We start from the raw sequence: 115,343 nt of genomic DNA, 5'->3' as shown, positions 1-115,343 counted from the left end.
GCGGACAACCTCGTCCGCCTCCGCCTCCGCCGAAGGGCTGGCGCTGGGCGCCGGCGCGTACCTGCTGTGGGGCCTGGTCCCGATCTACTGGCCCCTGCTGGAGCCGGCGTCGGCTCTGGAGATCCTGGCGCACCGGGTCGTGTGGTCGCTCGTCACCGTGACCGTGCTGCTCGCGGTGCTCCGCCGCTGGCGCCACGCGCTCGCGGTCACCCGTGAGCCACGCCGGCTCGCGTACGTGGTGGTCGGCGCCGTCGCCGTGGCGATCAACTGGGGCACGTTCATCTACGCGGTGAACTCCGACCGCGTCGTCGAGGCGTCGCTGGGCTACTTCATCAACCCGCTGGTCACGATCGCGTTCGGTGTGGTCTTCCTGCGGGAGCGGCTCCGCCGGGCCCAGTGGATCGGCCTGTCGATCGCGTTCGCGGCCGTCGTCGAGCTGACCTGGGAGTACGGCCACCTGCCCGTGATCGCGCTGACGCTCGCGTTCTCCTTCGGCGTGTACGGGCTGATGAAGAAGCGGGCGTCGATCGGGTCGGTCGAAGGTCTCGCCATCGAGACGGTGGCGTTGCTGCCCGTCGCGGTCGCCTACCTCGCGTACCTCGCGCTGGCGGGCGACTCGACGTTCGGCTCCGACGGGGTCGGGCACGCGCTGCTGCTCGCGTCGACCGGGCTCGTCACGGCGGTCCCGCTCCTGCTCTTCGGGGCGGCGGCGACCCGCCTGTCGATGACCGCGCTCGGGCTGATCCAGTACCTGGCGCCGATCCTCCAGTTCGCCTTCGGGGTCCTGGTGTTCCACGAGGCGATGTCGACGGGCCGCTGGGTCGGGTTCGTGCTCGTCTGGATCGCGCTCGTCGTGATCACGGTCGATGCGACCCGGCATCGGCGGCGTGTGCTGCGCGAGGCCGCGGCGTCAGTGGTGTGACGCAGACCGTCGCGCGGATCCGCGACCCGTCCGGACCCGACCGGATCCGTACGTCGTCGCTCAGCGACCGGACCATGTAGAGCCCGCGGCCTCCCTCGGACCCGGCAACCGGGAGGACGTACCCCCGGGTCGGGAGGAGTGCGTCTCCAGGCCCGTCGTCGAGGACGTCGACCACCACGGCGACCTCGGCGAGCTCCACGGTGAGTGCGACCTCGGTCCGCGCGGCGCGCAGCGCGTTGGCGAGGAGCTCGGCCGCCACGGTCACCGGGTCGCCGCTGTCGTACCCGTGGTCGCGCAGGAAGCCGCCGAGCTCCGAGCGCACCCGCCGCAGCTCGTGCTCGGCGTCGGCCGGCAGCACCCACCGCGAGCGGCCGGCCGAGACCGTGACCCGTTCGCGGCGCAGCACGAGGGCGAGCGCGTCGTCGCGGCGTGCCGCGCCCTCGAGCGAGCGCTCGACGAGTGCGTCCGAGAGCTCCTTCACCGACGCGTCGGCCGCCTCGGCGGCGATCCGCCCGAGCTCGTCCATCCCGGCCACGATGTCCTTGCCGGCTTCGACCAGCCCGTCGGTGTAGAGGATGAGCGACTCCTCCGGCGCGAGCCGGGTGTGCGCCACCTCGATGCTGCCGACACCCGGCCAGCCGATCGCCCCGCCACGTCCGGCGACCTGCCGCAGGCGGCCACCGGGGCCGACCACCAGCGGCGGCGGGTGCCCGCCGGTCGCGACCCGCAGGTCCCCGGTGGCAGGGTCGACCCGGACGACCACCGCGGTTGCCACGAGCTCGGACTCCTGAGCGCCGAGCAGCTCGTCGGCGCGCTCGATCAGCCGCTCCAGCGGCGTGCCCTCGACGGCGACGAACCGCAGCGTGTGGATCACCGTGAGCGCGTCGCGGGTCGCGGTCACACCGTGGCCGAGCACGTCCACGACGGCGACGTGCAACGACCCGTCGGGCAGGACGTGCCAGTCGAACAGGTCGCCGCCGGTGGGTGACGCCGCGTCGGAGGCGACGTAGGCGACCGCGATGTCCAACCCGGACACCCCGGGCGGCTCCGGCGCCACGGCCTGCTGGAGGTGGTCCACCACGAGGCGCTGCGCTGCCTGGACCTCGAGGAGCTGGGCGAACTGCGACCGCAGCTCGTGGTACTCCGAGGCCGGGGTGATGTCACGGGCGATCACGACCAGCTGCGGAGACCCGGCCGGCGCCTCGCCCCGCGTCGCGGTGATCGACAGCCGGCGGTCGACACCGTCGGCTCGCGTGATGATCAGCTCGCGCGGGAACGGGTACGTCCGTCCCCAGATCGACAGGTCGATCCGGGCGCCGTTCGAGGTCCGGGCGACCAGGCGCTGCTGGAGGTCGCGCGTCCCCAGCACCTCGGCGGCGCTGAGCCCGGTGATCCGTTCGCAGGCAGGGTTCCACGTGGTGACCTCGCCGGTCGCGGCCATGGTCGCGATCCCGTCGGACGTCGACCGCAGGATGTCGGCCAGCGCGCGCTCGTTCTCGACCACCTTCGCGATCGCCCAGCCCCGGGCGAGGGTGTGCGCCGTCTGCCGGGCCAAGGTCTCGAGCACGGCCAGCTGGGACTGCTCGGTCGCGTCGCTCGGCGCCAGGTCGAACAGCGTCACGTGACCGATCACCACCCCGTCGACCTCCATCGGGGCGCTGAGCAGCCCGGACCAACCCTGCTCGGCCATCAGGCGCGCGAGCGCGGAGTTGTCGGTGACCCGGGCCCGTTGGACCCGACCCGAGCGCAGCAGACGTCGGTCGATCGGACCGGACGGCTCCGGACCGGCGTACGGGACGTCGCGCTGGTCGACGTGCGAGATGGCCCGCCCGTCCTCCTGACGCACCACCACCTCGGCCGCCCGGGCCTCGAACCGGCGCCGGATCTCGCCGAGGAACGGACCGATCGCCGTCGCGGTGTCGACGGGGTCGGACAGCACTCGCCCGGCCTCGCTGAGCACCTCGACGCGCTGCTGGTCGGCGTAGGCGACCGTGTAGGCACGGGCGGTCCCCCACAGCAGCAGCAACGGGACGGGCACCAGGACGACCGCCAGGGGCGAGCCTTCGATCGCGAACACGAACAGCAGGCCGAAGAGCGTGTTGGCCACCCAGTGGATGAGCGCCGAGAACCACAGGTAGCGCCACCCCGGGAGGGTGTAGGGCCAGCTGGGGACGGTCGCGACCGCGCGGGTGAGCGCGACGCAGGTGAGGTTGACGAGCACCACGACCGCGAGCGCCCCCGTCAGCGCCGCGACGCTCCGCACCGTCAGGACCGGCTCGACCTCGAGCACCCCCGCGGCCACGGCGCCGCACGCCGCCGACAGCGTCCACCGACCGAGGCTCAGCAGCCCGGTGAGGATGGCGCCTCCCCGCAGCGCGACCAGCTGGGCTACGGCGACGGCGGCGACGGTGCCCGGCACGCCGTACCCGTAGAGCACCGGCGCGATCACCGACGTGATCAGGGTGAAGCGGACCTTGTACGAGCCGCCGCGCACGTCGATCTGGAAGACCTCCGCGGCCGCGAGCGCGACGACCAGCACGGGCAGGCACGCCCAGGGCAGGCGCATGTCGGGCGCGAAGTCGTAGAACTGGTCGGCCACGACGATGCCCGCGGTCGCGCCGAGGAACAGGACCACGAGCGCGCCCAGCGCGACATCCGTCCTCCGCATCCTCACGGCTCGTCCTCCCGATGGCGGGTCGTGCGGCCCAGTATGCTCCCTCGGCGGTCCTCGCTGGTCGTGCTCGGCGAAACCGGCGCGTGGGTTCTCGATCGGGGCTCGTCCCTCACCCCGCCTCGAACACCGGGATCCGAGCGGAGCGTGGGTTCTCGATCGGGGCTCGTCCCTCACCCCGCCTCGAACACCGGGATCCGAGCGGAGCGTAGGTTCTCGATCGGGGCTCGTCCCCCACCCCGCCTCGAACACCGGGATCCGAGCGGCGCGTGGGTTCTCGATCGGGGCTCGTCCCTCACCCCGCCTCGAACACCGGGATCCTTCCCGCTGGTCGAGGCGCGAGCGGAGCGAGCGATCGAGACCCGCTCAGCCCAGGCGGTCGACCACGCGGTCGCACAGCGACGCCAGCGCGGCGCGGGCCGGGACGTCGGCCAGCCCGTCGAGCAGCGCACGCGCCTCGTCGGCCTCCTGACGCACGAGCGCGCGGGCGCGGTCCAGCGCCGGGTTCGCGCGCAGGAGCGTGAGGGCCTCGGCGTGCTCGGCGTCGTCGGTGATCGGACCCGCGAGCAGCTCGAGCAGGCGGGCGTCCTCGGGCCGCGCCTCGGCCTGGACCAGCAGCGTCGCCAGCGTCGGGACGCCCTCGCGCAGGTCGGTGCCCGGGGTCTTGCCGGAGTCGGCGCTCTCGCTCGCGATGTCGATCACGTCGTCGGCGAGCTGGAACGCGACGCCGATCCGCTCTCCGAACTCCGTCAGCGCCTCGACCACCGCGGTCGGGGCGCCGCTGGTCATCGCACCGAAGCGCGCCGCGGTGGCGACCAGCGAGCCGGTCTTGTCGGCGACGACGTCGAGGTAGTGCCGCAGCCGGTCCTGGCCCTCGCGCGGGCCGATCGTCTCGTGGATCTGACCGTGCACGAGCCGCTGGAACGTCTCGGCCTGGATCCGGACGGCGTCCGGTCCGAGGTCGGCGACCACCCGCGACGCGACGGCGAAGAGGTAGTCGCCGGTCAGGATCGCGATCGAGTTGTCCCAGCGCGCGTTCGCGGAGGCGGCGCCGCGTCGCAGCGCGGCCTCGTCCATCACGTCGTCGTGGTAGAGCGTCGCCAAGTGGGTCAGCTCGATCACGACCGCCGCGGGGGCGATGTCGGACGCGCCGGCGTCGCCGAACTCCGCGGCCAGCAGCACGAGCAGCGGCCGGAACCGCTTGCCGCCGGCAGCCAGCAGATGGCCGGCAGCCTCGTCGATGAAGCCGTCGTCGTCGTGGACCGCGGCGACGAGCTGCTTCTCCACCTCGTCGAGGCGCACCCGCAGCCGGGCCTCGAGGTCAGGATCGGCCTCGGCGACACCGGAGGTGAAGGACGGCACGGGGACAGCTCCTCGGTCGAGCGACAGGTCAGCGGACGAAGACGCCGGCCTGCTGCACGAGCTCGAGCACCGGACCGGGAACCACGCCCAACACGATTGTGACAGCCACCGCCACGACGACGACCGACGAGGTCAGCAGGCTGGGCACGGCGACCGTCGGGCCCTCCCCCTGCGGCTCGGCGAAGAACATCAGCACGACGACCCGGATGTAGAAGAACAGCGCGATCACCGAGGCGACGACGCCGCACACCGCGAGCGGCCACGCGTCGCCGCTCCAGGCCGCGGCGAACACCGACCACTTGCCGATGAACCCACCGGTCAGCGGGATGCCCGCGAACGACAGCAGGAAGATCGCGAACGCGCTCGCCAGCAGTGGCGACTCCTTGCCGAGCCCGGCCCAGCGACCCAGGTGGGTCGCCTCACCGCCGGCGTCGCGGACCAAGGTGACCACCGCGAACGCACCGATCACCGCGAAGCCGTACGCCGTGAGGTAGAACAGCACGGCCGACACGCTGGTGAGGCCCGCCGCCGACGCCCCCTCGTACGCCCCGGCGAAACCGACGAGCAGGAAGCCGGCGTGGGCGATCGAGGAGTACGCGAGCATCCGCTTCACGTCGGTCTGCGCGATGGTCACGATCGCGCCGAAGAACATCGTCACGATCGCGATGCCCCAGATCATCGGCGCCCAGTCCCAGCGGGCTCCGCCGAAGGCGACGAAGAAGATCCGGAGCATGATCACGAACGCCGCGACCTTCGTGCCCGCGGCCATGAACGCCGTCACCGGCGTGGGTGCGCCCTGGTAGACGTCCGGTGTCCAGGCGTGGAACGGCACCGCGGCGACCTTGAAGAGCAGCCCGACGGCGATCAGGGCCATCCCGGCCAGCAGCAGGTTGCTGCTCCCGATCTGCGAGGAGACCGCCGCATCGATCTCGGCGAGGTTGAACGACCCGGCGTAGCCGTAGGTCAGCGCGATCCCGTACAGGAAGAACGCCGAGGAGAACGCGCCGAGCAGGAAGTACTTCATGGCGGCTTCCTGGCTCAGCAGCCGGCGACGACGCGCGAGCCCGCACAGGACGTACAGCGGCAGGCTCAGCACCTCGAGCGCGATGAACGCGCCGATCAGGTCGTTGGCGCAGGCGAAGTACATCATCCCGCCGAGCGCGAACAGCGCCAGCGGGAAGACCTCGCCGTGCTCGATCCGCATCTGCGTGACCTTGCGCTCGTCGGAGCTGCCGGGCGCCGCGGCCGCCTGGCCGGTGAACGCGCTCAGGCCGCTGTCGAGGCGCCGCTCGGAGAACAGCATGACGCCCAGCAGCCCGAAGACCAGCAGGAGTCCCCAGGTGAAGACCGCCGGACCGTCGACGGCGATCGCGCCGGCGGCGGTGATCTCGCCACGGGCGGTGACGTCGCCGTCGCCGACGGGGTCCAGCCCGGTCGCGATCCAGACCGTGGTCGCGAACGCCGCGACGATGCCGAGCGCAGCGACGACGGCCTGGACGGTGAAGCGCCGGTGGCGCGGGAGCGCCGCCTCGAGCGCCACGCCGACCACGGCGGTGCCGAGCACCACCAGGATCGGGGCGATCGCGGCGTAGTGGATCGACGGGGACTCGACCGTCGTCGCCGCCTGGACGGTCGTCGCCAGGTCGCTGGCCAGCACGGTCCTCACTCGGAGCTCCCCTCAGCGTTCGGGACGGACGTCGCCGCCGGCTCGGGGTCGGTGACCCCGACGTGCTCCAGCGTCTGCTCGACGGCCGGGTTGACCGCGTCGAGGATCGGCTGCGGGAAGAACCCGAACCCGATCAGGAGCACGACCACCGGAGCGAGGGCGACGATCTCGCGCGGCACCAGGTCGGTGACCGACCGGTTGTCGTCGCGCAGCGGGCCGGTCATCGTCCGCTGGTACATCAGCAGGATGTAGAGCGCCGCCAGGACGATGCCGATCGTCGCGATCACCGCGGCCGCACCGTAGCGGGTGAACGTCCCCGCCAGGACCATGAACTCGCCGACGAACGTCGACAGGCCCGGCAGGGACAGCGACGCGAGACCGACGATCAGCAGGAAGCCGGCCGCGACCGGTGCCACCTTCTGGACGCCGCCGAAGTCGGAGATCCGCGCCGAGCCGCGCCGCTTGATCAGGAAGCCCGCCACCAGGAAGAGACCGGCGGTCGCGATCCCGTGGTTGAACATGTAGAACGTCGAGCCCGACGCCGACTGGGTCGTCAGCGCGAAGATCCCGAGCACGATGAAGCCGAAGTGCGAGACCGACGTGAACGCGATCAGGCGCATCATGTCGTCCTGGCCGATCGCGAGCAGCGCGCCGTAGACGACGCTGACGACGGCGAGCGTCACCACGACCGGGCTCGCCCACTCGGAAGCCTCGGGGAACAGCTCGAGGCAGAACCGGATCATGCCGAAGGTCCCGAGCTTGTCGAGCACGCTGACCAGCAGCACCGACGTCCCCGGCGTCGCCGACGACGCCGCGTCGGGCAGCCACGAGTGCAGCGGCACCATCGGCGCCTTGACGGCGAAGGCGAGGAAGAAGCCCAGGAACAGCCAGCGGCCCTCCGTGACGCCGATGTCGAGGCCGGTCAGGTCGCTCAGCAGGAACGACGGGTCGCCCTGGCTGTTCGACAGCGCCCACAGCCCGATCACCGAGGCGAGCATGAGCAGCCCGCCGGCGAGCGAGTACATCAGGAACTTCACCGCGGCGTACGAGCGCCGCGCACCGCCGAAGCCGCCGATCAGGAAGTACGCGGGGATCAGCACCGCCTCGAAGAGCACGTAGAAGAGGAACACGTCGGTCGCGGCGAACACGCCGATCACGAGCCCCTCGAGCGCGAGCATCAGGGCGAAGAAGGTGCTGACGCGCCAGCGGGCGTCGTCGGCGTCGTGCCAGCTCGCCACGATCACGATCGGGACCAGCACGGCCGTCATCAGGATCAGCGTGAGGCCGATGCCGTCGACGCCGAGCGCATAGCTGATGCCGAGCGGCTCGATCCAGGCGTGCTGCTCGGTGAGCTGGTAGCCGCCGTCGCCGGTGTCGAACTGCGTGAGCATCAGCAGCGCGAGCACGAGGTTCGCGAGCGAGAAGCCCAGGGCGGTCCAGCGGGCGGCACCGGCACGCGCGCCGGGGATCGCCGCGACCACGAGCGCGCCCACGAGCGGCAGCGCCAGCAGCATGGTCAGCCAGGGCATGGACATGTCGTTCACGCGAGAGTCACCGCCAGAAGGGCCAGGACGACGATCAACGCGCCGCCGAAGATCTCCGCCGCGTACTGGCGGACGAAACCGGTCTGCAGCCTGCGCAGCCCGCGGGCGCCGTCACCGACGAGCTCGGCGGCACCCTGCACGCTGCCGTCGACCCCTCGGCCGTCGACGTAGACCAGCGAACGGGTGAGGTACTGACCGGGTCGCATGAACACCGCCTCGTTGAACGCGTCGCCGTACAGGTCGGCGCGGCCGGCCCGGGTGAGGACCGAGACCTGCTGCGGCGCCGTGTCCGGGATCGGGTTGCGGGCGAAGAGCAGGTAGGCCACCGCGACACCGACCGCGACCGTCGCCAGGATGATCAGCGTGAGCACGATCGCCGGGACGGCGAGCTCGTGGTGCTCCTCGCCGGTCACCGGCTCCAGCCAGTCGACGATCCAGTCGTTGAAGATCAGGGCGCCGCCGATGAACGACAGCACACCGAGCACCATGAGCGGGATCGTCATCACCAGCGGCGACTCGTGCGGGTGGACGTCCTCGCGCCACCGCTTGTCGCCGAAGTAGGTCATGATCATCAGCCGCGTCATGTAGAACGCGGTCACGCCCGCGCCGACCAGCGCCGCGAGCCCCGCCCAGAGGTTGGTCCCGAACGCCGCCTCGATGATGTGGTCCTTCGAGAAGAAGCCTGCGAACGGCGGGAAGCCGATGATCGCGAGGTAGCCGGCCGCGAACGTGACGAACGTGATCGGCAGCGCCTTGCGCAGCGCGCCGTAGTGACGCATGTCGACGTCGTCGTCCATCGCGTGCATCACCGAGCCGGCGCCGAGGAACATGTTCGCCTTGAAGAACCCGTGCGTCAGCAGGTGGAAGATCGCGAACGCGTACCCGGCCGGCCCGAGGCCCGCGGCGAGGATCATGTAGCCGATCTGGCTCATGGTCGAGCCGGCGAGCGCCTTCTTGATGTCGTCCTTCGCGCAGCCGATCCAGGCGCCGAAGAGCAGCGTCACCGCACCGACGATCATCACCGCGGTCCGTGCGGACTCCGAGAGGTCGTAGATCGCCGAGGACCGCACGATCAGGTAGACGCCCGCGGTGACCATCGTCGCCGCGTGGATCAGCGCCGAGACCGGGGTCGGGCCCTCCATCGCGTCCAGCAGCCAGGACTGGAGCGGCACCTGTGCCGACTTGCCGCAGGCCGCGAGCAGCAGGAGCAGGCCGAGCGCGGTCGCCACGCCGGACGACACGCTCTGGACGCTCTCGCCGACCGCGTGGATGTCGGTGGTGCCGAGCTGCGCGAACATCAGCATGATCGCCAGCGCCATCCCCATGTCACCGACACGGTTGACGATGAAGGCCTTCTTGGCGGCGACGGCCGCGGAGTTCTTGTGCTGCCAGAACCCGATCAGGAGGTACGAGGCGAGACCCACGCCCTCCCAGCCGAGGAAGAGCACCAGGTAGTCGCCGGCGAGCACCAGGGTGAGCATCGCGGCGACGAACAGGTTGAGGAACGCGAAGAACCGGCGACGGCGCTCGTCGTGGGCCATGTAGCCGATCGAGTAGAGGTGGATCAGCGACCCGACCCCGGTGATCAGCAGGACGAACAACGCCGCGAGCTGGTCGTAGTAGACGCTCATCGAGACGTCGAAGTCACCGATCTGGATCCACGTCCACAGCTCGTCGGTGACAGCCCGCTCGGACGCGTCCCGCCCGAGCAGCGCGATGAACGCCAGCAGGCCGATCACGAACGACACGATCGGTGCCAGCGTGCCGATCAGGTGGCCCACCCGGTCCAGGGCGCGACCCGAGACCAGGAGCAGGGCAGCGCTCAACGCCGGGATCGCGACCGCGAGCCAGAGCAGGGAGAACACCCCGTCCGCAGCGACCGGGGTCACCTCGGTGTGGTCGGCGGCAGCCAGCACCACGCCGGACAGACTCGTCATCGAGGCCCCCTCAGAGCTTCAGCAGGCTGGCGTCGTCGACCGAGGCCGAGCGACGCGTACGGAAGATGGACACGATGATCGCCAGCCCGACGACCACCTCGGCGGCGGCGACCACCATCACGAAGAAGGCGGCGACCTGGCCGTCGAGGTTGCCGTGCGCCCGGGCGAACGTCACGAACGCGAGGTTGGTGGCGTTCAGCATCAGCTCGACGCACATGAACACGACGATCGCGTTGCGTCGCAGCAGCACGCCGAACGCACCGATCGTGAACAGCAGGGCCGACAGGCCGATGAACGGCTCGACGCTCACCGCTCGTCCTCCTCACGCTCGGGCCCGGCCGACGAGTCCGTCGGGCCGGGCTCGATCACACCGCGCTCGCCGCCGACCGGGTCGTCGGACGCGAGCCGGCGCAGGGTCAGCGCCACGTCGCGGTCGAAGACGCCGTCGCGGACGGCGCCGCGGTCGCGCAGCACCTTCGACGTGGACTCCGGCGCGGCCGAGCCGTCCGGCAGCAGGGCCGGCACGTCGACCGCGTTGTGCCGGGCGAAGACACCGGGGGTCGGCAGGTTGCCGGGGTGCGTGCCGTCGTCGGCGTAGCGCTGCATCCGCTCGAGCGCGAGGTCCTTCTGCGTCCGCTTCGGCTCGAGCCGCTCGCGGTGGGCGAGCACCATCGCACCGAGCACGGCCGTGATCAGCAGGGCCGCGGTGGCCTCGAGCGCGAACACGTACGGGCTGAAGAGCAGGTCGGCGATCGCCTGGACGTTGCCGCCCTCGTTCGCGGCGTCGAGCCCGACGGCCGGAGCGACCGCGGTCTGGGCGACCACGACGACCGCGACCACACCGAACAGCACGGCGAGCAGGATCGCGACGAGCCGCTGGCCCTTGAGGGTCTCGACGAGCGAGTCGGTCTTGTCGACGCCGACCAGCATGAGCACGAACAGGAACAGCATCATGATCGCGCCGGTGTAGACGATGATCTGCACCGCGAACAGGAACGGCGCGTCCTGCATCGCGTACATCATCGCGAGCCCGATCATCACGACGGCGAGCATCAGCGCCGAGTGCACGGCCTTGCGCGCCACCACCATGCCGACCGCCGCGACCACGACGATCGGGGCGAGGAGCCAGAACGCGGTCACCGCTCCCCCTCGCCGTCGAGCCCGCCGCGCCGCGCCGCCGCGAACGCGTCGAGCGTCTCGGACTCCTCGGTCGGACTCGATCCGGCAGCGACCGTGGCGCCGCCGCGGTAGTAGTCGCGCTCGGTCTCACCGAGCAGCATCGGGTGCGGCGGCGTCTCCATCCCCGGCAGCAGCGGCGCGAGCAGGTCCGACTTCTCGTAGATCAGCGCCTCGCGGCTGTCGTCGGCCAGCTCGTACTCGTTGGTCATCGTGAGCGCACGCGTCGGGCACGCCTCGATGCACAGGCCGCACAGGATGCAGCGCAGGTAGTTGATCTGGTAGACGCGGCCGTACCGCTCGCCCGGGGAGAAGCGCTCCTCGTCGGTGTTCGAGGCGCCCTCGACGTAGATCGCGTCCGCCGGGCACGCCCAGGCGCACAGCTCGCAGCCGATGCACTTCTCCAGACCGTCCGGCCAGCGGTTCAGCTGGTGGCGGCCGTGGAAACGCGGCGCCGTCGGCTTCTTCTCGAACGGGTACTGGACCGTCACGGGCTTGCGGAACATCGTGCGGAACGTGACGCCGAAGCCGGCGACCGGGTCCCACAGCCGTTCCTTCATCGTCGCCATGACTCAGACCTCCTTCTCGCCGGACGCGCTCGAGCCGACCGTCTCGGTGGACTCGCGGCGCTGACCGGGCAGCGGGGGGACGGGGAAGCCGCCGGCGAAGGCGTCGAACTCGGCCGGCTCGGGCTCCGGCTCGGGCTCGGGCTTCTCCGGGATGAACTGGAGCGCGAGCAGCAGCACGACGACCACGCCGGAGGCGATCAGCAGCACCTGACGGTCGACGCCGCCGTCGAGCGTCACGCGGCGCATCACCATCACCATCACGATCCAGACCAGCGAGATCGGGATCAGCAGCTTCCAGCCGAGGCGCATGAACTGGTCGTAGCGCAGGCGGGGCAGCGTGCCGCGCAGCCAGATGAACAGGAAGATCAGCAGCAGGACCTTGCCGAGGAACCACAGGACCGGCCAGTAGCCCTCGTTCGCGCCCGGGATCTGCGAGATGCCCCACGGCGCACGCCAGCCGCCGAGGAACATCGTGGTCGCGAGCGCGGAGACGGTCGCCATGTTGATGTACTCGCCGAGGAAGAACAGCGCGAACTTCAGCGAGGAGTACTCGGTGTGGAACCCGCCGACGAGCTCGCCCTCGGCCTCGGGCAGGTCGAACGGCGCCCGGTTGGTCTCGCCGACCATCGCGATCAGGTAGATCAGGAACGACGGCAGCAGCGGGAGCGCGAACCACATGTCCTCGCCCTGCGCGGCCACGATCTCCGACGTCGACATCGAGCCGGCGTACATGAAGACACCGACGAACGACAGCGCCATCGCGACCTCGTACGAGATCACCTGGGCCGTGGAGCGGACGCCACCGAGCAGCGCGTACGTCGAGCCGGACGCCCAGCCGCCGAGGACGATGCCGTAGACGCCGATCGACGTCACCGCGAGCACGTAGAGGATCGCGACCGGCAGGTCGGTCAGCTGGAGCACGGTCTGGGTGTCGGTGAACGGGATCGTCACCTCGGGCCCGATCGGGATGACCGCCCAGGCCAGGAACGCCGGCACCACGGTGATCACCGGGGCGAGGAAGTAGACCAGCTTGTGCGCGTGCTTCGGGAAGATCTCCTCCTTCAGCGCGAGCTTGATGCCGTCCGCGAGGCTCTGGAGCAGACCGAAGGGGCCCCAGACGTTCGGGCCGACGCGGTGCTGCATCCGCGCGACGACGCGGCGCTCGAACCAGATGTTGAAGAGCGTCAGCAGGACCAGGAAGACGAAGACCGCGACCGCCTTGAGGATGACGACCCACAGCTCCTCGTTGCCGAAGACGTCGCTCATCGGTCCCCCTCACGCTCGTGGCTCGCGTCGAGATCCGCGTCGGTCGCCGACCGCTCGGCGGGACTCGTGGTCTCGTCGTGGGTGACGTTCTCGGTCGGCGCCGGGTGCGGGTGCGGGTGCGGCGGACCGGCATCGGCCACGTCGGCCGGAGTCTCGCCCGCCGCCGCGTCGTCCGACCGCTCCTCGAGCGAGGCCGGCACGTCGACGCGCTCCACGGTGACCAGGTCGCCGTACCCGGAGCCGAGGATCCGGCGCAGCGGGAGGCCGTTGGAGTTCGTGGCCGTCCAGACGACCGCGTCGGGGATGTCGACGATCCCGACCGGCACGGCGACCGCACCGCGGTCGGTGCGCAGGACGACCTCGTCGCCCTCGGCGACGCCGAGCCCGGCCGCACGGCCCGCGCTGATCAGTGCGAGCGAGGGACGGGCGGTCGACCGGTAGTGCGAGTCGCCGTCCTGGCCGCGTCCGTCGTCGATCAGCTGGCGCCAGGTGTCGAGCACGGCCTCGTCGTCGGCCGGGCGGGCTGCGCGCGCGGTGCTCGTCGCCGGCGCCGCGGCACGGGTGCCGTCCCAGGGGCCGACCTCGTCGAGCTCGGCGGCGGCGTCGGCGGTCGTACGGAAGCCCAGGCCCGGGCCCATCTCCTCCGCGATCCCGGCGAGCACACGGGTGTCGGGCATCGCGTGCGGGACCGACAGCACGGTGTCGAACGGGCGGCGCCGACCCTCCCAGTTGACGAACGATCCGGACTTCTCCATCGGGGCCGCGACCGGCAGGACCACGTCGGCACGCTCGGTGACCGCGCTCGCGCGCACCTCGAGGCTGACCACGAACTCGGTGGCGTCGACCGCGGCGACCGCGGCCTCGACGTCGGCCAGGTCGTCCAGCTCGACGCCGCCGACGACGAGCGCGCTCAGCTCACCGGACGCAGCTGCGGCGAGGATCTCGTCGGTGCTGCGGCCGGGCTCGGACGGCAGCGACGGCGTGCCCCAGGCCGCACCGAGGTCGGCGCGAGCCGAGGCGTCGGCGACCGGACGTCCGCCCGGCAGCAGGTTCGGGAGGCAGCCGGCCTCGAGCGCACCGCGGTCGCCGGCACGGCGCGGGACCCACGCGAGCCGGGCCCCGGCCCGCTGCGTCGCCGCCAGCGCACCGGCGAGTGCGCCGTCCACGCCGGCGAGGCGCTCGCCGACCAGCACGATCGTCGACGCGTCCAGACCCGCCTCGGCCAGCCGTACGGGCTCGTCTCCGGGGACCGTCGTGATCAGGCGGCCGCCCATCTTCTCCAGCCCTCGGGTGGCGTGGCTCGCGAGCGCGACCACCTCCGTGCCGTTCGCGCGCCACGCCTTGCGCAGCCGCAGGAAGATCGTCGCCGCCTCGTCCTCGGGCTCGAGCCCGACGAGGACGACCTTCGAGGCCGCTTCCAGGTCGCGGTACGTGACGCCGAGGCCGGTGCCCGCGACGGCGTGGGCGAGGAACTCCGCCTCCTCGTCCGACTGCGGGCGAGCGCGGAAGTCGATGTCGTTCGTGCCGAGGACCGCACGGGCGAACTTCGCGTACGCGTAGGCGTCCTCGGTGGTCAGGCGGCCACCGGTCAGCACACCCACCCGGCCCTGCGCGCGCGCCAGGCCCCGGGCTGCGACCGCGAACGCGGCCGGCCACGACGCCGGCTCCAGCGCGCCGGTCTCGGGATCGCGCACGAGCGGGCGGGTCAGGCGGTCGGAGCCGGCGGCGTAGGAGAACGCGAACCGGTCCTTGTCGCTGATCCACTCCTCGTTGACCTCGGGCTCGTCCCCGGACAGCCGGCGCATCACCTTGCCGCGCCGGTGGTCGACGCGGATCGCCGCACCGCACGCGTCGTGCTCGGCGACCGACGGCGTCGAGACCAGGTCGAACGGGCGCGAGCGGAAGCGGTAGGCGTTCGAGGTCAGCGCGCCGACCGGGCAGATCTGGATCGTGTTGCCGGAGAAGTACGAGGAGAACGGCTCACGCTCGTAGATCGCGACCTGCTGGAGCGCCCCGCGCTCGGCCATCGCGATGAACGGGTCGCCCGCGATCTGCTCGGAGAAGCGGGTGCAGCGTGCGCACAGGATGCAGCGCTCGCGGTCCAGCAGGATCTGCTGGCTGATCGCGATCGGCTTGGGGTAGGTGCGCTTCGCCTCCGCGAAGCGCGACTCGCCGCGGCCGTGCGCCATCGCCTGGTTCTGGAGGGGGCACTCGCCGCCCTTGTCGCACATCGGGCAGTCGAGCGGGTGGTTGATCAGCAGGAACTCCATGATCCCGGTCTGCGCCTTGTCGGCGACCGGGGAGGACACCTGCGTCCGTACGACCATGCCGGGCGCGACCGGGAGCGTGCAGGAGGCCTGCGGCTTGGGCATCCCGCGGCCGTTGCCGGCGTCGGGCACCTCGACCAGGCACTGGCGGCACGCACCGACCGGCGCGAGCAGCGGGTGGTCGCAGAAGCGCGGGATCTCGACGCCGATCAGCTCGGCCGCGCGGATCACGAGCGTCCCCTCGGGCACGCTGACCTCGACGTCGTCGATCGTCAGCGAGACGAGGTTCTCGTCGGGCACGGCGGCCTCGTCGGTGGCGCCGCTGCCGGTGGTGACGGTCATGCCGAGGCCCCCTTGGTCCAGGCGGTCGACGCTTCGTACGGGAACAGCTCCCACGCGGGCGTGGTCATCCCGGCCTCGAACTCGTCGCGGAAGTACTGGATCGCCGAGGTGATCGGCGACGTCGCGCCGTCGCCGAGCGCGCAGAACGCGCGGCCGAGGATGTTGTCGCACTGGTCGAGCAGCAGCTCGATGTCACCCTCGGTGCCCTTGCCGGCCTCGAGCCGCTGCAGGGTCTGGACGAGCCACCAGGTGCCCTCGCGGCACGGGGTGCACTTGCCGCACGACTCGTGCTTGTAGAACTCGGTCCAGCGCAGCACGCACCGGACGACCGAGGTGGTCTGGTCGAAGATCTGCAGGGCCTTCGTGCCGAGCATCGAGCCCGCGCCACCGACGCCCTCGTAGTCCAGCGGCACGTCGAGGTGCTCGTCGGTCAGGATCGGCGTCGACGAGCCGCCGGGCGTCCAGAACTTCAGCTCCGAGCCGTCGCGCATCCCGCCCGACAGGTCGAGGAGCTCACGCAGGGTGATGCCGAGCGGCGCCTCGTACTGCCCGGGCCGCTTGACGTGTCCGGAGAGCGAGTAGAGCGTCATGCCCTTCGACTTCTCGGTGCCCATCGACGCGAACCAGTCGGCACCGCGCTCCACGATGCACGGCACCGACGCGATCGACTCGACGTTGTTGATCACCGTCGGGCACGCGTACAGGCCCGCGACCGCGGGGAACGGCGGGCGCAGCCGCGGCTGACCGCGACGGCCCTCGAGCGAGTCGAGCAGCGCGGTCTCCTCGCCGCAGATGTACGCGCCGGCGCCCGCGTGCACGACCACCTCGAGGTCGATCCCGGACCCGAAGACGTCCTTCCCGAGGAACCCGGCCTCGTACGCCTCCGCGACCGCGGCCTGGACCCGCCGGATCACGTGCAGCACCTCGCCGCGGATGTAGATGAAGGCCTTCTCCGCGCGGATCGCGTGGCACGTGATCGCGACGCCCTCCACGAGGACGTGCGGGTTGGCCATCATCAGCGGGATGTCCTTGCAGGTCCCCGGCTCGGACTCGTCGGCGTTGACGACCAGGTAGTGCGGCTTGGTCTCGCCGTCCGGGCCCGGTCCCTGCGGGATGAAGCCCCACTTCATGCCGGTCGGGAACCCGGCGCCGCCGCGGCCGCGCAGCCCGGCCTCCTTGACCGTCGCGATCAGCTCGTCGGGATCGGTCCTCAGCGCCGTACGCAGTGCCGCGTACTCGCCGTAGGAGTCGAGCGTCCAGGAACGGTCGTGGTCCCAGTCCCGGCTGAGCACCGGGGTGAGGGTGTCGATGCTCATTCGGCCTCCTCGCGTTCCGCGGGCGGGGTGGGTGCGTCGTCGACCTGCGTCTCCGACTCGGCGCGCGCGGTGTCGGCCTCGTCGACGGCGGAGTCGAGGTCTCGATCACTCGCTGCGCTCGCGCCTCGACCAGCGGGGTCGGCGGGGTCTCGATCACTCGCTGCGCTCGCGCCTCGACCAGCGGAGTCGGCGGGGTCTCGATCACTCGCTGCGCTCGCGCCTCGACCAGCGGAGTCGTCCTCGTCGCCGGGGGCAGTCCAGCCGCGCTCGTGGGCGATCCGGAGGCCCGCCAGCGACGGCTCGCCCGCGCTCGGACCCTCGTCGACGCGCCCGTCGGGGAAGCCGGCGAGCACCCGCTCGGCCTCGCGCCACGACGTGATCGTCGCGCCGCGGGTCGACCGGCACGGCCGCCCGGCCCGCAGGTCCTCGACCAGCTGCACCGCGGAGTCGGGCGTCTGGTTGTCCATGAACTCCCAGTTCACGGTCATCACCGGCGCGTAGTCGCAGGCGGCGTTGCACTCGATGTGCTCCAGCGTCACCGTCCCGTCGGCCGTGCGCTCGTCGTTGCCGACCCCGAGGTGCTCGCGCAGCCGCTCGAAGATCGCGTCGCCGCCCATCACCGCGCACAGCGTGTTGGTGCAGACGCCGACGTGGTAGTCGCCGACCTCACGCCGCTTGTACATCGTGTAGAAGGTCGCCACGCCGTTCACGTCGGCGGTCGAGAGATCGAGCAGCTCGGCGCACAGCTCGATCGCCTCGGGCGTCACCCGCCCCTCGACCGACTGCAGCAGGTGCAGCATCGGGAGCAGCGCGGAGCGCTTCTGCGGGTAGCGGTCGATGATCAGCTGCAGGTCGCCGAGCACCTGCGCGTCGCGGATGTCGCTCACCGGTCGACTCCTCCCATCACCGGGTCGATGCTGGCGATCGCCACGATCACGTCCGACAGCATGCCGCCCTCGGACATCGCCGCGGTCGCCTGCAGGTTGCTGAACGACGGGTCGCGGAAGTGCACGCGGTACGGGCGGGTGCCGCCGTCGGAGACCACGTGCGCCGCCAGCTCGCCGCGCGGCGACTCCACCGCGGAGTACACCTGGCCGGCCGGGACCCGGAAGCCCTCGGTGACGATCTTGAAGTGGTGGATCAGCGCCTCCATCGACTCGCCCATGATGTGGCGGATGTGGTCGAGGGAGTTGCCCTGCCCGTCCGCCCCCACCTCGAGCTGCGAAGGCCACGCGATCTTCTTGTCGGCCACCATGTGCGGGGCGCCCTCGAGCTTCGCGAGGCGCGTGCGGCACTGCTCGACGATCCGCAGCGACTCGTACATCTCGTCGATCCGGATCCGGAACCGGCCGTACGCGTCGGGCTCGTCGCGGGTGATGACGTCGAAGTCGTAGGTCTCGTAGCCGCTGTACGGCTCGGTCTTGCGCAGGTCCCAGTCGAGGCCGGTCGCGCGCAGCGGCGGCCCGGTCAGGCCGAGCGCGAGGCAGCCGGCGAGGTCGAGGTAGCCGACGTCGCAGAGGCGGCCCTTGAAGATCGGGTTCTCGTTGCAGAGCGCCTCGAGCTCGGGGATCCGGCTGCGCATCAGCTCGACGAACCGGTCGACGGCCTCGAGGCCGCCCTCGGGGACGTCGAGCGGGACACCGCCGGGGCGGATGAACGCGGAGTTCATCCGCAGGCCGGTGAACATCTCGAAGATGTCCAGGCACGCCTCGCGCTCGCGGAAGCCCGCGGTCATCACGGTCAGCGCGCCGATCTCCATCCCGCCGGTGGCGATCGCCACCAGGTGGGACGAGACGCGGTTGATCTCCATCAGGAGGACCCGCATGACGTTGGCCTTCTCGGGGATGTCGTCGGTGATCCCGAGGAGACGCTCGACGCCGAGGGTGTAGGCGGCCTCGTTGAAGAACGGAGTCAGGTAGTCCATCCGGGTGCAGAACGTGGTGCCCTGCGTCCAGGTCCGGAACTCCATGTTCTTCTCGATGCCGGTGTGGAGGTAGCCGATGCCGCAGCGGGCCTCGGTCACCATCTCGCCCTCGATCTCGAGGATCAGGCGCAGCACGCCGTGCGTCGACGGGTGCTGCGGACCCATGTTGACGACGATCCGCTCCGAGGCGTCGGGGTCGACGCCGGAGACGACGGTGTCCCAGTCCTCGCCGGTGACGGTGAAGACCGGACCGGACGTGGTCTCCTGCTCCGGGGCGTACGGGTCGGCGGCGCCCGGAGTGCTCCGGGGCTGCGTGCTCCCGGACTGGGTGCTCTCGTGCTGGGTGGACTCGCTCATCAGTTGTACGACCTCCGCTGGTCCGGCGGGGGGATGGTGGCGCCCTTGTACTCCACCGGGATCCCGCCGAGGGGATAGTCCTTGCGCTGCGGGTGGCCCGGCCAGTCGTCCGGCATGAGGATCCGGGTGAGCGCCGGGTGGCCGTCGAACACGATGCCGAAGAAGTCGTACGTCTCGCGCTCGTGCCAGTCGGCGGTCGGGTAGACCGACACCACCGACGGGATGTGCGGATCGTCGTCGGGGCACGCGACCTCGACGCGGATCCGGCGGTTGTGGGTCATGGAGAGCAGGTGGTAGACGGCGTGCAGCTCGCGCCCGGTCTCGTGCGGGTAGTGCACGCCGGACACGCCGCTGCACAGCTCGAACCGCAGCGCGGCGTCGTCGCGCAGATGCTGGGCGACCTCGCGGACCCCCTCGCGCGCCACGTGGATCGTGAGCTCGCCACGGTCGGTCGCGAACGACTCGATCGACCCGCCGCCGGGCTCACCGACGAGCTGCTCGAGCCGGTCGGCGGCGTCGTCGAACCAGCCGCCGAACGGGCGCTTGGACGACCCCGGCATCGTGACCGGACGGACCAGCCCGCCGTACCCCGACGTGTCGCCGGAGCCGTGGACGCCGAACATGCCCTCGCGGACCTCGACGACCTCGAGCGTGCGCGCCTCCGACGGCACGACCTCCTCGCCGCCGGCCACGGTCGCGCTCGGGTCCTGCGTCGACGCGCTGGGCTCCTTGCCGAGGTCGGGCTTCTCGTCCTTCTCCTCGCTCATCGCAGCAGGCCCTTCATCGCCGAGGTCGGGGAGGCCTCCAGCGCGATCTTCTCGTCCTCGGCGATCTCGGCCTCGCGGTGCGCACCGAGCTTGGTCGCCTGGATCTTGGCGTGCAGCTTCATCACGGAGTCGATCAGCATCTCCGGTCGCGGCGGACATCCCGGGAGGTACATGTCGACCGGGACGACGTGGTCGACGCCCTGGACGATCGCGTAGTTGTTGAACATCCCGCCGGAGCTGGCGCAGACACCCATCGCGAGCACATACTTCGGACCGGGCATCTGGTCGTAGATCTGGCGCAGGACGGGTGCCATCTTCTGACTCACGCGGCCGGCGACGATCATCAGGTCGGCCTGGCGCGGCGAGGGACGGAACACCTCCATCCCGAACCGCGACGAGTCGTACCGCGGAGCGCCGAACTCCATCATCTCGATCGCGCAGCAGGCCAGACCGAACGTGGCCGGCCAGAACGACGCCTTGCGGAAGTAGCCCGCGAGCCCCTCGACGGTGCTCAGCAGGACTCCGCTCGGGAGCTTCTCCTCCAGGCCCATGTCAGTCCCACTCCATCCCGCCGCGGCGCCACTCGTACGCGTAGGCGATCGTGATGTTCACGAGGAACAGCAGCACCGCGAAGATCGCGAACCACGTCATCTCGTCGAAGGCGACGGCGAACGGGTAGAGGAACACGATCTCGATGTCGAAGACGATGAACATCATCGCCGTCATGAAGTACTTGATCGGGACGCGTCCGCCCTCCTCCGCAGGCGGGGTCGGCTCGATCCCGCACTCGTAGGAGTCGACCTTCGCCCGGTTGTAGCGCTTCGGCCCGGTCAACGGCGCGATCAGCACCGAGAAGAGCGCGAACGCCGCCGCGACTACGCCGAGCACGAGGATCGGGGTGTACTCCGTCACCGCGTCCTCCCTTCGTGAATCCGTTCACGAGCTGGTCCGCAGGGTGCCGTCGCCCCGACCGCCCCTGTGCTGAGCGTCACTATGCCACGGCATCCGGGTGACTTATGACACAGGGTCACCTAACCCTCCCGCGCGTCGTCGCCGCGCGAAAAACCGCAGGTGGGCGACGGGTTCGGAGGGGTGCGGCGCCTCGGTCGACCTGGCTCACGGCACCACGTTGGCACTGTCGCGCGTCGACGCAAGTCGAGTTCACACGAACGTCATCGCGACGTCGCAGAGCGCGTCGCCTCGGACCGCCGTACGGGGTCGCGTGCGGGGTCCGTACGGTGTGCGCCTCCGGCGCCCGCTGGTTTGCGTTGCCGGCAACGGAACGTGGATCCCGTGGGCCTGCTGGTTTGCGTTGCCGGCAACACAAGGTGGATCAGGGCACTGAAGAATCGCGCGATTCGTCGGTGCCCGGATCGAGTTTCCGTTGCCGGCAACGGAAACTACGGGTACGGGTACGGGTACGGGCCGGGTACGGGTACGTGTGCGGGCGCCGGCCGGGTGCGCACTGGATTCCGTACGGACGCGCACGCAGCCCCTCGTACGGCGAGGTGCGCGCTTCCGTACGGGCGCGTCAGGCGTCGGTCGGGCGGGTCGCGGTGTGGAGCGCGACGATCCCGCCGGAGAGGTTCTCCCACGTGACCGGCCCCCAGCCGACCTCGGCGATGACCTTCGCGAGGGCGAGCTGGTCCGGCCAGGCGGAGATGGACTCGGCGAGGTAGACGTAGGAGTCCGGGTTCGAGGACACCCGGGCGGCGACCGCAGGCAGGGCCCGCATCAGGTACTCGACGTAGACCGTGCGGAACGGCGCGTACGTCGGGTGGCTGAACTCGCACACCACCAGCCGCCCACCGGGCCGCGTCACGCGCAGCATCTCCTCGAGCGCGACCGCCGGCTCGTGCACGTTGCGCAGCCCGAACGAGATCGTCACCGCGTCGAAGGTCTGGTCCGCGAACGGCAGCCGCATCGCGTCCCCCGCCGTGAACGGGAGGTCGTCGTGGCGGCTGCGGCCCTGGCGGAGCATCCCGATGCTGAAGTCGCACGGGACCACGTACGCCCCGTCGTCGGCGAACGGGAGCGACGACGTCCCCGTGCCCGCCGCGAGGTCGAGCACGCGGTCGCCAGGCTTCGCCGCGACCAGACGCCGCACGCGCTTGCGCCACCGGCGATCCTGCCCCATCGACAGCACGTCGTTGGTCACGTCGTAGCGGCGCGCGACGCCGTCGAACATCGCGGCGACCTCGTGCGGCTGCTTGTCCAGCTGTGCCCGGCTCACCCACCTACTCTGGCACGCTGCGGGTCCCGCGCCACGGGTCGGGTCGTAGGCTGGCGGGCGTGACCGATGCCGCGACCGCACTCCCGGGACCCCGCACACTGGTCGCCCAGACCGTGAGGGTCGAGCTCGGAGACGTCGCACTCGAGCACCTCCTGCCGCGGCAGGGCGCGCTGGCGTGGATCCGCGACGGCGACGGCATCGTCGCGTGGGGCGAGACCGCACGCATCGAGACCACGGGACCGAACCGGTTCGCCGACGCGAGCGCCTGGTGGCGCCGCATGACCGGCCACGCGGTCGTACGGGACTCCGTGGACGTGCCCGGGAGCGGGCTCGTGGCGTTCGGGTCGTTCGCGTTCGGGCCGTCGAGCTCCGCGCTGATCGTGCCGTCGGTCGTCGTCGGCCGACGCGGCGACCTCGCGTGGGTCACGACGATCTCCGACTCCGCGCTCGTGACGGCGCCGACGCTGCGCGTGACCGACCCGCCGACGCCGCCGCGGGGCGCGGTGTTCAGCGACGGCTCGATCTCGGGAGCCGGGTGGGAGTCGATCGTCTCCGATGCGACCGCCGCGATCCGCGCCGGCGAGCTCGACAAGGTCGTGCTGGCACGCGACCTCGTCGCCGATCTCGCCGAGCCGCTCGACGTCCGCGCTCCCCTGCACCGCCTCGCCGGCGCGTACCCGAACTGCTGGACGTTCCACGTCGACGGGCTCTTCGGCGCGACGCCCGAGATGCTCGTCCGGCGCGAGCGCGGACTCGTGATGTCGCGCGTGCTGGCCGGCACGATCCGGCGTACCGGCGACGACGAGCACGACCTCGCCCTCGCCGCCTCGCTCGCGCGGTCGAGCAAGGACCTGGAGGAGCACGAGTACGCGGTGCGGTCCGTCGCCGACGCACTCGAGCCGTCGTGCTCGTCGATGAACGTGCCCGAGGCGCCGTTCGTGCTGCACCTCCCGAACGTCATGCACCTCGCCACGGACGTCGCCGGCGTCGTCGACCCGGACCACGAGGCCGCGTCGGCGCTGGACCTCGCGGCGGCGCTGCACCCGTCCGCCGCGGTCGGCGGTACACCCCGGGCGGTCGCGCTCGACCTGATCGACCGGCTGGAGCCGATGGACCGCGGGCGGTACGCGGGGCCGGTCGGCTGGATCGACGCCGACGGCGACGGCGAGTGGGGCATCGCGCTGCGCTCGGCGGAGTACGACGGGACGCGCGTGCGACTCTTCGCCGGGTGCGGGATCGTCGCCGACTCCGATCCCGAGGCCGAGCTGGCGGAGTCGCAGGCGAAGCTCGTCCCCATCCGCGACGCGCTGAGCGACTGACGCTCCCAGGCCCGCGCCGGTCGAGCCTGTCGAGACCCGTACAACCCCGGTGGTCGAGGCGGAGCGGAGCGACGATCGAGACCCCTCGCCTCGTACCGAGCGCGCGTTGCCGAATCCGAGCGCGTCCCGCAAGGCGCGCTCGGATTCGGCAGGGCGCGCTCGGACGGATTTGAACCGGACAATCGGCGCGTTCCGGACCGGCCGGCGTGACGAAGCGGCCCTTGCCTCTACAAAGCCAGGTCTGCAAGGTGCGCTTCGTAGAGGCAAGGGCCGCTTTGTGCGCGGAGGGGCGGGGTACGGGTCTCGATCGTCGCTTCGCTCCGCCTCGACCACCGGGGGCGGGTGCCGTCAGCCCTCCAGCAGGCCGCGGAGGTCGTCGGTGTCGATGCCGCCGCCGAGCATGCCGTCGTCGTCGAGGACGCTGCTGAAGAGCTCGGCCTTGCGGGCCTTGAGCTCCATCACCTTCTCCTCGACGGTCCCGACCGACACCAGGCGGTAGACCATGACCGGACGGTGCTGGCCGATCCGGTGGGCGCGGTCCACGGCCTGGGCCTCGACGGCAGGGTTCCACCATGGGTCGAGCAGGAACACGTAGTCAGCCTCGGTCAGCGTCAGCCCGACGCCGCCGGCCTTGAGGCTGACGAGGAACGCCGACACGTCCCCGTCGCGGAACTGCGCGACGGCACCGGCGCGATCGCGCGTACTGCCGTCGAGGTACGCGTGGGTGATGCCTTCAACGTCGAGGCGGGTACGGACGCGCTTGAGGTACGAGGTGAACTGGCTGAAGACGAGGGCGCGGTGTCCTTCGGCGACGAGCTCGTGGAGGTGCTCGACGAGGAGGTCGAGCTTGGCGGAGCCGATCGCGTCGTACGCCGGGTCGACGAGACCGGGATCGAGGCTGAGCTGGCGCAGCCGGGTCAGCGCCGCGAACAGCGTCATCCGGCTCTTCTGGTCGCCCTCGACCGACCCGGCTTCCTCGAGCAGCGCGAGCATCCGCTGTCGCTCGCGCTGGAGGTGCGTGTCGTAGACCTTGCGGTGCCGACCGGGGAGCGGGACCTCGAGGATCTGCTCCTGCTTCGGCGGCAGGTCCGCGGCGACGCTCTCCTTCGTGCGGCGCAGCACGAGCGGGCGGATCCGGCGGCGCAGCATCGCGAGGAGCTCGGCGTCGCCGCCCTTCTCGATCGGCGCCGCGACCTCGTGCCGGAACCAGTCCGGCGCGGGGAACAGCCCCGGCGCCGCGATCGACAGCAGCGACCAGAGCTCCATCAGGTCGTTCTCGAGCGGCGTCCCGGTGATCGCCACCGAGAACGGGCAGCCGATCCGGCGCAGTGCCTGGTGGGTCTTGGACCGGTGGTTCTTGACGGCCTGCGCCTCGTCCATGATGAGGCCCGCCCAGCGCAGGTCGGCGTAGTCGTCGGCCTCGATCCGCAGCAGGGTGTACGAGGTGATCACGAGGTCGGCCCCGGACACGTACTCCCCCAACGACGCGCGGCGGCGCGCCCGCGACTCGGTCACCGTCCGGACGTCGAGCCCCGGCGCGAACTGCGCGGACTGCTCCGCCCACGTCGTCACCACGCTCGTCGGCGCCACCACGAGGAACGGCGGCGCGTCCGGCTGGGCCGCGCGGGCGCGCAGGATCGTCGCGAGAGCCTGCACGGTCTTGCCGAGTCCCATGTCGTCGGCGAGGATCCCTCCGAGCCCGTGGTCGTACAAGAAGGAGAGCCAGCGGTAGCCGTCGTGCTGGTACGAGCGCAGGGTCGCCTCCAGCCCGTCCGGCACCGCGACTTCGCCGATGCCGTCGCTGCCGACCAGCGCCCGGGCCGCGCGGGTCCAGCGCCGGGCCTGGTCGTCGACGACGCCGATCTCGTCGAGCTCGTCCCACAGGTCGAACGCCTGGGTCGGCACGCGGACCGTGCTGCGGCGCGGCTGGTCGCTCAGCGCCCGAGCGTCGGCGAGCGTACGGGCGAGCGCGTCGAGCTCGGGCCGGTCGACGCTGACGTAGTGGCCCTTGTGCAACAGGATGCGGTCCTGGCCGGTCGCGAGCGCCTCGATGATCTGCGCGAGACCGACCTGCTCGCCGCCGATCGTCACGACGACCTCGAGGTCGAACCAGTCCGAGCGCCCGTCGGCCCGCGGCGCCGCGTCGAACCGGATCTCGGCCTTCCCGACCAGCTCCCGGAACTCCGGCTGCTCGCCCTCCTCGACGATCTCGAACGACTCGTGGTCCCGCAGCCCCGGCAGCACCTCCTGCGCGAACTCCAGGGTCTCGATCCCGCGCAGCCGGAGCTGGGCGTACGGGGTGGGGCCGTCGTCGGTCTCGCCGCAGAGCAGGTCGGCCCGCTCGTCGGACAGCCGCAGGCCGGTGAGGAACGCACGCTCGGCTTGGGGATCACGGCGGCCCTGCGCTGCGGGCGGTTCGTCGATCGGGTGGACCCGTACGGTCTGGCCGTCGGCGCGGTAGTGCCACGACCACGCGAGACGGACCTCCTCGTCGCCGACCCAGGTGATCGCGAGGACGAGGTGGGGCGTCGGCGGCGAGGGAACGACCACGGAGTCGTCGCCGGAGACGATCGGCACGCGCGCCGCGAGCTCCGGCAGGTAGTCGCCGACGAACTCCGCGCGCGACTCCGCCGGCACCTGCAGCGGCTCCCCGGACAGCAGCAGGTCGCGCAGCGCCCGCGTCGGCGGCCGATCGAGCGGCGCGAGGGTGGCGACCGCGCGGGCGTCGTCGCCGGACCACGCGACGAGCCCGTGCACCGGATCGCCGAGCAGCCGCAGGTCCTCGGGCCGTACGAACCGGTCCCCCACCTGCCCACCGGCCACGACGACCACGTCGTCGCCGTCCGCCCGCACGTCGAGACGCAACGACGCCGGCGCACCCAGCCGTACCTCGGCGAAGCCGTCGGTCACGAACGGCACGCCGACGTCCGCCGCCTCCGCGAGCAGCCGCCACACCCCGGACCCGAGGTCGCCCAGGCCGAGGGTGTCGTCGCTCGTCCCGTACGCCCCGACGCGGGAGCGGTGCGTGGCCATCAGCGAACGCAGCACCTCGAGGTGGTCGCGGCGCAGCGAGCCGCGCCACGGGTCGGCGTACGCGAGGTCGCGCCAGGTGATGCCGGTCTTGACCCACCGACCGCTCGAACCCCGCCGTACGGGGCGGAGCCGCAGGTCCGGGCGGGTCGGCGCGGGCGTGCGGCCGAACGTCCGGCGCCTCGCGATCCGGCGCGCCAGCTCGAACCGCAGCCCGATCTCCTGCACACCCTCCGGGCCCCTCTGCGGCGGGGCCTCGTCGTCGAGGAGGTCCGCGACGGCACGCTGCCACGCGGGCTTCGCCGGCGCGGCGGTGGGACGCGGCATCTCGTCGCGCGCCGCCACCAGCGCGACCGCGACCGCGTGCTTGCAGGCGCGGTGGACCGGGCAGGAGCACGCGGAGTAGAGCTCTACGGCGTCGGCGGCGTCCCAGCGGGCGGAGACGACGGTCTGGTAGGGAGTCCGGCCGGTGCCCGCGACCGCCGCCTGGAGCACCACGCCGTCACGGTTGTGGGCCACGTCGAGGTCGATCACCATGCCGTCCCGGGCGTACGCCTCGCCGCGCCGGATCGCGCCGTCGTCCATGTGGGAACGCAGCACGTCCGGGTCCGCGAGGCGGGTGAGGCTCGGCACCTGTTCAGACTAGGCGCTCGGACCGACCGTCCCGTACGTCCTCCACAGCCCGCGCGCACGCGTACGGGTCCGCGCGCGGCCTATGCTGCGGGCATGGACGAGCAGCGCAGCGACCAGGACATCGACGACGCACGCGAGCGCATGATCGCGGCCGCGGACCAGCTGGCCGATCGGCTCCGCGAACACGCTCGCACGGTCGCCGCGCTCGACCCGGCCGACGAGGACGCGCTGTTGCAGGCGAACGACCGGTTGACGGACGCGACGCTGGAGTTCGAGGACGCGCAGTTCTCGCTGACCGGGACGCTGCCGTACGGGCTGGACGAGGCCGAGGAGGAGTCGTTCGGGCCGGACCCGACGGGCGCGGGGCCGACGCGGATGCAGGCGGCGGTGCAGGCAGCGGTCGATTCGGCGATGGGCGAGGACGACGTCGAGGAGATCGAGGTCGACGCGGCGCTGAGCATCGTCACGCGGCACGACTACGTGATCCTCGACGCGCAGGACGTGGTCCAGGCGGCGCAGGACGCGGCGGGGCTCCCGGACGGCGACCCGCGCGTGGCCGACCTCGGCGTCGCGCTGGCGGAGCTCGCGGGGAGCGCGGGGACGTGGGATCGGCTCGAGCGGCACCCCGGCATCCGCGCGACCGGCGGCATCACCACCGTGATCGCGCACGAAGACCTCTTGATCGGCGACCCGGACGACTGGCCAGACGACATCTCGGTAGACGGGGACCTGCTGTACACGCAGATCGACGCGTACTGACGGGATGGCCCGTCTCGATCCTCGCTCCGCTCGGCCTCGACGAGCGGGGCCATCCGATGCTCGAGGCGCGAGCGCAGCGAGTGATCGAGAGCCACCGGCTCGACCGGCCCGGGGTCAGTGCAGAGCCGCCTTCAGCGCCGCTGCCGCGAGTCCGAGGGCGCACCCGGCCAGCGCGCAGGCCAGGCTGTCACGGATACCGAGACCGCCTCGGCGCCCGGCCAGGTAGCTGTACAGCGCGAGCAGCGCCACGGTGGCGGCGAGCGCGACCCACGAGGCGGCCACGAGCCCGGCGCCGAACGCGTTCGCGAGCAGGAGCACGGCGAGCGGGAGCAGCGAGGCGGCCGCGATGGTCCAGGTGTGGGCGACGGCCGTACGGAGGGCGCTGAGCGGGTGCAGGTGGGACCTGACCGCGGCGCCGATCGTGGAGGCGTGCAGGTGGGCGAGCCAGTACACCAGCGTGGTTCCGACGATCGCGAGGGACAGCTGACCGACCGAATCGACATGACCGGCCGTCGCAGCGATCACCGCCGCCGACACGACCGTGCCGGTCATCAGACCCTCGCCGCCCCGCAACAGCCCCCACCGGTCGGGCGAGATGGTCCTCGTCGTCTCGGTCATGCCGGCGCCTCCTGTCGAACTCGCGCGGCCTGCGGGTGCGGCTGCTGTGCAGATCATCGGCTATCACCGGGTGACGGTCTGCGGTGGGTCACCCAGCCCGTACGGCGGGTCTCGATCCTCGCTCCGCTCGGCCTCGACCAACGGAGGCGGAGCCCGCGGGTCGAGGCGGGCGAGGAACGAGCCCGCTCGGCCTCGACGAGCGGGGTGGCTAGGCGAACGACGCCGCGCGGCGCACCAGCGCCAGGTCGCTGTCCCGCGGCCCCACCAGCGACACCCCCACCGGCGCGTGGCGCGTCGTGTCCCCCGCCACGTGCAGCAGCGGCGCCGCGACCGCCGGGCGGCCGGTGATCCCGGCAATCGCGCCGATCTTCAGCGTCGCCGCGCGGGTGCGGTCCACATCAGTCGGATCCGCCCACAGCGTCGGCGCCGGTGATGACGCTGCGGGCAGCGCGAGCAACCGCTCCGCCAGCACCGCGTCGAGCTCCGTCGCGTACACCCCGAGCGCTTCCAGCGCCGCCGCGTCCTCCTCGACCGTGACCCGCGACGCCGCCGCGAACCGATCCGCGACCGCACCGGTGACCGCACCGGGGTGCGCCTCGATCCACGCCCCGTGCGCCTGCCACGCCTCGTACGCCTGGCGGACGCGGAACGCCTCGTACATCGCGTCCACGTCCGGCAGCCGCACCTCCTCGACCACCCCGCCGGCCGCGCTGACCCACACGGCGAAGGCGCCGGCGACGGCGGGTTCGCAGACGGCGAGGAGCTGGGGCGCGACGACGATCGGGCCGTCGGCCGTACGGTCGGGCGCGCCCTCCTCGCGCAGCACCGCGGCTGCCCGTACGACCCGGTCGGCCGTCCGCGCGAGCACGCCGACGGTGTCGAACGACGGCGCGAGCGGTACGACGCCCGTCGCGTCGACGGAACCGTGGGTGGGGCGGAGGCCCCAGAGGCCTTGGTACGAGGCGGGGACGCGGATCGAGCCCGCGGTGTCGGTCGCGAGGCCGAGCGTGGCGGCGCCGAGTGCGACCGCGCTCGCCGACCCGCTCGACGAACCGCCGGGGACGGCGCCGGGGACGGCGGCGTTCGGCGGGGCACCCGTGGGGTCGTTGAGGCCGGCGACGGAGTAGGCGAACTGGTCGGTCCGCGCGATCCCCGCCACCGCGGCGCCGGCCGCGAGCAGGCGCGCGACCGCAGGGGCGTGGTCCCGGGCGGGCGGCTGGTCGGCCTGATACGCAGGGACGCCGGCGCCCGTCGCGTACCCCCGGATCGCGTACAGATCCTTCACCGCGACCGTCTCGCCGTCGAGGGGGCCGGTGCCGGTGGGTTCGACGAGCGGGTCGCCGACGATCCGCCAGACGCGCCGGTCGTACGTCGCCGGCGGGGACGACACGTGCGCGACCTCGACGCGCCAGGCGCCGTCGGTTCCGCGGCGCCAGAGCTGGGTCTGCTGCCCGCGCCCGCCCGTACGCGCCTCGAAGATCGTGACCGCGACCGCCGCGTCGTCGCCGGCCGGGTGGACGTGGACCGCGCGGACGGTCCGGGCCGGCGCTCCCCCGCGGCTGCGCCGGAACGCGCCGATCGTCTCGTGCCCGACGAGCACCCCGCCCGCGTCGCCGCGCAGCGTCGCGTCCCCGGGCGCGAACAACGCGTCCATCGCCGCGATGTCGTCGGACATCAGCGCCGCCTCGTACGCGTCCAGGGCGTCGAGCAGGCCGGGCGGCGCCTCGCCACGGACCTCGTACGGGCGGTCGTGCGGCGCGGTCACGGGCGCGCCCCGAGGCGGGTGAAGTCGGCGGTCCGGATCTTCGCGTGCACGCCCTTGACGATGTCGACGACCTGGGAGATGTCGAAGTCGGTGGCGGCGGACAGGTACGCGAGGGCCTGCTGCGGGTGCATCCCGTACCGCGCGCCGAGGACGCCGATCGCAGCGCGGACGCAGTTGCGCATCGCGACGTCGAGGTCCTCGTCGAGGCCGGTGGGGACGAGGAACTCCGACGTCTCCACCAGCGGCGTCACGAGCTCGCCGAACATCTCGCTCGCGTCCTCGCGCGCCACCACGTCGAGCCGTACGGTCGCGCGCAGCGACGCCTCCAGCGCGGTCAGCGCGACCTCGCCGTCGCCCATCGCGAAGTGCGGGTCGCCGACGTACGCGAGGGCGCCGTCGGCCTGGACCGGGATGTACATCGAGGAGCCGACGGTGGTGAGGCTGATGTCGATGTTGCCGCCGTGCGGGCCGGGCGGGACGGAGTGCAGCCGCTCGTCGCCGGCGGTCGCGACGCCCATGATGCCGAGGAACGGGTCGAGGCCGAACGCGACCGCGGGTTCGCCGCCGGGGACCAGCGGCATCGTGCCGTACGGGGTGCCGTCGATCTCCTCCACACCGCAGAACGCCGAGAACGTGACGCCGTCCGGCGGGAACTCGCCGGGGAGCGCGCCCTTGTTGTGGCGGTTCGAGACGACGCCGTACGGGACGCGGCGGGTGGTGTCGAGGACGGTGATCTTGAGGAGGTCGCCGCGGCGCGCACCGCGGACCGCGATCGGGCCGGTGACGACGTGCGGGCCGTCGACGGCCATCGTGTGCGGGTGGTCGGAGGCGGCGATCTCGATCGCGTCGTCGAGGACCTGCTCGGGTTCGACGCCGTGGGCGGTGAAGAACGCACGCGGATCGCGGCCCTGGTCCTCGAGGATCCCCTCGTGGCTGATCGTGTCGATCGTGACCGCGGTCCCCGGGTCGACGGTCAGGACCGGCGCGTCGGCGGCGCACGGGAGGCGGCCCCAGAACGTCGTGCCGCCGTCGGCAGGGAGGTAGACGTCGCCGGCGACGTCGCCGGTACCGCGGTGGAGGGTGGGCTGGTCGATCACGCGGGGCTCCTGGGGGTACGGCGGCGGGCGCGGCGTTCGGCGACGAGTCGGGCGACGTCGTCGAGGTGGTCGCGCATCGTGGTCTCGGCGGCGTCGGTGTCGCCGGCGGCGATGGCGGCGAGGATCGCGCGGTGGCCGTCGAGGGACGTACGGCGGCCCGCGCGGGTGGCGTGCGAGTCGCGCCGCACGTCCTCGGAGAGGTCGGCGGCGACTTCGCAGATGGTCAGCAGGAGCGGGTTGCGGGCGGCGCGGGCGACCTGGAGGTGGAACGCGTGGTCGAGCGCGAACGACCCCGCCGCGGTGAGACCGGCGTGGGTGTCGGCGAGGATCTGCTCGAGCCGGACCAGGTCGGCTTCGGTGGCGCGGGCGGCGGCGATGGCGGCGACCTGCGGCTCGACGACGTCGCGGAGCTCGGCGACGTCGGTGGCATGGGCGGGGTGGGTGTCGGGGGTGGGGTTGGTGGCGCTGGCGTTGCTGGCGGTGGCGTGCCCGTTCGCGGTCAGCCGGTCGCCGAGCCGTCGGGCGCGCTCGTCGCGGTCGAGCACGGTGGTGCCGCGACCGGGTCGGCGCTCGACGAGCCGCTTGTCCTCCAGCTCGCGCATCGCCTCCCGGACCGAGGTGCGGGAGACGCCGAGCTCGGAGGCCAGCGCCCGCTCGGTGGGCATCCGCGCGCCGGGGCCGAGGTCCGCGGCGACCTGCTCCAGGTACGCGGCGACCTCACCGCTGACGGACCGCGGGCGGCGCAGCGTCGGCGGGGCAGAGGCCGGGTCGGGCGGCATCGAACTCCTCGCATGCTTGGTCACTTGGTCGGACCAAGTTTGGGGTACGGGGGTTGCGGGCGCAAGGGTCTCGCGACCGGCCGTAAGCAACGTCCTTGACCTGTGAGGACGCGCCTTGCGACCTTCGAAGGTGGCCGACAGGGGGTAGAAGGATGATTCTGGTCACGACGTATCGCATCAAGCCGTTCCTCAGCAAGGCCGAGACGAAGGAGTTGTTGGGCGCCTTCGCCGAGGTGGGCAACGCGCCCGGGACGACAGCCCACTACGTGTTCGCCGACGGTGGCGGCGGCGTGGTGGTCGCCGAGTCCGACGATCCGATGGAGGGGTATCGGAACCTGCTCAACTACTCGCAGTGGATCTCGTTCGACACGAAGGTCATGCTGAAGGTCGACGACGCGGTGCCGATGATCATGGAGAGTCTGAGCTAGCTCTTGTAGCGTCTAGCCCCAGTGGCTGAATCGCGACAACCCGGCGAGGACCGAGGACCGCGGTAGAGCAGGTGACGACGTGCGAGCCGTCTGAGGTCAGCGTGTACGGGTGGTCGGAGGCGACGACCTCGATCGCGTCGTCGAGGACCTGCTCGGCGTCGACGCCGTGGCCGGTGACGAACGCACGCGCGTCGCGGCCCTGGTCCTCCAGGATGCCCTCGTGGCTGATCGTCTCGGTCGTGACCGCGGACCCGGGACAAGGCGGCGGGCGTGGCGTTGGGACGGCTGCATGCTAGAGGGAAGGCGTGCCGGAGGCCATGATGGCGCGCGCGACCTGGACCGATCAGAAGCGGGAACCGGTCATCCCGGCACGATGGCTAGCAGGAACGTTCCGCCCCAGTTGAACACAACTGGACTCCGGGAAACCCGGGCGTGGCTGCGCTGGCGTGATGTTAAATCACCGTGTGGACAAACGTGAAGAGAAGATCGTTGACCTGCTCATGAAAGCGGCAGACGGTGTCACGCCCGCGCCTGGCCGCGAGCCATGGGAGCACGGCTGGCGCTTCGAGGAGTACAGACGTTCGGACCGTGCGGCAATCACCGGGAGAGACGGCCCGGTGTGCCTGGTGCCGAAAGCCTTGACGGTTTGGGAGCAGGCGCTCGCTGAACTTTGGAAGGACCGCGGCGTGCGAGCCAGGTGGAGCGAAGAAGAACGTTGGGGCCTGATCGCATCACTCACCGTAGCCGCAAGTGAACGCGACTCCGAGAAACGTCGGCCATTCCTGGCGGAGATGGTGAGGAGATTCTGCTCAGCAGGGCCAGCGTTCATTGCCCAGATGGTCTCCAACGTGACTTGGCCTGGCGCCCCGACGCGAGTTGGCGATGTGGTCATTGGAAGAGCCACGGAGGAACTCTTCGCGAAGGTCGAAGTGGAGGCCCGAGGCCGCGCAGTCGTTGGTGAATCCGTTCGGAATAGGTGGATCGAAGCGTACGTCACCCCACGAGTCGAACCACTAGGCCAAGAGCCAGTTGTCTTCTGTTTTTGGACGGTCGGCCAAGAGGCAAAGGCGGTTGATGAGGCTGAACGACAGTTGCGGGAGATCGTCGATATTCCGCTGCTACTCGAACGCGACCTGCGAGCATGGAAGATCTATCGTCGGGGGAGCGTCAATCGCCCGGGAGTGCGAGGACTGTCGTTGGATCGGCGGGCGGTGGAGTCCGGTCTCAGGGAGACAACCCTCGGCCTCGAACTCGCGGCCTACCCGGTTATTTGCAACGGAGTGATGTCTGCGAGTCCAGTTCATTGGTACAGCGCAGACCCGCTCCCGTTGGGTGATCTCTACGAACAGGAATACCTCCTTGGGGCCGTGGAGCATGCCCTTCGCGATACGCCGGTTGGCCGTCGGATACGACTCGCTGCGAGGTGGTTCGCGGAGGCTCACTACGCCGCCGATACCGACGATTCCGCGCTTGCCCTTGGCGTTTGCCTGGATGCGATGTTGGGCGGGGTGCAGCCACTTCCAGGCAGCGCGATGGCAGACCGCGTCGCCCTGCTCCACCCGGTGCCTAGCGAAAGACGTGCCGTGCGGAAGCGTTATCTCGACTTCTACGGTATCCGGAGCTCAGTGGCTCACGGGGGGCGCAGCAGCAAGTTGGACCACGACGCCTTGACAGATGCGTTCGCGCTCGCGCATGACATCGCTTGGAGGGTGCTTGCCTTCGATCGGGCGTTTACCCCATCGAATGATAGATCCGTCGACGAGTCCTTTGAAGACCTCCGACTCGGCGTGAACCACTGGCCAGCATCAGCCAGCTGAGCCGATGGCCTCGCCGAAACTGAGCACCGACGCGATTCTGCTCGAACCTGCCGGTTCAGCGACCCAGGGCCATGCAGGCGTGCGCACGATCTCGCGTCCTCGATCCGCCCGCCGACAGGTGTCGTCGTTTCCGCCGCGAAGCGGCCACGTCACAGGCGGGCTCCGAGGGCGGCGGCTGACATTCCGACGAAGCGGATCGGCCCTCAGCGCTTGACCTGACTTGGGTCACGCGTGCCGGGCTACCCACGCTCACTGAGCCCTGACACCGGACTCCAGACCCACTTGCGCTTGTGCATCGTGAAGCGCAGACGCGTGTGCTCGCGGATCAGTTCACGGGCCTGATCCCCGTCTCTAGGAATCTGGGCTGCGGGTCTAATAGTCGGGGTCTGGACCTCTCGCGATGCTGGCTCCAGCACAATCCAGTTCCTCTTGAGGCCGATATTGGGGACTTCCAGCACAACGTCCGTGGCGGCCGAGGTCGAGCGGTTTAGGAGGGTTGCCTTCACCGAGTTCAGCGTTCGGGTCTCATCGTCAACGTTCTCCGAGGCGAACACGGTAACGGTCGCTTTCACGAGTTCAGCATCCTCGCGCTCGAGCCTGCGGACGGCGGCCTCGGATTCCTCCAATGCTTTTCGCTCGTTGTACTGCCGAATACGCTGCGCGTACTGATCCGCTTCACGGGCAGCGGCCTCCGTCCGGTGCACAATGTAGGCGAGCACTAGCGCGCCGATGGTGACAAAGGTTCCTGCCCATGTTCCTAGCGCCTCGAACTCTGACGAACTGAAGTCGTTCGTCAGAGCTCGTCCCGTCACTAGGCCCAGGACGGCACCCATGATTACGAAGGCAGAAGCCCACACAACGGGGTGTCTTTGGATGCCCGCGGGATGCCCTTCCGGAGGATCTGAGCTCATGCTGAGTGATATTGTCATACGGCCTAGACAGATCAAGAGGACGCGCGGCTGAAGGTCGTCAACGGCGCTGAATGATGCTCCAGTTCCTGGCGTAACCGACCAGAGCCGCGCGGAGGGGCCGCGGTCACCGCCGCGAGGCGCGCAGTGCACCAAATGCGTCGCGTTGTCCGACTGTGAGATGTACGTTCGGCGTGCTTGGCCCTTCACCCTAGCGCGGTCGGCCGAGACGGTGCATCAACCGGGAGGCTCGATCGGGGACGGCTCCTCCTGGACAGATCCTGTCCCGGCACGCCGATCTCAGTACCACCAAACTACGCCCGAGCCCGCGGTAGCCTCGACCGCGACGGTGTCCACTTCCACGACGCCTACGTCGCCGGGCGCCTGAGCGACTGCGTAAGAACCGCCACCCTGATGCGATTCGCGAACACGATCCCGGCATTCAGTTCAGCCAGGCGTTCTGCGGCGGACGACTGCCTCGTTCGCGACGCCAGGTTACCGACTTAGGTCGATGCATCGGGTCGTACGCCCCATCGCAGGTAGTACGCAAAGAATGGGTCGGAGATGAACAAGGTCGCCAACTCTGCGTCATAGTCAACCACTGGCTCGCCATCGATTCTTTCTTTGGCGATCTTCGTCATTTCTTCCAGAACGCGGGTTACCTCGTGCCTCTGGGGCAGCTCGCTGTCGAGAACCTCTTTGAGCGCAGAACGCAACTGCTCGTATGTCAGTTTGGTTAGTGGCCCAGTGTGGGCAATGGCCGTAAGTGTAGCGCCATATATGTCCGTGTCCTGCCCATTCGTCAGACGCCGGACTATTCGGTCCGTTCGCTGCCGCGGTCCACACGCCAAGAGGTCAAACGCCGACTTGGACGTATCCGATGCGCGAGCCCGGAAAAACTCCTCCCACTCGGGGGGGAGCAGGGTTCGAGGCTGGTCCTGAACTTCGCCGACATCGTTTGCATAGCACACCTCGCGGCAGAATAACTGCATCAGATGGGGACTCTCGAAACTCTCTTGTATGAGCCGGTTTGTAATCGCACCATCCGAGTCAACAAGACGAAGGGCTCCGAAGCCACTAGTCGCAATCGCCCTCAAGTCATCCGATCCCCAGAAGCCGACTTCCAGTTGGTCGACCCGACCGGTCATCTCCTTCTCGACTCGGACGACATCAAACGCGCGGTGGGGAACCGATGCAACAATGACCGCGAGACCGTCGAACACCAAGTCCTTGAGCCCGCGCGTGATCTCGAGTTGAACGCCTGGATCGATGTAGTGGAAGTCGTCGATAACGATGGGGCGCCGGTCATCGAGGATGTTCTCGCGGACTAGATTCTTGATCGACCGCTTGCGCGTGCTGCGTCTTCCGACAGTCGAGCCGGTCTCATCAGCGTGCTGATGCTCACCTTTGAACCCAGCAACACCGGCGCCAGCAGTCCATCCGCCGGACGTCGTACTCGACTGGTCGACAGAGTCCTCAATCACGCTCGGGAGATCAAGCAGGTCTCCAACCGCCTGCCAGAACTCGTCAGCGGAACTGATACCCCCACCAGACAACCAGATTGCATCTGGCACCAGACTTTTTAGTAGCACGGTCTTGCCAGTCTTGGTCGGCCCCGACACGGACAAGATCGTGTGGCGATCAGCCAAGTAGCGACGCACCTGCGATTCGAGGTTCAAGTCTTCTCGGGGGTTGTACGTGATTGTGGGTCGACCGCCGGGCACAAAAACATCTCCGACGCGATACCGCCTGACATCCTCCACGGACACAGTCTACTCAAACTCGCGATACCGATCGGGAAGTGGGCGGGGGCAGGCGGCGCACCTCGAACCCCAAGGCCCGTTGATCCCGACCCCAGCGAAGGAACCACGCCGCGTGGGGGTGAAATCGCTCGCTTCACCCTTCCACGCCTCACTCTGCTTGCCGAACATCAGCTTCGCCATCGTCATGTCGCAGGTCTATCAGGACGATCGATCGCCGGTCCTCGAAAGCGCCATCTGACCGGCTGAGCGAGCCTCTCGCCAAGAACGCGGCCCGGTTGCGATGGCGGGCGCGAAGCGCAGCACGTCGAAACGCGCACGGCGCGAGGATATCGCGGTGGGTGATACCCCGAGTCCTACGCCTACGGCATCGGGAGGCCCGCGCATGGGGGCTACGCGACGAGGTGTCGACGCGCGGCTTCGAGCGCGTCGTTGATCTCCCGGTAGGCCTGCTGCTGGAGGCCCTTCAGCTCGTCCGGGTCGCTGACGCCGTTGTACGTGCCGACCGTGCGGCGCACCGTGGACAGACGCCTCTCGAGGTCGAGGTCGCCCGTCAGGATGTAGGCCTGACCGATTGCCGAACGCACGCGCGCGTTGCAGTGGTACGCCGCCTGACGGAGCTGGTCGCGCTCCACCTCCGGCCGACCTGCGAGGCGCGACTTCGCCCGGCTGTAGGTGGCGCGGGAGTACTCGTACAGGCTGTCGGCGCACTCCCCATACACGCGCAGCCTCGCCTCCAGCATCCGCACGTCGCGATCGGACTTGCGCTGCAGCCGAGCCCCGAGCCACGCGCTGAGCAGTGCGGCGACGAACCCCATGCCTGCCACGATCACCGTTGAATCCACGAGCGGAACATAGCGACACACGACGCGCGGCGGCTAGACCTGTCGGCTGTGTCGATGGCACTTCCGCACCAGAACAGCGGGCAGATAAGCGCCGAAGCGCGGTCCGGTGAGGCTCCGGCGACTCCTGAGGCGATGGCTCAAGGGGTGATTCCGCCACGAATGGGCTTGGCCGCCAGCGATTGATGCCCGCTGCCGCGTGCTACTTGAGGACCGCCCACGCGATCAGCGAATCCAGCCGGCGGATGTCCGCGCCCTTGCCGACCTTGATCTTGATGTGACCGGCCCGGGTCCACATCTCGATCTCGGCGTTCGTGTCCAGCAGGCGACCGGCGTTCTCCGAGGACCACATGTTGATCGAGCTGTACGGGAGGGAGTAGATCTCTACCTTCTTGCCGGTCATGCCCTGCGCATCCCGCACGATCAGCCGCTTGGTCGTGAAGATCGCGCTATCCCGGAATGTCTTGAAGGCAGTGACGGGGGTCGCCCCCTCCACAATGAGACTGCCCACGTCGTCCGGGATCGGGATCTCCTGCATGAACGTCCAGGCAGTAGTCACGGCGGTTTCTAGTGGCATTCCGCGACCCTAGTGAAGATCGGTGACGACCGCGGTCGATCCAGCCAGGCCGTGCCACCATGGCCACACGCACCCGTACGCCCGTAACCGCCCCGTCACATCCGCCGTCTACGGTCGCCCGCGTACATCCGCCCTAAGGAGGACCTGGTGCCCGTCGAGCCGATCAACCCGCCCCCGCGCCTGCTGATGGGCCCCGGCCCGGTCGACGCCGACCCCCGGGTCCTGCGGTCGATGGCGGCGCCGCTGATCGGCCAGTACGACCCCGCCATGACCGCGTACATGGACGAGACGTCCGCGCTCTACCGCGACGTCTTCCGCACCACCAACGACGCCACCCTGCTCGTCGACGGCACCTCCCGCGCCGGCATCGAAGCCGCCCTCGTCTCCCTCCTCGAACCCGGCGACCGCGTCCTCGTCCCCGTCCTCGGCCGGTTCGGGCACCTGCTGCGCGAGATCGCCGAACGCTGCGGCGCCGACGTCCACGTCATCGAGACCGACTGGGGCACCGTCTTCGAACCGCAGCAGATCCTCGCTGAAGTCGACCGCGTACGCCCGAAGGTCCTCGCGATGGTCCAGGGCGACACCTCCACCACGATGTGCCAGCCGCTCGAGGGCATCGGAGCCGTATGCCGGGAACGCGACGTCCTCACGTACGTCGATGTCACCGCATCCCTCGGCGGCAACACGTTCGCGATGGACGACTTGCAGCTCGACGTCGCCACCGCCGGACTGCAGAAGTGCCTCGGCGGCCCCTCCGGCAGTGCCCCGATCACCCTGTCCCCCGCCGCGGTCGAGGTCGTCACCGCGCGCAAGCACACCGAGGCCGGGATCCGCGACGCCGGCGAGGTCGACCACGGCGAGCGCATCCGCTCGAACTACTTCGACCTCGCGATGATCCTCGACTACTGGGGCCCGCGCCGCCTCAACCACCACACCGAGGCGACCTCGATGCTGTACGCGGCGCGCGAGTGCGCCCGCCTGCTCGTCACCGAGGGCATGGACGCCGCCGTCGAACGCCACCGGCTGCACGGCGAGGCGATGACGGCGGGCGTACGGGGGCTCGGGCTCGAGGTGTTCGGCGACGTCGCGCACAAGATGAACAACGTGGTCGCCGTCGAGATCCCCGACGGGATCGACGGCGACGCGGCCCGTACGGCGATGCTGACCGACTTCGGGATCGAGATCGGTACGTCGTTCGGACCGCTGCACGGCCGGGTCTGGCGGATCGGCACGATGGGCTACAACGCCCGTACGGACGCCGTCCTCACCACGCTCGCCGCGCTGGAGCAGGTGCTGCGCGCGGGCGGGGTCGCCGTACCGCCCGCGGGCGGGGTCGCGGCCGCGAAGGAGGTCTACGCGTGAGCGAGCCCAGCGCGCACGGCGCGACCGCCCGCAGCGACGCGGCCGCCCGTACGGCCCTGAAGCGCTGCGACGAGCTCGCCGCGCTGAGCGCGTACGAGGGCCGGATCGATCGGTACTTCCTCACCCCCGAGCACGCCGCCGCGAACGCGCTCGCAGCCGGCTGGATGCGCGACGCCGGCATGACCGCGCGGATCGACGCCGTCGGCAACGTCTGCGGCCGCCTCGAGGGCGCCGAACCGGGACTGCCCGCACTCCTGCTCGGCTCGCACCTCGACACGGTGCCGGACGCGGGACGGTACGACGGGCCGCTCGGCGTCGTCGTCGCGATTGCGGTCGCGCAGCGGATCGCCAAGCGGGCCGCGTCCGGCGAGGCGCTGCCGTTCGCGCTCGAGGTGGTCGGGTTCTCCGACGAGGAGGGCACGCGGTTCTCCTCGGCGCTGATGGGCAGCCGTGGGCTGGCCGGGTCGTGGGACGACGCGTGGTTCGACCAGATCGACGCGGGTGGGGTGACGCTGCGCGAGGCGTTCGTGCGGTTCGGGCTCGACCCCGACCGGGTCGGCGACGCGGCGCGGAACCCGGACGAGCTCGTCGGGTACCTCGAATCGCACATCGAGCAGGGCCCGTACCTCGAGGAGGCCGACCGCGCCCTCGGTGTCGTGTCGACGATCGCGGGGGCGCGCCGGTTCGCGATCAGCGTGCACGGCGAGGCGCGGCACGCGGGCGGCACCCCGTACGAGCGCCGTCGTGACGCGCTGATCGGGGCGAGCCACGCCGTGCTCGACGTCGAGCGGATCGCGCGCGCCGAGCGCGTGATCGCGACCGTCGGGGCGATGCAGGCGTACCCGGGTGGCGTCAACGTCATCCCCGGCCGCGTCGACCTCACGCTCGACCTGCGCGCCGAGCACGACGCCGACCGCGACCGCGCGTGGGACCTGATCGTCGACGCCGCCGAGAAGCGGTGCGCCGAGCGCGGGCTGCGCTGGGAGGCGACCGAGACGCACAGCGCGCCGGCGGTGGCGATGGACCCGGCGCTGCGCGCGGCGATCACGGACGGGCTGGCGGCAGTCGGGGACAAGGATCCGATGGTGCTGTTCTCGAAGGCCGGCCACGACGCGATGGCGGTCGCGGCGATCACGGGGGTGGGGATGCAGTTCGTGCGGTGCCACGACGGGATCTCGCACCACCCGGGCGAGGCCGTACGGGCGGACGACGTCGCGGCGGCGATCGACGCGTTCGAGGCGTCCGTGCTGGCCGTAGCCGCGACCTACGCCGGTTGAGCCCGCCCCCCGCCGGTCTCGATCCTCGCGTCTGGGCGCTGGTCGAGGCGGGCGAGGAACGAGCCCGATCGAGACCCCGTCTCGATCCTCGCCGCGCTCGGCCTCGACCAGCGGGATCGACAAGCGGCCTCGACCATCGGGATCGACCGGTGGGGCACCGCGCGTTCGCGACCTCACTCGCTCTGACCGCTGATCCGCCCGAGGAGGTAGCGGCGTTCGGCTTCGTTGGTCGTGAGCTCAGCGGCGGCGCGGTACTCGCCCGCGGCGCGGTCGTGCTCGCCGAGGCGGTCGTGGAGGTGGGCGCGGACGGCGTGGGTGCGCTGGGTGACGAGAGGGTCATCGGTGATGCCGTGCTCGCGGTCGAGCTGGTCGAGGAGCGCGATGCCCCGACGGGGACCGAAGGCTTCGGCGACGGCGACCACCCGGGCCAGGCGTACGGGCGCGGCCGGCTGGAGCCGTTCGAGCCAGAGGTAGAGGGCCGCGATCTGCGGCCAGTCGGTGTCCTGCGCGGATGCCGCCTGCGCGTGCGTGGACGCGATCGCTGCCTGGAGCTGGTACGGGCCGACGCGCTCGCGCCGCCAGGCATCGTCGATGAGCCGCCGCCCCTCGATGATCATGTCCTGATCCCAGAGTGAACGGTCCTGGTCGGGCAGAACGATGAGCTCGTCGCGCGGATCCGTACGAGCGTCGCGACGTGCGTCGGTCAGCAGCATGAGCGCGAGCAGCCCGGCGACCTCGGCCTCGTCGGGGAGGAGTGCGTGGAGCATCCGGGTGAGCCGGACGGCTTCGGCGGTGAGGTCGACCCGGGTGAGGCGGTCGCCGGCGGTGGCGGTGTAGCCCTCGTTGAAGATCAGGTACAGCACCCGCATCGCGACCGCGACGCGGCCGGCCAGGTCGTCGTCGTCGGGGATGTCGAAGCGGGCGCCGGACTTCCTCAGGGTCTGCTTGGCGCGGCTGATCCGGGTGCCCATCGTGGTCTCGGTCGCGCCGTACGCACGCGCGATCTCTTCGGTGCTGAGACCACCGACCGCGCGCAGCGTCAGGGCGACCTGCGAGACGCCGCTGAGGGAGGGGTGGCAGCACATCAGCAGGACGCGCAGGCTGTCGTCATGGTCGATCACGGCCGGTGCGGGCCGGGTGGGGTCGACGAGCATGGGATCGGCGTACGCGGCGTCTTCCTCGCGGCGGCGGGAAGCCTGTTCGGACCGGATCAGGTCGATCATCCTCCGGTAGCCGACGCGGATCAGCCAGCTGCGAGGTTCATCCGGGATCCCCTCGCCCGGCCAGCGCTGGGCGGCGACGAGGAGGGCCTCCTGGACGGCGTCCTCGGCGAGCTCGAACCGACCGAACCTCCGCACCAGCGCACCGAGCACGTGCGGCGCTTGCTCGCGCAGCACATCCACGATGCGCCGGTTCACGGCGGGTTCCGGGTCCGGCATCAGGCGAAGTCGTCGCCCATGATCGGACGGATCTCGAACGGCTCGCCGAGCACCTCGACGATCCGGGCGGTGATGTCGCGGGCGCGTTCCAGGCTGGCGACGTCGATGATCGCGAAGCTCGCGAGCACCTCCTTCAGCTCGGCGAACGGGCCATCGGTCGCCGTGACACCGGCGTCGGTCTTACGGACGGTGGTGGTGACCGCCGGGTGACCGAGCCCCTCGCTGAGGACGAACTCACCGGTCTCGCGCAGCTCGGCCTCGAACTTCTGATACGCGGCGAACGCGTCCAGAGCCTCCTGGCTGGGCGCGTCGGCCGTGGCGGCATCCCAGGCCTCGGCGGGGGTGTAGCTCAACAACAGATACTTCACGATCGTGGCTCCTCAGCTGCTCGGTCGTGCTCGACGCTACCGGCGCTCACGCCGACCGTCGCAGGACGAGGGCGTACACCGTGACCCACGTGAAGGCGATCAGCCCGGTGATCGCGATCTGGATGCTCGCCTCGTCGGGCGAGGTCGGCAGGAGGAGCACCAGAGCGACCAGTCCGTTGCCGACCGCGGCCCCCACGTGACGGGCCCGGATGTGCCGCACGAGCAAGGTGATGCACGCCGCCGCGAGCGCAACGAACGAGGTAGCCGCGGCGGCGGTGTGCACGATCGAGTGCCACGACATCTCCACGACGCCGGCAGGTGCGCCCTCGGGGAAGCCGTTCTGCGGGTCCATCGTGAACGGGCCGGCGACGACGAACCCGGCGCCGAAGATCGCGAGGAAGATCGGCACCAGGCGCCGGCCGATCCCGGTGGTCACGAGACGGCGGTGCGCGACGGCGAGCGCGATCACGCCCAGCCCGGCCAGTACGAACGTAACCTGCTGGATCCACCCCGGCGAGCCGGTCGCGAGCTGGCTCAGCGGGTGGATGCCGATGTCGAACCCGGGCCGCGCCAGCGCCTGGACCAAGGACGACACGTAGAAGAAGGGGCCGGCCAGGGCCGCGGCGGCCAGCAACGTCCGGGTACGCGGGCCGGCGACCCGCCCGACGGTGTTCCCGGTGTCGGTGGTGGTGTGCATGAGGTGCTCCGTATCGGTCCGGTGTCGCCCCGAGCGGGCGACGTCACCGACACCTCGGAGCCGATGGCCCTGCTTCGACATCCCCAGCGAAAGACCTCTCCTCGAAATCTCTCGGGTCATCGTGTCGAGAACCGCCCGCTGACTCCGAGGTCCCGGTGAGCGCGACCCGAACCGCGGTCGCACCACCGAACCGAACGGACGGAGCACATCATGACCGAGAACAACAGCGACATCGCCGCCGGGGACTACGGGCAGGACGCCCCGGCCGAGCCCAGCGAACGCCTCCGCGCCCTCGACCGGCTCGTCGGCACCTGGAGCGTCACCGGCGGCGCGACCGGCACCGTCCGGTACGAGCGGGCGCTCGGCGACTTCTTCCTGATCCAGCACGTGGACCTCGAACAGGACGGACAGACCGTGACGGGGTTCGAGGTGATCGGACATCTGCACCCCTTCGGCGAGCCAGTCAGCGAGGAGATCGCCTCCCGGTTCTACGACTCGCAGGGCAACACCTTCGACTACGTCTACGAGCTCGACGACGACACACTCACCATCTGGGCAGGCGCCACGGGAAGCCCCGCCTACTTCCGCGGCACCTTCACCGACGGCGACACCGTCATGACCGGCGCATGGGTCTACCCCGGAGGCGGGGGTTACCCCAGCACCATGACCCGGCAGTAGCGCGTCCAGATCCAGCGCCGTGCATTCTCGGCCTTCCGAGGTTGATGGCTGCGCGGTAGCGTCGTGGTCGCGGATCCGGGAGTGGCCGATCCGAAGAGTCGATGAACGGGTGCGAGTCGGCCGCGCTGGAGATTGAGACGCCCCGCCTTGCCCTCCCGGATCCGCCTCACGTGCCGGCTACGCCACGCCGGAACTCGCCGTGGTCTCGACAGGCTCGACCGGCGGAGGTGACGAAAGGGTCTCGATCGTCGCTCCGCTCCGCCTCGACCGGCGGAGGGGAGGGAGGGGTCTCGATCGTCGCTCCGCTCCGCCTCGACCGGCGGATCGGATGGGCGGTCAGGTGGCGTGGCGGGCGACGGCTTCGGCGATCGTGTCGGGGGCCAGCACGGGCAGCATGTGGTCCGCGCCGGCGACCTCGAGGTCCTCGCACCACGGGAACCACCCGCGTACGACCTCCCGCGCGTCCGCGAACACCGGCCGCGTGCTCCCGCCCACGACCAGCAGCACCGGGCACCGTACGGCCGTGACCTGGTCGGCGCTGAGCCCGTCGGTCCACGCCATCCCGGGCATGTCCGACTCGAACCCCATCGGCGCACCGTCGACCGAGTCCTCGAACGCGTCCGGCGCGACCCGCTCCATCCGCTCGCGCCACCCCTCCCGCAGGGTCGCGTCGTAGAACGCGGTCATGGCCCCGCCGACGTCACCCGCGCCGTACCGCTCGACCACCGGGCCCATCGACTCCAGCCACTCGGCGCCGGCCGGGTGCGAGAACGGGACAGGCGGTTCGAGGAGGGTGAGCGAGCGGACCCGATCCGGGTGCGCCGCGGCCGTCGTCAGCGCCACGAGCGCGCCGAGCGAGTGGCCGACGAGGTGCGCGGCGTCGATACCGAGGTGGTCCAGTAACCCGATCAGGTCGTCGGCCTGGTCCTCCAGCGTCAGCGGACCGATCGGCTCCGGCCGCGGACTGTGCCCATGCCCCTGCCGGTGGTAGAGCACCCGCCGGAACCCGCCCAGCGCCTCGGCCTGCTCGACGCCCGCCAGCAGCTCCGCCGCGAACCCGCCGTGCACGAGCACGACCGCCTCCCCCTCCCCCGTCGCCCGGTACGCCAGCTCGTGGTCGCCGATCGTCGCGGTCTGCATCGTCAGGGACGTCGTGGACATGGCACTCTCCTCAGCTCGTACGGCGCTGTCCCCCTGCAGGCGCGACATCCCCCGTCGCACCGCGACGCCCGCCGTCGCGCGCACCCCGCGCACCCCGCGCGACCCGCCCGACGTGCCAGGATGGGAGCGAGGGAACGCTGATGCGAGCACCGGAGACGCACTACGCCCGGACCGGCGACGTCGAGATCGCCTACCAGACGGTGGGCGACGGGCCGGTGGATCTGGTGTGGGCGTTCGGCTTGATGACCCACCTCGAGGTCAAGTGGGAGGAACCGTCCCTCACCGCGATGCTCGAGGAGCTGTCGCGCTTCACGCGGCTGATCCTGTTCGACCGGCGCGGCTGCGGGCTGTCCGACCGCGGCGACCGCCACCTCGCGCCGACCCTCGAGGAACGCGTCCAGGACGTCGTCGCGGTCCTCGACGCCGTGGGGTCGGAGCGCGCGTCGTTCTTCGGGGTGTCCGAGGGGTGTGCGCTAGCGGCGCTGTTCGCGTCGATGCACCCGCAGCGGACCGAGCGCATCATCCTGTACGGCGGGATCTCGCGGCTGCTCCGCGACGGCGACCACCCGTGGGGCGTGCTGGACGAGACGGAGTACGATGCCGCGTTCGGGCCGGTGTTCCAGCACTGGGGCACGCCCGAGGGCGCGACCGCCCAGGTCAGCCTGATCGCGCCGTCGGCGGCCGACGATCCGGACTACCTCGCGTGGTTCGCGCGGCAGCAACGCCTCGCGCTGAGCCGTGACGCGGTGGTGCGGTTCATGGACACGGCGAAGCGCTACGACCTCGACGACGTCTTCCAGACCGTACGGGCGCCGACGCTGGTCGTGCACCGCTCCGGCGACACGGTGGTTCCGACGAGCAGTGCGCGCCGGATCGCGTCGCGGATTCCCGGCGCCCGCCTCGTCGAGCTGCCCGGCGTGGACCACCTCCCGTACGTGGGTGATGCGGCGTCGATCGTGGACGCGGTGCGGGAGTTCCTCGGCGTACCGGCCCCGCCCGCGCCCACCGACCATCGCCTCGTCACCCTGCTCGCGACCGACGCGCACGACCCCGACAGCCTCGCGCTGGTCCGGCGGCACGCGCGCCGCTGGGACGGCGTCGAGGTGACGACGGCGTCGGGAGACGGCGCGATCCGGTTCGACTCCGCGACCCACGCCGTACGGTGCGGGCTGGGTGTGGTGCGGGCGGCGCACGATGGCGGTGTGGCGCTCCGCGCTGCCGTCCACACCGGCGAGTGCGAGGTCGGCGGTCCGATCGTGCGCGGACCCGCGTCGCGCGTGCCCGCCGCGTTGTTGCGCCACGGGCCACCGGGTCGGGTGGTGGTGAGCGGGACCGTACGGGATGTCGTGCCGGGTTCGGGGATCGTGTTCGCCGCCGAGCAGCGCGTACGGCTGCCGGATCCTCTCGGCGAGATCACCATGACGACGGTCGCCGTGCCGGGTGAGGAGGAGGCAGGGAGGACGCCCGAGCAGGTGTTCCGGCGCGACGGGGAGTACTGGACCGTCGCGTTCGAGGGCCGCGTCGTCACGCTGCGCGACAGCAAGGGGATGCACGACCTCGCGACCCTGCTCGCGGAACCGGGGCGGGAACGGCACGTCCTCGACCTGTGCGCCGGGGAGGCGGGCGCGGCGCCCCGTACGGCGCCGTCGCAGGAGGTGGTCGACGGGCAGGCCCGCGCCGACTACCGGCGTCGGCTGGCCGAGCTGGACGAGGCCGTACGCGAGGCTGAGGCGTTGGGCGGATCGACCGAGGCGTTGGTTGAAGAGCGGGACTGGCTGGTCCGCGAGCTCGCCACGGCGTACGGGGTGGGCGGGCGCGTTCGTACCGTCCCCGACGACGCGGAACGGGCCCGCAAGGCCGTCTACCGTCGGGTCGCGGATGCGCTGCGTCGGATCGAGCAGGCGCATCCCGAGCTCGGGCGGCATCTGCGGCACTCGGTGCACACCGGCACGTACTGCAGCTACGACCCGGAGCGCGCGCTGCGCTGGGTGACGGGCGGGGCGTGAGGGCGGGGGTCTCGATCGTCGCTCCGCTCCGCCTCGACCACCGGAGCGCCGATACTCGAGGCGCGAGCGCAGCGAGTGATCGAGAGTCGACCACCCGGGGCACCGGGTCTCGATCGTCGCTCCGCTCCGCCTCGACCACCGGTGGCGGGTCTCGATCGGCGCTCCGCTCCGCCTCGACCATCGGACCGCCGGGGGCCTACGCGTCGTGGAGGGTCAGCCAGACGGCGACGGCGGTCTCCGTACCGTCGTTCGACACGAGGTGAGGCGTCGCCGCCGCGAACGTGATCGAGTCGCCGACCCCCAGCACGTACCGCTCCTCCCCCACGACCACCGTCAGCTCGCCGGCGGTCACGCTGCCGACCTCGCGGCCGCGGTGCACGAGCAGCTGGCGGTGCTGGCTGGACGCGGCGCCGGGCGGGTAGGTCGACTCGAACAGCTCCGCACCGGCGACCGGCACCGGCGACAGCCGGCGGTACGTGACGCCCTCCGCGAGCTCGACCGGACCGGTCTCCCAGGCCCGCCCGACCATCACGCCGGACTCCGCGCCCCCGGACTCGTCGAACACCGACGCCAGCGGCACGTCCAGCGCGGTGACGATCTCGACGAGGCGGTTCACCGACGGCTGCATGACGCCGCGCTCGATCTGCGACAGCGCGCTCGGCGAGATCCCGAGCTCCCCGGCGAGCGCCCGCATCGACACCCCGGCCGCTTCGCGCAGCTCGCGCAGACGCGCGCCGAGTCGTACGGGCGAGGCGATGTCGGTCTCGTCGAGCGGGGTCATGGTGGGGAGTGTAGGGAGGATTCGGGTCGTTCCGCGGCCCCGGCGAATTTCTTACACGTCGTTCACCGATGAGTAACGCGCTGACGGCCGTGAAGCAATAACTTCATTCCATGGACATCGACGCGTTCAACGGCAGCGCCGCCGAGGAACTCACCGAGACCCTCACCGCCTGTGCCGACATCCCAGCCTGGGTCGCCGCGATCGTCGACGGCCGCCCGTACGCCGACACCGACGCCCTCCTCCGTACGGCTGAGGGTGCGACCGCGTTCTGGACCGCCGACGACGTGGAGCGAGCGCTGGCCCAGCACCCGCGGATCGGGGAACGCTCCGACCGCGGGGGCGCCGAGGCCGCGATGTCCGCCCGCGAGCAGTCCGGGGTGTCGCAGGAGGCCGACGTCGCCGAGCGCCTGCGGGCCGGCAACGCGGCGTACGAGGAGAGGTTCGACCGGGTCTATCTCGTCCGCGCCGCCGGACGCAGCGCCGAGGAGATCCTCGCGATGCTCGAGCAGCGCCTCACCAACGACCCGCAGACCGAGCTCGAGGTCACCGCGGGCCAGCTCCGCGAGATCGCGATGCTGCGGCTGCGCGGACTGCTGGACCTGCCCGCGGACCCTCCGGCGACCAGGATGGACCCATGACCAGCCACGTCACCACCCACGTCCTCGACACCGCGCTCGGCCACCCCGCCGCCGGCGTCACCGTCACGCTGAGCCTCGTCGAGGACCGCGCCGTCGAACCCCTCGCGTACGGCGTCACCGACGACGACGGCCGCGTCCGCGAGCTGGGCCCGGAGCACCTCCCGACCGGCACGTACCGCCTGACGTTCGACGTCGCCGGCTACTTCGCGCACTCCGGGCGGACCGCGTTCTTCCCGTCGGTCGACATCACGTTCGCGCTGAGCGACGTCGACCAGCACCACCACGTCCCGCTGCTGCTGAGCCCGTTCGCCTACTCCACCTACCGAGGGAGCTGAGATGCCCGTGTCCCAGACCGATCCGACCTCCGCGCCGAGCGAGCCCGCAGCCGGGTACCGGCTCGGCGCGAACCGCTACGGCAAGGCCGAGGTCCGGCTGGTACGGGTCGACCGCGACACCGAACGGCACACGCTCACCGACCTGTCCGTCACGAGCCAGCTGCGCGGCGACTTCGCCGACACGCACACCCGCGGCGACAACGCCCACGTGATCGCGACGGACACGCAGAAGAACACGATCTTCGCCTTCGCCCGCGACGGCATCACCTCCCCCGAGGCGTTCCTGCTGCGCCTGGCTGCGCACTTCACCGACGACTTCGCGTGGGTCGACGGCGGCCGCTGGGAGGCCCACGCGTACGGGTGGGACCGCTTGCCTTCTGAGTCCGGCGCGCCGCACGACCACGCGTTCGCGCGCTCCGGCGGCGAGACCCGTACGGCGCTGGTCGACGTCGACGGCGGCCGTACGACCGTGCTCGCCGGGCTGCGCGACCTGACCGTGATGAAGTCGACCGGGTCGGAGTTCGTCGGGTTCCCGCGCGACCGCTACACGACGCTGCCCGAGGAGACCGACCGGATCCTCGCGACGTCGGTGTCGGCGCGGTGGCGCTACGCCGACGGGGTGGCCGATCTGGACGGGCGCGGGCTGGACGGGGGCGGGCTGGACTGGGACAGCGCGTACGGGGCGGCGCGGTCGGCGATGCTCACGGCGTTCGCGGACACGCACTCGAAGGCCCTCCAGGAGACGCTGTACGTGATGGCGACCGCGGTGCTGGACGCGGTGCCTCAGATCGCCGAGGTGCGGTTCTCGATGCCCAACAAGCACCACTTCCTCGTCGATCTCGCGCCGTTCGGGCTCGACAACCCCGGCGAGGTCTTCTACGCGGCCGACCGGCCGTACGGGCTGATCGAGGCCGCCGTGCTCCGCGACGGCGAGGCCGACGGGCATGCCGTGTGGGACAGCGTGGACGGGTTCTGCTGAGATGCCGGGTCTGGGGACAGGTGCGCTCGAGGCCGTCCGGGCCCGGCGGGTGCTCGTGGACGGACGGCTCCAGCCGGCGCTGCTGCGGATCGCAGACGGGCGGTTCTCGGAGATCGTGACCGGACCGGGTGCGCTGGAGGCGCCGGTCGGGGACGCGGGCGGCTCGCCCGCAGACCTGGCCGTTCTCGACGTCGGCGACGACGTGATCGTCCTCCCCGGCATCGTCGACACGCACGTCCACGTCAACGAACCGGGCCGTACGGCGTGGGAAGGCTTCGCGACCGCGACCGAAGCGGCTGCGCGCGGCGGCGTCACGACCCTGATCGACATGCCGCTCAACAGCATCCCGTCCACCACGACTCCCGAGGCGCTCGCACTGAAACGGGCCCGCGCCGCTGCGAAGGCACGGGTCGACGTCGGCTTCTGGGGCGGCGCCGTCCCGGACAACCTCGGCACGCTCGAGGTGCTGTGGGACGAGGGCGTGTTCGGGTTCAAGTGCTTCCTGCTCGACTCCGGTGTGGAGGAGTTCGCGCCGCTCGACCGCGACCAGCTGCACACCGCGATGCGCGAGGTCGCCGGGTTCGGGGGCCTGCTGATCGTGCACGCCGAGCACCCGGACGTGATCGCGGCGGCGCCCGCGCCCGCCAGCCGGGCGTACGCCGACTTCCTCGCGTCGCGTCCCGACGCCGCCGAGGTGGACGCGATCGAGATGCTGATCGACGCCGCGCGCGAGCACGGCACCCGGACGCACATCCTGCACCTGTCCAGCGCACGGGCCCTCGAACCGATCGCGAAGGCCCGCGCCGAAGGCCTCCCCATCACCGTCGAGACCTGCCCGCACTACCTCGTGCTCGACGCGGACGCGGTCCCGGACGGCGCGGCGGAGTTCAAGTGCTGTCCCCCGATCCGCGACGCCGACAACGCCGACGCGCTCTGGGACGGGCTGCGCGACGGCGTCATCGACGTGATCGTCACCGACCACTCCCCGTCCACGGCCGAGGAGAAGCATCGCGGCGACGGCGATCTCCAGCAGGCGTGGGGTGGGATCGCGGGGCTGCAGGTGGGATTCGCGGCGGTGGCGGACGCGGCGTCGCGGCGCGGGATCGGGATCGAACGCGTCAGTGCCTGGATGTCATCGGGGCCGGCGGCGTTGGCGGGGCTCGGTGCGAAGGGCGCGATCGCCGTCGGGCGCGACGCCGATCTCGTCCTGTGGGCGCCCGACGAGCCGTACGACGTGCGGGCCGACGCGCTCGCGCACCGCAACAAGCTCACGGCGTACGACGGGCTGCGCCTGCGCGGACGCGTACGGGCGACTGTGCTGCGCGGGTCGGTGGTGTTCGACGGCGAGGGTGTGCCGGCGATCCCTTCCGGGCAGCTCCTGTCGCGTTAGCGGTTCGGGGTCTCGATCACTCGCTCCGCTCGCGCCTCGACCACCGGAAGGGAAGCACCGCTGGTCGAGGCGGGCGAGGAACGAGCCCGATCGAGACCCCGCTCCGCTCGCGCCTCGACCAACAGAAGCACCGCTGGTCGAGGCGGGCGAGGAACGAGCCCGATCGAGACCCCGCGCCTACCGCCCGTACGGTCGAACGACGAGGCCCGTACCGCCGCCGCGGCGGACCGGCTCCGCGGCCGCGATCATCGAACCGCGCTTCGTCACCTCGATCGTCGCCGCCGCCCCGATCTCCGCGGCGGACGTGAACTGGTCCCCGGACGGTGTGAGCGCCTGCCCGAACGGCGCCAGCGCATCCCCGTACTCCTCGATGAACTCCGGCTCCGCCGTCGTCGCCACCGTGTTGCGCTGCGACGCGCGCGGTGCCGCGACCGCCTCCGGGAGGGTCATCCCGAGGTCGATCCGGTTCATCAGGATCTGCAGCACGGTCGTGATGATCGTCGAACCACCCGGCGAACCCAGCACGTACTTCACCCGGGTCTCCGTACGGCCCTTGCCCTTGTCCTTGCCCCAGCCGCCCTTGCCGCGGCCCTTGCCCCAGCCGCCCTTGCGGTCGCGCTCGAGCACGATCGTCGGCGACATCGAGGAGCGCGGACGCTTGCCGGGCTCGATCCGGTTCGGGTCGGCCTCGTCGTAGACGGCCGAGAAGTCGGTCAGCTCGTTGTTCAGCAGGAACCCGCGCCCCGGCACGAGGATCCCCGAGCCGCCGGTCTGCTCGATCGTGAGCGTGTACGCGGCGGCGTTGCCCCACTTGTCGACGACCGAGAGGTGGGTGGTGGAGATGTTCTCGGTGTCCGGCTTCTCGGTGTACGCGGTGGTCGCGCAGCCGGAGTCGGTGAGCGCGCCCGCGGCGACCGGGCGCGGCGTCGCGGTGTCCGGGTCGATCGTGCACGCCCGGGCGTCGGCGAAGTCCTGGCTCAGCAGCGTCTCGGTCGGCACGTCGACGAAGGCCGGGTCGCCGACGTAAGCACCACGGTCGGCGAACGCCCGCGCGGACGCCTCGATGTAGTAGTGCAGGCTCTGCGCGGTCTCGTCACCGCCCTCGAGATCGAAGTTCTCGAGGATGTTCAGTGCCTCTCCGACCGTGGTGCCCCCCGAGCTCGACGGCGCCATCCCGTACACGTCCAGGCCGCGGTAGCCGACCCGCGTCGGCGCCTGGCGCAGCACCTCGTACGCCGCGAGGTCGTCGGGGGTCATCGATCCGGGCGGGACCGGGAGGTCCGTGTCCGGCGAGGTCACCGGGTCCTGCACGGTGTCGGCGATCTCGTCGGCGATCGGGCCGTCGTAGAAGACGCCGGTGCCGCGCCGGGCGATCAGGCGGTACGTGTGGGCGAGGTCGCGGTTGCGGAAGACCGTCCCGACCTGCGGCGCGTCGCCGTCCGGCAGGAACAGCGCGGCCGTGTCCGGGAACGCCGCGAACCGCTCCTCGTTCTGCAGCGTCTGGCTGCGGAACGTCTCGTCGACCACGAACCCCTTGCTGGCCAGCTGCGTCGCCGGCTTCAGCGCACGGCGCAGCGAGTGCGTCCCGTAGTCGTCGAGCGCCGCCTCCCAGGTCGCGAGCGTGCCGGGGACGCCGACGGAGACGCCGGACGTGACGCGGTCGGGGCTGAACGGGTACGGCTGGCCGGTCGCGGGGTCGATGAACGCGTCCGGGGTGATCCCCGCCGGAGCGGTCTCGCGCCCGTCGATCGTGGACACGTCTCCGGTCCGTGCGTCGTAGTACACGAAGTAGCCGCCTCCTCCGACGCCCGCGCTGTACGGCTCGGTGACGCCGAGTGCAGCCGCCATCGCGACCGCGGCGTCCGCTGCGTTGCCGCCCTTCGCGAGCACGTCGCGGCCGATCTTGCTGGCGTTCGCGTCCACCGACGACACCGCGCCACCCGTGCCGTACGAGGTGGGCGGGGCGTGGCCGTGGCCGTGGCCCCGGTGGGCCTCGGCCGGTGCGGCGACGAGAGTGGCGAGCGTGAGTCCTGCGGCGGCGATCAGAGCCGCAGCGGTCCGACGACAATTCATCACGTACCTCCTCCGGCCGACGCTGCCACCGCCCCCGCAGACCCGCAACCGGGGTGGGAACCCGCCGCGATCCATCAGTGCGGTTGATCCGGGGCAGCATGTGCCCGAGATCCACCGCACTACGGCCCCGCCCGCACGGCGCAGTCGGGAGATCTGCAGGGGTGCGGTTCTCCGGACCAGCCGTGCTGCCGCAGCACCTCCCCGACCTTCGCCGCGGTCCCGCAGGGTCGACGGAACACCTGGCCCCATCCCAGGCGTACGGTCGGCCGTCCTGCGACGAGGACGTCGAGGTCGCGTTCCAAGTCGTCGTCCCGCTGCTCGGCTTCGCCGTGATGGCGTCCGTCCAGCTCGATCACCACCTCGTCGAGATCGACGTCGCGGTAGGCGATCCGGTAGGGCTCCCGAACCGCGCGGCGTTGTCCGCGGCCGGAGGGGAGTCCGTGCGGGCGTTCGATGCGGTGCCGATACCCGTGCTCGATGACGGAGTGAGTCCCGTCGGCGATGTCGCGCAGCACGGCCTGGAGGAATCGCCGACCCTTGACCCGCCCGCGCGCGTTGATCGCCGCACGCAAGCGGTTCGCGGTCGTACGCCGGGATCCGCACGCCGATGCGAGCGCCGCCACGGCACCGACTTCGTCGCGAGCACCGATCGCGACATCGAGGACAGCCTCCTCGAACAGCATCCGGGGTGGTGCGTAGTTCCATCGGACACGCGCCGTGAACCCCGTCCGACGCTCGACCGCGGCACCCGCCGGGGTCACTACGTTGCGATCACGGTCCGTCGCGATCTGGATCACCGACCGGTCGACCTCGTACAACGCCCGTCGCTCGTACGCCCGCAGTGCGGAGGCTGCGCAGAGCGCGGCCGGCCAGGCGCACAGAACCGCACCCCATGCCCGCTGGATCCAGGTCGGCTCGCCGGTGTGGTCGACGTACACCCCTGGGTGCAGCTCCACCAGGTCACGGCGTCGCCTCCATCGCCGGATGTCGTCGTCGCAGTATCCGAGATCGAGCAGCTGACGCCGCGCGACCACCCCGTGTTGCTGGGCCAGCAAGTCGCGGGGCGGATCCACCGCTGCATGCTGCCGGTGTTCGCGGGATCGCCGCTGGCGTCTTCCACAGGCAACAGTGCGGTGGATCCTGGGCAGCATGTGCCCGGGATCCACCGCACTGATGATCGGGCAGGGTTTCGACAGGCTCAACCGGCGGCAGCGGTCAGATCGGGGCGAGCTCGGGGCGCTTCGGCTTCACGGTGTCGCCGGACGACGTGCCCTGGATCCGGCGCTGCACCCACGGCACCGCGTACCCCTTGGCCCAGGCGAGATCGGCGTCGCGCCGCTCCTTCTTGGTCTGCGCGGACATCGCACGCAGTCGCGGCGGCTTGATGTCGTGGCTGATCCCGAGGGTGTCGAGGACGTGGATCGCCATCTTCTGGTGCCCCGCGGTCCCCATGTGGAGGCGGTCGACGTCCCAGTAGCGGTCGTCGCGGTACTCCCGGAACCGCCAGTAGTCCACGATCGTCGCCCCATGGGTCTCGGCGACCTCGCGGACGAGCTCGTTGTAGATCGCGACCCGGCCGCGCAGCTTGCCGAACACCGGCGCGAAGCCCAGGTCGAATCCGGTGAACATCACGACCCGCGCGCCCGTCACGGACAGGCGGCCGATCGCGGCGTCGTACAGCTCGACGAGGTGGTCCAGATCGACCTTCGGCCGCATGATGTCGTTGCCGCCGGCGTAGATCGTGATGAGGTCGGGCTGGAGCTTGAGCGCGGGCTCGAGCTGCTCGGCGATGACCGGCTTCAGCAGCCGGCCGCGGACGGCGAGGTTCGCGTACCCGAAGTCGTCGGACTTCGTCGCGAGCACCTCCGCGACCCGGTCCGCCCAGCCGCGCAACCCGTTGGGGCGACGGGAATCCGGGTCACCGACCCCTTCGGTGAAGGAGTCGCCGAGCGCGACGTAGCGGTGGTAGATCGGTTCGCTCGTCATCTGGCCATCTTGACACCCGTACGCCGTGGTTCTGCGCACCAGGGCACGTCCCGCGTCGCCTGATTCGCGCCGAATTGACCGATCTGTCGAATTGGACCACGGAGCGGACCACCGCGAGGATAGGCTGCGGCCAGCACCACCGCTCGTCTCCCAGGAGCCCGCCCGTGACGTCACGATCCACGTCGTGGCGACGACCTCGTACGGTCGCCGTCGCGGCGGTCTTCGCCCTCGTCCTCGCCGTCGTGATCGCGCTGCGCACCGGCGACGACGTGGTCGCCGACGAGCCTCAGCCCGACGGCAGCGTCGAGCGCACCAACGAGCTGCCGACCGAGCGGCCCGACGAGATCGGCGCTCCCCGCGACCCGCTCAGCATCGAGGAGATCGGGTACGCCAAGCACCTGGCCGAGACCGACGCGTCGATGCCGGACGACGCGACCGACGTCGACGGTGATCCCGTCGCGCAGCTGCTCTCGGTGGACCTCACGCCGACCGAGGGCGAGACGACGCAGCGCCTCGTCGACGTCACGTTCTACGACTACACCGACAACCACGTGATCACGCAGACCGTCGACCTCGGCGCCGGCACCGTCGACTCGGCCGACGGACGCGGGTTCCAGCCGCCCCCGAGCCCTGCGGAGACGTCCGCGGCCCTCGCCGTGGTCCTCGCCGACCCGATCAGCGACCAGCTCCAGGCCGAGTCCCTCAAGGGCACCGGAGCGACGTTCGACGCCGAGTCCGTCTCGGTCACGGGCAGCGCCTGGACGGCCGGGCCCGACCAGCAGGGACCGGCGGCCCGTTGCGGCAAGCAGCGCTGCGTCGAGCTGCGGATCCAGCTCCCCGACGGGCTCTACCTGACGGCCTCCGGACTCGTCGTGAACCTCTCCCAGGGCACCGTCCTCGACACCACCGGCGACCACGGCGACGCCGGCCACGACCACGCCGACGGCGACGCCGGCCACGACCACAGCGATCACGAGCACTGAGATGAGTCCCCGAGCCCTCCTCCGTACCCTCGCCCGCGCGACCGCGGCCCTCGCCGCGACCGCCCTCGCCGCCGGACTCCTCGTCGCGCTGCCCAGCGCGCCCGCGTCCGCCGCGACGCCCGACCTGTCGTGCTCGTCGAAGGGCGCGATCCGCAAGACGCTCGAGGCCGGCTCCGCGTGGGCCATGTGCTTCAACATCAACTCCAACAAGGGGCTCGTCCTCGAGGAGATCTGGTTCAAGGGCGCGAACGAGTCGCGCTACCGCAAGGTCCTGGACTCGATCGCGCTGAGCCAGCTCAACGTCCCGTACGACTCCGGCGTGAACCAGTGGAACGACATCACCGGCTTCGGGTTCGGCAACCAGCACCTGCAGAAGCTGGCGGCGAGCGAGTGCCCCGGAGGGACCCGCCGTACGGTCGAGCAGGCCTTCGACCTGCGCGGCTCGTTCGTCCAGCGCTCGATCCCCGCGGTCTGCGTCAACGAGCAGGACACCGGGCTCGCCTACCGCTCGCACGAGCAGGAGAACCAGTCGATCGAGGACGGGATCCTCTTCACCGACCAAGGCACCGATCTGGTCGTGTCGACGATCTCGAAGGTCGACTGGTACGAGTACGAGGTCCAGTACCGCTTCACCGACACCGGCTCGATCGTCCCGCAGCTCGGCGCGACCGGTGACCTGTCGCCGATCGACTTCGTCAACGATGCGCGGTTCGGCTGGAACGTCGGACTCGACCACACGCACGACACCTCGACGTCGCACCACCACAACGCCGTCTGGCGGGTCGACTTCGGCCTCGACGGCGCCACGAACCAGACCGTCGAGCAGTACGACTACGCGCAGGCGGGGTCAGGCGCGGCAGGTCCGCGACTGGCTGCGTCCACGACCACGGTGAGCACCGAGGCCACCAAGCAGGCGCCGGACTACCGCTGGTTCCGCGTCGTCGCGCCGGGCAGCCTCAACGCCGACGGACACGCCCGGTCGTACGAGATCGCGTTCGGCGCGAACGACGTCCACGGCGAGGTGGTCGGCAGCGCCGCGGACCCGTCCGCGCAGAACGCCGTGACGTTCAGCCAGGCGAGGGCCTGCGAGCAGTACGCGTCGGAGAACCTCACGTCACCCTGCACGAACCAGAGCGTCCTCGACTACGCCAACGGCCAGTCGCTGACGGACCCGGTCGCGTGGGTCAACGTCGGCTTCCACCACGTCGTGCGCGACGAGGACCAGAGCCCGATGCCGGTGCACTGGCAGGGCTTCACCCTGCTGCCGCGCGACTTCACCGCGATCTCGCCGATCACCCCGCTCGGGCGCGAGTGCGTGAACGGTCGACCCGACCGGTTCCTCGACTCCAGCGACCTCTGCGGCAACGCGACCCGGACCACCGTGAGCCGCTCGGCGACCGGACAGATCTACGGCACCCGCGCCCCGGTGTCGCTGTCGATCAAGGTGCGTCCGGTCGACAACGACGAGACGCCCACCGGCACCGCCAACGTGCTCGACGGCAAGCGGATCGTCGCCACCGGGATCAAGCTGAACGCGAACGGCAACGCCACGTACCGCCTGCCGTCCGGCCTCGCTGCGGGCCGGCACAACCTGAAGGCCGTCTACTCCCCGAAGTCGGGCAGCGACTGGGTCACGTCCAAGAGCAGCGCCATCGCGGTGGACGTCCGCAAGGCCACCTCGTACGCCCGGCTGAGCGTGAGCCCCACGCGGGTGGAGCGGGGGCGCAAGGTCACGTACGCGATCCGGGTCAGCGCCCCGGGCGGCTCCCCGACAGGGACGCTGCGGCTCAAGATCGGCAGCACCACCGTGAAGACGCGAGCGCTGAAGGGCTACCACCACGGTCGCCGGACGCTGAAGGTCCGCGTGAACAAGCGGCCCGGCGGGCGCACCGCGAAGGTCGTGTACGAGGGCAACCGCAACCTCAAGCGCAGCGTCGCCACCGACCGGATCCGCGTCCTTCCTCGCTGACCCGGTCGTACGGCCGCCTCGGGTGCGGATGGAAAGATGGACGCCATGCGCCTCGTCGACCACCTTCCTGCCGCCGAGGAGTCCGACGACGCCGACGTGGTCCTCGACGCGTTCATCACGTGGGCCGAGGGCGAGGGCCTGTCGCTCTACCCCGCGCAGGAGGACGCGCTGCTCGAGCTCGTGGCCGGCTCGAACGTGATCCTCGCGACGCCGACCGGCTCGGGCAAGAGCCTGGTCGCGTCCGGGGCGCAGTTCGCGGCGCTGGCCCGCGGGGAGCGCAGCTACTACACGGCCCCGATCAAGGCGCTGGTCTCGGAGAAGTTCTTCGCGCTCGTCGACCAGTTCGGCCCCGAGAACGTCGGGATGATGACCGGCGACGCGACGGTCAACGGCGACGCGCCCATCATCGCGGCGACCGCGGAGATCCTCGCCAACAAGGCACTGCGCGAGGGGTCGGACGCCGAGGTCGGGCTGGTCGTGATGGACGAGTTCCACTTCTACTCCGAGCCGGACCGCGGCTGGGCCTGGGAGGTGCCGCTGCTCGAGCTGCCGCACGCGCAGTTCCTGCTGATGTCGGCGACGCTCGGCGACACGGCGCGGTTCGAGACCGACCTGACCCGCCGTACCGGCCGCGAGACGACGCTCGTCGCGAGCACGGAGCGGCCGGTGCCCCTTGTCCACGAGTATGTGACGTCGCCGGTGCACGAGACCGTCGAGGAGCTGCTCGCGACCGGGCAGGCGCCCGTCTACATCGTGCACTTCAGCCAGGCCGCGGCGATCGAGCGGGCGCAGGCCCTGTCGAGCATCAACATGACGTCCAAGACCGAGAAGGCCCAGATCGCCGAGGAGCTGGGTGACTTCCGGTTCTCCACCGGGTTCGGCAAGACGCTGTCGCGGCTCGTACGGATGGGTGTCGGGGTGCACCACGCGGGGATGCTCCCGCGCTATCGCCGCCTGGTCGAGCGGCTCACCCAGAAGGGCCTGCTCAAGGTCGTCTGCGGCACGGACACGCTCGGCGTCGGGATCAACGTGCCGATCCGTACGGTCCTGTTCTCGGGGTTGTCGAAGTACGACGGGACGCGCCAGCGGCACCTGCACGTGCGCGAGTTCCAGCAGATCGCCGGGCGAGCCGGCCGGGCGGGGTACGACACCGTCGGGCGCGTGGTCGTGCAGGCGCCCGAGCACGAGGTCGAGAACGCCAAGATGGTCCGCAAGGCCGGCGACGACCCGAAGAAGCTGCGCAAGATCCAGCGCAAGAAGCCGCCCGAGGGGTTCGTCAACTACTCCGACCGCACCCACGACAAGCTCACCACCGGGCAGCCCGAGGCGCTGCTGTCGCGGATGCGCGTCAGCCACTCGATGGTGCTCAACCTCGTCGCACGACGCGGCGACGCGCGGGCCGCCGTACGGTCCATCGTCACCGACAGCCACGCGCCCGAGTCCGAGCAGGAGCGGATGCTCGGCGACGCCGAGTCGATCTTCGACACGCTCGTCGAGGGCGGCGTGATCGAGGAGCTGTCCGGTCCCGACGCGGACGGCCGTACGGTCCGGCTGACCGTCGACCTCCAGGAGGACTTCGCGCTCAACCAGCCGCTCGCGCCCTTCGCGGTCGCGGCGCTGGAGGTGCTCGACCGCGAGTCGGACACGTACGCGCTGGACGTGGTCTCGATCTTCGAGGCGATCCTCGAGAACCCGCGCCCGATCATCAACGCCCAGCGGCACGCCGCCCGCGGCGAGGCGGTCGCGGAGATGAAGGCGGAAGGGCTGGAGTACGAGGAGCGGATGGAGCTGCTCGAGGAGATCGAGCACCCGCAGCCCCTGCGCGACCTGCTCGAGGTGGCGTACGACGCGTACCGCGGGGGTCATCCGTGGGTCGCCGACCACGAGCTGAAGCCGAAGTCGGTCGCCCGCGAGATGTGGGAGAAGTCGATGACCTTCGGGGAGTACGTGAGCCTCTACCAGCTCGCGCGCTCCGAGGGGCTCGTGCTGCGCTACCTGTCCGACGTGTACCGCACGCTGCGCCACTCCGTCCCCGACTCCTACGCCACCGACGAGATCGACGACATCACCGACTGGCTCGGGGAGGTCGTGCGGCAGACCGACTCCAGCCTGCTCGACGAGTGGGAGGCGCTCGCGGCCGGCGAGGGCGGCGAGGTCGACGTGGTGATCGCGCACCACGACGCGGCCGACGCGGCACCGCCTCCGGTGACGGCCAACGAGCGGGCGTTCCGGGTGCTCGTCCGCAACGCGCTGTTCCGGCGGGTCGAGCAGATGGCGCTGCGCCGCTGGATCGACCTGGGCGAGATGGACGGCGCCGCAGGCTGGACCGCCGAGGTGTGGAGGGAGGCGATCGAGGACTACTTCGCGGAGTACGACAGCCTCGGCACCGGCTCCGACGCCCGCGGTCCCGCGATGCTCGTGGTCGACACCGACCCGGGCTCCACCCCCGATGGTCGAGGCGCGAGCGACGACTCCACCCCCGATGGTCGAGGCGCGAGCGACGGCTCCACCCCCGATGGTCGAGGCGCGAGCGAAGCGAGCGATCGAGACCCCCGACCCCGCCTCTGGCACGTCCGCCAGATCCTCGACGACCCCGAGGGCGACCACGACTGGTGCATCTTCGCGACCGTCCACCTGGACGCGTCCGACGAGGCCGGCGAGGCGGTCGTGCAGATCACCGACGTGCGACCGATGACGGGCTGAGGGCTGTCAGGCCGAAGGCGGCAGGGCCCACGTGATCGTCGGATCCTTCCAGGCGCCGAGGTCGATCTCGACGGTCTCCCACTCGTCGGGCGTGACGTCCTGTCCCGCCGGACCGTGCCGGACCTCGAGGGTCGTCGACCCGTCGGCCGTCGTCGCGTCGAACGTCCACAGCTCGTCCCCGACGACGCCGACGAGCTGCGAGGTGATGTCGGCGGCCGCGAGCGCCTCGACCTCGTCCTTCGACGGCCGGGTCATGCCCGGTGCGAGGTGACGCGGGTTCCGGTTCGGCTCGTCCTCCCGCCGCACGTAGAGCTCTCCCGTCCCCACGTCGACCGTTGCGGTGGTCCCCGCCTCGAAGACGTAGCCCTTGCCCTTCGTGGGCGTCTCGGTCGACACGTCGTAACGCCAGGCCTGCACGTAGTCCTCGAAGTCCAGCACGTGCACGAGGTCGGCGTCGCGCTGATCGAACGCGACCATGCGGGTCTCACCCTTCGCCATCCGCGGCGGGAATCGGTGGACCGGGCCGATCTGCTCCCCCGTCATCGCGTCCTCGATCACGAGGGTGGGCGGGAGATCGTCGCGGGTGATCTCTCCCGACTCGTTCGAGATGAGGGCACGTCTGTCCGCAGAGATCCGGGTCGCCCCGAGGGCGATCTTGGTGGCGTCGGTGTCGCGCGGCATCCGACGGATGGCCGACTCGCCCGACTCGGGATCGAAGCGGACCAGAGCCGACGCGCTCCGGGCCGCCAGAGGCCCGCCTCGCGCCTCCTCCGGATCTCCCGCGACCACCGCGACCATCCACTGCTCGGCAGGGTCGGCCGGCGCCGCCTGGGACGGCGCGTCGGACTCGGAGCTCGGGGAGCAGGCGGCGACGAAGCACAGGGCTGCCGCTGCTGTGAGGGCGACAGGGCGGACGGTTCTCACGAACGACTCCTCGGGCATGGGGGCGGCCACGCCGCACCCTAACGGTACGGATCGTGACCGGATGCGCCGGTGGGGCGGCACATCAGCGCCGCCCCACCGGGTCGTCAGGTCCAGGTCACCCCTCAGCGGCGCACCACCACCCGCGCGACGCCCCGCGACGCCGTCAGCGCGTCGGACCCGCGGTAGGTCACAACCACGCGGTGACGGCCCGGCCGCTGACGCGGCAGCGTGACGACCGCCTTCCCGCGACGGTCGAGCCGCGCCGTGCGCACGACACGTCCGTCGACCGCGACCCGGACCGTTCCGGTCGCCCGCATCCGTGGCGCCCGTACCGTGACGATCGCGCGGGCCCGCTGACGCGCACCGAGCTGCTTCGGCGCGACGCGCACGCTGGTGCGGGACGCGATCTTCGCGATCCGCACCGCCCGCGAGGTGGCCGAGACCGCCGACCGTCCGGGCACCTTCGCGGCCACCCGGGCCGAGATCCGCGTCCCGGCGTCGGCGGCGACCGGCCGGTAGGCCGCGCCCTTCGCACCCGGGATGGTCCGACCGTCGCGCAGCCACCGCACCGTCAGCTCGGCGGCGTCGACGTTGCGCCACTCGCCGGCATCGACCGCCAGGTCGCCGCCGACCACCGCACGTCCGGTGATCCTCGGACGCCTCACGTTGACCGGTGCCGGGGCCTGTGCGACCTCGACGACGCGCGAGGCGATCGCCTGGTTGCCGTTGGCGTCGGTAGCGGTGTACGAGAGGGCGTAGCTGCCGGGCTTCGTCGTGTCCACGCTGCCGACGACCACGACCGACGCGAGGACGTCGCCGTCGACCGCGTCCGTAGCGGTGACACCGGCCAGCGGATCGAACTCGTCGCCGAGCTCGACCGTGGTGTCCTCCGGGACGACGATCTCGGGCGGCGTGGTGTCGGTGCCGGCGTTCGATGCCGTGAACATCGCGATCTGACCGACCTCGCCGGCCTCCAGCTCCTCACCCGACGTGGCGTCGGCGCTGGTGGCGTACCACGCGTACGTGGTGCCGGCCTCCAGCCCGCTCCACGTCACCGACGCCGGCCAGCCCGACCGTGCGGTCGCGGTGCCGATCACCTCGTCGGTCGGGTCGACGACGACGAGGCCGTTGGTGGAGAAGCTTGTGCGCCGTGTCTCCAGCTGCACCGGCAGCCGCGTGTCGTCCTCGGTGCCGTCGTAGCGGAGCCGGTCGTCGTACTCGGTGGCCCCGAAGTTCTCCAGCAGCGGCGAGAACGTGTCGACCGCCATCTCGCCGGCGTCGACGTCGAACTGCAGCATCCGGAAGAAGCTCGACCCGAACCGCAGCCCGGCGTCCGGCGCGTACCCGCCGACCTCGGTGAGCCCGAGCTCCTCGGCCGTCACCTCGTAGAACTGGTAGTCCGCCAGCAGGTCGACGACGTGGTTGCCGCGGGTGCCGACGTTGCGCCGCACCTCGATGTCGACGCCGTGCTCGTGGCCCGACAGCACCAGGAACACGTTCTCGTTCTTCTTCACAACCTGGTCGAAGACCCGCTTGCCGTCGTACGACCAGCCCGCGCCGCGCCCGTCGGGGTTGACGCTCGGTGTCGTGTACGCGTGGGTCAGCATGATCGCGTTGCGGTCGGCGTACTGCTCGAGCACCTCGTCGGCCCACACCGTCTCCTCGACGGTCACGCCGAACGCGAGCTGCAGCGCGATGAAGTCGAGACCGCCTGCGCTGAAGAGCGTGTAGCCGTTGCTGGCGTCGCCCGGCTGCCACGGGTGGAACTCCGCCTGCGCCGCCTGCCAGGTCGGCGTCTGCGCCAGCGCCTCGTACCGCTCGGGCCCGAAGTAGTCGTTGTACATCGCCTCCGGGCCGGTGTCGACGCCGTACAGGTTGTCGTGGTTGCCCGGGATCACCGCGTTCACCACCCCGGCGTCGTCGACGATCTTCTGGGCAGCCGACGCCACCTCGTACTCCAGCCGCGCGTTGGCCTTGTACGCGTCGGAGGCCGGTGCGTTGTGGTAGTTCTCGATCACGTCGCCGGTGTGCGCGGCGAACGCGATCTTGCGCTCGGCGGCGTGGTCCGCGATCCACTGCGTGGTGTCGGTGTACGCCCGCTGCCACAGTGCCCGCTCGGTCGGCGTCTCCTGCTCGACGGCGCCCTCGGAGAGGTACTGCGTGTCGGTCAGGTGTGCGATCGAGAAGTCGTAGTCGGCCGGGTCCTCGAACGCGTCGCGCACCTCGTTGAGGAGGTCGTCGGCGAACGGGTCCTCACCGGTCACCATCACCGGCACGACCCCCTCGTGGACGTGCCGCGGCGACACGTCGGCGCTGAGCGAGACGTCGGCGTCGGCGCTGCCGCGGATGTCGCCCATCTCCTCCCACTGCTCGCCGTCCCACAGCCGCAGCACCGCGCTGCGGCTCGGGTCGAGCGCGCCGGTCCACACGATGCGCTGGCCCCTGCCCGCGGAGACCGGGACGTCGAACCGCTGGAACGGCAGCGCGTTGGTGGTGGGGCTGTCGAGGTACGCGTCGTCCGGCTGGAGCGGCTCGGTGATCGCCGTCGGGTCGTCGGCGGCGAAGTCCAGCGTGGTCGGCAGGTCATCGACCACGCCCTGCGTGCCGGAGTCCGCGACCACCACGTCGGCCGAGGTGAACGTCGTCGTGACGTCGCCACCGCTCGGGTTCGTCGCGATCGCCGACAGCGTCACCGTCCCCTCGCCCTGGCCGGTCTCCGTCCCGCCACCGGACGGGATGTTGCCCGACGTGAACGGGATCTCGATGTCGACCGGAGCCCCGAAGACGTCCGTACCGGTGATCGCGATCAGGTGGTCGCCCGACGCCAGGCCGGCGCCGATCCGCTCACCGGGCTCGATCGGCTCGTCGTCGAGGGTGTACGTGACGTCGCGGCTCAGCGCCTCGCCGTTCTCGAAGGCCGCCTGGAACGTGACTGCGCGACGGAGGCGCTCGCCCGCGGCCGGGACCGACGAGGTGAGCTCGACCGGACGGGCGCTGCGGTGCTGGCCGATCGCTTCGCGCCCCAGCGCGAGCACCTCGCTCGGCGTCAGAGCGTGGCCGAAGATCCGGGCGGTGCTGATCGTCGCGGGAGCGTAGAACTGGGGGCGGTTGCGGGCGCTGTCGGCGCCGACGGCGAAGAAGTGGGCACCGTCGCTGGGCAGGGTCAACGACCCCGTCGTCGCCGACTGCGCGACCGGCACGCCGTCGAGGTACAGCGTGGCGGTGCTGCCGTCCCAGGTGCCGACCGCGTGGTACCAGCGGCCGTCGGTGACCTGCGTGTTGGTGTTGCGGTAGGTGCCGCCGATGTTGGGGTTGAACGACAGCCGGTCGCCGTACAGCGTGATGGAGAAGCCGCCCGCCTCCTTGTTGGCGCAGAGGTTGCCGCGGGTCTCGCCGCTCGGCGGCAGGTCGTCGTCGTACTTGAACACGCACTCCACCGAGAAGCCGCCCTGCAGCTTGTCGTACTGGCCGTCCATCGGGTACGTGAAGGCCGAGGAGCCGTCGAACGCGGCGACCTGCTTGCCGAGCGGGGTGTGCTCGGAGATCACCGGCTCGCCCCACGTCTCGGCCGGCAGACCCTGCGCGTGGTCGGTCGGCGTGCCGTCGGCGAAGTCGACGTCGACGATGTCGGCGCTGGGCGCGGTCGGCGCGGCCTGGTCGGACTCGGCGAGCGCGGCGGCCTGCGTGGCGTCGAGCGCGTCGCTGTAGATCCGTGCGGTCCGCAGGGTCGCCTGGCCGTAGAAGCTGGGCTGGTTGGAGCCGTTGCTGTCGGCGCCGAGGAACAGCGACGTCGCGCTGCCGCCCGCGGGCTTGAACGCGCCGGTGGCCGGCGTCTGCGCCGCCTGCTCGCCGTCGACGTACAGCGTGACCGTGCTCCCGTCCCACACGGCTGCCGTGTGGTACCAGCGGCCGGTCTCCGCCTGGACGCGGACGGACTTGTAGCCCCCGCCGACGTGGATCATGAACACGATGTCGGTGCCGCTCATCACGGTCCCGAAGCCGCCGCCCTCCTTGTTGGAGCAGGCGTCGCCCTCCGGGCTCGACGGGGTCCGCTGGTCGTCGAAGCGGAACGAGCACTCCAGCGTCATCGCGCCGGACAGCGACTCGTACTGGTCGGACAGGTCGTAGGCGAGGGCGTCGTCGGTGCCGTCGAACGCCCACGCCGGACGGCCGATGGTGAGGTCGGCGGTGGCGGTCGGCTCTCCGTGGACGTCGGGCTCGACGCCTCGTGCGGTGTCGGTGGTGGTGCCGTCGCGGAAGTCGACGTCGAGGACGTCGGCGACCGGGAGGTCGGCGGCACGGGCGGGCGCGGCGGAGATCGCGGTCAGCGATCCGAGCCCGACGGCGGCTGCCGCAGCGAGACTGCTCAGTCGTCGCAGCATCAGGTTCAGCTCCAGGTGTCGTGGGACTGGTCCCTCGGCATCCTGGTCACCGTTTCAAGCACCAGGTGAATTCCCGGGGAGGGGTCGGGAAAGCCTTGGCGTCCGTTTCACCCCACGGGTCGAGGGTCTGCGGGCGGAGCCGAGTCGCCCTACGCTCGCGGGTGTGAGCAGCAGCGTGTACATCGCCTCGCTCGAGGGCTTCACCGGCAAGTCCACGGTCGCGCTCGGCGTGCTCGAGCAGCTGTCGCGCCGCGTACGCCGGGTGGGGGTGTTCCGCCCGGTCGTCCGCGCCGACACCGCGACCACCGGTGACCGCGACTACGTCCTCGACATGCTGCTGGACCACGACGCGGTCGACGTCGCGTACGAGGACGCTGTCGGGGTCGGGTACGACGCGGTGCACGCCGATCCGGTCGCCGCGCTCGAGCGGATCGTCGACCGCTACCACGCGCTCGCGGCGCAGTGCGACGCCGTCGTGATCGTCGGCACCGACTACACCGACGTCAGCACACCGACCGAGTTCGCGTACAACGCCCGGATCGCCGCGAACCTCGCCGCCCCCGTCCTGCTCGTCCTCAACGGCGCCGGCCGTACCCGCGCGGACCTGCGGGCGCTGAGCGAGCTCGCGCTGACCGAGCTCGACGCGCACCACGCCGAGCTGTTCGCGGTGATCCTCAACCGCGTCACGGAACCCGACCTGGTCGGCGCCGCGCCCACCGTCACGACGCTGGTCGACGCCGACGTGCTCGTCGCCGCGATCCCGGACGAGCCGCTGCTGTCCGCGCCGACGGTCGCGGACCTCATGACGGCGTGCGACGGCCGGCTGGTGATGGGCGACGCAGCGCTGCTGGGCCGCGAGGTCAACGGCTTCACCGTGGCCGCGATGACGTTGCCGAACGTCCTCGACCGGGTGGTCGAGGGCGGTGTCGTCGTCACGCCCGGGGACCGTTCGGAGGTCGTGCTCGGCGTGGTCGTCGCGCACGTGTCGACCGCGTTCCCGCAGATCTCCGGAGTGATCCTCAACGGCGGGCTGGGGCTGCCGCACCAGGTCGAGTCGTTGCTGCGCGGCATCGGCTCGACGGTGCCGATCATCGCCACGGACCTCGACTCGTACGCCACCGCGCGGGCGCTGACCGACCAGCGCGGCCGGCTGACCCGGGACTCGCCGCGCAAGGTGGCGACGGCGCTGGCCCTGTTCACCGAGCACGTCGACGGCGATGCGCTGATGGACCGGCTCGAGGTCGCGAGGACCGAGGTCGTCACGCCGCTCATGTTCGAGCACCAGCTGCTCGACCGGGCCACCTCCGACCGGCGCCACATCGTGCTCCCCGAGGGCGAGGAGGACCGGATCCTCCAGGCGGCGGACTCCCTGCTGCGCCGCGGGGTCGCGGACCTGACCCTGCTCGGCGACCCGATCACGATCAGCGCCCGCGCCGCGAACCTCGGTGTCGACGTCTCCGCCGCGACCCTGATCGACCCGGCGACGAGCGACCACCGCGAGCACTTCGCCCAGGAGTACGCGCGGCGCCGCGCCCACCGCGGGGTCGAGCTGGCCGAGGCACGCGAGATCGTCACGGACGTGTCGTACTTCGGCACGCTCATGGTCGAGCTCGGGTTCGCCGACGGGATGGTGTCGGGGTCCGTCCACACCACCGCGCACACGATCCGGCCGGCGCTCGAGCTCGTACGGACGGCGCCGGGCGTCTCGGTGGTGTCGTCGGTGTTCTTCATGTGCCTGCAGAACCAGGTGCTCGTGTACGGCGACTGCGCCGTCGTCGTCGACCCCGATGCCCAGCAGCTCGCCGACATCGCGATCAGCTCCGCCCGTACGGCCGCTGCGTTCGGCGTCGAACCGCGGGTCGCGATGCTCTCGTACTCGACCGGCGCGTCGGGGTCCGGCTCCGACGTCGAGAAGGTGCTCAACGCCACGGGGCTCGCGCAGGAGCGGGCGCCCGACCTGATGGTCGAGGGACCGATCCAGTACGACGCCGCGATCGACGAGGCGGTCGCGCGGACGAAGCTGCCGGACTCCGAGGTCGCCGGGCGCGCGACGGTGTTCGTGTTCCCCGACCTCAACACCGGCAACAACACGTACAAGGCCGTCCAGCGCTCCGCCGACGCGGTGGCCGTCGGGCCGGTGCTCCAGGGGCTGCGCAAGCCGGTGAACGACCTGTCCCGCGGCGCGACCGTCCGCGACATCGTGAACACGGTCGCCATCACCGCCATCCAGGCCCAGGTCCTCCCCTAGCTCGCGAGTCGCGGGGGCGGCGTTTCGTCACCCGGAGCGACGGTACGAATCGTCGCCGGAGGTCACGTTCCGTCGCTCGGTGCTGTGACCCCGCCATGGGCGACTCGCCACCCCGCCACGCATGACTCGGGAGCCCGCCACGGGCGACTCGGGACCGCGCCGCAGGCGTCTCGATCTCGCTCCGCTCGGCCTCGACGAACGGCCGCGAGCGGGACGCCGTCAGTCGTCGAGGGCCTTGCCGCCGTGGAGCATGGTCAGCATCTGCGTGAACGTCTTCTCGTGCTTCTCGGTGCGCTTGAAGGACGTCAGCGGGAGCGCAGACTTGAAGCGCTGGTTCGTGACCGCGTGCGCGTAGGTGAACTCCTTCAGCCCGTCCGGGCCGTGGATCCGCCCGAAGCCGGAGTCGCCGACGCCGCCGAACGGGAGCGCGGGGATCCCGGCGAACGCGATCACGGCGTTGACCGAGACCATCCCCGACCGGATCTGCTGCGCGATCACCGAGCCGCTCTTCTTCGCGAACACCGACGCACCCAGCCCGTACCGCGTGGCGTTGGTCCGCGCGACGGCCTCGTCCATCGACGCGACCTTGTTCACGACCAGGGTCGGGCCGAACGTCTCGTCGGTGATCGCGCGGGAGTCCTCGGGGACGTCGACCAGGATCGTGGGCTGGACGTAGCGCTCGCCGACGCAGTCCGCGCTGCCGACGACGGCCCGGCCGCCCCGGGCGATCGCGTCGTCGACGTGGTCGGAGATCACCGCGAGCTGCGACGGCATCGTCGCGGGACCGTAGTGCGCGTCCGCGTCGTTGCCGGGACGGATCTCGCGGGCCGCCTCGACGATCTGCGAGACGAACTCGTCGTAGACCTTCTCGTGGACGTAGACGCGCTCCATCCCGGTGCACGTCTGACCGGCGTTGCCCATCGCGCCCCACAGCGCGGCGTCGACGGCGGCGGGGAGGTCCGCGTCGGCGTCGACGATCATCGCGTCCTTGCCGCCGGCCTCGATCACGACGGGCGTGAGGTTCTCGGCGGCCGCGGCCATGACCTTCTTGCCGGTCGCGGTCGACCCGGTGAACGCGACCTTGTCGACCTTCGGCGACCCGGCGAGCGCACCGCCGGTCGGTCCGAAGCCGGTGATCAGCTGCAGCACCGGGTGGTCGCCGGCAACCTCGGCGAAGGAGTCGACGAGCCACTTCCCGACGCCGGGGGTGTACTCGCTCGGCTTGAACACGACCGCGTTGCCGGCCGCCAGGGCGTACGCGATCGAGCCCATCGGCGTGAAGACCGGGTAGTTCCACGGGCCGATCACCCCGACGACGCCGAGGGGCTGGTAGCTCACCGACGCCGACTGGTTGACCATCAGCATCCCCGAGGACACCTTCTGCTTCCCGAGCACCTTCTTGGCGTGGCCCGAGGCCCAGGCGATGTGGTCGATCGCGAGGCCGATCTCGAGCAGCGCGTCGCCGTGCGGCTTGCCGGTCTCGGCGTGGACGACCTCGGCGAGCTGGTTCATCCGGCGCGTGATCACGCCCTTCCAACGCTTCATCACGTCCTTGCGCCCGTCGAAGCCGAGCCCGGCCCACCACGTCGCGGCCGCGGTCGCCCGGTCGAGGGCGGCGTCGACCTCCTCGGCACTCGTCACGGGGTAGGTCCCGACCACGTCACCGGTCGCCGGGTTGAGGGAGGCGAAGGTCTCCCGGCCGGAGTCGGCGGCAGAGGTCTCGCGGAGGCTGGTGGCGGTCATGACGCTCCTCGGATGGAGTTCGAAGGGAGTACGAGATGGTGACAGTTGTGCTGGCAGAATAACCAGGCGCGGCGCCCGGAGCCTAGGGGTTCGACGGAATCGGAAGTGAATCGTCGTTCACGCCTCGGCCGGTCCGGGAGCTCACCCTACGGCGGCGAGCCGGGCCGCGGTCGGCGCCGGACGTCCGCGGAGCAGGTCCGCGGCCTTCTCCCCGACCATGATCGTCGGGGCGTTCGTGTTGCCGCGCGGCACCATCGGCATCACCGACGCGTCGACGACCCGCAGCCCGTCGACGCCACGCACCCGCAGCTCCGGATCGACGACCGCGCGCTCGTCCGTCCCCATCGCACAGGTCCCGACGGGGTGGTAGAGCGTCTGCGTGTACTGGCGGACGTGCTCGACCAGCTCGCCCTCCGTCGGGACGGCGTGGCGTGAGTGCGGCATCCACAGCTCGTCGAGGAACCCGGCCATCGGCCCCGACGTCGTCAGCGCGATCGCCCGCTGCGCCCCCGCGACGATCGCATCCAGGTCGGTGGGGTCGTCGTAGTACGCCGCATCGATGTCGGGGTGCCAGGCCGGGTCGGTCGATCGCAGCCGCAGCCGCCCGCGGCTCGCGACGTTGACGAGGGTCGGTCCGACGGTGAAGGCGCGGGCCTGCGGCTCGTGCATCCCGTTGTCGTAGAACGCCGACGGCGCGACGTGGATCTGGATGTCCGGCGCCGCCAGTCCGTCGCGGCTCGCGTAGAACGCGCCGCCCTCCCCGATGTTCGAGGCGAGCGGGCCCTTGCCGGTCGCCTTCCAGCGCAGCAGGTTGCCGAGCGTGGTGGCCTGGGCGAGGTCGGTGGTGTTGCGGGTCTTCCAGATCAGCGGGACGACCGGGTGGTCGTGGAGGTTCTCTCCCACCGGCAGGTCCGCAACCACGTCGATGCCCAGCTCGCGCAGGTGCGCGGCCGGGCCGATGCCGGACAGCATGAGCAGCTGCGGGCTGTTGACCGCGCCGCCGGACAGCACCACCTCGGCGTCGGCGTGCGCGACGTGGTCCTCGCCTCCGCGGCGGTAGGCGATCCCGGTCGCGCGCCCGCCCTCGATCACGATGCGGGTGACGAACGCGCCCGTACGGACCGTCAGGTTGGGCCGGTCGGCGGCCGGAGCCAGGTAGGCGTCGGCGACGGAGAACCGGCGCCCCTTCCTGCACGTCACCTGGTAGACGCCCGCCCCCTCCTGCGACGCGCCGTTGAAGTCGTCGTTCGCGTCGAGCCCGCCGACGACCGCACTCTGCACCCAGGCGTCGGTCAGCTCGTGGGTGAAGACCCGGTCCTCGACGTTCAGCGGGCCGTCCGTCCCGTGGTACGGAGCGCCGAGCCGCTGGTTGTGCTCGGCCCGCACGAAGTACGGGAGGACGTCGTCGTACCCCCACCCGCTCGCGCCGTACGCGTCGCGCCAGGTGTCGTAGTCGTGGGCGTTGCCGCGGATGTAGATCATGGCGTTCATCGACGAGCAGCCGCCGAGCGCCTTCATCCGGGGCCAGTACGCGCGCCGGCCGTGGAGCTGCTTCTGCTCCGCGGTCTGGTAGTTCCAGTCCCAGCGGGTCTTGAAGAGGTTCGCGAACGCCGCCGGGATCGAGATCTCGTCCGCCTCGGCGGGCGGTCCCGCCTCGAGCAGGAGCACCCGTACGGCGGGGTCCTCGGTGAGCCGCGCCGCGACCACCGCCCCTGCGCTCCCGGCTCCCACCACCACGTAGTCGTACGACTCGCTCACCGTGCCTCCTCGACCCGTCGCCCCGTGGCCCTCAACCTACGGGCGCGATGTGACGCACACAACAGATTCCCTTCGCGCTCCGTGCCCTCAGCCCGGATTTCCGGGCACGGGAACGGGGCAGGCGACACAGACCGGGAAGACGTGACGCATCGAACATGAGGAACCCCTCGGGAAAAAGTTGAGGTCTTCCTCATGTTTGAGTCATCATGAGGAACTGCGAACCTTGTCGACCAGAGGGGACACCGAGGAACTCGTGACGATCATCGACGCGCCGAGCACCGCACCCGCCCAGCACACCGACCACCGCTCCCGTCTGCTGGACGACCTGAACGACGGCACGCCGTACGCGGTCGCGTTCGGCGGCCAGGGGGCGCCGTGGCTCCAGCCGCTCGCGGACCTGCTGCGCACCCACGCGCTGGGGCCGCAGGTCCACGCCGTCGTGACGGAGGCCGACCGGATCCTCGCCCCGGTCTCCGGCGACCTCGCCCGCGTCCCGCTGCCGTTCACCCCGCTGGAGTGGGCCGACGCGATCGCGGTCGCGGAGTCCGCCGCCGACGACGACGCCCCCGACCTGCCGGACGCCGACACGCTCAGCGCTCCCGCAGTCTCGGTCCCCGGCATCCTGCTCGCGCAGCTCGCCGGGCTCCACGCGGTCCGCAACCTCGGGCTGACCGCCGCCCCCACCACGGTCGCCGCGCACTCGCAGGGCGCGCTGGCCGCAGCAGTCGTCGCCGGTGCCGACGAGGCCGAGGTCCTGGCCGTGGCCCGCCTGACCGGCATCGCCGTCCAGGTCGTCTCCCGTCGCCGGGGCCTGACCGGCGACACGATGCTCGCCGTCCGCGGCGTCAGCGCCGAGGGGCTCGACGAGGCGCTCGAGGGCCTGGACCCGGCTCTGCGGGTCCACGTCGGTCTGCGCAACGGACGCCGTACGACCGTCCTCACCGGCCCCGCCGACGACCTGCGGGCCGTCCAGCGCCACCTCGAGCAGCACGGCGCGGAGCAGAAGCGGCTGCGCGAGCGCAAGCTCACCGGCGGGACACCGTTCGCCCCGACGCTGGAGATCCTGGAGCCGCGCGCCGCGTTCCACCACCCCGATCTCACCGCCGCGGCCGACCTGGTCGCCGACTGGGCGCAGCGTTGCGGCCTCGACGCCGCGTGGGCCCGCGAGCTCGCGATGGCGGCCGTCGTCGACCCGGTCGACTGGGTCCGCGACCTCGACGAGGTCTTCTCCTCCGGTGCGCAGTGGATCCTCGACCTCGGCCCCGGCGACCTCGCGTCCCTGCTGTCGCGGTACGAGGCGGACGCGCACGGCGTCGGCCTCCTCACCCCGGTCGCCCGCGACGGGCACCGCGCTCTGACCGCCGTCGGCGCCGCCCCACGCCGCAGCGCCCCCTGGTCGGCGTACGCGCCGAGCGCCGTCACCCTCCCCGACGGCCGGACCGTCCTCGAGACGCGCTTCACCCGCCTGACCGGACGCTCGCCGGTGATCCTCGCCGGCATGACGCCGACGACGGTCGACCCGAAGATCGTCGCCGCCGCCGCGAACGCCGGCTTCTGGGCCGAGCTCGCCGGTGGCGGCCAGGTCAGCGAGCCGATCTTCACCGAGAACGTCGACGAGCTCGGGCGCCTCCTCGAGCCCGGCCGGACGTACGCGTTCAACTCGCTGTTCCTCGACCCGTACCTGTGGAAGATGCAGCTCGGCCAGCAGCGCCTCGTGCAGCGCGCCCGCGCGGCCGGCGCCGCGATCGACGCCGTGATCGTCACCGCCGGCATCCCCGAGCTCGAGGAGGCCGTCGCCCTGGTCGCCGAGCTCCGCGAGGAGGGCATCAGCCACGTCGTGTTCAAGCCCGGCACCGTCGCGCAGATCCGGCAGGTCGCCGCGATCGCGCGTGAGGTCGCCCCGGTTCCGATCATCGTCCAGATCGAGGGCGGCAAGGCCGGCGGCCACCACTCGTGGGAGGACCTCGACGAGCTCCTGCTCACGACGTACGCGTCGCTGCGGGCGCTCGACAACGTCGTGGTCTGCGTCGGTGGCGGCATCGGCACCCCGCAGATCGCCTCGGAGTACCTGACCGGCACCTGGGCCCGCCGCCACGGATACCCCGTGATGCCGCTCGACGGCGTGCTGGTCGGCACCGCCGCGATGGCGACCCTGGAGGCCACCACCTCCCCCGAGGTCAAGCAGATGCTGCTCGAGACCCCGGGGACGCCGGAGTGGATCGGCGCCGGCAAGGCCGTCGCCGGGATGGCGTCCGGGCGCAGCCAGCTCGGTGCCGACATCCACGAGATCGACAACACCGCGTCGCGCGTCGGCCGCCTGCTCGACGAGGTCGCCGGTGACGCGGACGCGGTCGCCGAGCGCGCCGACGAGATCGTCGCGGCCCTGGAGAAGACCGCCAAGCCGTACTTCGGCGACGTCACCGCCATGACGTACGCCGCGTGGCTGACGCGGTACGTCGGGCTCGCGACCGTGGGCGGCGACGACGCGAGCGACGGCGCCAGCCGGTGGCTCGACGTCACCCTGCGCGACCGGTTCCACGCGATGGCCCAGCAGGCCGAGGCGCGGCTGGCCGAGGCCGACCACGGCCCGGTCACGACGCTGTTCGCCGACGCGGACGCCGTGGAGGACCCTGACGCCGCGCTCGGCGCGCTGCTGCGGGCCTACCCGGCCGCCTCCGAGGTCGTGCTGCACCCCGCGGACGTGCCGTTCTTCGTCGAGGTCTGCAAGCGGCCCGGCAAGCCGGTGCCGTTCGTGCCGGTCCTCGACGCCGACGTGCGCCGCTGGTACCGCTCCGACTCCCTCTGGCAGGCCCACGACGACCGCTTCGGCGCCGACGCCGTCTGCATCATCCCCGGGCCGGTCTCGGTCGCGGGGATCGACCGCGTCGACGAGCCGGTCGCCGAGCTGCTGCGCCGGTTCGAGGACGAGGCCGTCGACGACGTGCTCACCGCCGGCGCCGCCCCGGCGCGGGTCGGCGCCCGCCGCCGGCTCGACGCCGTCGAGGACGCCCTCGGGATCGTGCTGAGCGCGCCCGACGTCACCTGGGCGGGTCGCACGGTCCGCAACCCCGTCCACCGGCTCGGCAACGACTGGGTCCTGGTCGAGCGGACGCGTGCCGAGCACGCCGAGACCGGCGCGTCGCTGGTCGTCGAGTCCGGCGCGGTCGTGCTCGAGGTCCCGCTCGGGCCGGGCCGTGAGCCGCTGACCCTGCGGATCGACCCCGCCGGCGCCACCGACGGCGCCGTCCCGGTCGTCGCGACCGACGACGCCGCCGCCGCGATGACCGTCCTGGCCTCCCAGGCCGCCGGCGGCACGCTGCCGGAGGTCTCCGACGGCACCGCGACCGCGACGGTCGCCTGGAGCCCCGACCTGGCCTCCGACCACGCCGCCGTCACCGGTGAGCCGGAGTCGGACGGCCTCGTCCCCGACGTGCTCGTCGGGCTCGCCTGGCCGTCGGTCTTCGCCGGCCTCGCGAGCGCCCGTACGGCCGGCCCGGTCGGCGGAGCCGGTACGACCGGTACCGACGGTGCCGACGTGCCCGTCGTCGAGGGCCTGCTCGATCTCGTCCACCTGGACCACGCCGTACGGCTGGCCGACGCCGCGCCGTCGCTCCTCGAGCAGGAGCGCGACCTGGACGTGACCGCGTCGCTGGAGGAGGTCACCGACACCGAGGTCGGCCGCGTGGTCGCCGTCTCGGTCGCGATCGCCACCGACGGCGACCTGGTCGCCACGATGACCGAGCGGTTCGCGATCCGCGGCCGGACCGGCGCCGCCACGCTGGCCGACCCGGCCGTCGCCGGCGGCGCGTTCGGCGACGACGTCCGCGACACCGCCCGCCGCACCCGCGCCGAGGCGACCCTGGTCGCTCCGTCGGACCTGCGGGCGTTCGCCGCCGTCACCGGCGACCACAACCCGATCCACACCAGCGTCGCCGCCGCCCGCCTCGCGGGGCTCGGCGACCCGATCGTGCACGGGATGTGGATGTCGGCCGCCGCGCAGCGCCTGCTCGCGCCGCGCCGGATCACCGGCTGGACCACCCGCTTCCTCGCCCCGGTCGCGCCGGGCTCCACCGTCGACCTCCGCGCCGTGCGGATCGGGATGGAGAACGGCTCGGAGCTGATCGAGGTGACCGCCCGCAGCGCCGGCGAGCTCGTCCTCGCCGCCACCGCGCGGGTCGCGCCGCCGCGGACCGCGTACGCGTTCCCCGGCCAGGGCATCCAGCACCAGGGCATGGGCATGGCCGGCTACCAGCGCAGCAAGGCCGCGCGGGAGATCTGGGACCGCGCCGACGCGCACACGCGCAGCGCGCTCGGATTCTCGATCCTCACCGTGGTGCGCGAGAACCCGACCGAGATCGTCGCAGCCGGGGTCAGTCACAAGCACCCCGACGGCGTGCTGTTCCTGACCCAGTTCACCCAGGTCGCGATGGCCGTCCTCGGCTCGGCGCAGGTCGCCGAGCTGCGCGAGGCCGGCGCGTTCGTCGACGACGCGGTCCTCGCGGGCCACTCGGTCGGCGAGTACAACGCGCTGTCCGCAGTCTCCGGCGTGATCGGCCTGGAAGCCGTGATCGAGGTCGTCTTCCAGCGCGGCTCGGTCATGCACACGCTGGTCCCGCGCGACGCCGACGGCCGCAGCGACTACCGTCTCGCCGCGATCCGCCCGAGCCAGATCGGTCTCGACGACGCGGACGTGGCCGACTTCCTCGCGCAGATCGCCGAGGAGTCCGGCGAGTTCCTGCAGATCGCGAACGAGAACCTCCGCGGCTCCCAGTACGCGATCGCGGGCTCCGTACGGGGGCTCGAGCTACTCGAGGCCGAGATCAACGGGCGCCGGGCGGAGTTCGGCGGCAAGGCCGCGTTCATCCTCGTACCGGGCATCGACGTGCCGTTCCACTCCGCGGTGCTGCGCGGCGGCGTGCCGGACTTCCGGCACCGGCTCGACGAGCTGCTGCCGGAGCAGATCGACCCCGAGATCCTGATCGGCCGCTACGTCCCGAACCTCGTGCCGAAGCCGTTCAGCCTCGACCGCGCCTTCGTCGCCGAGATCGCCGACGAGGTGCCGAGCGAGCCGCTGAACGAGGTCCTCGAGGACTTCGAGCGCTGGGCCGCACAGCCGGGACGCCTCGCGCGTCGCCTGCTGATCGAGCTGCTCGCGTGGCAGTTCGCCAGCCCGGTGCGCTGGATCGAGACGCAGGACCTGATGTTCGGCGACCTCGGCGTCGAGCGGTTCGTCGAGATCGGCGTCGGCGGTGCGCCCACCGTCGCCAACCTCGCGTCCTCGACCCTGAAGCTCCCGACCGCGCCGCTGCGCCCGATCGAGGTGCTCAACGTCGAGCGCGACGGGGCCGCCGTGTTCGCGACGGACACCGACCCCGAGCCCGCCGACGACGAGCCGGAGGCACCCTCCGCACCGTCGTCGGCCGAGCCTGTCGAGACCGCGTCGGCTCCCGCCCCCGCCGCCCCCACCGCCCCGGCTGGTGCGGAGCGCCCGGCGGACCTGTCCTTCGACGCCGCCGACGCCACCGGCGTGCTGCTGGCGTGGTGGACGAAGATGCGGCCCGACCAGATCGGTCCCGCCGACTCGATCGAGTCGCTGTGCGACGGCGCGTCCTCGCGCCGCAACCAGCTGCTCGTCGACCTCGGCGGCGAGCTGTCGCTCGGCGCGATCGACGGTGCGGCCGACGCCGACGTCCCGACGCTGTCGGCCCAGGTCAAGGGCCTGGCCCGCGGCTACAAGCCGTTCGGCCCGGTCCTGAGCGACGCCCTCGGCGACCACCTGAAGAAGGTCCTCGGGCCGACGGGCAAGCGCCAGAGCGCGATCGCCGACCGGGTCCGCGACACCTGGCAGCTCGGCTCCGGCTGGGCGAGCCACACCACCGCCGAGCTCGCGATGGCGACCCGTGAGGGCTCCAGCGTGCGCGGCGGGGCGTACGGCGACCTGGACGCGCCGAAGAGCGCGTCCGACCTCGACGCCGCGATCGACGCCTGCGTGCAGGCCGTCGGCGCGCGCAACGGTGTCGCGGTCGCGATGCCGAGCGCGGGCGGCGGTGGCGACGTCACCGTCGACGCGGCTGCTCTGGGTGAGCTGACGGCCTCCATCACGGGCCCCGACGGGGTGCTCGCGTCCACGGCCCGCCACCTGCTGGCGCAGCTCGACCTGGACGAGACCGCACCTGCGGCCGAGGCCGACGACGCCGACGCCGAGGTGCTGGCGCTGGTCGAGTCCGAGCTCGGCTCGGACTGGGCCCGCACGGTCGCGCCGGCGTTCGACGCCCGCAGGGCGCTGCTGCTGGACGACCGCTGGGCCAGCGCCCGCGAGGACGTCACGCGGATCGCGCTCGGGATCACCGGCCTCGGCGAGGCTGGTGCCGACGACAGCACCCTCGCCTTCACCGGCACCGGTGACGTGGTCGCGCGCCAGGCCCGCTGGTGGGCCGGCCGGGTCGACGACGAGGCGCTCACGCAGCGTCTCTCGGCGATCGCGGACGATGCGCTCGACACCTCGGCCGGCGCCTGGTCGGACGAGGTCGCGGTCGTCACCGGCGCCTCGCCGGGCTCGATCGCCGCGTCCGTGGTCGGTCGGCTGCTGGCCGGCGGGGCCACGGTGGTCGCGAGCACGTCGCGCCTGGACGGCGCGAAGCGGCGGTTCTTCACCGACCTCTACCGCAGCCACGCCCGTGGCGGCGCAACGCTGTGGGTGGTCCCGGCCAACCTCGCGTCGTTCGCCGACACCGATGCGCTGATCGCGTGGGTGACCGAGGAGCAGACCGAGTCCGCGGCCGGCGTCACCACCGTGACGAAGCCCGCGCTGACGCCGACGCTGCTGTTCCCGTTCGCCGCGGGCCGCGTCGCGGGCGACCTCACCGAGGCCGGTGCGCGCTCCGAGATCGACATGCGGATCCTGCTGTGGTCGGTCGAGCGGCTGATCGCCGGGTTCGGGGCCGCGCACCGCGACCACGACCTCGACGCGTCGCTGCACGTCGTGCTGCCCGGTTCGCCGAACCGCGGCACGTTCGGCGGCGACGGCGGCTACGGCGAGGCGAAGGCCGCGCTCGACGCCGTGGTCGCGAAGTGGTCGAGCGAGACCTGGAGCACCCGCGTCACGCTCACGCACGCGATCATCGGCTGGGTCCGCGGGACCGGGCTGATGGGCGGCAACGACCCGCTGGTGCAGGCCGTCGAGGAGGCCGGGGTCCGCACCTGGGCCCCCGAGGAGATGGCCGACGCGCTGCTCGCGACGGCCACCACGCAGGCCCGTACGGCCGGTCGTGGCGGTCCCGCCACGGTCGACCTGACCGGCGGGCTGTCCGAGGCCGCGCTCGACCTGCGGGCGCTCGCCGAGGGCGTCGAGGCGCCGGCGGCGTCCGACTCCGACGAGGGCGTCACGATCGACGCGCTCGCCCCGTCGCCGGCGCAGCTGCCGGCCACCGCGGACGTGAGCTGGCCCGAGATCGAGACCCGGCCCGAGGACCTCGTGGTCATCGTCGGCGCGGGCGAGCTCGGCCCGTACGGGTCGGCGCGCACGCGGTTCGAGATCGAGGTCCACGACGAGCTGTCCGCGGCCGGCGTGCTCGAGCTCGCCTGGTCCACCGGCCTGATCGCGTGGGAGAACGGCGGCTGGTACGACGTCGAGTCGCAGGAGCCGGTCGCGGAGTCCGAGATCCACGAGCGCTACCACGACCGCGTGGTCGAGGCCGCCGGGATCCGCCGCTACGCCGACGACGGCGCGCTCCAGTCCGGCTCGGCGCCGCTGCTCGCGAGCGTCTACCTCGACTCCGACCTCACGTTCACCGTCGGGTCCGAGGCGCAGGCACGCGCGCTGCACGCCGCGGAGCCGGCCAGCACCGTGATCGCTCCCGCCGGTGACGGCGACGAGTGGACGGTCACCCGCAAGGCGGGGACGGAGATCCGGGTGCCGCGACGCCTCGACCTCACCCGTACGGTCGGGGGTCAGATCCCGACCGGGTTCGACCCGGCCGCCTGGGGCGTCCCGGCCGAGATGCTGGAGTCCCTGGACCGGGTCGCGGTCTGGAACCTCGTCTGCACCGTCGACGCGTTCCTCTCCAGCGGGTTCACCCCGGCCGAGCTGATGCGCTGGGTCCACCCGGCGCAGGTCGCGTCCACGCAGGGCACCGGCATGGGCGGCATGACGTCGATGCGCTCGCTCTACGTCGACACGCTGCTCGGCGAGGCGAAGCAGAACGACATCCTCCAGGAGGCGCTGCCGAACGTCATCGCCGCGCACGTGATGCAGTCCTACGTGGGCGGCTACGGCGCGATGGTGCACCCGGTCGCGGCGTGCGCGACGAGCGCGATCTCGGTCGAGGAGGGCACGGACAAGATCCGCCTCGGCAAGGCCGACTTCGTGGTCGCGGGAGGGTTCGACGACCTGTCCACGGAGGGCATCGTCGGGTTCGCCGACATGTCGGCCACCGCGGACACCTCGGTGATGCTCGCGAAGGGCATCGACGAGCGTTACGTCAGCCGGGCCAACGACCGGCGACGCGGCGGGTTCGTCGAGTCCCAGGGCGGCGGCACGCTGCTGCTCGCCCGCGGCGACGTCGCGGCGCGGATGGGTCTGCCGGTGCTCGGCGTGGTCGCGTACGCGGGCTCGTTCGCCGACGGCGTCCACACCTCGATCCCCGCCCCGGGCATCGGCGCGCTGGCCGCCGCACGCGGGGGTGACCGCTCGATGCTGGCCCGCGGGCTCGCCGACGTCGGTCTGACGATCGACGACGTCGCCGTGGTCTCCAAGCACGACACGTCGACCAACGCGAACGACCCGAACGAGTCCGAGCTGCACGAGCGGATCGGCGCCGCGCTGGGCCGTACGGAGGGCAACCCGCTCTTCGTGGTCTCGCAGAAGACGCTGACCGGGCACGCGAAGGGCGGTGCCGCCGCGTTCCAGATGATCGGGCTCTGCCAGGTCATGGAGTCCGGCGTGGTTCCCCCGAACCGCAGCCTCGACTGCGTCGACGACGTCCTCGCCGAGCACGAGCACCTGGTGTGGCTGCGCAAGCCGCTGCAGCTCGGCACCGTCCGGGCCGGGCTCGTGACGAGCCTCGGGTTCGGTCACGTCTCGGCACTCGTGGCGATCGCGCACCCGGCGGCGTTCCTCGCGTCGCTGGGCGCCGAGGAGCGCGCGACGTACGAGCGGGCGTCGCGGGCGCGTCGCATCTCGGGCCGGATGCGCCTCACGCAGGCGATCTACGGCGGCCCGGCTGCGTACCAGCGCCCGGCCGGTCGCCGGCTCGGGTCCGAAGGAGTCCGGGAGCGGGAGGCATCCGTGCTGCTCGCCCCGGAGGCACACCTGGCAGCGGACGGGTCGTACGTGGTGGGCGTTGGGGCCGCCACGGACGGCGTGGGAGCGTCCGCTGCCGGTTCCGGGGATGTCGCCGTCGGGGGGCGGCGACAGGGCGACCCCGAGGCGGCACGGTGACGCCGTGACCGTCCTGGGCGTCGGGGTGGACCTGGTTCACGTCCCGACGTTCGCCGAACAGCTCGCCGTGCCGGGAACCCGGTTCGAGCGGGCGTTCACCCCGGGCGAGCGGGGTGACGCGCGCGGAACTCCCTCCGAGCGTGCGCGTCACCTCGCTGCGCGATGGGCGGCCAAGGAGGCCGTCGTGAAGGCCTGGTCGGCCTCGCTGTACGGGTCGCCGCCCGTGGTCCGCGAGGACGTCCACGCTGCGATCGAGGTCGTCAAGGACGCGTGGGACCGGCCCCGGATCGTGCTGCACGCCCCGGTGCGGGACCACCTCGCGTCCGCCGCGCTGCACCTGTCGCTGTCGCACGACGGCGACTACGCGGTCGCGTACGTGGTGCTGTCGGGCTGAGCGCTACGCGAGTGCGCCCTCGTACGGCACTGCCTGCTTTCCCTGCCACGTTTGCGTTGCCGGCAATGCAAACCTGCTCTGGGCACCGACAACGCGCGCGATTCGTCAGTGCCGTGATCCAGTTTCCGTTGCCGGCAACGGAATCCGGCGCCCGCGAGGCCGGCGGATCGGCGCTCGGGACGGAAGTGCGCTCCGTCACGGGGCGTGCGCAGCTGGTCGCCGGGCGCTAGAGGGGTTCGGAACGCGCGACGTACGTACGACGCCGCTGAATCGCCCGGGCATCGTTGAACTTCTGCTGCACGTACGCTGCTGTCGCGGCCGCGTTCGATGGATCCAGGTCGCTCCAGGTGATGCGGACGACCTCCAGACCGAGGCGTCGCAATGCGTCCTCGCGGAGCTTCTCCGACGTCACGATGTCGCCCGGCTCCTCCTCCGCGTCGGGGCGCAAGCGCCCGTACTTCAGGAGCCCGTCGAACTCCCCGACCAGGCCCACGTCATCCCACAGGAAGTCGACCCGCCCGACGAGGTCGCCGTCTGCGGTGTAGATCCACTGCTGCGCCGCAGGGCGAGGGAACCCGAACCGCCAGAAGAGATAAAGACTCCGCACTTCGCCGACGCTCTCGCACCGCGGGTCCGCGATGTCGACGGCCGTACGGGCGACATCGATGCCGTCCCAGTGCCGGAACTGCTCGTGCGCCGCCGTCCGAACTGCTTCGTACGGCGCGAGCCCGCCGTCCGTGCGTACCGCAGACCAGATCAGGACCGAGGCGGGCTCCACCTCCAGCAGGGTCGCGCCCTCCACGGCAGCGCGGACCGGGTCGGTCATCGGGCGACCGACGACTGACACGACCTCGGCGGGATCGAGCCGCCCGCGGTGATACGTGACCCCCGCGACCTTCCGGCCAGACCGCCCATCGAGCCGCGTGACGTCGATCAGCCCCGGAACCCGCAGCAGCTCGAACCCGTGGGCCGTGCATGCCGTGAGGTGAGAACCGGCGACGTCCTGGCCGAGGGCTCGGAGCTTGTCGAGCACCGAGTGCGCCGCAACCAGGTATCGCGCGATCCCCGGAAGGGCGTCGTACGTCGGCGCGAGGGCGTACGTGCCGTGCCGCACCCTGCGGAGGTCACCGTCATGGACCATGCGCGCAATCGCACGAGGGCTGATCTCGGCGCGCAGCAGCTGGCCTGTTCGGATGTAGCCGCCGTTGAGGGACGCGAGTCGCTCGATGGCCTCCATCGGACCAGGATCGAGGTTCCGCAGCAGGTGCGGGCCGGCGATCGCAGGCGTGTGGAGGGCGGTGGGCCTGTGGACGAGCTCGGGTCCGTCCGCGAACCGACGCCGCACCCGATTCGCTGGTCGCGGTTGCGCTCCAGCGGTCGGCGGCGTCGCGCTCCCGCAGTCGGCGTCGCGCTCCCGCAGTCGGCGTCGCGCTCCCGCAGTCGGCGTCGCGCTCCCGCAGTCGTTTCCGTTGCCGGCAACGGAAACGCGATCTGGGCACCGCATTCGTGCGCAACTTGGCGTTGCCGTGAACCAGGTTCCGTTGCCGGCAACGGAAAGCGCCGGGCGCGACGGGACAGGATGCAGTGCCGGCAACGGAAACGGACTGCCTCCACCGGCGCAGAGGCCCGTACGACGACCCGCGGACGGCTCAGCGCGGCGCAGGGGCCCGTACGAGGTGACGGCTCAGGGATGCGCCTCGGCGGCGAGGAGGTACGAGGCGAGCAGCCGCTTGAGCTCGATCACGGCCTCGGCGTGCTCCTGGCCGTCGCGGATCGAGAAGTTGAGCATGGAGTACGTGACGTGGACCAGGACCTCGGCCATGATCTTGCGGCGCTCGCGCGGGGTCTTCGGCGTCAGCGGCGCCAGGACGTGCGCGACGTCGGCCGCGAGCTCGCGCTCGGTCACGGCGGCGGTCGCACGCGTGCCCGGAGTCGACTGGACGGCGAGCCAGACCGCGCGCCGCGACGGGTCGGTCACCCACAGGGCCGCGATGTGGTCGAGCAGCTGGTCGAGGAGCCGGGGCCAGTCGAGGGTGGGGAGCTCGGCGGCCAGGCGGGCCATCTCGGCACGGACCGCGACGGCGTCGACGCGATCGAGCTCGCAGACGACGACGTACTTGTTCTGGAAGAACTGGTAGATCGTGCCGATCGGGATCTCGGCGCGGTTCGCGACCTCCTCGAGCGTGAAGGACTCGAAGCCGACGTCGAGCAGCACCTCGCGCGCGGTCTGCAGCACGAGGTCGAACTTCTTCTGGCTCCGCTCCTGGGTCGGGCGGCGCCGCGGCTCGAGGATCTCGACGGTCACGCCGTCACCCTAACCACTCCGGAGCCGCCACGGCGGGATTCGTACCGGAGTTGTCACTCGCGGTTAGCCCGTGCCGCCGCTGATGCCCCCGCCGTACGCGATCCCGAGCCCGCTTCAGCACGCCGCCTCCTCGGATGTGACAACTCGTCGACTTCTACGTGACATGCCTCGCTCCAGGTTGACACGAACATGAGGCATGCCTCATCTTTAATCATAGTCCCGAGGGTTTCCTCATGTTTTTAGGAGTCGCGTTGACCCACATCGGCACGGAGATCTCCCCCACTCATCACCGCGCCCGGCTGGCCGAGCGCAGGCGCGAGCGCCTGCACCGGATCGAGCCACGAGGCCGCCGCGAGTACACCGCTCGTGAGCGCGCCGAGATGTTCGTGGACGCGGGGTCGTTCGTCGAGATGACCCCCCTGCGCACCGACGGCAACGGCAAGGGTGCCGGCGTCGTGATCGGCTGGGGTCGCATCGACGGCCGCGGTGTCGTCGTGATCAGCCACGACGCCGCCGTCGCATCCGGCGCGATCGGCGCGATCTTCGCCGAGACGGTCCAGAAGGCCCAGCGCCACGCCATCGACCACGGGTTCCCGATCGTCTACATCAACGACTCCGGCGGCGCGCGGATCCATGACGGGATCTTCGCCCTGCACGGCTGCGGCGGCATCTTCGCGCTGAACGTCGAGGCCCAGCAGCGGGTCCCGCAGATCTCGCTGATCCTCGGCCCCTGCGCCGGCGCCGCGGCGTACTCCCCTGCCCTGACCGACTGGACGATCATGGTCAAGGAGCAGGGGCAGATGTTCCTGACCGGGCCCGAGATCGTCAAGGCGGCGACGGGCGAGGACGCCAGCGCCGACGAGATCGGCGGCTCGGGGATGCACACGGAGACCAGCGGGGTCGCGCACCTCGAGGTCACCAGCGAGCGCGAGGCGTTCCACGCGGCGCGGCTGCTGCTCTCGTACCTGCCGTCGCACGTCGGCGCCCCGATGCCCGACCTCGAGCCGCGCCGGCCCGACCCGGTCGCCGCCGAGCGGCTGCCGTACGTCGTGCCGGACAAGGCCAGCGTCGTCTTCGACATGCACCAGGTGATCGACGGCGTCCTCGACGGCGGTCCGCGCCTGGAGCTGATGCCGGCGCACGGGACGAGCATCCTCACCGTGTTCGGCCACCTCGACGGACGCCCGGTCGGTGTCCTGGCCAACCAGCCCGGCGCCCGCGGCGGCATCCTCGATGCGAAGTCGTCGGTGAAGGCGGCACGGTTCGTCGAGTTCTGCACCCGCTTCGGGCTGCCGGTCATCACCCTCGTCGACGTCCCCGGCTTCCTGCCCGGCACCGTCGAGGAGTCGCGCGGCGTCATCACGCACGGCGCCAAGCTGCTCAAGGCCTACGCCGAGGCGACCTCGCCGCTGCTCACCGTGATCGTGCGCAAGGCGTACGGGGGCGCGTACATCGCGATGGGGTCGAAGTCCCTGGGCGCCGACTACTCGTGGGCCTGGTCCGGAGCCGAGATCGCCGTGATGGGACCCGGCGGCGCGGTCGCGCTGCTCCACCGGCGTGCGCTGCGTGACTCCGACCAGCCCGAGGCGCTGCGCGACGAGCTCGCCGCGGAGTACCGCGAGAACGTCGCCCGCCCGTACCTCGCCGCCGAGGCCGGGATCGTCGACGACGTGATCCTTCCGGAGGAGACCCGCGACCGGCTCGTCGACGCGCTCGCGACCCTGTCGCAGCCGGCGCCGCGCACGCAGGCGTACCCGCAGGCCGGGGGTGCGCGTGCACAGCGCTAAGGCCGAGATCGTCGCCAACGTCTGGAAGCTCGTCGCGCACGAGGGCCAGGTGGTCGAGCACGGTGACGTCGTCGCGGTGCTCGAGTCGATGAAGATGGAGATCCCGGTGCACGCCGGGGTCGACGGCGTGGTCCGCAGGATCGTCGTGAACGAGGGCCAGATCGTCCAGGAGGGCGACACCATCGCCGAGATCGGCTGAGCCGGACCTCCCGCCGGTTGGCGGGCCGTGGTAGACGTGACCTGGAGCACACCACGACCCGTACGAGGTGCACGATGTTCTTCCCGCTCACCGTCCGCGACTTCCTCGACCGCGCGACCACGGTCTATCCCGACCGGGTCGGCGTCGTCGACGAGCCCGACCAGCCCGCCCCGTCGTGGGGCGAGGTGTCGTACGCCGAGGTCGGGCGCCGCGCCCGTTCGCAGGCGGCGTTCCTCGACAGCCTCGGCGTCGCCCGCGGCGGACGGGTCGCGATCGTCTCGCAGAACGCCGCGCGGCTGCTCACCTCGTTCTTCGGCGTGTCCGGCTGGGGCCGGATCCTGGTCCCCGTGAACTTCCGCCTCGCGCCCGCCGAGGTGCGCTACATCGTCGAGCACAGCGGCGCCGAGGTCCTCATGGTCGACCCGGAGCTGCGCGGGCTGCTCGACGAGGTCGACGCGAAGCACACGTTCGTGCTGGGCGAGTCCGACGACGAGATGTGGACGACGACCGCCACGCCGGAGCCGTGGGACGGCGACGAGGGCGCGACCGCGACGATCAACTACACCTCCGGCACGACCGCGCGGCCCAAGGGCGTGCAGATGACGCACCGCAACCTGTGGACCAATGCGACCGTGTTCGGGTGGCAGGCCTCGGTCAGCGACCGTGACGTCTACCTGCACACCCTGCCGATGTTCCACGCGAACGGCTGGGGCATGCCGTTCTCCGTGACCGGGATGGGCGCCCAGCACATCGTGATCCGCAAGATCGACGGGGCCGAGATCCTCCGCCGGGTCGAGCGGCACGGCGTGACGTTCATGTGCGCCGCACCTGCCGTCGTCCAGGCGGTCCTCGATGCCGCGAAGACGTGGGACGGCGAGATCCCCGGCCGGGACCGGGTCCGGATCATCGTCGCCGGCGCCCCGCCGCCGACCCGCACGATCGAGCAGGTCCGCAGCGAGCTGGGCTGGGAGTTCATCCAGATCTACGGCCTCACCGAGACCGCGCCGCTGCTCACGATGAGCCGGATGCGCTCGGAGTGGGAGGACCTCGAGCCGCTCGAGCAGGCCCGGCTCCTCGGGCGCGCGGGTGCTCCGGCCGTCGGCGTCCGGATCATGGTCGACGACACCGGGGAGGTGCTCGCGCAGTCCAACCACAACCTCGAGGCGTACTGGGAGAACCCGGAGGCGACCGCCGCCTCGCTCGCGGACAACTGGTTCCACACCGGGGACGGCGGCACGTACGAGGACGGCCACCTCACGATCGCGGACCGTAAGAAGGACGTGATCATCTCCGGCGGCGAGAACGTCACCTCGATCGAGGTCGAGGACGCGCTCATGCTGCACCCGGCCGTACGGGAGGTCGCGGTGATCGGGATCCCGGACGAGAAGTGGGGTGAGCTCGTGACCGCGCTGATCGTGCTCGATCCCGAGGCCGGCGAGGTGACCGCCGAGGATCTCGTCGCGCACACCCGCCAGCACCTCGCGGGCTACAAGTGCCCGAAGCGGATCGAGTTCCGCGACGAGCTCGCGCGGACGGCGACGGGCAAGCTCCAGAAGTTCAAGCTGCGGCAGCCGTACTGGGAGGGTCACGACCGCCAGGTGCACTGAGGCGGGCGCCCCGCGACTCGGTGGGGCGGGTTACGACGCTCGCTTGCGCGGCCCCGTACGGGCGGGTGCGGCGCCGAGCAGCTCCGCCACCGTCGGGAACTTCCTCCGTGGCCGACCCTGCTCCGAGCCGCGGGCGCGCTCGGCCCGGTCGATCGCCTGCATCCGGCGGCGCCCGACCACATCGGTCCGCCGCCGCACCAACGACGCGAACGCGCCCACGGAACCGACCGGCGGGACCAGCCGACCCGCAGAGGCGTCCTCCACCAACGCCTTCACGGTCTCCTCCGCACACGTGCGGTTGGCGCCGATCCCGCCGGTCGGTCCCCGCTTGATCCAGCCCACGACGTACGTGCCGGGCTGAGGACCGCCGTCCGGTCCGAGAACGCGGCCCGCGTCGTTCGGGACCGTGCCGCTGGACTCGTCGAACGGGAGATCCGGGATCGGGGTCCCGCGGTAGCCGATCGCGCGGACGACCAGACCCGTACGCAGCGGGGCGCCGTGGCCGGCGGCCGCCCCCGCGGCCTGGCTCGCCGCAGCGCCCGTGGGTCGCGTCGCGAGTGCCGTCACCCGGTCCGGGCCCTCGATCCGCTCCGGAGCGCGGAAGAACGACAGCACGACGCGGCGGCCCGCCGAACCGTGCACCGACCCGCCCGGCGGACCGCCCGCCGAACCGCCCGCCGGCCCCGCGGCGTCGAGCACGACCCGCGGCAGGTCCCGCAGCAGCGCCGCCTTCGACCCGTCGGCCGCACCGTCGATCGCAGCAGCGGTCACCGGGTCGTCCTCCACGACGACCTCGAGCCCCGGTGTGCTGCACAGGCCGATCAGCTCGCCGCGGCTGTATGCGGCGTCGTCCGGACCGCGCCGTGCCATCACGACGACCTCCCGGACCCGGCTGCGGCGCAGCGCGGCGAGCGCGTGGTCGGCGACGTCGGTGCGTGCGAGCCCGTCAGGATCCGTCAGGAGGACGCGGGCCACGTCGAGTGCGACGTTGCCGTTGCCGACGACCACGGCGCGCTCCGCGCTCAGGTCGATCGCCGGGTGCTCGCGGTCGGGCTGGGCGTTGTACCAGGCGACGAGAGCCGACGCGGAGACGCTGCCCGGGAGCTCCTCGCCCTCGATGCCCAGCGGCCGGTCTTGCGCGGCCCCCACCGCGTACAGGACGGCGTCGTGGTGCGCGGCCAGCTCCGCGTGCGTGACGTCGCGTCCGACCTCGACGTTCAGCATCGTCGAGACGCGCGGGTGGTCGTACGTCCAGCCGAACATGCTGTCGACGCCCTTCGTCGCCGGGTGGTCCGGGGCGACGCCGGAGCGCAGCAGACCACCGGCGACCGGGAGCCGGTCGATCATCGTGATCCGCGCCGGGGTGGTGTGCAGCAGGCTGCGTGCTGCGTACGCAGCGGAGGGACCGGTGCCGACGATCGCGACCCGCAGCTCGCCGTACCCCTGCGGGACCGTGGTCGGGAACGACAGCGAGTCCCAGGTCGCGGAGGTGGGGTTCTGCTCGTAGTACGCGCGGTTCAGGTCGGCGAAGATCGTGTCCGGCCCGCGCAGCAGGTCGGTCGGCACGATGGCGCTGACCGGGCACGCGTCGGCGCACGCGCCGCAGTCGATGCAGCTGGCGGGGTCGATGTAGACCATCTCGACGTCGAGCAGGCCCGTCGCGGCGCGCTCGTCGGGCGTGGGATGGATGCAGTTGACCGGGCACACCGACACGCACGACGCGTCGTTGCAGCAGCTCTGGGTGACGGCGTAGGCCATGGTGGGTTCCTCGGGAGGGGTCTCGATCGCTCGCTGCGCTCGCGCCTCGACCAGCGGGGATCGGCGCAGGGGCGTCAGATCATCGACACGGACTGGTACACCGGCATCACCCGCCGGGTCAGCAGCCCGGCCTCGGCGAGGAAGTCCATCAGGTGCACGCAGGACATCCGCATCATCGCCTTGCGGTGCTGGTTGGTCCGGACCTCGGCGAGCGCGCGCTCCTTGTCCAGGCCGACGTTCGGGTAGACCTCCGGGCTGACCATGGCGTTCACGATGAACCACGCGGCCGCGGCGAAGAGCCACGCCGACGCGTGCCGCCGGACCGGCCCGGCACCCCGCATGGCGTCGAGGATCTCGGCGCGCGCGAACTTCATGTGGCGCGACTCCTCCACCACGTGGATCTTGCTCGTGCTGCGGACGATGTGGACGACGTTCTCGCCTCGCATCCAGTCGCGCTGCATCACGTCGAGGATCTCCTCGGCGACGAGGATCGGGCCGTACGCCTGCTCGGCGCCGGCGGTCGTCTTCAGCAGACGCGCGAGCTCGACCGTCATGCGCGGCGGGAGGTACTGGGGGATGCCGAGCACGTCGCAGGTGCGGGCGAACATCAGCGAGTGCCGGCACTCGTCTGCGATCTCGGTGAGCGCGAACCGGAACTCCGACTTCGCCGGGTTCTTGGCGTACTGGTCACGCAGGATCAGCTGCTGCAGCATCATCTCGAACCAGATGCCGGTCTGCATGATCGAGCCGACCTCGTGCCGCGTCAGGAGCACACGCTGCTCCTCGCTCATCTCGTCCCACATCCGTGTCCCGTACAGCGTGCTCCACTCCGGGTTGAGCCCGTAGTGGTCGTCGGGGATCGGCTCGTCCCACGCCACCTCGACGTTCGGGTCGTACGAGAGCGCGGCCGACGAGTCGAGAAGCCTTGCGGTGACGTCGTCGATGCTGGCACGCTCACGGAAATCGGTCGCTGCGACGGTCATGCCGTGGCCTCCCTCACCTGGAACTTCGTGACGCTTCGTATGTTACATCGCCGACGTCATGATGCAACACCCATGACCGATCCCGCTCTCCCGCCGAACCGTTGCGATGAGGTCCGATGAACCAGCCGACGACGACGAGCCTGCCGAGGCGGCCCGCCGGTGGCCACTTCGCACGCTTCGCGAGTGCCTGCGTGGTCCTCCTGGTGACGTACGGGATCTATGCCGTGATCGGCCCGGCCGGCCCGCTGGCGACCGTGGTGACCGTGCTCGCCCTGCTCGGCGCCGGCGGCCTGGTGCTCGGGCTCGCCGACGAGTCCACCGCGACCGACGGCACGCACTACGCCGCCTGGGCCGCCGTCGCGGTGCTGGCGTGCTGGCTGGGGACGGCGGCCCGCTACAGCCCCGGCGCTGAAGGGATCGACATCTCGGTCCTCGACGACGCCGTGTACCTCACTCCGCTCCTCGCGCTGCCGTTCTACGCCGGGATCGCCCTCGGCATCGCCATGGGCCGCTCGATGCGCCACCTCTGACCAGCCGGTGTCTGCGCGATCGCGGCCTCCCGCTCAGCCGAGCCGTGCCGCCGCCCGCAGACGCGCGTCCGCCTCCCGCCGGCCGGACCGCGAGATCCGCGCCTCGACGACCCGTACGCCGGAGGTCTCCCGCGCCAGCGCGGACTCGAGCGCGCCAGGCTCGTCCACACGCTCGTGCGCGACGCCCATCGCGGTGCAGAGCGTGCCGAGATCGACCCCCGTCGGGGTCCCGAAGACCCGCTCGAACGCGGCGGCGTACCGGACCTCCCCCTGCTCGAGGGTCGAGAAGATGCTGCCGCCGTCGTCGGAGGCGACCACGATCGTGAGGTCGGGTCGCGGTTCGTCGGGGCCGAGCACGAGGCCGTTGCTGTCGTGCAGGAACGTGAGGTCGCCCAGGTACGCCAGGGCGTGCGAGGACCGGCGACCGAGGGCAGCGCCGACCGCGGTGGAGACCGTCCCGTCGATCCCGGCCAGGCCGCGGTTCGCGAGGACCATCCGGCGCTCGCCGACCGGGTGCGCGACAGCCATCAGGTCCAGGTCCCGGATCGGGCTCGACGACCCGACCACGAGCAGCCCCCCGGGCCGTACGGCCGCGGAGACCGTGCGCGCCACGAACCACGGGTCGAGTCCCCCGCCGGCCCCCGCCGTACCGTCGGGACCCGCCGCACCGTCCCCCACGATCTCCGCGACCGCCGCCGACGTCACGGCGTCCGCCCGCACCCACCGGTCGCGCCAGACGTCGTCGTCGGGGCCCTCGACCCGCACCGAGCGGTGCGTCGCGGCGAGACGGTTGCCCGGGTCCGGGTACGGCGGGGCGCCGACGGCGACCACCTCGACGTCGCCCCGCGACAGGAGCCGCGTGATCGGGCGCGACAGCGTCGGATGGCCGAACACCACGACCCGCTCGATCGCGTCGGCGAGCTCGGGGAGGCCGAGCAGCAGGCGGTAGGTGGCGATCGGGTGCGTCCCGGTGCGCGATCCCGACGACGGCTCCGCGAACAGCGGCCAGTCCGCCTCCTCGGCGAGGATCCGCGCCGGAGGGCCGGCGGAGTCACCGGCGACGACGACCGTCCGCGGGCCGAGCGGGAGCGACGCGGGCAGCACCGGCTGCTCGACGACCGCCGCCTGCCAGGGTGCTCCGTCGGCCCGTCCCGCCATCGCGCCCTCGGCGTCGAGCGGCTCCGCCCAGGCTGCGTCGACGAGCGGATCGGAGAAGCCGACGTTCAGGTGGACCGGCCCGTCCGCCGCTGCGGCCAGCGCCCGCGACAGCGCACCGCGCCACGCCGACGTGTTCGGCGGCACGACGGCCGGCGCCGGGATCTCCACGTAGGCGCGCACCGCCGACCCGAACAGCTTCACCTGGTCGCCGGTCTGGTTCGCGCCCGTGCCCCGCAGCTCGGCGGGCCGGTCGGCGGTGATCGCGAGCAGCGGCGCCCCGGCGTGCGACGCCTCCAGCACCGCGGGGTGCAGGTTCGCGGCGGCGGTCCCCGACGTCGTCACCACCGGCACGACCCGGTGCGAGCCGAGCGCCAGACCGAGCGCCAGGAACGCCGCGCTGCGCTCGTCGATCCGCACGTGCAGCCGCAGGTCTCCCCGCGCCTGCGCCGCCGCCAGTGCCAGGGCGAGCGGAGCCGAGCGCGACCCCGGCGCGAGCACGACGTCCCGGACGCCGCTGCGGACCAGCTCGTCGACCAGGACACGGCCCAGCGTGCCCGCCGGCGTCATCCGATCGCCTCCACGGCGGCGAGGCGCTCGACCCAGCGGCGCGCGGTGTCCTCGTCGACCGTCGTGGCGGTGGACTGCGTGACCGGCTCGACGCGTCCGACCGGCAGCACGCCGTCGACGGGCACCAGCGGCTTCGCGACCGTGTCGTGCTCGAGCAGGCTGACGGTGCCGAGACCGCACGCGTACGGCAGGTCCGGCAGCGCGGCCGCGAGGGCCAGGCCGGCCGTGATCCCGACCGAGCTCTCGAGCGCGCTGGAGACCACCACCGGGATCCCGATCCGCTCGGCGATCCGCAGGCACGCCTCGACCCCGCCGAGCGGTTGCACCTTGAGCACGGCGACGTCGGCCGCCTCGTGCGCGGTGACGAGGTAGGGGTCGTCGGCGCGGCGGATCGACTCGTCGGCCGCGACCGGCACGTCGCAGCGCCGCCGGACGCGGGCGAGCTCGTCGACGCTCGCGCAGGGCTGCTCGACGTACTCCAGCCCGCCGGCGGCGCGGTCGAGCGCGGCGAGGGCGGCGACCGCCTCGTCGACGGTCCAGGCGCCGTTGGCGTCGACGCGGATCCGGCCCCCGTCCCCGAGCGCGTCGCGGACCGCCGCGACCCGGCTCACGTCCTCGGCGAGCGACTGTCCGGGCTCGGCGACCTTGACCTTCGCCGTCCGGCAGCCGTGGCCGGCGAGCACGATCGCCGCGGCGCGCTCGGCGTCCACGGCCGGGACGGTGCAGTTCACCGCGACGACCTCGCGGACGGGAGACGGCCAGTCGCGCGTCGCGCTCGCGACCGCAGCCTCGTACCAGGTGCGTGACTCCGCCGCGCCGTAGTCCCAGAACGGGCTGAACTCCGCCCACCCGGCGGGCCCGTGCACGAGCATCCCCTCGCGGACGGTGATCCCGCGGAACCTCGTGCGCATCGGGGTCGCCCACGGCACCCAGGTCAGGTCGTCGTCCACCTCCGTACGGTATCGCGCGGGTCCCGCCCCGCCGGACGTCGCGCCTGGTCAGCGCACCCGTCGGCGCAGGTGGGCTGCCGGCTCCGGGCCGTACGGGAGGGTGCCGTGGGGGAGGACGTCGGCCGCACCCGCGTCGAGGATCGCGATCGCTTCCGCGAGCCGGTCGCGCTCGGCCCGGACGAAGGCCGCGTCGACCACCGCACCGTGCCCGGGGACCACCTGCGCCACCGCGCTCTCCCCGGCGAGCGCAGCCAGCGCATCCAGCGTCCGCACCCACGCCCGCGGGTCGCTGTCGCCGAAGTCCGGGTCGGCGCCCTGCTCGACCAGGTCGCCCGCGAACAGCGTCGCCCCCGCGAGCACCACGAGGTCACCGTCGGTGTGCCCGACGCCGAGGAACCGCACCTCGACGACGCGACCACCGAGGTCGACCCTCGCGCCGCTCGCGGGCGTTTCCGCAGGGTCGCAGAGGGCGTCGGCGGCGTCCGGGTACGTCGCGGTCCACGCGTCACGCTGCGTGGCGTACGTCGCCGTCATCGCCGCGATCGCGTCCGGGTGCGCAAGGAACGGACCCGCACCGGCCTCACGCAGGGTCGCGTTGCCGAACCAGTGGTCCAGGTGCGCGTGGGTGTTCACCACGACCAGCGGCGCGCAGGTGACCGACCGGACCGCCTCGAGGATCGCCGTCGCCTGCCGCGGCCCGCCGCCGGTGTCGATCAGCAGGGCCCGCTCGCTGCCGACGACGAGCCCGGCGTTGAGGAGGTACGGGGCGGTGCGCAGCACGTACGAGCCGTCGCCGAGGTCGACGAGGTCGCACCCGTGCTCCGGCGGCGCCGTCACGGCCGGACCGCCTGCTGCGCGAGGGTGCGCAGCGCGACCCGGTCGACCTTGCCGTGGTCCAGCAGGGGCAGGGCGTCGATCGCGACCACGTGGCGCGGCGCCCAGGTCCGCGGCAGGCCGGCCGTCTCGACGTGGTCGCGCAGATCGGCCAGCGGCGGCGCTCCGGTGCCGGAGCTGGCACCCGGGTCGGTCGGCACCACCAGCGCGACCACGACGCTCCCCCACTCCGGGTCGTCCACCCCGACCACGGCCGCTTCGGCCACACCGGGGTGGGTACGCAGCGCTGCGGCGACCCGCGGGAGCGCGATGTTCGTGCCCCCCGAGATCACCACGTCGTCGCTGCGTCCCAGGATCCGCAGCCGCCCGTCGGCATCCAGCGCGCCGAGGTCGGAGGTTCGCAGCCAGCCGTCGACCAGCACGTCGGCGGTCGCGTCCGGGTCGCCGACGTAGCCGTCGAACAGCATCGGCCCGGCGATCCACACCCGCTTGTCCCGGTCGATCCGCAGCGCGACCCCGTCGAGCGCCACCCCGTCGTACACGCAGCCGCCCGCGGTCTCGCTCATCCCGTACGTCCGGACCACGCGCACCCCGGCCGCCTCTGCCTCGGCCCGCAGCGCCGGGTCGAGGGCCGCGCCGCCGACGAGCAGGGCGTCGAGACGTGCCAGCAGGTCGAGGCGGCCGTCGCGGGCGAGACGGTGGAGCTGGGTGGGGACGAGCGAGGCGTAGCGGCGCACTCCGGCGTCCATCGCCTCCAGCGCGGCGACGAGCCCACCGCGCTCGGCGACGACGACCGGGCTCGTACCCGCGAGCAGCGACCGGACGATCACCTGCACCCCCGCGACGTACGTGGGTGGGAGGTCCAGCAGCCACTGACCGGGACCTCCGAGGCGGGCGTGGGTCGCGTGCGCCGACGCGAGGACCGCGCGGCGGGACAGCGCGACGTCCTTCGGCCGGCCGGTCGAGCCCGAGGTGCGGATGATCAGCGCGGGCGGCTCGTCCTCGGCCGAGAGCCAGCTCGACAGCGCCCGCTCGACCTCGCGCGCCGATCCCGCGACGGGCCGCAACGACGTGTCCTCCACCCGACCACGCTAGCCGTCGTACGCGGGTGGGAGGATGGGCGGTCGTGGCAACAGCATCGCAGTGGATCTCCGGCGCACGCCCTCGTACGCTCCCGGCCGCCGTGGCCCCAGTGGTCGCCGGGACGGGCGCGGCGGTCTTCGCCGACGGCGAGGTGTGGTGGAAGGCGGTCGTCTGCCTCCTGCTCTCGCTGGCCCTGCAGGTCGGCGTCAACTACGCCAACGACTACTCCGACGGCGTCCGCGGCACCGACGACGACCGGGTCGGCCCCATGCGGCTGGTCGGGTCCGGTGCTGCGAGCGCGTCGGCCGTGAAGGCGGCGGCGTTCGGGTGCTTCGCCGTCGCGGGCGTGCTCGGCCTGCTGCTCGCTGCGACGTCCGGGTGGTGGCTGCTCGCGGTGGGCGCGGTCGCGATCGCGGCGGCGTGGTTCTACACCGGCGGTGACCGGCCGTACGGGTATCGCGCGCTGGGCGAGATCAGCGTGTTCGTGTTCTTCGGGCTGGTCGCGGTGCTCGGCACCACGTACGTCCAGGTCGGGTCGTTCACGTGGCCGAGCCTGGCCGCGTCGATCGGGATCGGGGCGCTCGCGTGCGCGATCCTCGTCGCGAACAACCTGCGCGACATCCCCACCGACACGGTCTCGGGCAAGCGCACGCTCGCGGTGGTGCTCGGCGACCGGGGTACGCGGGTGCTGTTCGTCGTGCTGCTCGTGGTGGCGCTGGGGTCCGTGGTCTGGCTGGCGTCGTTCACCGCACCCGCGCTGCTGGCGCTGCTCGCGTTCCCGTGGGCGCTGCGGGCAGCGACGCCGGTCGGACGCGGCGCCACCGGCCTCGCGCTGCTGCCGACGCTGCGCGACACCGGGATCGCCGAGCTCGTGTTCGCGATCGGCGCCGCCGTCGGTCTCGCCCTCGGCGCCTGACCGTCACCCGCGCCCCCTCTGGACGCAAGACGATGCATCTCGTCCACGGACGGGTAGAAACGCATCGTCGATTCGCTTCGTCGTACGTCCCGGGCGACCCGCGGGGCGGCTACGGTGAGGTGGCATGCCGGACATCGACCTGGGTGACCTGACCGAGCCGGGCGCGTCCACGCGGCTTCGCGGCTACCTCGCGACCCCGGACGACGACGGACCGTGGCCGGGGGTGGTGCTGATCCACGAGGCGTTCGGCGTCGACGACGCGATGCGCGCGCACGCCGACCGGCTGGCGTCGCTCGGGTACGCGACGCTGGCAGTGGACCTGTACAGCGACGGCGGTCCGGTCCGTTGCCTGATCAGCACCTTCCGCGCTCTGCTCGCCGGTCACGGGCGCCCGTTCGCCGACATCGCCGTCGCCCGCCGGTTTCTCCTCGAACGCACCGCGAGCACGGGGAAGGTCGGCGTGATCGGCTTCTGCATGGGCGGGCGCTTCGCGCTGCTCGAGGCCGGCGGCGGGGCGTACGACGCGGCGAGCGTGAACTACGGGCTCCTCCCGCCGCACCTGGACGATGTGCTCGCGACCTCGTGCCCACTGGTCGCCAGCTACGGCGGCAAGGATCGCGGGCTGCGCGGCGGGGCCGCGAAGGTGGAGGCAGCCCTCGACGCCGCAGGCGTTCCGCACGACGTGAAGGAGTATCCGAACGCCGGCCACTCCTTCCTCAACGAGCACCCGAACGGGCCCTGGCCCGTACGGCAGGTGCTGCGCGTGACCGGGACCGGCCCCGAGCCGCAGTCGGCCGCCCACGCCTGGGACCGCATCGCCGCCTTCTTCGCGACCCACCTGCGCTGACCCACCCGTACCGACCGCGATTCGTCGAGTTCCGGCGCGAATCCGACACCGAGATCCAGCCGCAGCTCGACGAATCGCGGACGGGGGCGGGAAGTGTTCATGCGGCGTGCAGGTGCGCGACGCCGTGGGTTCGGCCGGGGACGCCAGCCTCGTCGGCATGACCGAACCCACCTCCCGCCGCCAGGTGCTGCGCGGTGCCGCCGCCCTCGGGGCCGGCGCCGCGATCCTCGGAACTGCCTCGCCCGCCCTCGCCCGCGGGCGCGACCACCTCCCCGCCCTCGTCCGGCACGGCCGCCCGACGCTCACGCACGGCGTCCAGTCCGGCGACGTCCTGACCGACGCCGCGACCCTCTGGGCCCGAGCCGACCGCCGCTCGCGCCTCGTCGTCGAGCTCTCCCGCGACCCGTCGTTCCGCCGCGCGATCACGGTCCCCGGCCCCGTCGTCACCGACCGCTCCGACTTCACCGGCCGCCTCCCGCTGCGGCACCTGCCGTCCGGGACCGAGCTGCACTACCGCGTCCGCGCGGTCGACCTGCGCGACCCGCGCCGTACGTCGGAGTCCGTCGTCGGTCGGCTGCGGACGGCGAGCACGCGCCGCGACGACGTCCGGTTCCTGTGGTCCGGCGACATCGCCGGGCAGGGGTGGGGCGTCAACCCTGCGTACGGCGGGTTCCGGATCGCCGACGCGATGACCGCTCGGGACGCCGACTTCTTCCTGTGCAGCGGTGACACCGTGTACGCCGACGGGCCCGTCACCGAGTCCGTCGCGCTGCCGGACGGATCGACGTGGCGCAACCTCGTGATCGAGGAGAAGACGAAGGTCGCCGAGACCCTCGACGAGTTCCGCGGCCAGTTCCGCTACAACCTGCTCGCGGACAACTGGCGCTCGTTCCTCGCGGGGACGCCGGTCGTGGGCCAGTGGGACGACCACGAGGTCACGAACAACTGGTACCCGGGCGAGGTCCTCGCCGACGACCGCTACACCGAGAAGCGCGTCGACGTCCTCGCCGAGCGAGCGCGCCGGGCCTACCACGAGTACGTGCCGGTCTCGCGCCTCTCACCGGACCCCGAGGGCCGGATCTACCGCGTCCTGCACCTGGGCCCGATGCTCGACCTGTTCGTGCTGGACATGCGCACCCACAAGGACCCGAACACCGCGAACGCCGAGACGCGCTCCGACGGCGGCGTGCTGGGCCGCCGGCAGACCGACTGGCTGCTGCGCGAGCTGCGGCGCTCCCGGGCGACCTGGAAGGTGATCGCCGCCGACCTGCCGATCGGGCTCGTCGTGCCGGACGGGTCGGCGGCCCAGGAGGGCATCGCCCAGGGCGATCCCGGCCTGCCGCTCGGACGGGAGCGCGACATCGCCGAGGTGCTGCGTGGTCTGCAGCGCTACGGCATCCGCAACCACGTCTGGCTCACCGCGGACGTGCACTACACCGCGGCGCACCACTACGCGCCCGAGCGGGCCGCGTTCGGCGACTTCGACCCGTTCTGGGAGTTCGTGTCCGGGCCGCTCAACGCCGGGGCGTTCGGACCGAACGCGCTCGACGGCACGTTCGGACCGCGGGCGGAGTTCGTGGCCGCACCGCCGCGGGCGAACGCCAGCCCCGCCGAGGGGTACCAGTTCTTCGGCGAGGTCGAGATCGACGGCGGATCCCAGGCCCTCACGGTCACCCTCCGCGACGTCGAGGGCGGCGCCCTGTTCACCCGCACGCTCGAGCCGCACCGCCGCTGACCGGCCGCACCCACCCGTACGGCTGCCGCCACCGACGCCCCGCGCGGCCCCCGATCGCGCTGCCCCGGACCCGTCCACCGCCTCGCGGGTCCGGGGCACCGCGCTGTGCTCAGCCGGTGCGCGACGCTCAGCCGGTACGCGGCGCTCAGCCGGTACGCGGCGCTCAGCCGGTACGCGGCGCTCAGCCGGTACGCGGCGCTCAGCCGGTACGCGGCGCTCAGCCGGTGCGCGGACCCGGCCCCAGACGCGCCCGGACCCACGCGACCGGTGCCTGGAGGAACAGCAGCAGCATCGGGTACGCACCGAGGCCGGGAGCGACGATCGTGATCACCAGCACCACCGCGAGGAGCGGGATCAGGACGATGTCCTCCGGCCCGTCGCGCCACGCCTGTGCTGCGGCGTCGTCGCGCAGGAGCGCGGGGCGGCGACGTCCCTGCCGCACGATCAGGCGGAGCGCCACGACCGAGACCAGCAGCGTCGTGACGTACACGGGCATCGCAGCGGTCATCGGGTCGCTCACCGAGATCAGCTCCGTGCTGAACGGCAGCAGCACGATCGTGAGCAGCCACACGAAGTGCAGGCCGGTGATCACCTCGTCGTACGACGCAAAGTGCTCCAGCGTCTGGTGGTGGGCGCGCCACAGCACCCAGATCACGGCGAAGCTGATCCCGAACCCGAGGAAGACGTCGCTGTGCTCGGAGACCAGCGCACCCACGCTGGGAGCGTCGTCGGCCTCCGCGACGACATCGACGAGCGGCAGCACGAGCAGCGTCAGCGCGATCGCCACCACGGCGTCGCTGAACGCCAGGAGCCGGTCGAGCCCTCGTTCCGAAGCCACGGCTCAGTGTCCCCTGCCGGACCGCCGTCCGTCTCAGGGACGGAACGCGCCGGTGGACTCGAACGCCGCCAGCGCCGACTCGTACGGTGCCAGGTCGAGACCCTGGTCCGCCACCCAGCCGTCGTCGTAGTACGTGCCGGTGTAGCGGTCGCCCCCGTCCGCGAGCAGCGTCACGACGCTCCCCCGCTCACCGGCGTCGCGCATCTGCTGGACGACGTGCAGCGCGCCCCACATGTTCGTCCCGGTCGACCCGCCGACCGGGCGACCGAGCAGCCGCGTGGTCCACCGCATCGCCGCGATCGACGCCGCGTCCGGGACGCGCACCATGTCGTCGATCACCCCGCCGACGAACGACGGCTCGACCCGCGGCCGGCCGATCCCCTCGATCCGCGACGGCATCCCGGTCGTGTAGTCCGAGGTGTCGAGCTCCCACCCGTCGAGGAACGCGGAGTTCTCCGGGTCCACGACCAGCAACCGTGTCTCGTAGCGGCGGTACCGGACGTACCGGCCGATCGTCGCCGACGTGCCGCCGGTCCCGGCGCTGACGACGATCCACGACGGGCACGGGTACGGTTCCGCGGCCAGCTGCTCGAAGATCGACTCGGCGATGTTGTTGTTGCCGCGCCAGTCCGTCGCGCGCTCGGCGAAGGTGAACTGGTCCAGGTAGTGCCCGCCGCACTCCTCGGCCAGGCGCGCCGCCTCGGCGTACATCTGGGGCGGCTCGTCGACGAAGTGGCAGCGCCCGCCGTACCACTCGATCAGTGCGATCTTGCGCGGGCTCGTGCTGCGCGGCATGACGGCGACGAAGTCCAGGCCGAGCAGGCGCGCGAAGTACGCTTCGCTGACCGCCGTCGAGCCGCTGGACGCCTCGATGATCGTCGTGTCGGGTCCGACCCAGCCATTGCTGAGAGCGTAGAGGAACAGCGAGCGCGCGAGGCGGTGCTTCAGGCTCCCGGTCGGGTGGACCGACTCGTCCTTGAGGTACAGCGCGACGTCGTCCGGACCCGGCAGCGGGAACACGTGCAGGTGGGTGTCGGCGCTGCGGTTGGCGTCGGCCTGGACCGTCCCGATCGCGGTGTCGATCCAGCGCCGCGCCTCAGTCGACGTCCTCGGCACCGCGCGCCTGCTCGAACCGGTCGTGCAGCTTCTGCGAGCGGGCCTGCAACGACTCGGCGACCTGGTCGCGCAGCCCGCCGAGCAGCAGCAGCGACAGGACGGCGCTGATCGCCAGCGCGATGATCGCGAACAGCAGGCCCGTCATCTCGTCCCACTCGAACCAGATCATGCCGATCCCGGCGACCACGGCGAAGGTGACGACGAACAGCGCCAGGCGCGCGAGCGTGTAACGGACGAAGGCACTCACCCCTCCACCGTACCTGTCGGCGTCACGGAGTCGGCGAGGTCGCCGGGTCCGTGGGCTCCAGGGCGCCGGAGTCGTCGGTCGGCGGGGCCGGCGGGACCGTGGTCGTCGCCGTCGTGGGCGGCGCGGTCGTGGTGGGTGCCGTCGTCGTCGGAGCGGTCGTGGTGGGCGCTGTCGTGGTCGGTGCCGTGGTCGGATCGGTCGTCGGGTCCGTGGTCGGGTCCGTCGTGGCGTCCGTCGTCGGGTCGGTCGTGTCCTGCGTGGTCGGGTCGTCCGACGGCGACCCGGTCGTGTCCGTGGTCGGATCGGTCGACGGGGTCGTACGGGTGGGTGCGGTCGGGTCGGGCGTGGTCGGGTCGTCGCTGCGGTTCGTCCAGATCAGCGCGATCGCGACCGCGGCGGCGATCACGACCAGCGCGACGACGATCCACGGCGCTCGTCGCGCCCACGGGCTCTGGCCGTCACCGCTCGCTGCAGCGGCATCGGCGTCCTCGGACGCCTCGCCCTCGCCGGGCTGGTCCTCCGACGCGCCCTCGACCGCGGCCTGGTCCGCGGTCGCGACACCGGCCGCCGCCCCCTCCGCAGCAGCTCCCTCGGCGTCGTCGTCCGCCGGCAAGGCCTCGCCGTCGGTGGCGGTCGCCTCGCCCTCCGCGGCGTCCTCCGCGCCCGGTGCGTCCTCCGCGGCAGCGGCCCCGGCTGCGGCAGCCGCCGCGACGCCGGCGCCGGCAGCACCGACGGCGGCGATGCCCGGCACCGTGGCGTCGTCGTCGACCGCAGGGGCATCGACCTGGGTCGCTTCGGGATCGACCCCGGCGAACCCGTGCGCCGCGAGGACCGGCGCGACCGGCTCCTCCGCCGCCAGCGCGGCGAGCGCCGCCGACGCCCCCGCCGCGTCGACCCGCTCGGCGGGCTCGCGACGCGTCATCGCGTCGAGCATCTGCGCCCACTCGGTCCCGAGGTCCTCCGGAACCCGGGGCTGACGGTGCAGGCGCGCTGAGAGCGTCTCGATCCGCGACCCGGGGAACGCCTCCTCACCGGTCAGCGACTCCAGCAGCACCAGACCCAGCGCGTACACGTCCGCGCGCGGGCCGACGTCGTCGAGCACGGCCTGCTCGGGACTGAGGTAGCGTGCCGTGCCGACCAGCAGGTCCGGGGAGGTCAGACGCGTCCCCTCGAGGTAGCGGGAGACACCGAAGTCGGTCAGCTTCACCTGCGGAGGCTCACCCTCACGCTCGACCAGCATCACGTTCGACGGCTTGATGTCGCGATGGATGACGCCGGCCTCGTGGATCGCTCCGAGGGCCGACGCGAGCTGCGAACCCATGTCCGCGACCGCCGTCGACTCCATCGGCCCGCTCGTGAGGACCCGGCTCAGCGTCTTGCCGGCCACGAACTCCATCACGAGGTACGGGTGCGTGCCGCTCGCCTGCACGTCGTAGACCGTCACCAGGCCCGGGTGCGAGATCCCGGCGCCGATCCGCGCCTCGAGCTCGTGGCGGCGCAGCGCGTCCTCGGCCTCGACGTCGGCCTCGACCCGCATCAGCTTGATCGCGACGATCCGCCCGAGCTGCTCGTCGCGGGCCTTGAAGACGTCGGCCATGCCGCCGCGCCCGACCAGGCCGAGCAGGCGGTACCGATCGTCGACGAGGTCACCGACCCGGTCGTTGTCCGACTCCGACACAGCGGCGGCTCACCTCTCCCTCGTCCCCACGGGCAGCAGCCCCGACCGCATCCATTGTGCTGGACCGGACAACCTCCGTCGGCCCCGATGTCCGGGCGCCGTCGGTGCCGGTCACGGGGCAGGTCACGGGGCCACGAGCCGGGCGAGCAGCGCAGGGTCGACGTTGCCGCCGGACAGCACCGCGACGGTGCCCGGGCTCGGGTCCACGCGTCCGGACAGCAGCGCAGCCGACGCGACCGCGCCGCTGGGCTCGGCGACGAGCCGGCTCCCGCGTACGAGGGTGGCCGTGGCGGACAGGATCTCCTCCTCCGTGACCGTGACGACGTCGTCCACGTGCGCCCGCAGGTGTGCCCAGTTGAGCAGTCCCACGGACGTCGTACGGAGTCCGTCGGCGATCGTCCGGGCGGTCTGCGACGCGGCCCACACGCGACGCTGGCCGTCCCGCCAACCCTCCGCGAGGTCGCCGGCCAGCTCCGGCTCCACCGCGACCACCCGGACCTGCGGGCGCAGCGCCTTGATCGCCAGCGCGGTCCCCGCGGCCAGGCCGCCACCGCTGACCGGGACCAGCACCTGGTCGAGATCCGGGACCTGCTCGGCGATCTCGATGCCCACCGTTCCCTGACCTGCGATCACGTCCGGGTGGTCGTACGGCGGGACGACCGTCGCACCCGTCTCCTCCGCGATCGCCTCGGCGGCCGTCTCCCGCTCGGCCGGCGGGACGCGCACGATCTGGGCTCCCCAGCGGGCGGTCGCCTCGACCTTCACGGCCGGTGCGTTGTCCGGGATCACGATCGTCGCCGCGATCCCGGCCCGCGCCGCGGCGTACGCGACGGCCTGTGCGTGGTTGCCGGACGAGTGCGTCACCACGCCCCGGACCCGCCGCTCCGGCTCGAGCAGCGCGATGGCGTTCGTCGCCCCGCGGAGCTTGAACGCACCGGTCGGCTGCAGGCACTCGGCCTTGACCCGCAACGGCACCGTCCCGTCGGGCATCACCACAGGAACGACGGGCGTGCACAGGCAGATCCCGCTGATCCGCGCGGCGGCATCCCGTACGTCGGCAAGGCTGAGCAGGGCGGAGGTGGGCATGGCCTCACCCTAGGCATGATCACGGGTCCGTACGGCCGTGGGTTGCGCTCACCGGACGCGGGTAGGGTGGGGTCATGGGGAAGGCGATTCCGATCATCATCGTCGTCGCGCTGGCGGTCTACACGCTGTTCGACGTCGTCGCCACGCCCCGCGACCGGATCAAGCTCCTCCCGAAGCCGGTGTGGATCGTGGTCGGGCTGATCCCGGCACTCGGCGTCCTGCTCTGGCTGACCGTCGGCAAGGTCCGTGGCCGTCAGGCTCCCCCGCCACCCCAGCAGCGGCGGACGTACCGCGGACCCGACGACGATCCGGACTTCCTGCGCGGCCTCTGAGCCGTCGCAGCGTCGACACCTGCGCTCTGCGGCCCTCGACCCGCCGCGCCCGGGCTCCCACTCCGAGCCGCGCCGCACCGGCGCCCGGGCTCCCCACACCGAGCCGCGCCCGCCACCTGGCGACGCAGTCCTTCACCTGGCGGGGGAAACCTTCGGTGCCCGGTGGGGGTTTCCCCAGCCGGCTACGGAGACCCCCTCACCCCAGCCGGTGCGGCGAGGTGCGGGCCCGGGGGTTACTTCGCGTACGAGTGCAGCCCGGGGAAGAACAGGTTGACGCCGACGAAGTTGAAGATGAAGGTCGCGAACGCCACGAGCGCGAGGATCGCGGCGGCCTTGCCCTTCCACCCGGCGGTCGCCCGGGCGTGCAGGTATCCCGCGTAGGCGACCCAGGTGATGAACGCCCAGACCTCCTTCGGGTCCCAGCCCCACGGCCGGCCCCAGGCGTGCTCGGCCCAGATCGGGCCGGAGATCAGCGCCGCGAACGTCCAGACCGGGAAGGCGAAGGCGGTGACGCGGTACGCCAGCTGGTCCATCGCCGCGGCGGACGGCAGTCGCCCGAGGTAGCCCGAGACCGGTCCGCGCGCCTCGGCCCGGGCCTTGATCAGGTAGAGGATCGATGCGCCCGCACCCACGAGGAACCCGGCTCCCGCGACCATGGCCGACGCGACGTGGATCACCAGCCAGTAGGAGTCGAGCGCCGGTACGAGGGGCCCGGCCGGCACGTAGACCGTCATCGACAGACCGAGCACGACCGTCACGAAGGCGAGCACGAGCGGCGCGAGCCACTGGATGTGCATCAGGCGGATCATCACGAGGTAGCCCGCGAGCACGACGACCATCGAGGTGATCGCGAACTCGTACATGTTGCCCCACGGCACCCGCTCCGCCGCGAGCCCGCGGGCGACGACGCCCGCGAGCAGGATCAGGAACCCGAGGATGGTGAGCGCGATCGCGATCCTCCCCGCGACCTCGCTGCGCTCCTCCGCGACCCCGCCGCGGGCACTGTCGTCGTCGGCGGTAGGGCTACCGCCGCCGCTCACCCCGTCGTACGCGCCGCCGCTCGACGCCATCACCGGCGTCCGCTCGGCCGCACCGACGCTCTCACCCGAGCGGCTGGCGACGGACCCGAACGCCCACTGCGCCACGGAGGCCAGCCATGCGAGCGCGAGCACCACGGTCGCGGACGCGACCGCGTAGTTCGAGAAGTTCGCGTACTCCGTCAGGGTCATGCCTCGTCCTCTGCTCTCCCGGCCTGTGCCGTGTCGGCCTGCGCCGTGTCGGCTCGTGCCGGAGCGGTTCGCGTTCCAGTATCGCCCGTGGCCGCCCGGAGCCGCTCGAGGAGGTCGTCCACGCCGTCCTCGACGTCGCTGCGCGGCACCCGGTCCAGCGCGGCCACCTCGACGACCGTGCGCCCGTCGCGCCGCGTCGCCCGCACCCAGGTCCGCCGCGGCCGGATCGACAGCGACAGCACCAGCCCGAGGGCGCCGATCGAGACTCCGTACAGCGGGATCTGGATCCCCGGCTGGCTGCTGAACTGGAAACGCGCGAACTGGCGCAGCTCGACGAACTCGATCGTGCCCTTCCCGTCGGGCAGTGTCACGCTCTCGCCCGGCGTCATGATGATCCGCAGCGGTTCGTCGTCGTCGCCCATGAACTGGGTCATGTCGGACTTGTCCAGCACGTAGACGGACTGGGACTCGCCTTCGTCCAGCCCCAGGTCGCCGTAGTAGGCGAAGAGGCCGAGCACCGGGTTCGCGGCCGCGGGGTGGGCCGACACCGGGATCTCGTCGTCCCCTCCCGCTACGCCGGTCGGTAGGAAGAACCCCTGGAAGCCGAGCTGGTCGGGCCGCGCGTCCGGAACCTTCACGACGCCGTTGGAGGTGTAGGTGGAGTCCGCGGGGATGAACGGCACCGCGTCCTCGAAGACCACGCGGCCGTCTCCGTCGGTCACCCGGATCACCGGAGCGTAGCCCTGGCCGACGAGGTAGACCGACGCCCCGTCGACCCGCAGCGGGTGGTTCACCTCGATCGCGTAGTCGCGCGGCTGCTCGCCGGGCGCGTCGGTGACCTGCCCGGCCGCGCCGAAGTAGCGTGGTGCGCCCCGCTGCGGTCCCTCGGTCTGGAACTCCGCGGTCAGGTCGTCCAGCGTCAGCGAGAACGGCGGGAGATCGTCGGTGTCGAACAGCGCGCCGGCGGTGAACTCGTCGAACTGGGTGAGGGTGTTGGAGAATCCGCTGCCCTCGGTGACGATCGCGTTGCCGCGGTAGCCCAGCAGTCCCATCGCTGCGACGCCGACGAGCACCACGACCAGCGAGACGTGGAAGACGAGGTTGCCCGCCTCACGGAGGTAGCCCGTCTCGGCACGCACCTCGCCTGCGATCACGGCACCGTCGTCGTCGGTCTCGGTGACGACGTCGCGCCGCGACCGGCCGACCGCCTCGCGCGCCGCGGCGAGCACCGTCTCGACGTCGGCGTCCGACTCGTACGTCGCCGAGGCCGGCAGCCGGTCGAGGTTGCGCGGCGCCTTCGGCGGGCGGGCCCGCAGCGCGCGGGCGTACACGCCGACCCGCGGGATGATGCAGCCGACCAGCGAGACCATCAGCAGGAGGTAGATCGCGGAGAACCACACCGACGTGTAGACCGCGAAGCCGCCGAGCCGGTCGAGGAACGGCGCCAGGTCGGGGTGCCGGTCGAAGTAGGCAGCGACCGCGCGCGGGTCGACCGAGCGCTGCGGGAGGATCGAGCCCGGTACGGCGGCCAGCGCGAGCAGCAGCAGGAGCATCAGCGCGGTGCGCATCGACGTGAGCTGGCGCCAGGCCCACCGCAGCGTCTCGCGCGGCGACAGCGCGGGCGCACTCGCGCGACGGTCGTCCGACATCACACCACCGGCCTGAATCCGCCGACCCACACGGTCAGCTCGATCATGATCTGCGCCCACAGCCCGCTCACGAGCAGCACCCCGACGACGACCAGCATCCCGCCGCCGACGATCGAGATCGCGCGCTGGTGCCGCCGGACCCACGACGTGGCCCCCATGAACCAGCCGAAGGCGCCGGCGGCGAGCAGGAACGGGATCCCGAGACCCGCGCAGTAGACGAGGGTGAGGAACGCTCCGCGCCCGGCCGTGCCCTCCGAGCCCGCGAGCGTCAGCACCGCACCGAGGGCCGGGCCGATGCACGGCGTCCAGCCGATCGCGAACAGCACCCCGAGCAGCGGCGCGACCGCGAGCCCGACCGACGGGACCGCATGGATCCGCACGTCGCGCTGCATCCACGGCACGAAGCCCATGAAGGCGAAGCCGAGCAGGATCAGCACGATCCCCATCACGATCGAGATCTCCCGCTCGTACGGGCGCAGCTCCTGCCCGATCCCGCCGAACAGCGCGCCGTACGACACGAAGACCACACTGAACCCGGCGACGAACAGGGCGGCACCGGTCATCAGGCGACCGCGCTGGCGCAGGGTCTTGTCGTCACCGACCACCTCGGCCGCCGACATCCCGGAGACGTAGGACAGGTAGCCCGGCAGCAGCGGCACGACGCACGGCGAGAAGAACGAGACCAGCCCCGCGACGAGCGCGACCCCGGCCGCGAGCAGGATCGAGCCCGACAGCACCGTGTCCATGATCCAGTCCGACATCGCCGCTACGCCGCCCCGGCGTCCTCGACGAGCCCGCGCAGCGTCGCCTCGCTGGTCGCACCGACCACCCGGGCCGCGACCCGGCCGTCGGAGTCGATCACGTACGTCGTCGGCACCGCGATCGCGGGCAGGCTGTCACGGAAGCCGAGCAGGGTCTCGCCGCTCGGGTCGTAGATCGACGGGTAGGTGATGCCGTAGTTCTCGTCGTAGGCCAGCGCGGCGTCACGCGAGTCGCGGATGTTGATCCCGAGGACCTCGACCCCGGAGTCCGCGAGCGCAGCCAGGTCGGACGCCTCCTCCCGGCAGTCCGCGCACCACGAGCCCCAGACGTTGACGACGACCGGGGAGCCGGCGAAGTCGGACAAGGCGACCGGGTCGCCGCCGAGGCTCTCCCCGGCCAGCTCGGGCGCCGGTGCACGGTCGGCGGGATCGACCGACGTGATCGTCCCGTCCCCGCTCACGTACCCTCCCGTGGTCTCGTCGGCCTGGGTGCTCGACGCGCAGGCGGAGACGGCCACGCCGACGAGCAGCGCGGCCGCGGCGAGCAGCAGTCGTCGGGCGGTCATGCCCCGCCGACGAACTTGCGCCGCAGGTGCGCCGGGACGAGGTCGCCGGCCGGCTCGGAGTAGCCGACCGCGACCGGCTCGTCGCCTTCGTAGGTCACCGACGTGATGCTCGCGAGCGAGCACTCGCGACGCCGCGGGTCGTGCAGGTAGCGGCGCTTCTGGACGGTGAGCCGCGCGACCCAGATCGGGAGCTGGTGCGAGACGATCACCGCCTCGTGTCCGCGGGCCGCGTCGCGCGCGTCGGCGAGCGCCGCGAGCATCCGGGCTGCGATCTCGGTGTACGGCTCGCCCCACGACGGCTTCGCCGGGTTGCGCAGCAGCCACCAGACCGACGGCCTGCGCAGCGCGCCGTCGCCGACGCCGAAGGTCTTGCCCTCGAAGCTGTTCGCGGCCTCGATCACGCGCCCGTCGGTGTGCACCGGCAGGTCGACGGTGGCCGCGATCGGCTCCATCGTCTCCTGCGCGCGCTCCAGCGGCGAGCAGACCAGGTGCGTCACGTCGCGCTCGGAGAAGTACTCGGCACCGCGCTCGGCCATCTTCCGGCCCAGCTCCGAGAGGTGGTAGTCGGGCAGGCGCCCGTACAGCACACCGGTGGGATTGTGCACCTCACCGTGCCGCATCAGGTGGACGACGGTGCGCTCGCTGCTGCTCATCTGTCTGCTCTCGTGGTACGGGTGGGTCTCAGGCCGTCGCCGCGGCCGCCGCGGGTGCGGCCGCGCTCAGGGCCTTCTCGATCTGGTCCAGGGCGTCGTCGTCCAGCGAGTCCGAGACGAACCACGCCTCGTACGAGCTCGGCGGCAGGTAGACGCCGTGCTCCAGCATCGCGTGGAAGAAGGCGCGGTACGCGGCGGGGTCCTGGTCCTGGGCGTCCGAGAAGTCGCGGACCGGCTCCGTACGGCCGAGGTACGGGCTGAACAGCGTGCCGGCGCTCTGCACCACGTGCGGGACCCCGGCGGCGCCCAGCGCGTCGCGCAGCATCGTCTGGATCGTGCTCGCCAGGTCGTCGAGGTGCGTGTAGACCTCGTCGGTCGCCAGCCGCAGCGTGGTGAGCCCCGCGGTGGTGGCGACCGGGTTCCCCGAGAGCGTGCCGGCCTGGTAGACGGGTCCCTCCGGCGCGAGCATCCGCATCACGTCCTCGCGTCCGCCGAAGGCCGCGGCCGGGAAGCCGCCCCCCATCACCTTGCCGAACGTCATCAGGTCCGGGGCCCAGCCCTCGACCGCGCCGTCGATCCCCCAGTAGCCCTGCCGGCTCGCCCGGAAGCCCGTCATCACCTCGTCGGAGACGAACAGCGCACCGTGCTCGCGGCAGGTCCGCGCCAGGAAGGCGTTGAAGCCGGGCTCGGGTGCGACCGCGCCCATGTTGCCGGCGGCGGCCTCGGTGATCACGCACGCGATCCGGTCGCCGTGCTCGGAGAAGACCGCGCGGACAGCGGCCGGGTCGTTGTAGGGGAGGACGAGCGTCTCGGCGGTGAACGCGTCGGGGACCCCCGGCGTCCCGGGGAGCCCGAAGGTCACGACGCCGGAGCCGGCCTCCGCCAGCAGGGAGTCGACGTGACCGTGGTAGCAGCCGGCGAACTTCACCACGACGTCACGCCCGGTGAAGCCGCGCGCCAGCCGGATCGCGGACATCGTCGCCTCGGTGCCGGAGGACACCATGCGGACCAGGTCGACCGGGGTCCGTGCGACGATCTCCTCGGCCAGCTCCACCTCGGGCTCGCTCGGTGTCCCGAAGGAGGTCCCGCGTGCGGCCGCGGCCTGGACGGCGGCGACCACCTCGGGGTGCGCGTGGCCCAGCAGCATCGGGCCCCAGGACGCGACGAGGTCGACGTAGCGGTTGCCGTCGGCATCGGTGAGCCACGACCCCGACGCGCTGCTCATGAACCGGGGGGTCCCGCCGACGGCCTTGAACGCGCGGACCGGGGAGTTCACCCCACCCGGGGACACGGCGCGAGCGCGGTCGAACAGGGACGCGGAGACGTCGGAGCCAGACACGACTCTTATTGTCCCCGACGAGGCAAGATGCCCCACAGACCCCCTCGCGGTCAACAGCCCACGGCCAGGTCGTGGACGCGGTGGGACGGGGATCCGAACTCCGAGTTACCTTTCCTAAGGACTTCCTGAGGAGCATGGGCAAGTGAGCCGACCATTCCTTAGGGTGGTCCCAGGAAGCGACCCTCGCTTCCCACGGCGTACTCGGACGACGGTGAGGACGGACCCCATGAGGCCAGGAAAGCCACGGGGAGGCGGCGAGCACCGCCGCCTGACCTGGTGGCAGGCGACCGGCGCGCTGCTGCCCTGCGCGCTGCTGGCGACCGCCTGGGGTGCCGCGATCGCGGCACCCGGCGGCGGGGCGAGTGTCGACACCGCGTCCTACTCCGCGTACGACGACGTGCCCGAGGTGCCGGTCACGGGTCCGGAGCTGGACGTCGAGACCGGAGACGACCCCGTCTCCCAGCAGATCGCCGCCGGGGAGGCCGACGAGACCGACGGCCGCCCGCAGGTCCCGACGCTCACGGCCGCCGCCTCGCAGATCCCGGCGCCCGCGCTGGCCGCGTACCAGCGGGCCGCGAGCGTGATGGCCTCCACGAAGCCGCAGTGCCGGCTGTCCTGGGAGCTCCTCGCGGCGATCGGGCGGGTCGAGTCCAACCACGGCCAGTTCGGCGGCGCCACCATCGCCGCCGACGGCGCGACCACGCGGCCGATCGTCGGCATCCCGCTCGACGGCAGCGGCGCGACCGCGCGGATCCTCGACACCGACCGGGGAGCCTGGGACGGCGACAAGGCGTTCGACCGCGCCGTCGGGCCGATGCAGTTCATCCCGAGCACCTGGTCGTCGGTCGGCGTCGACGCCGACGGAGACGGCGAGGCCAACCCGAACAACATCAACGACGCCTCGCTCGCGGCTGCCGTCTACCTCTGCGTCGGCGGGCACGACCTGAGCACCGAGGCGGGGGCCCGCGCCGCCCTCATGTCGTACAACCGGTCCACCGTCTACGGCGACCAGGTCCTCGCGATCGCCGCCGAGTACGGCAGCGGCCAGCTCCCGACCACGCTTCCGGTCTCGGCGCCGGGCGGGAGCATCCCCGGCCCGGTCGGGACGCCTCCGTTGTTCTCGTGGCCGTCCGGACCCGGTGCCGGGCACTCGCAGCAGCCTGCGCCCGCGGTCGTCGCGATCAACGACGACCGTCCGCTGCCGTCGCCGTGGGGCCTGCCGGGCGGCGACGCGGCCGAGACGATCGTCCCGGCCAAGGACCCCGTCACGCCGGTGAAGCCGAAGCCGACCAAGCCGACGAAGCCGACTCCGAAGCCCACGGACCCCACGCCGAAGCCCACGGACCCCACGCCGAAGCCGACCGACCCCACCACGCCGACGGACCCGACCGACCCCACCACCCCGACGGACCCGACCCCGACCGGCCCCACGACGCCGCCGCCGACGGAGTCGACCACCGATCCGACGCCCACGGACCCGGGCACGTCCGATCCCACGACGCCGCAGACCGACGAGCCGACCGGCTCCGACGCGGGCGACGCGAAGAAGGACGAGGACGAGCCGAAGGCCGACGCCGATCAGACCGAGGCGAAGAAGGACGAGGACGAGCAGCCGTCCGACGCCACCGCGACGCCGCCGAGCTCGACGCCCTGACGCCGAGGCGCCCGACCCTCAGGCCAGGCGCTCGGCGAACTCCGCGGCCCAGTAGGTGAGCACCACGTCGGCCCCGGCGCGACGGATCGACGTGAGCGACTCGACGATCGCGGCGTCGCGGTCGATCCAGCCGTTCGCCGCCGCAGCCTCGACCATCGCGTACTCGCCCGAGATGTTGTACGCCGCGACCGGCACGTCGACGGCGTCGCGGACCCGCGCGATCACGTCGAGGAAGCCCATCGCCGGCTTGACCATCACGAGGTCGGCTCCCTCCGCGACGTCGAGCGCGACCTCGCGCAGCGACTCGCGGGCGTTGGCCGGGTCCTGCTGGTACGTCCGGCGGTCGCCCTCGAGCGACGAGGCCACCGCCTCGCGGAACGGGCCGTAGAAGGCCGAGGCGTACTTCGCCGCGTACGCCAGGACCGCGACGTCGGTCCACCCGTGGGCGTCCAGGGCCGCACGGACGACGCCGACCTGCCCGTCCATCATCCCGCTCGGGCCGAGCACGTGCGCCCCGGCCTCGGCCTGCGCGATCGCCATCGCGGCGTAGACGTCGAGGGTCGCGTCGTTGTCGACCCGCCCCCGGTCGTCCAGCAGCCCGCAGTGACCGTGGTCGGTGAACTCGTCCAGGCACAGGTCGGACATCACGACCAGGTCGTCACCGACCTCGTCGCGGGCGTCGCGGAGCGCGACGTTGAGGATCCCGTCCGGGTCCAGAGCGCCGGAGCCGGTCGCGTCCTTGCGCTCGGGGACACCGAACAGCATGACGCCGCCCAGCCCGAGCCCCGCAGCCCGCCGGACCTCGGCTCGTGCCGACGCCCGGGTGTGCTGCACGACCCCGGGCATGCTGCTGATCGGCCGTGGCTCGTCGAGCCCCTCGGCGACGAACATCGGCAGCACGAGCTGCCGCGGCTCGACCGAGGTCTCGGCGACCAGCGCGCGCAGCGCCGGCGTGGTCCGCAACCGGCGGGGCCGCACCTGCGGGTACGGCACGCTCAGCTCCGGCGCCGCGACGACTTGGTCCGCTGCGACGGCTTCGTCACCGGGTCGCCCGCCGCGATCATCGCGTCGCGCCGCTGCGCACCGAAGTCCGCGAGAGCATCGGCGAGCAGCTCGGCCGACGGGCTCTCGGCGACCACGTCGACCCGCAGCCCGTGCTCCTCGGCGGTCTGCGCCGTCGCAGGGCCGATGCAGGCGATCACGGTGGTCGCGTGCGGCTTGCCGGCGATCCCGACCAGGTTGCGGACGGTGGAGCTCGACGTGAACACGACGGCGTCGAACTTGCCGGACTTGATCGCCTCACGGGTCGGCGCCGGCGGCGGAGCGGCCCGGACCGTGCGGTACGCCGTGATGTCGTCGACCTCCCAGCCGAGCTCGATCAGACCGGCGACGAGGTTCTCGGTCGCGATGTCGGCCCGCGGGAGGAAGACCCGGTTGATGGGGTCGAGGGACTCGTCGTACGGAGGCCAGTCCTCCAGCAGGCCGCGGGCGGACTGCTCACCGCTGGGGACCAGGTCCGGCCGGATGCCCCAGGCGCGGATCGCCTCCGCGGTCTTCTCCCCGACCGCGGCGACCTTCAGGCCGGAGAACGCACGCGCGTCCAGGCCGTACTCGTCGAACTTCTCGCGCACCGCCTTCACGGCGTTCTGGCTGGTGAACGCGATCCACTCGTAACGGCCCTCGACGAGCCCGCGGACGGCCTTGTCCATCTGCTGCGGGTTGCGGGGCGGCTCGACGGAGATCGTCGGCACCTCCTCGGAGGTCGCGCCGTAGGACTGGAGCCGGTTCTTCAGCGTGGCGGCCTGCTCCTTGGTCCGCGGGACCAGGACGCGCCAGCCGAACAATGGCTTCGTCTCGAACCACGACAGCGTCTCCCGCAGATCGACGACCTCGCCGACCACGGTGATCGCCGGCGGCGCCATCTTGGCGGCCTTCGCGTCCACCGCGATCCGCTCGAGGGTCGACACGACGGTCGCCTGCTCCGTCGTGGTCCCGACCCGCGTCATGGCGACCGGGGTCTCGGGGGCGCGCCCGGCCTCCATCAGGCCGTTCGCGACGTCCTTGATGGTGTTGACGGCGCTCAGCACGACGACCGTCTGGTCCCCGGCGTACGGGGCCCAGTCGACCTTCGTCTCGCCCATCCGGACGACGGCGAGCTCGCGACGGGTCCGCGTCGTCAGCGGCACGCCTGCGTACGCGGGCACGGCCGTGGCCGACGAGACGCCGGGGACGATCTCGAAGGAGATGTTCGCCTTCTCGCACGCCTGGGCCTCCTCGGGCCCGGTCGCGAAGGTGAACGGGTCGCCGACGAGCAGCCGGACGACGTTCTTGCCCGACTTCGCGTGCCGGACGACGATCCGACCGCGCGCCGACGGCGTCAGCACGCCGCCGTCCTCGGCGTGACCGCCGTCGACGATCTCGACGTCGTCGCCGACGAGCGCTGCCTGGTCCGCGGTCTCGGTGATCACCACGTCGGCGGCGTCGAGCAGCTGACGCGCCCGTACGGTGAGCAGGTCGGCGTCACCGGGGCCGGCGCCGACGAAGCTCACGTGCCCGACCGGTCGACTCACGT

General features: G+C 71.9%; 87 protein-coding genes (2 of these 87 only partly in view). 28 read left to right on the top strand and 59 right to left on the bottom strand.

The features are described from left to right. Positions 1–922, top strand: partial view of an EamA family transporter RarD gene (rarD, locus tag CLV56_RS12410; RefSeq protein WP_342745035.1) — the 3' portion only. The gene continues 23 nt to the left of window position 1, outside the view; 922 of the gene's 945 nt are visible here — the last part of the coding sequence; the start codon falls outside the window, past its left edge; its stop codon occupies positions 920–922. On the opposite strand, the gene CLV56_RS12405 is transcribed toward rarD, so the two are convergent. The 17 genes from CLV56_RS12405 to CLV56_RS12325 all read right to left on the bottom strand — a co-directional run bounded on the left by CLV56_RS12405 (position 858) and on the right by CLV56_RS12325 (position 22,319). Beyond that, positions 858–3,590, bottom strand: a complete 2,733-nt coding sequence (locus CLV56_RS12405) for an ATP-binding SpoIIE family protein phosphatase (protein WP_100414900.1) — start codon at positions 3,588–3,590, stop codon at positions 858–860. The two genes, rarD and CLV56_RS12405, sit on opposite strands and share 65 nt — an antisense overlap. A gap of 369 nt (positions 3,591–3,959) precedes the next feature. Next, positions 3,960–4,955, bottom strand: coding sequence for a polyprenyl synthetase family protein (locus CLV56_RS12400; protein WP_039356342.1), 996 nt, complete (start codon positions 4,953–4,955; stop codon positions 3,960–3,962). Between the two features lie 28 nt (positions 4,956–4,983). Next, positions 4,984–6,612 (bottom strand): NADH-quinone oxidoreductase subunit NuoN, encoded by a 1,629-nt coding sequence (nuoN, locus tag CLV56_RS12395; RefSeq protein WP_245857899.1) that lies wholly within the window; start codon positions 6,610–6,612, stop codon positions 4,984–4,986. 5 nt (positions 6,613–6,617) lie between these two features. Beyond that, positions 6,618–8,156: an NADH-quinone oxidoreductase subunit M gene (locus CLV56_RS12390; protein ID WP_039356389.1), complete on the bottom strand. Its 1,539-nt coding sequence runs from the start codon at positions 8,154–8,156 to the stop codon at positions 6,618–6,620. Between the two features lie 5 nt (positions 8,157–8,161). Further along, complete coding sequence (nuoL, locus tag CLV56_RS12385; RefSeq protein WP_100414899.1) at positions 8,162–10,102, bottom strand: NADH-quinone oxidoreductase subunit L; 1,941 nt, start codon at positions 10,100–10,102, stop codon at positions 8,162–8,164. A gap of 10 nt (positions 10,103–10,112) precedes the next feature. After that, positions 10,113–10,412 carry an NADH-quinone oxidoreductase subunit NuoK gene (gene nuoK / locus CLV56_RS12380; RefSeq protein WP_039356340.1) on the bottom strand — a complete coding sequence of 100 codons (300 nt, stop codon included), beginning with the start codon at positions 10,410–10,412 and terminating at the stop codon, positions 10,113–10,115. Next, on the bottom strand, positions 10,409–11,242 hold the full coding sequence (locus CLV56_RS12375) for an NADH-quinone oxidoreductase subunit J (RefSeq protein WP_039356337.1): 834 nt from the start codon (positions 11,240–11,242) through the stop codon (positions 10,409–10,411). Before CLV56_RS12375 ends, nuoK begins: the two co-directional genes overlap by 4 nt. Further along, the gene (nuoI, locus tag CLV56_RS12370) at positions 11,239–11,847 is read right to left on the bottom strand and encodes an NADH-quinone oxidoreductase subunit NuoI (protein ID WP_211288058.1); all 609 of its coding nucleotides are present in this window, start codon (positions 11,845–11,847) and stop codon (positions 11,239–11,241) included. Before nuoI ends, CLV56_RS12375 begins: the two co-directional genes overlap by 4 nt. 3 nt (positions 11,848–11,850) lie before the next feature. Then, a complete protein-coding gene (gene nuoH, locus CLV56_RS12365) occupies positions 11,851–13,113 on the bottom strand; it encodes an NADH-quinone oxidoreductase subunit NuoH (RefSeq protein WP_100414897.1) in 1,263 nt (420 codons plus the stop codon). Next, positions 13,110–15,722: an NADH-quinone oxidoreductase subunit G gene (locus CLV56_RS12360; RefSeq protein WP_100414896.1), complete on the bottom strand. Its 2,613-nt coding sequence runs from the start codon at positions 15,720–15,722 to the stop codon at positions 13,110–13,112. Before CLV56_RS12360 ends, nuoH begins: the two co-directional genes overlap by 4 nt. Next, the gene (gene nuoF / locus CLV56_RS12355) at positions 15,719–17,038 is read right to left on the bottom strand and encodes an NADH-quinone oxidoreductase subunit NuoF (protein ID WP_211288057.1); all 1,320 of its coding nucleotides are present in this window, start codon (positions 17,036–17,038) and stop codon (positions 15,719–15,721) included. The genes CLV56_RS12360 and nuoF overlap by 4 nt, the downstream gene beginning before the upstream one ends. Continuing rightward, positions 17,035–17,925 carry an NADH-quinone oxidoreductase subunit NuoE gene (nuoE, locus tag CLV56_RS12350; RefSeq protein ID WP_100414895.1) on the bottom strand — a complete coding sequence of 297 codons (891 nt, stop codon included), beginning with the start codon at positions 17,923–17,925 and terminating at the stop codon, positions 17,035–17,037. Before nuoE ends, nuoF begins: the two co-directional genes overlap by 4 nt. Next, complete coding sequence (locus tag CLV56_RS12345; protein ID WP_100414894.1) at positions 17,922–19,319, bottom strand: NADH-quinone oxidoreductase subunit D; 1,398 nt, start codon at positions 19,317–19,319, stop codon at positions 17,922–17,924. Before CLV56_RS12345 ends, nuoE begins: the two co-directional genes overlap by 4 nt. Next, the gene (locus tag CLV56_RS12340) at positions 19,319–20,086 is read right to left on the bottom strand and encodes an NADH-quinone oxidoreductase subunit C (protein WP_039356334.1); all 768 of its coding nucleotides are present in this window, start codon (positions 20,084–20,086) and stop codon (positions 19,319–19,321) included. The genes CLV56_RS12345 and CLV56_RS12340 overlap by 1 nt, the downstream gene beginning before the upstream one ends. Further along, positions 20,083–20,637, bottom strand: coding sequence for a NuoB/complex I 20 kDa subunit family protein (locus CLV56_RS12335; RefSeq protein ID WP_039356331.1), 555 nt, complete (start codon positions 20,635–20,637; stop codon positions 20,083–20,085). The genes CLV56_RS12340 and CLV56_RS12335 overlap by 4 nt, the downstream gene beginning before the upstream one ends. Position 20,638: 1 nt before the next feature. After that, complete coding sequence (locus CLV56_RS12330) at positions 20,639–20,998, bottom strand: NADH-quinone oxidoreductase subunit A (protein ID WP_039356329.1); 360 nt, start codon at positions 20,996–20,998, stop codon at positions 20,639–20,641. Between the two features lie 619 nt (positions 20,999–21,617). Then, positions 21,618–22,319, bottom strand: coding sequence for a demethylmenaquinone methyltransferase (locus tag CLV56_RS12325; RefSeq protein ID WP_039356327.1), 702 nt, complete (start codon positions 22,317–22,319; stop codon positions 21,618–21,620). Between the two features lie 59 nt (positions 22,320–22,378). On the opposite strand from CLV56_RS12325, the gene CLV56_RS12320 reads away from it, so the two are divergent. After that, a complete protein-coding gene (locus CLV56_RS12320; protein WP_039356326.1) occupies positions 22,379–23,638 on the top strand; it encodes an isochorismate synthase in 1,260 nt (419 codons plus the stop codon). 348 nt (positions 23,639–23,986) lie between these two features. Here the strand turns inward: CLV56_RS12320 and CLV56_RS12315 are convergent, their stop codons facing one another. Then, positions 23,987–27,301, bottom strand: a complete 3,315-nt coding sequence (locus CLV56_RS12315) for a DEAD/DEAH box helicase (RefSeq protein ID WP_039356323.1) — start codon at positions 27,299–27,301, stop codon at positions 23,987–23,989. 93 nt (positions 27,302–27,394) lie between these two features. Between CLV56_RS12315 and CLV56_RS12310 the strand changes: the two genes are divergently transcribed. After that, on the top strand, positions 27,395–28,060 hold the full coding sequence (locus tag CLV56_RS12310; RefSeq protein ID WP_039356320.1) for a hypothetical protein: 666 nt from the start codon (positions 27,395–27,397) through the stop codon (positions 28,058–28,060). A 114-nt stretch (positions 28,061–28,174) separates the two neighbouring features. Here CLV56_RS12310 and CLV56_RS12305 read toward each other — a convergent pair whose 3' ends face one another. The 4 genes from CLV56_RS12305 to CLV56_RS12290 all read right to left on the bottom strand — a co-directional run bounded on the left by CLV56_RS12305 (position 28,175) and on the right by CLV56_RS12290 (position 32,319). After that, positions 28,175–28,678 (bottom strand): hypothetical protein, encoded by a 504-nt coding sequence (locus CLV56_RS12305; RefSeq protein ID WP_039356316.1) that lies wholly within the window; start codon positions 28,676–28,678, stop codon positions 28,175–28,177. 208 nt (positions 28,679–28,886) lie between these two features. After that, the gene (locus CLV56_RS12300; protein ID WP_211288056.1) at positions 28,887–30,443 is read right to left on the bottom strand and encodes an AtzH-like domain-containing protein; all 1,557 of its coding nucleotides are present in this window, start codon (positions 30,441–30,443) and stop codon (positions 28,887–28,889) included. Next, on the bottom strand, positions 30,440–31,540 hold the full coding sequence (locus CLV56_RS12295; RefSeq protein WP_039356314.1) for an acetamidase/formamidase family protein: 1,101 nt from the start codon (positions 31,538–31,540) through the stop codon (positions 30,440–30,442). The genes CLV56_RS12300 and CLV56_RS12295 overlap by 4 nt, the downstream gene beginning before the upstream one ends. Beyond that, a complete protein-coding gene (locus CLV56_RS12290; RefSeq protein WP_039356312.1) occupies positions 31,537–32,319 on the bottom strand; it encodes a FadR/GntR family transcriptional regulator in 783 nt (260 codons plus the stop codon). The genes CLV56_RS12295 and CLV56_RS12290 overlap by 4 nt, the downstream gene beginning before the upstream one ends. A gap of 152 nt (positions 32,320–32,471) precedes the next feature. Here CLV56_RS12290 and CLV56_RS12285 point away from each other — a divergent pair, with 152 nt between their 5' ends. Beyond that, on the top strand, positions 32,472–32,747 hold the full coding sequence (locus CLV56_RS12285; RefSeq protein ID WP_039356308.1) for a DUF3303 domain-containing protein: 276 nt from the start codon (positions 32,472–32,474) through the stop codon (positions 32,745–32,747). Between the two features lie 464 nt (positions 32,748–33,211). Beyond that, entirely contained in the window at positions 33,212–34,564 is a 1,353-nt protein-coding gene (locus CLV56_RS20625) for a HEPN domain-containing protein (protein ID WP_157805154.1), read from the top strand. 239 nt (positions 34,565–34,803) lie between these two features. Here CLV56_RS20625 and CLV56_RS12270 read toward each other — a convergent pair whose 3' ends face one another. The 4 genes from CLV56_RS12270 to CLV56_RS12255 form a co-directional block, all read right to left on the bottom strand. Beyond that, entirely contained in the window at positions 34,804–35,397 is a 594-nt protein-coding gene (locus CLV56_RS12270) for a hypothetical protein (protein ID WP_157805153.1), read from the bottom strand. A 578-nt stretch (positions 35,398–35,975) separates the two neighbouring features. Further along, entirely contained in the window at positions 35,976–37,235 is a 1,260-nt protein-coding gene (locus CLV56_RS12265) for a hypothetical protein (RefSeq protein WP_157805152.1), read from the bottom strand. A gap of 389 nt (positions 37,236–37,624) precedes the next feature. Next, positions 37,625–38,077: a hypothetical protein gene (locus CLV56_RS12260; RefSeq protein WP_157805151.1), complete on the bottom strand. Its 453-nt coding sequence runs from the start codon at positions 38,075–38,077 to the stop codon at positions 37,625–37,627. A 199-nt stretch (positions 38,078–38,276) separates the two neighbouring features. Continuing rightward, the gene (locus CLV56_RS12255; RefSeq protein WP_245857794.1) at positions 38,277–38,633 is read right to left on the bottom strand and encodes a PH domain-containing protein; all 357 of its coding nucleotides are present in this window, start codon (positions 38,631–38,633) and stop codon (positions 38,277–38,279) included. A 165-nt stretch (positions 38,634–38,798) separates the two neighbouring features. On the opposite strand from CLV56_RS12255, the gene CLV56_RS12250 reads away from it, so the two are divergent. Both CLV56_RS12250 and CLV56_RS12245 read left to right on the top strand, forming a co-directional pair. Next, complete coding sequence (locus CLV56_RS12250) at positions 38,799–40,013, top strand: pyridoxal-phosphate-dependent aminotransferase family protein (protein ID WP_245857793.1); 1,215 nt, start codon at positions 38,799–38,801, stop codon at positions 40,011–40,013. Then, complete coding sequence (locus CLV56_RS12245) at positions 40,010–41,290, top strand: allantoate amidohydrolase (protein WP_100414890.1); 1,281 nt, start codon at positions 40,010–40,012, stop codon at positions 41,288–41,290. Before CLV56_RS12250 ends, CLV56_RS12245 begins: the two co-directional genes overlap by 4 nt. Positions 41,291–41,463: 173 nt before the next feature. On the opposite strand, the gene CLV56_RS12240 is transcribed toward CLV56_RS12245, so the two are convergent. Genes CLV56_RS12240 through CLV56_RS12230 form a run of 3 tightly spaced genes read right to left on the bottom strand, consistent with a single transcriptional unit; the run spans position 41,464 to position 43,794 of the window. Next, a complete protein-coding gene (locus tag CLV56_RS12240) occupies positions 41,464–42,708 on the bottom strand; it encodes an RNA polymerase sigma factor (protein WP_245857790.1) in 1,245 nt (414 codons plus the stop codon). 20 nt (positions 42,709–42,728) lie between these two features. Continuing rightward, complete coding sequence (locus CLV56_RS12235; RefSeq protein ID WP_039356285.1) at positions 42,729–43,097, bottom strand: YciI family protein; 369 nt, start codon at positions 43,095–43,097, stop codon at positions 42,729–42,731. Positions 43,098–43,143: 46 nt separating this feature from the next. Next, the gene (locus tag CLV56_RS12230; RefSeq protein ID WP_039356282.1) at positions 43,144–43,794 is read right to left on the bottom strand and encodes a DUF998 domain-containing protein; all 651 of its coding nucleotides are present in this window, start codon (positions 43,792–43,794) and stop codon (positions 43,144–43,146) included. Between the two features lie 210 nt (positions 43,795–44,004). Between CLV56_RS12230 and CLV56_RS12225 the strand changes: the two genes are divergently transcribed. Then, the gene (locus tag CLV56_RS12225) at positions 44,005–44,472 is read left to right on the top strand and encodes a hypothetical protein (protein ID WP_100414889.1); all 468 of its coding nucleotides are present in this window, start codon (positions 44,005–44,007) and stop codon (positions 44,470–44,472) included. A 336-nt stretch (positions 44,473–44,808) separates the two neighbouring features. On the opposite strand, the gene CLV56_RS12220 is transcribed toward CLV56_RS12225, so the two are convergent. Continuing rightward, positions 44,809–45,633 (bottom strand): alpha/beta fold hydrolase, encoded by an 825-nt coding sequence (locus CLV56_RS12220; protein ID WP_157805150.1) that lies wholly within the window; start codon positions 45,631–45,633, stop codon positions 44,809–44,811. A gap of 140 nt (positions 45,634–45,773) precedes the next feature. Here CLV56_RS12220 and CLV56_RS12215 point away from each other — a divergent pair, with 140 nt between their 5' ends. Beyond that, positions 45,774–47,639 (top strand): alpha/beta fold hydrolase, encoded by a 1,866-nt coding sequence (locus tag CLV56_RS12215; protein WP_100414887.1) that lies wholly within the window; start codon positions 45,774–45,776, stop codon positions 47,637–47,639. 196 nt (positions 47,640–47,835) lie between these two features. On the opposite strand, the gene CLV56_RS12210 is transcribed toward CLV56_RS12215, so the two are convergent. Then, on the bottom strand, positions 47,836–48,420 hold the full coding sequence (locus CLV56_RS12210) for a helix-turn-helix domain-containing protein (RefSeq protein ID WP_100414886.1): 585 nt from the start codon (positions 48,418–48,420) through the stop codon (positions 47,836–47,838). Between the two features lie 110 nt (positions 48,421–48,530). On the opposite strand from CLV56_RS12210, the gene uraD reads away from it, so the two are divergent. From uraD to allB, 4 genes are read left to right on the top strand one after another with little or no spacing between them, the layout of a single operon-like run. Then, positions 48,531–49,058, top strand: coding sequence for a 2-oxo-4-hydroxy-4-carboxy-5-ureidoimidazoline decarboxylase (gene uraD / locus CLV56_RS12205; protein WP_100414885.1), 528 nt, complete (start codon positions 48,531–48,533; stop codon positions 49,056–49,058). After that, positions 49,055–49,393 (top strand): hydroxyisourate hydrolase, encoded by a 339-nt coding sequence (gene uraH, locus CLV56_RS12200; protein WP_039356280.1) that lies wholly within the window; start codon positions 49,055–49,057, stop codon positions 49,391–49,393. The genes uraD and uraH overlap by 4 nt, the downstream gene beginning before the upstream one ends. A gap of 1 nt (position 49,394) precedes the next feature. Beyond that, a complete protein-coding gene (gene pucL, locus CLV56_RS12195; protein ID WP_039356277.1) occupies positions 49,395–50,372 on the top strand; it encodes a factor-independent urate hydroxylase in 978 nt (325 codons plus the stop codon). 1 nt (position 50,373) lies between these two features. Beyond that, the gene (gene allB / locus CLV56_RS12190; RefSeq protein ID WP_039356274.1) at positions 50,374–51,762 is read left to right on the top strand and encodes an allantoinase AllB; all 1,389 of its coding nucleotides are present in this window, start codon (positions 50,374–50,376) and stop codon (positions 51,760–51,762) included. Between the two features lie 177 nt (positions 51,763–51,939). On the opposite strand, the gene ggt is transcribed toward allB, so the two are convergent. The 3 genes from ggt to CLV56_RS12175 all read right to left on the bottom strand — a co-directional run bounded on the left by ggt (position 51,940) and on the right by CLV56_RS12175 (position 55,821). Then, positions 51,940–53,835: a gamma-glutamyltransferase gene (ggt, locus tag CLV56_RS12185; RefSeq protein WP_039356271.1), complete on the bottom strand. Its 1,896-nt coding sequence runs from the start codon at positions 53,833–53,835 to the stop codon at positions 51,940–51,942. A gap of 119 nt (positions 53,836–53,954) precedes the next feature. Further along, positions 53,955–54,908: a hypothetical protein gene (locus CLV56_RS12180; RefSeq protein WP_211288055.1), complete on the bottom strand. Its 954-nt coding sequence runs from the start codon at positions 54,906–54,908 to the stop codon at positions 53,955–53,957. 142 nt (positions 54,909–55,050) lie between these two features. Then, a complete protein-coding gene (locus tag CLV56_RS12175) occupies positions 55,051–55,821 on the bottom strand; it encodes an SGNH/GDSL hydrolase family protein (protein WP_039339789.1) in 771 nt (256 codons plus the stop codon). Between the two features lie 164 nt (positions 55,822–55,985). On the opposite strand from CLV56_RS12175, the gene CLV56_RS12170 reads away from it, so the two are divergent. From CLV56_RS12170 to CLV56_RS12160, 3 genes are read left to right on the top strand one after another with little or no spacing between them, the layout of a single operon-like run. Continuing rightward, entirely contained in the window at positions 55,986–56,804 is an 819-nt protein-coding gene (locus CLV56_RS12170; protein ID WP_039339791.1) for a hypothetical protein, read from the top strand. A 1-nt stretch (position 56,805) separates the two neighbouring features. Continuing rightward, positions 56,806–58,773 (top strand): copper amine oxidase, encoded by a 1,968-nt coding sequence (locus CLV56_RS12165; RefSeq protein WP_100414883.1) that lies wholly within the window; start codon positions 56,806–56,808, stop codon positions 58,771–58,773. A gap of 45 nt (positions 58,774–58,818) precedes the next feature. Then, on the top strand, positions 58,819–61,476 hold the full coding sequence (locus tag CLV56_RS12160; protein WP_039340038.1) for a DEAD/DEAH box helicase: 2,658 nt from the start codon (positions 58,819–58,821) through the stop codon (positions 61,474–61,476). 6 nt (positions 61,477–61,482) lie between these two features. Here CLV56_RS12160 and CLV56_RS12155 read toward each other — a convergent pair whose 3' ends face one another. Both CLV56_RS12155 and CLV56_RS12150 read right to left on the bottom strand, forming a co-directional pair. After that, complete coding sequence (locus CLV56_RS12155; protein WP_157805149.1) at positions 61,483–62,400, bottom strand: hypothetical protein; 918 nt, start codon at positions 62,398–62,400, stop codon at positions 61,483–61,485. A 122-nt stretch (positions 62,401–62,522) separates the two neighbouring features. Continuing rightward, entirely contained in the window at positions 62,523–66,782 is a 4,260-nt protein-coding gene (locus tag CLV56_RS12150) for a LamG-like jellyroll fold domain-containing protein (protein ID WP_100414882.1), read from the bottom strand. A gap of 163 nt (positions 66,783–66,945) precedes the next feature. Between CLV56_RS12150 and pta the strand changes: the two genes are divergently transcribed. Next, positions 66,946–69,030, top strand: coding sequence for a phosphate acetyltransferase (gene pta, locus CLV56_RS12145; protein ID WP_039339796.1), 2,085 nt, complete (start codon positions 66,946–66,948; stop codon positions 69,028–69,030). Between the two features lie 219 nt (positions 69,031–69,249). On the opposite strand, the gene CLV56_RS12140 is transcribed toward pta, so the two are convergent. Together CLV56_RS12140 and CLV56_RS12135 are read right to left on the bottom strand one after the other, a co-directional pair. Next, entirely contained in the window at positions 69,250–70,773 is a 1,524-nt protein-coding gene (locus tag CLV56_RS12140; protein ID WP_039339799.1) for an aldehyde dehydrogenase family protein, read from the bottom strand. 141 nt (positions 70,774–70,914) lie between these two features. Further along, positions 70,915–72,531 (bottom strand): GMC family oxidoreductase, encoded by a 1,617-nt coding sequence (locus CLV56_RS12135; RefSeq protein ID WP_039339802.1) that lies wholly within the window; start codon positions 72,529–72,531, stop codon positions 70,915–70,917. A 253-nt stretch (positions 72,532–72,784) separates the two neighbouring features. Here CLV56_RS12135 and CLV56_RS12130 point away from each other — a divergent pair, with 253 nt between their 5' ends. Both CLV56_RS12130 and acpS read left to right on the top strand, forming a co-directional pair. After that, entirely contained in the window at positions 72,785–81,970 is a 9,186-nt protein-coding gene (locus CLV56_RS12130) for a type I polyketide synthase (RefSeq protein WP_211288054.1), read from the top strand. A gap of 4 nt (positions 81,971–81,974) precedes the next feature. After that, positions 81,975–82,364, top strand: coding sequence for a holo-ACP synthase AcpS (gene acpS / locus CLV56_RS12125; protein ID WP_039340044.1), 390 nt, complete (start codon positions 81,975–81,977; stop codon positions 82,362–82,364). Positions 82,365–82,590: 226 nt separating this feature from the next. Here the strand turns inward: acpS and CLV56_RS12120 are convergent, their stop codons facing one another. After that, positions 82,591–83,601: a type IV toxin-antitoxin system AbiEi family antitoxin domain-containing protein gene (locus tag CLV56_RS12120; RefSeq protein WP_170224787.1), complete on the bottom strand. Its 1,011-nt coding sequence runs from the start codon at positions 83,599–83,601 to the stop codon at positions 82,591–82,593. Between the two features lie 447 nt (positions 83,602–84,048). After that, positions 84,049–84,669 carry a TetR/AcrR family transcriptional regulator gene (locus CLV56_RS12115; RefSeq protein WP_039339804.1) on the bottom strand — a complete coding sequence of 207 codons (621 nt, stop codon included), beginning with the start codon at positions 84,667–84,669 and terminating at the stop codon, positions 84,049–84,051. A gap of 251 nt (positions 84,670–84,920) precedes the next feature. Here CLV56_RS12115 and CLV56_RS12110 point away from each other — a divergent pair, with 251 nt between their 5' ends. The 3 genes from CLV56_RS12110 (at position 84,921) to CLV56_RS12100 (ending at position 88,262) form a co-directional block, all read left to right on the top strand. Continuing rightward, a complete protein-coding gene (locus CLV56_RS12110) occupies positions 84,921–86,456 on the top strand; it encodes an acyl-CoA carboxylase subunit beta (protein ID WP_245857788.1) in 1,536 nt (511 codons plus the stop codon). Beyond that, entirely contained in the window at positions 86,443–86,655 is a 213-nt protein-coding gene (locus CLV56_RS12105) for a biotin/lipoyl-binding carrier protein (RefSeq protein ID WP_039340049.1), read from the top strand. The genes CLV56_RS12110 and CLV56_RS12105 overlap by 14 nt, the downstream gene beginning before the upstream one ends. Positions 86,656–86,729: 74 nt before the next feature. After that, entirely contained in the window at positions 86,730–88,262 is a 1,533-nt protein-coding gene (locus CLV56_RS12100; RefSeq protein ID WP_039339805.1) for an AMP-binding protein, read from the top strand. Between the two features lie 30 nt (positions 88,263–88,292). On the opposite strand, the gene CLV56_RS12095 is transcribed toward CLV56_RS12100, so the two are convergent. After that, a complete protein-coding gene (locus CLV56_RS12095; protein ID WP_039339806.1) occupies positions 88,293–90,020 on the bottom strand; it encodes an FAD-dependent oxidoreductase in 1,728 nt (575 codons plus the stop codon). Positions 90,021–90,094: 74 nt separating this feature from the next. Further along, complete coding sequence (locus CLV56_RS12090; protein WP_039339808.1) at positions 90,095–91,003, bottom strand: AurF N-oxygenase family protein; 909 nt, start codon at positions 91,001–91,003, stop codon at positions 90,095–90,097. A 116-nt stretch (positions 91,004–91,119) separates the two neighbouring features. Here CLV56_RS12090 and CLV56_RS12085 point away from each other — a divergent pair, with 116 nt between their 5' ends. Next, on the top strand, positions 91,120–91,533 hold the full coding sequence (locus CLV56_RS12085; protein WP_039339810.1) for a hypothetical protein: 414 nt from the start codon (positions 91,120–91,122) through the stop codon (positions 91,531–91,533). 33 nt (positions 91,534–91,566) lie between these two features. Here CLV56_RS12085 and menD read toward each other — a convergent pair whose 3' ends face one another. The 4 genes from menD to CLV56_RS12065 form a co-directional block, all read right to left on the bottom strand. Further along, positions 91,567–93,258, bottom strand: coding sequence for a 2-succinyl-5-enolpyruvyl-6-hydroxy-3-cyclohexene-1-carboxylic-acid synthase (gene menD, locus CLV56_RS12080; RefSeq protein WP_039339813.1), 1,692 nt, complete (start codon positions 93,256–93,258; stop codon positions 91,567–91,569). Then, positions 93,255–94,169, bottom strand: coding sequence for an o-succinylbenzoate synthase (locus CLV56_RS12075; RefSeq protein ID WP_100415144.1), 915 nt, complete (start codon positions 94,167–94,169; stop codon positions 93,255–93,257). Before CLV56_RS12075 ends, menD begins: the two co-directional genes overlap by 4 nt. Before the next feature lie 87 nt (positions 94,170–94,256). Further along, positions 94,257–95,045: an MBL fold metallo-hydrolase gene (locus tag CLV56_RS12070; RefSeq protein WP_039339817.1), complete on the bottom strand. Its 789-nt coding sequence runs from the start codon at positions 95,043–95,045 to the stop codon at positions 94,257–94,259. Next, positions 95,042–96,124: an AMP-binding protein gene (locus tag CLV56_RS12065; RefSeq protein WP_245857785.1), complete on the bottom strand. Its 1,083-nt coding sequence runs from the start codon at positions 96,122–96,124 to the stop codon at positions 95,042–95,044. Before CLV56_RS12065 ends, CLV56_RS12070 begins: the two co-directional genes overlap by 4 nt. 44 nt (positions 96,125–96,168) lie before the next feature. On the opposite strand from CLV56_RS12065, the gene CLV56_RS12060 reads away from it, so the two are divergent. The 3 genes from CLV56_RS12060 (at position 96,169) to CLV56_RS12050 (ending at position 99,623) form a co-directional block, all read left to right on the top strand. Next, positions 96,169–97,041: a 1,4-dihydroxy-2-naphthoate polyprenyltransferase gene (locus CLV56_RS12060; RefSeq protein WP_039339821.1), complete on the top strand. Its 873-nt coding sequence runs from the start codon at positions 96,169–96,171 to the stop codon at positions 97,039–97,041. 124 nt (positions 97,042–97,165) lie between these two features. Then, a complete protein-coding gene (locus CLV56_RS12055; RefSeq protein ID WP_039339824.1) occupies positions 97,166–97,888 on the top strand; it encodes a dienelactone hydrolase family protein in 723 nt (240 codons plus the stop codon). Between the two features lie 157 nt (positions 97,889–98,045). Continuing rightward, positions 98,046–99,623 carry an alkaline phosphatase D family protein gene (locus CLV56_RS12050; RefSeq protein WP_039340053.1) on the top strand — a complete coding sequence of 526 codons (1,578 nt, stop codon included), beginning with the start codon at positions 98,046–98,048 and terminating at the stop codon, positions 99,621–99,623. Positions 99,624–99,840: 217 nt separating this feature from the next. Here CLV56_RS12050 and CLV56_RS12045 read toward each other — a convergent pair whose 3' ends face one another. The 5 genes from CLV56_RS12045 to CLV56_RS12025 all read right to left on the bottom strand — a co-directional run bounded on the left by CLV56_RS12045 (position 99,841) and on the right by CLV56_RS12025 (position 104,588). Continuing rightward, entirely contained in the window at positions 99,841–100,461 is a 621-nt protein-coding gene (locus CLV56_RS12045; RefSeq protein WP_039339826.1) for a TMEM175 family protein, read from the bottom strand. Positions 100,462–100,494: 33 nt separating this feature from the next. Next, positions 100,495–101,577, bottom strand: coding sequence for an L-cysteine desulfhydrase Cds1 (gene cds1, locus CLV56_RS12040; protein WP_039339828.1), 1,083 nt, complete (start codon positions 101,575–101,577; stop codon positions 100,495–100,497). Continuing rightward, positions 101,558–101,824 carry a DUF4229 domain-containing protein gene (locus CLV56_RS20620; protein ID WP_039339831.1) on the bottom strand — a complete coding sequence of 89 codons (267 nt, stop codon included), beginning with the start codon at positions 101,822–101,824 and terminating at the stop codon, positions 101,558–101,560. Before CLV56_RS20620 ends, cds1 begins: the two co-directional genes overlap by 20 nt. A gap of 22 nt (positions 101,825–101,846) precedes the next feature. Next, positions 101,847–103,502 carry a serine/threonine-protein kinase gene (locus CLV56_RS12030; protein WP_100414877.1) on the bottom strand — a complete coding sequence of 552 codons (1,656 nt, stop codon included), beginning with the start codon at positions 103,500–103,502 and terminating at the stop codon, positions 101,847–101,849. 123 nt (positions 103,503–103,625) lie between these two features. Continuing rightward, entirely contained in the window at positions 103,626–104,588 is a 963-nt protein-coding gene (locus tag CLV56_RS12025; protein WP_039339834.1) for a threonine ammonia-lyase, read from the bottom strand. A 74-nt stretch (positions 104,589–104,662) separates the two neighbouring features. Here CLV56_RS12025 and CLV56_RS12020 point away from each other — a divergent pair, with 74 nt between their 5' ends. After that, positions 104,663–104,920 (top strand): PLDc N-terminal domain-containing protein, encoded by a 258-nt coding sequence (locus tag CLV56_RS12020; RefSeq protein ID WP_039339836.1) that lies wholly within the window; start codon positions 104,663–104,665, stop codon positions 104,918–104,920. 233 nt (positions 104,921–105,153) lie between these two features. Here the strand turns inward: CLV56_RS12020 and ccsB are convergent, their stop codons facing one another. The 6 genes from ccsB to hemL are packed head-to-tail and all read right to left on the bottom strand — an operon-like array spanning position 105,154 to position 111,117. Next, positions 105,154–106,149, bottom strand: coding sequence for a c-type cytochrome biogenesis protein CcsB (gene ccsB, locus CLV56_RS12015; protein ID WP_039339838.1), 996 nt, complete (start codon positions 106,147–106,149; stop codon positions 105,154–105,156). After that, a complete protein-coding gene (gene resB, locus CLV56_RS12010) occupies positions 106,146–107,798 on the bottom strand; it encodes a cytochrome c biogenesis protein ResB (RefSeq protein ID WP_157805148.1) in 1,653 nt (550 codons plus the stop codon). The genes ccsB and resB overlap by 4 nt, the downstream gene beginning before the upstream one ends. After that, a complete protein-coding gene (locus tag CLV56_RS12005; RefSeq protein ID WP_039339840.1) occupies positions 107,798–108,559 on the bottom strand; it encodes a cytochrome c biogenesis CcdA family protein in 762 nt (253 codons plus the stop codon). Before CLV56_RS12005 ends, resB begins: the two co-directional genes overlap by 1 nt. Before the next feature lie 5 nt (positions 108,560–108,564). Continuing rightward, the gene (locus CLV56_RS12000; RefSeq protein WP_039339841.1) at positions 108,565–109,125 is read right to left on the bottom strand and encodes a TlpA family protein disulfide reductase; all 561 of its coding nucleotides are present in this window, start codon (positions 109,123–109,125) and stop codon (positions 108,565–108,567) included. Further along, on the bottom strand, positions 109,122–109,778 hold the full coding sequence (locus tag CLV56_RS11995; protein WP_039339842.1) for a histidine phosphatase family protein: 657 nt from the start codon (positions 109,776–109,778) through the stop codon (positions 109,122–109,124). Before CLV56_RS11995 ends, CLV56_RS12000 begins: the two co-directional genes overlap by 4 nt. A gap of 28 nt (positions 109,779–109,806) precedes the next feature. Then, entirely contained in the window at positions 109,807–111,117 is a 1,311-nt protein-coding gene (gene hemL, locus CLV56_RS11990; RefSeq protein ID WP_100414875.1) for a glutamate-1-semialdehyde 2,1-aminomutase, read from the bottom strand. 226 nt (positions 111,118–111,343) lie between these two features. Here hemL and CLV56_RS11985 point away from each other — a divergent pair, with 226 nt between their 5' ends. Next, entirely contained in the window at positions 111,344–112,771 is a 1,428-nt protein-coding gene (locus CLV56_RS11985) for a lytic transglycosylase domain-containing protein (RefSeq protein ID WP_100414874.1), read from the top strand. Between the two features lie 18 nt (positions 112,772–112,789). Here CLV56_RS11985 and hemB read toward each other — a convergent pair whose 3' ends face one another. Beyond that, the gene (gene hemB / locus CLV56_RS11980; protein ID WP_039339844.1) at positions 112,790–113,764 is read right to left on the bottom strand and encodes a porphobilinogen synthase; all 975 of its coding nucleotides are present in this window, start codon (positions 113,762–113,764) and stop codon (positions 112,790–112,792) included. Positions 113,765–113,766: 2 nt separating this feature from the next. Beyond that, positions 113,767–115,343: the 3' portion of a bifunctional uroporphyrinogen-III C-methyltransferase/uroporphyrinogen-III synthase gene (locus tag CLV56_RS11975; protein ID WP_100414873.1), read on the bottom strand. Its footprint extends 106 nt past the window's final position; the window shows 1,577 of its 1,683 coding nt (coding positions 107–1,683); its start codon lies off the right edge, out of view — the gene reads right to left on this strand; it ends in the stop codon at positions 113,767–113,769.

This window comes from Mumia flava (genome assembly GCF_002797495.1).
Lineage (GTDB): Bacteria > Actinomycetota > Actinomycetes > Propionibacteriales > Nocardioidaceae > Mumia > Mumia flava.
Note: the sequence above shows the minus strand (reverse complement) of the source record. Positions and strands in the feature narration are given on the sequence as shown.

What these genes read in the sequence shown, in the direction of transcription:
- CLV56_RS12405 (WP_100414900.1), bottom strand. Translation starts at nt 3,590, where the DNA reads ATGCGGAGGACGGATGTCGCGCTGGGCGCGCTCGTGGTCCTGTTCCTC.
- CLV56_RS12390 (WP_039356389.1), bottom strand. Translation starts at nt 8,156, where the DNA reads ATGTCCATGCCCTGGCTGACCATGCTGCTGGCGCTGCCGCTCGTGGGC.
- nuoL (WP_100414899.1), bottom strand. Translation starts at nt 10,102, where the DNA reads ATGACGAGTCTGTCCGGCGTGGTGCTGGCTGCCGCCGACCACACCGAG.
- nuoI (WP_211288058.1), bottom strand. Translation starts at nt 11,847, where the DNA reads ATGGCGACGATGAAGGAACGGCTGTGGGACCCGGTCGCCGGCTTCGGC.
- nuoH (WP_100414897.1), bottom strand. Translation starts at nt 13,113, where the DNA reads ATGAGCGACGTCTTCGGCAACGAGGAGCTGTGGGTCGTCATCCTCAAG.
- CLV56_RS12360 (WP_100414896.1), bottom strand. Translation starts at nt 15,722, where the DNA reads ATGACCGTCACCACCGGCAGCGGCGCCACCGACGAGGCCGCCGTGCCC.
- nuoF (WP_211288057.1), bottom strand. Translation starts at nt 17,038, where the DNA reads ATGAGCATCGACACCCTCACCCCGGTGCTCAGCCGGGACTGGGACCAC.
- CLV56_RS12345 (WP_100414894.1), bottom strand. Translation starts at nt 19,319, where the DNA reads ATGAGCGAGTCCACCCAGCACGAGAGCACCCAGTCCGGGAGCACGCAG.
- CLV56_RS12340 (WP_039356334.1), bottom strand. Translation starts at nt 20,086, where the DNA reads ATGAGCGAGGAGAAGGACGAGAAGCCCGACCTCGGCAAGGAGCCCAGC.
- CLV56_RS12335 (WP_039356331.1), bottom strand. Translation starts at nt 20,637, where the DNA reads ATGGGCCTGGAGGAGAAGCTCCCGAGCGGAGTCCTGCTGAGCACCGTC.
- CLV56_RS12310 (WP_039356320.1), top strand. Translation starts at nt 27,395, where the DNA reads ATGGACGAGCAGCGCAGCGACCAGGACATCGACGACGCACGCGAGCGC.
- CLV56_RS12305 (WP_039356316.1), bottom strand. Translation starts at nt 28,678, where the DNA reads ATGACCGAGACGACGAGGACCATCTCGCCCGACCGGTGGGGGCTGTTG.
- CLV56_RS12290 (WP_039356312.1), bottom strand. Translation starts at nt 32,319, where the DNA reads ATGCCGCCCGACCCGGCCTCTGCCCCGCCGACGCTGCGCCGCCCGCGG.
- CLV56_RS12285 (WP_039356308.1), top strand. Translation starts at nt 32,472, where the DNA reads ATGATTCTGGTCACGACGTATCGCATCAAGCCGTTCCTCAGCAAGGCC.
- CLV56_RS12270 (WP_157805153.1), bottom strand. Translation starts at nt 35,397, where the DNA reads ATGGGTGCCGTCCTGGGCCTAGTGACGGGACGAGCTCTGACGAACGAC.
- CLV56_RS12230 (WP_039356282.1), bottom strand. Translation starts at nt 43,794, where the DNA reads ATGCACACCACCACCGACACCGGGAACACCGTCGGGCGGGTCGCCGGC.
- CLV56_RS12225 (WP_100414889.1), top strand. Translation starts at nt 44,005, where the DNA reads ATGACCGAGAACAACAGCGACATCGCCGCCGGGGACTACGGGCAGGAC.
- CLV56_RS12220 (WP_157805150.1), bottom strand. Translation starts at nt 45,633, where the DNA reads ATGTCCACGACGTCCCTGACGATGCAGACCGCGACGATCGGCGACCAC.
- CLV56_RS12215 (WP_100414887.1), top strand. Translation starts at nt 45,774, where the DNA reads ATGCGAGCACCGGAGACGCACTACGCCCGGACCGGCGACGTCGAGATC.
- CLV56_RS12210 (WP_100414886.1), bottom strand. Translation starts at nt 48,420, where the DNA reads ATGACCCCGCTCGACGAGACCGACATCGCCTCGCCCGTACGACTCGGC.
- uraD (WP_100414885.1), top strand. Translation starts at nt 48,531, where the DNA reads ATGGACATCGACGCGTTCAACGGCAGCGCCGCCGAGGAACTCACCGAG.
- uraH (WP_039356280.1), top strand. Translation starts at nt 49,055, where the DNA reads ATGACCAGCCACGTCACCACCCACGTCCTCGACACCGCGCTCGGCCAC.
- pucL (WP_039356277.1), top strand. Translation starts at nt 49,395, where the DNA reads ATGCCCGTGTCCCAGACCGATCCGACCTCCGCGCCGAGCGAGCCCGCA.
- allB (WP_039356274.1), top strand. Translation starts at nt 50,374, where the DNA reads ATGCCGGGTCTGGGGACAGGTGCGCTCGAGGCCGTCCGGGCCCGGCGG.
- ggt (WP_039356271.1), bottom strand. Translation starts at nt 53,835, where the DNA reads ATGAATTGTCGTCGGACCGCTGCGGCTCTGATCGCCGCCGCAGGACTC.
- CLV56_RS12175 (WP_039339789.1), bottom strand. Translation starts at nt 55,821, where the DNA reads ATGACGAGCGAACCGATCTACCACCGCTACGTCGCGCTCGGCGACTCC.
- CLV56_RS12165 (WP_100414883.1), top strand. Translation starts at nt 56,806, where the DNA reads ATGAGTCCCCGAGCCCTCCTCCGTACCCTCGCCCGCGCGACCGCGGCC.
- CLV56_RS12160 (WP_039340038.1), top strand. Translation starts at nt 58,819, where the DNA reads ATGCGCCTCGTCGACCACCTTCCTGCCGCCGAGGAGTCCGACGACGCC.
- CLV56_RS12150 (WP_100414882.1), bottom strand. Translation starts at nt 66,782, where the DNA reads ATGCTGCGACGACTGAGCAGTCTCGCTGCGGCAGCCGCCGTCGGGCTC.
- CLV56_RS12140 (WP_039339799.1), bottom strand. Translation starts at nt 70,773, where the DNA reads ATGACCGCCACCAGCCTCCGCGAGACCTCTGCCGCCGACTCCGGCCGG.
- CLV56_RS12120 (WP_170224787.1), bottom strand. Translation starts at nt 83,601, where the DNA reads ATGGAGGCCATCGAGCGACTCGCGTCCCTCAACGGCGGCTACATCCGA.
- CLV56_RS12100 (WP_039339805.1), top strand. Translation starts at nt 86,730, where the DNA reads ATGTTCTTCCCGCTCACCGTCCGCGACTTCCTCGACCGCGCGACCACG.
- CLV56_RS12095 (WP_039339806.1), bottom strand. Translation starts at nt 90,020, where the DNA reads ATGGCCTACGCCGTCACCCAGAGCTGCTGCAACGACGCGTCGTGCGTG.
- CLV56_RS12090 (WP_039339808.1), bottom strand. Translation starts at nt 91,003, where the DNA reads ATGACCGTCGCAGCGACCGATTTCCGTGAGCGTGCCAGCATCGACGAC.
- CLV56_RS12085 (WP_039339810.1), top strand. Translation starts at nt 91,120, where the DNA reads ATGAACCAGCCGACGACGACGAGCCTGCCGAGGCGGCCCGCCGGTGGC.
- menD (WP_039339813.1), bottom strand. Translation starts at nt 93,258, where the DNA reads ATGACGCCGGCGGGCACGCTGGGCCGTGTCCTGGTCGACGAGCTGGTC.
- CLV56_RS12075 (WP_100415144.1), bottom strand. Translation starts at nt 94,169, where the DNA reads ATGCGCACGAGGTTCCGCGGGATCACCGTCCGCGAGGGGATGCTCGTG.
- CLV56_RS12055 (WP_039339824.1), top strand. Translation starts at nt 97,166, where the DNA reads ATGCCGGACATCGACCTGGGTGACCTGACCGAGCCGGGCGCGTCCACG.
- CLV56_RS12050 (WP_039340053.1), top strand. Translation starts at nt 98,046, where the DNA reads ATGACCGAACCCACCTCCCGCCGCCAGGTGCTGCGCGGTGCCGCCGCC.
- CLV56_RS12025 (WP_039339834.1), bottom strand. Translation starts at nt 104,588, where the DNA reads ATGCCCACCTCCGCCCTGCTCAGCCTTGCCGACGTACGGGATGCCGCC.
- CLV56_RS12020 (WP_039339836.1), top strand. Translation starts at nt 104,663, where the DNA reads ATGGGGAAGGCGATTCCGATCATCATCGTCGTCGCGCTGGCGGTCTAC.
- ccsB (WP_039339838.1), bottom strand. Translation starts at nt 106,149, where the DNA reads ATGACCCTGACGGAGTACGCGAACTTCTCGAACTACGCGGTCGCGTCC.
- resB (WP_157805148.1), bottom strand. Translation starts at nt 107,798, where the DNA reads ATGTCGGACGACCGTCGCGCGAGTGCGCCCGCGCTGTCGCCGCGCGAG.
- CLV56_RS12005 (WP_039339840.1), bottom strand. Translation starts at nt 108,559, where the DNA reads ATGTCGGACTGGATCATGGACACGGTGCTGTCGGGCTCGATCCTGCTC.
- CLV56_RS12000 (WP_039339841.1), bottom strand. Translation starts at nt 109,125, where the DNA reads ATGACCGCCCGACGACTGCTGCTCGCCGCGGCCGCGCTGCTCGTCGGC.
- CLV56_RS11995 (WP_039339842.1), bottom strand. Translation starts at nt 109,778, where the DNA reads ATGAGCAGCAGCGAGCGCACCGTCGTCCACCTGATGCGGCACGGTGAG.
- CLV56_RS11985 (WP_100414874.1), top strand. Translation starts at nt 111,344, where the DNA reads ATGAGGCCAGGAAAGCCACGGGGAGGCGGCGAGCACCGCCGCCTGACC.